This is a genomic window from Acinetobacter sp. AHP123 (assembly GCF_023757925.1).
Lineage (GTDB): Bacteria > Pseudomonadota > Gammaproteobacteria > Pseudomonadales > Moraxellaceae > Acinetobacter > Acinetobacter oleivorans.
Genome location: NZ_CP092454.1, coordinates 3112953 through 3228295, shown reverse-complemented (window position 1 = coordinate 3228295; position 115343 = coordinate 3112953). Strand labels below are relative to the sequence as shown.

Annotated in this window: 99 protein-coding genes and 1 pseudogene (2 of these 100 cut by a window edge); 60 read left to right on the top strand and 40 right to left on the bottom strand. The window is 37.8% G+C overall.

Features of this window, described 5'->3' with window-relative positions:
- Positions 1-163, top strand: partial view of a TonB-dependent siderophore receptor gene (locus MJX77_RS15325; protein ID WP_252059565.1) — the 3' portion only. The gene continues 2042 nt to the left of window position 1, outside the view; 163 of the gene's 2205 nt are visible here — the last part of the coding sequence; its start codon lies off the left edge, out of view; its stop codon occupies positions 161-163.
- Positions 164-218: 55 nt separating this feature from the next.
- Here MJX77_RS15325 and MJX77_RS15320 read toward each other — a convergent pair whose 3' ends face one another.
- Positions 219-1637: an aspartate ammonia-lyase gene (locus MJX77_RS15320; protein ID WP_252059564.1), complete on the bottom strand. Its 1419-nt coding sequence runs from the start codon at positions 1635-1637 to the stop codon at positions 219-221.
- Positions 1638-2050: 413 nt separating this feature from the next.
- Here MJX77_RS15320 and MJX77_RS15315 point away from each other — a divergent pair, with 413 nt between their 5' ends.
- From MJX77_RS15315 to MJX77_RS15300, 4 genes are all read left to right on the top strand, one after another.
- A complete protein-coding gene (locus tag MJX77_RS15315; RefSeq protein WP_005305057.1) occupies positions 2051-2233 on the top strand; it encodes a hypothetical protein in 183 nt (60 codons plus the stop codon).
- 111 nt (positions 2234-2344) lie between these two features.
- Positions 2345-2566, top strand: a complete 222-nt coding sequence (locus MJX77_RS15310) for a hypothetical protein (RefSeq protein ID WP_080645707.1) — start codon at positions 2345-2347, stop codon at positions 2564-2566.
- Between the two features lie 545 nt (positions 2567-3111).
- Complete coding sequence (locus MJX77_RS15305) at positions 3112-4005, top strand: LysR substrate-binding domain-containing protein (RefSeq protein ID WP_005305060.1); 894 nt, start codon at positions 3112-3114, stop codon at positions 4003-4005.
- A gap of 243 nt (positions 4006-4248) precedes the next feature.
- On the top strand, positions 4249-5142 hold the full coding sequence (locus MJX77_RS15300) for a LysR family transcriptional regulator (protein ID WP_003651675.1): 894 nt from the start codon (positions 4249-4251) through the stop codon (positions 5140-5142).
- Between the two features lie 46 nt (positions 5143-5188).
- Here the strand turns inward: MJX77_RS15300 and MJX77_RS15295 are convergent, their stop codons facing one another.
- The 6 genes from MJX77_RS15295 to MJX77_RS15270 form a co-directional block, all read right to left on the bottom strand.
- Entirely contained in the window at positions 5189-6361 is a 1173-nt protein-coding gene (locus tag MJX77_RS15295; protein ID WP_199987432.1) for a thiolase family protein, read from the bottom strand.
- Positions 6362-6426: 65 nt separating this feature from the next.
- A complete protein-coding gene (locus tag MJX77_RS15290) occupies positions 6427-7836 on the bottom strand; it encodes a short-chain fatty acid transporter (protein ID WP_252059563.1) in 1410 nt (469 codons plus the stop codon).
- Between the two features lie 115 nt (positions 7837-7951).
- Positions 7952-8593, bottom strand: coding sequence for a 3-oxoacid CoA-transferase subunit B (locus tag MJX77_RS15285; RefSeq protein ID WP_004792490.1), 642 nt, complete (start codon positions 8591-8593; stop codon positions 7952-7954).
- 1 nt (position 8594) lies between these two features.
- Entirely contained in the window at positions 8595-9299 is a 705-nt protein-coding gene (locus MJX77_RS15280; protein WP_252059562.1) for a CoA transferase subunit A, read from the bottom strand.
- 245 nt (positions 9300-9544) lie between these two features.
- A complete protein-coding gene (locus MJX77_RS15275; protein WP_005305071.1) occupies positions 9545-10426 on the bottom strand; it encodes a LysR family transcriptional regulator in 882 nt (293 codons plus the stop codon).
- Positions 10427-10542: 116 nt separating this feature from the next.
- Positions 10543-10932 (bottom strand): hypothetical protein, encoded by a 390-nt coding sequence (locus MJX77_RS15270; RefSeq protein WP_252059561.1) that lies wholly within the window; start codon positions 10930-10932, stop codon positions 10543-10545.
- A 187-nt stretch (positions 10933-11119) separates the two neighbouring features.
- On the opposite strand from MJX77_RS15270, the gene MJX77_RS15265 reads away from it, so the two are divergent.
- On the top strand, positions 11120-11947 hold the full coding sequence (locus MJX77_RS15265) for an RsiV family protein (RefSeq protein WP_252059560.1): 828 nt from the start codon (positions 11120-11122) through the stop codon (positions 11945-11947).
- Positions 11948-12034: 87 nt separating this feature from the next.
- Positions 12035-12436 carry a J517_1871 family lipoprotein gene (locus tag MJX77_RS19370; RefSeq protein WP_353619233.1) on the top strand — a complete coding sequence of 134 codons (402 nt, stop codon included), beginning with the start codon at positions 12035-12037 and terminating at the stop codon, positions 12434-12436.
- A 538-nt stretch (positions 12437-12974) separates the two neighbouring features.
- Here MJX77_RS19370 and MJX77_RS15255 read toward each other — a convergent pair.
- Positions 12975-13238, bottom strand: coding sequence for a hypothetical protein (locus MJX77_RS15255; RefSeq protein ID WP_252059559.1), 264 nt, complete (start codon positions 13236-13238; stop codon positions 12975-12977).
- 230 nt (positions 13239-13468) lie between these two features.
- On the opposite strand from MJX77_RS15255, the gene MJX77_RS15250 reads away from it, so the two are divergent.
- From MJX77_RS15250 to MJX77_RS15235, 4 genes are all read left to right on the top strand, one after another.
- Positions 13469-13912: a BLUF domain-containing protein gene (locus tag MJX77_RS15250; protein WP_252059558.1), complete on the top strand. Its 444-nt coding sequence runs from the start codon at positions 13469-13471 to the stop codon at positions 13910-13912.
- 518 nt (positions 13913-14430) lie between these two features.
- Positions 14431-15852: a GntP family permease gene (locus MJX77_RS15245; RefSeq protein WP_252059557.1), complete on the top strand. Its 1422-nt coding sequence runs from the start codon at positions 14431-14433 to the stop codon at positions 15850-15852.
- Positions 15853-15885: 33 nt separating this feature from the next.
- Positions 15886-16671 (top strand): 3-hydroxybutyrate dehydrogenase, encoded by a 786-nt coding sequence (locus MJX77_RS15240; RefSeq protein WP_252059556.1) that lies wholly within the window; start codon positions 15886-15888, stop codon positions 16669-16671.
- A gap of 326 nt (positions 16672-16997) precedes the next feature.
- A complete protein-coding gene (locus tag MJX77_RS15235; protein WP_252059555.1) occupies positions 16998-17984 on the top strand; it encodes an AraC family transcriptional regulator in 987 nt (328 codons plus the stop codon).
- 66 nt (positions 17985-18050) lie between these two features.
- Here the strand turns inward: MJX77_RS15235 and MJX77_RS15230 are convergent, their stop codons facing one another.
- Together MJX77_RS15230 and MJX77_RS15225 are read right to left on the bottom strand one after the other, a co-directional pair.
- Positions 18051-19394 (bottom strand): MFS transporter, encoded by a 1344-nt coding sequence (locus MJX77_RS15230; RefSeq protein ID WP_250374175.1) that lies wholly within the window; start codon positions 19392-19394, stop codon positions 18051-18053.
- Between the two features lie 16 nt (positions 19395-19410).
- On the bottom strand, positions 19411-20622 hold the full coding sequence (locus MJX77_RS15225; RefSeq protein ID WP_502806543.1) for an OprD family outer membrane porin: 1212 nt from the start codon (positions 20620-20622) through the stop codon (positions 19411-19413).
- 367 nt (positions 20623-20989) lie between these two features.
- On the opposite strand from MJX77_RS15225, the gene MJX77_RS15220 reads away from it, so the two are divergent.
- The 5 genes from MJX77_RS15220 to MJX77_RS15200 are packed head-to-tail and all read left to right on the top strand — an operon-like array spanning position 20990 to position 25876.
- Positions 20990-22240, top strand: coding sequence for a dienelactone hydrolase family protein (locus MJX77_RS15220; protein WP_252059553.1), 1251 nt, complete (start codon positions 20990-20992; stop codon positions 22238-22240).
- 12 nt (positions 22241-22252) lie between these two features.
- Entirely contained in the window at positions 22253-23038 is a 786-nt protein-coding gene (locus tag MJX77_RS15215) for an SDR family oxidoreductase (protein ID WP_049065314.1), read from the top strand.
- A gap of 43 nt (positions 23039-23081) precedes the next feature.
- A complete protein-coding gene (locus tag MJX77_RS15210) occupies positions 23082-24320 on the top strand; it encodes a styrene monooxygenase/indole monooxygenase family protein (protein ID WP_252059552.1) in 1239 nt (412 codons plus the stop codon).
- Between the two features lie 25 nt (positions 24321-24345).
- Complete coding sequence (locus MJX77_RS15205; protein ID WP_252059551.1) at positions 24346-24876, top strand: flavin reductase family protein; 531 nt, start codon at positions 24346-24348, stop codon at positions 24874-24876.
- Between the two features lie 52 nt (positions 24877-24928).
- Positions 24929-25876 carry a SphA family protein gene (locus tag MJX77_RS15200; RefSeq protein WP_252059550.1) on the top strand — a complete coding sequence of 316 codons (948 nt, stop codon included), beginning with the start codon at positions 24929-24931 and terminating at the stop codon, positions 25874-25876.
- A gap of 56 nt (positions 25877-25932) precedes the next feature.
- On the opposite strand, the gene MJX77_RS15195 is transcribed toward MJX77_RS15200, so the two are convergent.
- The 4 genes from MJX77_RS15195 to antA form a co-directional block, all read right to left on the bottom strand.
- Positions 25933-26991 (bottom strand): AraC family transcriptional regulator, encoded by a 1059-nt coding sequence (locus tag MJX77_RS15195; protein ID WP_252059549.1) that lies wholly within the window; start codon positions 26989-26991, stop codon positions 25933-25935.
- A 452-nt stretch (positions 26992-27443) separates the two neighbouring features.
- Entirely contained in the window at positions 27444-28478 is a 1035-nt protein-coding gene (gene antC, locus MJX77_RS15190) for an anthranilate 1,2-dioxygenase electron transfer component AntC (protein ID WP_252059548.1), read from the bottom strand.
- 5 nt (positions 28479-28483) lie between these two features.
- Positions 28484-28975 carry an anthranilate 1,2-dioxygenase small subunit gene (antB, locus tag MJX77_RS15185; protein WP_078220806.1) on the bottom strand — a complete coding sequence of 164 codons (492 nt, stop codon included), beginning with the start codon at positions 28973-28975 and terminating at the stop codon, positions 28484-28486.
- A 2-nt stretch (positions 28976-28977) separates the two neighbouring features.
- Complete coding sequence (gene antA / locus MJX77_RS15180; protein ID WP_252059547.1) at positions 28978-30393, bottom strand: anthranilate 1,2-dioxygenase large subunit; 1416 nt, start codon at positions 30391-30393, stop codon at positions 28978-28980.
- 219 nt (positions 30394-30612) lie between these two features.
- Here antA and MJX77_RS15175 point away from each other — a divergent pair, with 219 nt between their 5' ends.
- The 4 genes from MJX77_RS15175 (at position 30613) to MJX77_RS15160 (ending at position 33243) form a co-directional block, all read left to right on the top strand.
- Positions 30613-30963 (top strand): winged helix-turn-helix domain-containing protein, encoded by a 351-nt coding sequence (locus MJX77_RS15175; protein WP_252059546.1) that lies wholly within the window; start codon positions 30613-30615, stop codon positions 30961-30963.
- A 180-nt stretch (positions 30964-31143) separates the two neighbouring features.
- Positions 31144-31929 (top strand): molybdate ABC transporter substrate-binding protein, encoded by a 786-nt coding sequence (modA, locus tag MJX77_RS15170; protein WP_252059545.1) that lies wholly within the window; start codon positions 31144-31146, stop codon positions 31927-31929.
- Positions 31926-32618: a molybdate ABC transporter permease subunit gene (gene modB, locus MJX77_RS15165; protein WP_252059544.1), complete on the top strand. Its 693-nt coding sequence runs from the start codon at positions 31926-31928 to the stop codon at positions 32616-32618. Before modA ends, modB begins: the two co-directional genes overlap by 4 nt.
- A gap of 4 nt (positions 32619-32622) precedes the next feature.
- The gene (locus MJX77_RS15160) at positions 32623-33243 is read left to right on the top strand and encodes an ATP-binding cassette domain-containing protein (RefSeq protein ID WP_252059543.1); all 621 of its coding nucleotides are present in this window, start codon (positions 32623-32625) and stop codon (positions 33241-33243) included.
- 46 nt (positions 33244-33289) lie between these two features.
- Here MJX77_RS15160 and MJX77_RS15155 read toward each other — a convergent pair whose 3' ends face one another.
- Positions 33290-34894: a PepSY-associated TM helix domain-containing protein gene (locus MJX77_RS15155; protein ID WP_252059542.1), complete on the bottom strand. Its 1605-nt coding sequence runs from the start codon at positions 34892-34894 to the stop codon at positions 33290-33292.
- Positions 34891-35187, bottom strand: a complete 297-nt coding sequence (locus MJX77_RS15150) for a hypothetical protein (protein ID WP_252059541.1) — start codon at positions 35185-35187, stop codon at positions 34891-34893. The genes MJX77_RS15155 and MJX77_RS15150 overlap by 4 nt, the downstream gene beginning before the upstream one ends.
- A gap of 413 nt (positions 35188-35600) precedes the next feature.
- Between MJX77_RS15150 and MJX77_RS15145 the strand changes: the two genes are divergently transcribed.
- Positions 35601-36332, top strand: coding sequence for a 4'-phosphopantetheinyl transferase family protein (locus tag MJX77_RS15145; RefSeq protein ID WP_252059540.1), 732 nt, complete (start codon positions 35601-35603; stop codon positions 36330-36332).
- A 42-nt stretch (positions 36333-36374) separates the two neighbouring features.
- On the opposite strand, the gene entS is transcribed toward MJX77_RS15145, so the two are convergent.
- From entS to fes, 4 genes are read right to left on the bottom strand one after another with little or no spacing between them, the layout of a single operon-like run.
- Positions 36375-37625, bottom strand: a complete 1251-nt coding sequence (gene entS, locus MJX77_RS15140) for an enterobactin transporter EntS (protein WP_252059539.1) — start codon at positions 37623-37625, stop codon at positions 36375-36377.
- On the bottom strand, positions 37622-44773 hold the full coding sequence (locus MJX77_RS15135) for a non-ribosomal peptide synthetase (RefSeq protein WP_252059538.1): 7152 nt from the start codon (positions 44771-44773) through the stop codon (positions 37622-37624). The genes entS and MJX77_RS15135 overlap by 4 nt, the downstream gene beginning before the upstream one ends.
- A gap of 12 nt (positions 44774-44785) precedes the next feature.
- Complete coding sequence (locus MJX77_RS15130) at positions 44786-45001, bottom strand: MbtH family protein (RefSeq protein WP_005305165.1); 216 nt, start codon at positions 44999-45001, stop codon at positions 44786-44788.
- Between the two features lie 29 nt (positions 45002-45030).
- Positions 45031-46230, bottom strand: coding sequence for an enterochelin esterase (gene fes, locus MJX77_RS15125; protein WP_252059537.1), 1200 nt, complete (start codon positions 46228-46230; stop codon positions 45031-45033).
- A gap of 266 nt (positions 46231-46496) precedes the next feature.
- On the opposite strand from fes, the gene MJX77_RS15120 reads away from it, so the two are divergent.
- From MJX77_RS15120 to MJX77_RS15100, 5 genes and pseudogenes are all read left to right on the top strand, one after another.
- A complete protein-coding gene (locus MJX77_RS15120) occupies positions 46497-47267 on the top strand; it encodes an SDR family oxidoreductase (protein WP_151988147.1) in 771 nt (256 codons plus the stop codon).
- A gap of 43 nt (positions 47268-47310) precedes the next feature.
- Positions 47311-48549 carry an isochorismate synthase gene (locus tag MJX77_RS15115; RefSeq protein WP_252059536.1) on the top strand — a complete coding sequence of 413 codons (1239 nt, stop codon included), beginning with the start codon at positions 47311-47313 and terminating at the stop codon, positions 48547-48549.
- A complete protein-coding gene (locus tag MJX77_RS15110) occupies positions 48546-50210 on the top strand; it encodes a (2,3-dihydroxybenzoyl)adenylate synthase (protein ID WP_252059535.1) in 1665 nt (554 codons plus the stop codon). Before MJX77_RS15115 ends, MJX77_RS15110 begins: the two co-directional genes overlap by 4 nt.
- 21 nt (positions 50211-50231) lie before the next feature.
- A pseudogene (locus tag MJX77_RS15105) lies at positions 50232-50882 on the top strand (isochorismatase family protein); the annotation flags it as partial.
- Between the two features lie 30 nt (positions 50883-50912).
- Positions 50913-51101: a phosphopantetheine-binding protein gene (locus MJX77_RS15100; RefSeq protein ID WP_235823111.1), complete on the top strand. Its 189-nt coding sequence runs from the start codon at positions 50913-50915 to the stop codon at positions 51099-51101.
- Between the two features lie 57 nt (positions 51102-51158).
- Here the strand turns inward: MJX77_RS15100 and MJX77_RS15095 are convergent, their stop codons facing one another.
- Complete coding sequence (locus MJX77_RS15095; RefSeq protein WP_252059534.1) at positions 51159-54320, bottom strand: multidrug efflux RND transporter permease subunit; 3162 nt, start codon at positions 54318-54320, stop codon at positions 51159-51161.
- A 217-nt stretch (positions 54321-54537) separates the two neighbouring features.
- Here MJX77_RS15095 and MJX77_RS15090 point away from each other — a divergent pair, with 217 nt between their 5' ends.
- Together MJX77_RS15090 and MJX77_RS15085 are read left to right on the top strand one after the other, a co-directional pair.
- Positions 54538-56499, top strand: coding sequence for a TonB-dependent receptor plug domain-containing protein (locus MJX77_RS15090; RefSeq protein WP_252059533.1), 1962 nt, complete (start codon positions 54538-54540; stop codon positions 56497-56499).
- A 138-nt stretch (positions 56500-56637) separates the two neighbouring features.
- Positions 56638-57039, top strand: a complete 402-nt coding sequence (locus tag MJX77_RS15085; protein ID WP_005305185.1) for a transcriptional repressor — start codon at positions 56638-56640, stop codon at positions 57037-57039.
- Positions 57040-57092: 53 nt separating this feature from the next.
- Here the strand turns inward: MJX77_RS15085 and MJX77_RS15080 are convergent, their stop codons facing one another.
- On the bottom strand, positions 57093-58874 hold the full coding sequence (locus MJX77_RS15080) for a bifunctional metallophosphatase/5'-nucleotidase (RefSeq protein WP_192454331.1): 1782 nt from the start codon (positions 58872-58874) through the stop codon (positions 57093-57095).
- Between the two features lie 248 nt (positions 58875-59122).
- Here MJX77_RS15080 and pqqA point away from each other — a divergent pair, with 248 nt between their 5' ends.
- From pqqA to MJX77_RS15035, 9 genes are all read left to right on the top strand, one after another.
- Positions 59123-59197, top strand: coding sequence for a pyrroloquinoline quinone precursor peptide PqqA (gene pqqA, locus MJX77_RS15075; RefSeq protein WP_001982218.1), 75 nt, complete (start codon positions 59123-59125; stop codon positions 59195-59197).
- A gap of 76 nt (positions 59198-59273) precedes the next feature.
- The gene (gene pqqB, locus MJX77_RS15070) at positions 59274-60185 is read left to right on the top strand and encodes a pyrroloquinoline quinone biosynthesis protein PqqB (protein ID WP_252059532.1); all 912 of its coding nucleotides are present in this window, start codon (positions 59274-59276) and stop codon (positions 60183-60185) included.
- Positions 60186-60193: 8 nt separating this feature from the next.
- Complete coding sequence (gene pqqC / locus MJX77_RS15065) at positions 60194-60952, top strand: pyrroloquinoline-quinone synthase PqqC (RefSeq protein ID WP_032006186.1); 759 nt, start codon at positions 60194-60196, stop codon at positions 60950-60952.
- Positions 60949-61233, top strand: a complete 285-nt coding sequence (gene pqqD, locus MJX77_RS15060; RefSeq protein ID WP_004792407.1) for a pyrroloquinoline quinone biosynthesis peptide chaperone PqqD — start codon at positions 60949-60951, stop codon at positions 61231-61233. The genes pqqC and pqqD overlap by 4 nt, the downstream gene beginning before the upstream one ends.
- A complete protein-coding gene (gene pqqE / locus MJX77_RS15055) occupies positions 61230-62384 on the top strand; it encodes a pyrroloquinoline quinone biosynthesis protein PqqE (RefSeq protein ID WP_252059531.1) in 1155 nt (384 codons plus the stop codon). The genes pqqD and pqqE overlap by 4 nt, the downstream gene beginning before the upstream one ends.
- 18 nt (positions 62385-62402) lie before the next feature.
- A complete protein-coding gene (locus MJX77_RS15050) occupies positions 62403-63452 on the top strand; it encodes a dipeptidase (protein ID WP_252059530.1) in 1050 nt (349 codons plus the stop codon).
- A 578-nt stretch (positions 63453-64030) separates the two neighbouring features.
- Positions 64031-64207: a hypothetical protein gene (locus MJX77_RS15045; protein ID WP_004792403.1), complete on the top strand. Its 177-nt coding sequence runs from the start codon at positions 64031-64033 to the stop codon at positions 64205-64207.
- A 233-nt stretch (positions 64208-64440) separates the two neighbouring features.
- The gene (locus MJX77_RS15040) at positions 64441-64677 is read left to right on the top strand and encodes a hypothetical protein (protein WP_252059529.1); all 237 of its coding nucleotides are present in this window, start codon (positions 64441-64443) and stop codon (positions 64675-64677) included.
- 200 nt (positions 64678-64877) lie between these two features.
- Positions 64878-65465, top strand: a complete 588-nt coding sequence (locus tag MJX77_RS15035) for a uracil-DNA glycosylase family protein (protein ID WP_252059528.1) — start codon at positions 64878-64880, stop codon at positions 65463-65465.
- A 17-nt stretch (positions 65466-65482) separates the two neighbouring features.
- Here MJX77_RS15035 and MJX77_RS15030 read toward each other — a convergent pair whose 3' ends face one another.
- On the bottom strand, positions 65483-67072 hold the full coding sequence (locus MJX77_RS15030) for a phospholipase D family protein (RefSeq protein ID WP_252059527.1): 1590 nt from the start codon (positions 67070-67072) through the stop codon (positions 65483-65485).
- A 200-nt stretch (positions 67073-67272) separates the two neighbouring features.
- Between MJX77_RS15030 and MJX77_RS15025 the strand changes: the two genes are divergently transcribed.
- From MJX77_RS15025 to MJX77_RS15015, 3 genes are all read left to right on the top strand, one after another.
- Complete coding sequence (locus tag MJX77_RS15025) at positions 67273-67707, top strand: GFA family protein (RefSeq protein WP_252059526.1); 435 nt, start codon at positions 67273-67275, stop codon at positions 67705-67707.
- 192 nt (positions 67708-67899) lie between these two features.
- On the top strand, positions 67900-68355 hold the full coding sequence (locus tag MJX77_RS15020) for a hypothetical protein (protein WP_252059525.1): 456 nt from the start codon (positions 67900-67902) through the stop codon (positions 68353-68355).
- Between the two features lie 829 nt (positions 68356-69184).
- Positions 69185-69490: a hypothetical protein gene (locus MJX77_RS15015; protein WP_252059524.1), complete on the top strand. Its 306-nt coding sequence runs from the start codon at positions 69185-69187 to the stop codon at positions 69488-69490.
- A gap of 38 nt (positions 69491-69528) precedes the next feature.
- Here the strand turns inward: MJX77_RS15015 and MJX77_RS15010 are convergent, their stop codons facing one another.
- Entirely contained in the window at positions 69529-70686 is a 1158-nt protein-coding gene (locus MJX77_RS15010) for a catalase family protein (protein WP_252059523.1), read from the bottom strand.
- A gap of 183 nt (positions 70687-70869) precedes the next feature.
- On the opposite strand from MJX77_RS15010, the gene MJX77_RS15005 reads away from it, so the two are divergent.
- The gene (locus MJX77_RS15005; RefSeq protein WP_252059522.1) at positions 70870-72741 is read left to right on the top strand and encodes a non-contractile tail sheath protein; all 1872 of its coding nucleotides are present in this window, start codon (positions 70870-70872) and stop codon (positions 72739-72741) included.
- 229 nt (positions 72742-72970) lie between these two features.
- Positions 72971-74080 carry an S-(hydroxymethyl)glutathione dehydrogenase/class III alcohol dehydrogenase gene (locus tag MJX77_RS15000; protein ID WP_003651772.1) on the top strand — a complete coding sequence of 370 codons (1110 nt, stop codon included), beginning with the start codon at positions 72971-72973 and terminating at the stop codon, positions 74078-74080.
- Positions 74081-74135: 55 nt separating this feature from the next.
- On the opposite strand, the gene MJX77_RS14995 is transcribed toward MJX77_RS15000, so the two are convergent.
- The 6 genes from MJX77_RS14995 to MJX77_RS14970 all read right to left on the bottom strand — a co-directional run bounded on the left by MJX77_RS14995 (position 74136) and on the right by MJX77_RS14970 (position 80990).
- The gene (locus tag MJX77_RS14995; protein WP_252059521.1) at positions 74136-75092 is read right to left on the bottom strand and encodes a DUF4882 family protein; all 957 of its coding nucleotides are present in this window, start codon (positions 75090-75092) and stop codon (positions 74136-74138) included.
- A gap of 112 nt (positions 75093-75204) precedes the next feature.
- Entirely contained in the window at positions 75205-76236 is a 1032-nt protein-coding gene (locus tag MJX77_RS14990; protein ID WP_252059520.1) for a fimbrial protein, read from the bottom strand.
- On the bottom strand, positions 76233-78791 hold the full coding sequence (locus MJX77_RS14985; protein ID WP_252059519.1) for a fimbria/pilus outer membrane usher protein: 2559 nt from the start codon (positions 78789-78791) through the stop codon (positions 76233-76235). The genes MJX77_RS14990 and MJX77_RS14985 overlap by 4 nt, the downstream gene beginning before the upstream one ends.
- 58 nt (positions 78792-78849) lie before the next feature.
- Entirely contained in the window at positions 78850-79584 is a 735-nt protein-coding gene (locus MJX77_RS14980; RefSeq protein WP_004792379.1) for a fimbrial biogenesis chaperone, read from the bottom strand.
- Between the two features lie 86 nt (positions 79585-79670).
- The gene (locus tag MJX77_RS14975) at positions 79671-80204 is read right to left on the bottom strand and encodes a fimbrial protein (protein WP_000731817.1); all 534 of its coding nucleotides are present in this window, start codon (positions 80202-80204) and stop codon (positions 79671-79673) included.
- 495 nt (positions 80205-80699) lie between these two features.
- Positions 80700-80990: a hypothetical protein gene (locus MJX77_RS14970; RefSeq protein WP_252059518.1), complete on the bottom strand. Its 291-nt coding sequence runs from the start codon at positions 80988-80990 to the stop codon at positions 80700-80702.
- Positions 80991-82034: 1044 nt separating this feature from the next.
- Between MJX77_RS14970 and MJX77_RS14965 the strand changes: the two genes are divergently transcribed.
- The 8 genes from MJX77_RS14965 to MJX77_RS14930 are packed head-to-tail and all read left to right on the top strand — an operon-like array spanning position 82035 to position 91746.
- On the top strand, positions 82035-83093 hold the full coding sequence (locus MJX77_RS14965; RefSeq protein ID WP_000060708.1) for an ABC transporter substrate-binding protein: 1059 nt from the start codon (positions 82035-82037) through the stop codon (positions 83091-83093).
- Positions 83094-83106: 13 nt separating this feature from the next.
- A complete protein-coding gene (locus tag MJX77_RS14960; protein ID WP_000209266.1) occupies positions 83107-83817 on the top strand; it encodes a class II aldolase/adducin family protein in 711 nt (236 codons plus the stop codon).
- 33 nt (positions 83818-83850) lie between these two features.
- On the top strand, positions 83851-85044 hold the full coding sequence (locus tag MJX77_RS14955) for an LLM class flavin-dependent oxidoreductase (RefSeq protein WP_252059517.1): 1194 nt from the start codon (positions 83851-83853) through the stop codon (positions 85042-85044).
- Between the two features lie 10 nt (positions 85045-85054).
- Positions 85055-86629 (top strand): ABC transporter substrate-binding protein, encoded by a 1575-nt coding sequence (locus MJX77_RS14950; protein ID WP_252059516.1) that lies wholly within the window; start codon positions 85055-85057, stop codon positions 86627-86629.
- Between the two features lie 5 nt (positions 86630-86634).
- Positions 86635-87786 carry an ABC transporter permease gene (locus MJX77_RS14945; protein WP_252059515.1) on the top strand — a complete coding sequence of 384 codons (1152 nt, stop codon included), beginning with the start codon at positions 86635-86637 and terminating at the stop codon, positions 87784-87786.
- Positions 87783-88631 (top strand): ABC transporter permease, encoded by an 849-nt coding sequence (locus MJX77_RS14940; RefSeq protein WP_000096369.1) that lies wholly within the window; start codon positions 87783-87785, stop codon positions 88629-88631. The genes MJX77_RS14945 and MJX77_RS14940 overlap by 4 nt, the downstream gene beginning before the upstream one ends.
- A 2-nt stretch (positions 88632-88633) precedes the next feature.
- A complete protein-coding gene (locus MJX77_RS14935; protein ID WP_252059514.1) occupies positions 88634-90451 on the top strand; it encodes a dipeptide ABC transporter ATP-binding protein in 1818 nt (605 codons plus the stop codon).
- A 26-nt stretch (positions 90452-90477) separates the two neighbouring features.
- Complete coding sequence (locus MJX77_RS14930) at positions 90478-91746, top strand: acyl-CoA dehydrogenase family protein (protein WP_252059513.1); 1269 nt, start codon at positions 90478-90480, stop codon at positions 91744-91746.
- A 342-nt stretch (positions 91747-92088) separates the two neighbouring features.
- On the opposite strand, the gene MJX77_RS14925 is transcribed toward MJX77_RS14930, so the two are convergent.
- The gene (locus tag MJX77_RS14925) at positions 92089-93141 is read right to left on the bottom strand and encodes an ABC transporter substrate-binding protein (RefSeq protein ID WP_252061345.1); all 1053 of its coding nucleotides are present in this window, start codon (positions 93139-93141) and stop codon (positions 92089-92091) included.
- Between the two features lie 283 nt (positions 93142-93424).
- Here MJX77_RS14925 and MJX77_RS14920 point away from each other — a divergent pair, with 283 nt between their 5' ends.
- The 4 genes from MJX77_RS14920 (at position 93425) to MJX77_RS14900 (ending at position 101024) form a co-directional block, all read left to right on the top strand.
- Complete coding sequence (locus MJX77_RS14920; RefSeq protein WP_252061344.1) at positions 93425-95236, top strand: ABC transporter ATP-binding protein; 1812 nt, start codon at positions 93425-93427, stop codon at positions 95234-95236.
- Positions 95233-97065, top strand: coding sequence for an ABC transporter ATP-binding protein (locus MJX77_RS14915; RefSeq protein WP_252059512.1), 1833 nt, complete (start codon positions 95233-95235; stop codon positions 97063-97065). Before MJX77_RS14920 ends, MJX77_RS14915 begins: the two co-directional genes overlap by 4 nt.
- 166 nt (positions 97066-97231) lie before the next feature.
- Positions 97232-99724 carry a TonB-dependent receptor plug domain-containing protein gene (locus tag MJX77_RS14905; RefSeq protein ID WP_252059511.1) on the top strand — a complete coding sequence of 831 codons (2493 nt, stop codon included), beginning with the start codon at positions 97232-97234 and terminating at the stop codon, positions 99722-99724.
- Between the two features lie 37 nt (positions 99725-99761).
- Positions 99762-101024 (top strand): lipase family protein, encoded by a 1263-nt coding sequence (locus MJX77_RS14900; protein WP_502806534.1) that lies wholly within the window; start codon positions 99762-99764, stop codon positions 101022-101024.
- Between the two features lie 95 nt (positions 101025-101119).
- Here MJX77_RS14900 and MJX77_RS14895 read toward each other — a convergent pair whose 3' ends face one another.
- On the bottom strand, positions 101120-102208 hold the full coding sequence (locus MJX77_RS14895) for an LLM class flavin-dependent oxidoreductase (protein ID WP_252059510.1): 1089 nt from the start codon (positions 102206-102208) through the stop codon (positions 101120-101122).
- A 316-nt stretch (positions 102209-102524) separates the two neighbouring features.
- Between MJX77_RS14895 and MJX77_RS14890 the strand changes: the two genes are divergently transcribed.
- Positions 102525-103601 (top strand): sigma-54 interaction domain-containing protein, encoded by a 1077-nt coding sequence (locus tag MJX77_RS14890; RefSeq protein WP_252059509.1) that lies wholly within the window; start codon positions 102525-102527, stop codon positions 103599-103601.
- 29 nt (positions 103602-103630) lie between these two features.
- Here the strand turns inward: MJX77_RS14890 and tatC are convergent, their stop codons facing one another.
- From tatC to MJX77_RS14855, 7 genes are all read right to left on the bottom strand, one after another.
- Positions 103631-104377, bottom strand: coding sequence for a twin-arginine translocase subunit TatC (tatC, locus tag MJX77_RS14885; protein ID WP_151768519.1), 747 nt, complete (start codon positions 104375-104377; stop codon positions 103631-103633).
- Positions 104374-104790, bottom strand: coding sequence for a Sec-independent protein translocase protein TatB (tatB, locus tag MJX77_RS14880; protein WP_198070984.1), 417 nt, complete (start codon positions 104788-104790; stop codon positions 104374-104376). The genes tatC and tatB overlap by 4 nt, the downstream gene beginning before the upstream one ends.
- 13 nt (positions 104791-104803) lie before the next feature.
- Positions 104804-105019, bottom strand: coding sequence for a Sec-independent protein translocase subunit TatA (locus MJX77_RS14875; protein WP_004701592.1), 216 nt, complete (start codon positions 105017-105019; stop codon positions 104804-104806).
- Between the two features lie 96 nt (positions 105020-105115).
- A complete protein-coding gene (locus tag MJX77_RS14870) occupies positions 105116-105886 on the bottom strand; it encodes an ABC transporter ATP-binding protein (RefSeq protein ID WP_252059508.1) in 771 nt (256 codons plus the stop codon).
- 18 nt (positions 105887-105904) lie between these two features.
- Positions 105905-106693, bottom strand: coding sequence for an ABC transporter permease (locus tag MJX77_RS14865; RefSeq protein WP_252059507.1), 789 nt, complete (start codon positions 106691-106693; stop codon positions 105905-105907).
- Positions 106693-107532: an ABC transporter permease gene (locus MJX77_RS14860; protein ID WP_252059506.1), complete on the bottom strand. Its 840-nt coding sequence runs from the start codon at positions 107530-107532 to the stop codon at positions 106693-106695. Before MJX77_RS14860 ends, MJX77_RS14865 begins: the two co-directional genes overlap by 1 nt.
- 3 nt (positions 107533-107535) lie before the next feature.
- Positions 107536-108609: an ABC transporter substrate-binding protein gene (locus MJX77_RS14855; RefSeq protein WP_252059505.1), complete on the bottom strand. Its 1074-nt coding sequence runs from the start codon at positions 108607-108609 to the stop codon at positions 107536-107538.
- 314 nt (positions 108610-108923) lie between these two features.
- Here MJX77_RS14855 and MJX77_RS14850 point away from each other — a divergent pair, with 314 nt between their 5' ends.
- The 4 genes from MJX77_RS14850 to MJX77_RS14835 all read left to right on the top strand — a co-directional run bounded on the left by MJX77_RS14850 (position 108924) and on the right by MJX77_RS14835 (position 112238).
- Positions 108924-110057, top strand: coding sequence for an LLM class flavin-dependent oxidoreductase (locus tag MJX77_RS14850; RefSeq protein WP_031379819.1), 1134 nt, complete (start codon positions 108924-108926; stop codon positions 110055-110057).
- A 190-nt stretch (positions 110058-110247) separates the two neighbouring features.
- The gene (locus tag MJX77_RS14845; protein WP_151988184.1) at positions 110248-111075 is read left to right on the top strand and encodes an energy transducer TonB; all 828 of its coding nucleotides are present in this window, start codon (positions 110248-110250) and stop codon (positions 111073-111075) included.
- Between the two features lie 24 nt (positions 111076-111099).
- A complete protein-coding gene (locus MJX77_RS14840; RefSeq protein ID WP_004701581.1) occupies positions 111100-111834 on the top strand; it encodes a MotA/TolQ/ExbB proton channel family protein in 735 nt (244 codons plus the stop codon).
- A complete protein-coding gene (locus tag MJX77_RS14835) occupies positions 111834-112238 on the top strand; it encodes an ExbD/TolR family protein (RefSeq protein ID WP_001018517.1) in 405 nt (134 codons plus the stop codon). Before MJX77_RS14840 ends, MJX77_RS14835 begins: the two co-directional genes overlap by 1 nt.
- A 60-nt stretch (positions 112239-112298) precedes the next feature.
- Here the strand turns inward: MJX77_RS14835 and MJX77_RS14830 are convergent, their stop codons facing one another.
- On the bottom strand, positions 112299-113882 hold the full coding sequence (locus tag MJX77_RS14830) for an ABC transporter substrate-binding protein (RefSeq protein WP_252059504.1): 1584 nt from the start codon (positions 113880-113882) through the stop codon (positions 112299-112301).
- Positions 113883-114167: 285 nt separating this feature from the next.
- On the opposite strand from MJX77_RS14830, the gene MJX77_RS14825 reads away from it, so the two are divergent.
- Positions 114168-115343, top strand: partial view of a TonB-dependent receptor gene (locus tag MJX77_RS14825; RefSeq protein WP_252059503.1) — the beginning only. Its footprint extends 1437 nt past the window's final position; only the first 1176 of its 2613 coding nucleotides appear in the window; its start codon is at positions 114168-114170; the stop codon falls past the right edge of the window.

Here is a 115343-nt window from a genome sequence, read left to right as displayed (position 1 = left end):
CTATAAAACAAATTTTGCTGGGCATGACACGACCTTCAAATTCAATATTGATAACTTATTTAATAAGAAATATTGGCGTGATGTAGGGGCATTTATGGGTGATGACTACCTATTTTTAGGTAATCCACGTACAGCCCAATTCTCTACAACTTTCAGTTTTTAAAATATAGAACAAATAAAAAAGGAGCTTATAAAAGCTCCTTTTTTATTTTCAGGAATTAAGCCGACATTTTTGGTTTAACCATATTATTAATCGACAAGATATCATCAAGCACTTGTGCTGATAATAAGCCTTCGTTCTGAACGAGTGCTAATACACTTTGTCCAGTTTCGTTTGCAGTTTTAGCAATACGAGTTGTAGTTTCATAACCCAAATATGGGTTAAGTGCAGTCACAATACCAATTGAGTTTTCAACTAAAGCTTTACAGTGCTCAGGGTTCGCCGTAATCGTATCAATACATTTACTTTGGAACATTGCCATCGCGTTACCAAGTAAATCCATAGATTCAAATAGTTTGAATGCAATAAGTGGTTCCATTGCATTTAACTGTAATTGACCAGCTTCAGCAGCTAAAGTTACAGCCAAATCATTTGCAATAATCTGGAAGCAAGCAAGGTTCATCGCTTCAGGAATAACTGGGTTTACTTTACCTGGCATGATCGAACTACCTGGTTGACGTGCTTCTAAGTTAATTTCATTGATACCAGTACGTGGACCACTTGAAAGTAAACGCAAGTCATTGGCAATTTTTGAAAGCTTAGTTGCAGTACGTTTTAATAAACCAGATAAAAGAACAAAGTCACCCATATCTGAAGTTGCTTCGATTAAGTCAGGAGCCGACTTAATTTTCTTACCAGAAATTTTTGCAAGCGCTTGAATCGCAAGTTCACGGTAACTATATTCAGTGGTAATTCCCGTACCAATCGCCGTACCACCAAGGTTCATATAAGCTAAAACATTTGGAATAAGCGTATTAATTTGTTCAAGATCTTTTTGTAGAGTTACTGCAAAAGCACCAAACTCTTGTCCTAGTGTCATAGGCACAGCATCTTGTAACTGAGTACGACCCATTTTTAAGATGTGAGCAAACTCTTGAGATTTATTACGGAAACTTAAGATTAAATTGTTAAAAGGAAGATTTAATTCATCTAAGCTTAATAACAAACCTAAGCGAATCGCAGTAGGGTACACGTCATTTGTTGACTGTGACATGTTAATGTCGTTATTAGGATGTAGATATTGATATTGACCTTTAGAATGCCCCATATATTCTAAAGCAACATTCGCCAATACTTCATTTGCATTCATATTGGTTGAAGTACCAGCACCGCCTTGCATCATATCAATCGGGAACTGGTCGTGAAAATTACCGCGAATAAGTTGATTACAACTGTATTCAATCGCTTCAAATTTAGTTTGATCTAAGCTTTTAAGATTATAGTTCGCTTCAGCACAAGCAAGTTTTACCATTGCTAATGCTTTAATTAAATGAGGGAAATTTCCCACTTTGCTTTGTGTTAAGTTAAAGTTTTCTAGAGCACGTAATGTTTGAACTCCGTAATAATCCTTATTATTGATTTCTCTATAACCAATAAGATCCTTCTCAATACGGGTGGTAATTTCAGCGTTCATCATTAAACTTCGAATTAGTAGAGTAGATAATTCATATTAGATTTCGAAATGCTTCACTTCTAATGCATTTATCAAGTTAATTATGCATTTTTTGCATATCAGTTTTTTCCTTTTCTAAACCTAAAAATAAAAAAACTTTTTTCTTCACAAATTATATCGAAATTTTATTTTATAAATTAATAGTTTACTTTTTAGATAAATTAAAAATAAAAAGTTCGATGATGAACTAAATGAAGATGTAATTTGAAAAAGAGTGGCATGCAAAATTTTAGACTTGTTAATTTAAGTGAAATATCAACCAATTTAATCAGGGTAATTAAATCAGAAGTGTAGCTCATCTAACAAATTTATATAAAAATGTGATGCATTTCACATAAAAGACACTATAATACGAAAAAATCTTAGTTTTTAAGTTTATGTTAAAAGTCACAGCCGCATTAATCATTTTGGGTAGTTTTACATACTATGTACTTTTTCATGGTGAAGAGAAAAGTGAGTCTAAAACTTCCCGTTTACTTAAAGATGCGGAGCAATCGATTGCTTCTGCTGAAAGTTCAGTAAACAAAGCCAATAGTATTGTACCAATATCTTATAAATAGCCACGGTTATTCAGCCTAACTATTTTATATTAACCATCAAAATATTGTTTTATCTAAATTTTCTTAAAATTTTGATAAAAGACTGTATGTATAGAGACAAAATTCATGAGAATGAAGTTTATCGCCTATGATCCCAATTCTGGGGAAAAAGTAAGCTTAAAAGAGCATATCCATCACATGGATAAATACACCACTTATATCTTTTTTAGTGATGAAAAAGATAATATGGTATTCAATCCGCAGAAAAAGCAAGTTTTTGAAATTACTCAATATACAGCGAATATGATGGTTGAAATTTCAAGAAAGCTATATTATCTGATTGGTGAATATTAAAAATTTATTTCAGGTCAATCTCGGATAGATACTTTAGTAGAATAGTCAGGTTTATTTAGTTGAACTATACTGCAAATATATCTTCTGATTTGAACTAGTTGATTAGGTCAGAAAGCTTAAATCCTGAAATAATCAAATTAGCAAAATTTTAGTTTTACAGTCCGTATTCTTCCCCAAGGTGCGGACTTTTTTTTATTAAAATTAAGACATGATAAAACGATGAGGGTATTTTTGGTTTTTATTAAAGCTTAAATGGTTATTTACTTGATTTATATCAACCTTACTTTTTGATTTAAAATAATTTTTAGAATAATAATTTTATATTTGTATGAGTTGTTGCGCTAAATGAAAGTCTTTTATTCTCTTACACTCTTTTCTATGTCAGAATTATTAAATACTTACTTTTATCGTTTGGCTTTGCCATCCTTCCATCGCATTTTTGCAGGTACTCCCATGTTTTATATTTTTCATTCATTTATTCAGCTATTTATTCAGCTTCCCAAGCAGACAAATTAAGGACATAACTATAAAAAGGGAATGCAAAAATGAACTTAGAAGTACGTTGGGTAGAAGACCTTTTGACACTTGAACGAGAGCGTTCTATTTCAAAAGCAGCCGAAAAACGATTTATTAGCCAATCTGCTTTTACGCGTAGAATTCAGCAAATAGAAGAGATGATTGGAGCTGAAGTTATTATTAGAAATAATAAAAATAATATTGAGTTTACAGACATCGGCCGAATTATGCTGGTCATGTCTAAAAATATTGAGAAGCAGGTAGAAGAAACAGCCAAGCTGATTAAAAACATCAAAAATGAAACCGAATCTACGATTCGTTTCTGTGTTGTTCACTCATTAGCATCTGGTTTTTTAACGACTTTTTTAAAAAAATTCCCAACGTTTATGCGTGATTTAAAAATCGAAATTGTCGCAACGAACAGTGGTGAGGGCTTATCTCTTTTAAAAGAAGGTGCCTGCGATTTTATGATTTGTTATGCAGATCGATCTAATATTAATCGTGTTGGTGATGATATTTTAAGCGGGATCAAGATTGCTGAAACAGAGATTGTTCCTGTCTCAGCTACCGAAGCGGATCATACACCTAAGCATACGATTCAGAATAATTTCTCATTGCTTGCTTATAGTAAACACGCTTATTTGCGAAAATTGGTAGATCAGCTGATCGAAGGCAAGTTGAATTATAAAACCTTATACGAGACTGATAATGCAACGAATTTGAAAGAGCTCGTATTACAAGGTCTAGGTGTGGCATGGATTCCAAAAATTAATGTTGAGGAAGATCTTGCGAACGGAAAACTCGTCATGTTAGATCATCATGAGTATTGTCTTCCTCAAGATATTTATATTTTTAAAAATAATTTGAGTGATAACAAATCAGTCCAGCAAATCTGGAAAGGTTTTCAAATTCAGCATGACTAAATTTTAAAAAATTTATAACGATATGAGCTGTATTCACTAGATTTATATACAAAGTAACCAAATAAAGAGGCAATGCTTTTGTCTTTATGATGAAAGGTTTTATAAAGCATTGCCCATGGTCTAGATTCTTTGTTAATTTAGGCGATATATCAATAATCTAAAAACAGGTTTAGCATTCTTATCTGAGCTATACCTGTTTTAAGTCCTTTTTGAATGGATTATTTGATCCAGACGGAGACAATTTTGTTTGATCTAGATAGTAGATTACTAAATATTTTTTATCATATTTATCGGTTTAAAAGCGTTTCAATGGCTGCCGATGCTATTGGCCTTACACAACCGAGTGTTAGTAATGGACTGAACAAAATCCGTCAGCATTTTAATGATCCGCTTTTTATTCGTGTTGGAAATGAAATGATTCCAACCGAATTGGCTAAAGAAATCTTTCCACTCATTAGTGAAGTGATTGATAAAGTTGAAAGCATTAATAACTTTAGTGTGAACTTTGACCCACTTACCTCAGATCAGCTTTTTACAATTGCGATGACAGATGTGTCTCATCTGGTGTTATTACCGCAACTAACCAACTATTTAAAAGAGAAAGCACCCTTAATTCGCTTGAATATTCGGCCGATTACACCAGAAACTAGCTATCAAATGGCGAATGGTGAAATCGACCTTGCTATTGGCTTTTTACCTCAATTAGAAGAAGGCTTTTATCAACAAAAGTTTTTTAAACAGCATTACGTAGTGATTAGCTCTAAGAGCCATCCTCGTTTAGACCCAAATAATTTCACTTTAGATGATTATATGCGTGAATATCATATCGATATTGATGCAGGAATCGGGCACTACCATATTAAAAATGAGTTACAGAACAAAGGATTAGATAGAAATATTTTAATTAGATTACCGAGCTATCTTGGGGTAGGATTAGTCGTTCAAGAAACAGATGCGATCGCAACGGTGCCGTATTATTTAAGCCAAGTCTTATTGGTGAGAGAAAATTTACAGATTCTACCAGCACCTCTAGACTTCCCAACCTATGATGTTAAACAGCATTGGCATATGTCTTGCCATCATAAAAGTAGCCATAAATGGTTCCGCCAAACCTGTTATGAACTTTTTAAAGTCTAAAAAAAGGTGTAAGAAAAACTCTTACACCTTCTGCACGGTTTGACTCTTAGATTTCAATTGCGACAGCTGTAGCTTCACCACCACCAATACATAACGCAGCAACACCTTTCTTTTTACCCAGGCGTTTTAAAGCATAGATAAGAGAAAGAATAATTCTTGAGCCAGTTGCACCAATTGGGTGTCCTAAAGCACAAGCACCACCATGTACGTTGACTTTTGCTTCATCGATACCTAAATCATGAATTGGTGCCATTGCTACCATTGCAAAAGCTTCATTAATTTCCCAAGCATCTACCTCGTCAACAGACCAGCCAGCGTGCTCAAGCACTTTTTGAATTGCACTAATTGGAGCAATGGTAAATTCGCTTGGATGCTGTGAGTGAGTAGAGGTTGCAACTATTTTCGCCAAAGTATTTAAGCCATGGCTTTGAGCATATTCTTCTGTGGTAAGTACTAATGCAGCAGCACCATCAGAAATGGAGCTTGAGTTAGCAGCTGTAATTGTTCCGTCTTTACTAAAAGCTGGGCGTAATGTTGGAATCTTCTCAAGATTAGCTTTTAATGGTTGCTCATCTTGATCAATAACTTCGACACCTTTACGTGTTTTGACTTCAACAGGAACAATCTCTTCTTTGAAGTAACCTTCGGTAATGGCAGTTTGCGCTTTTTTCAAAGACGAGATCGCAAAGTTATCCATTTGCTCACGTGTAAAACCTTTGGTGTTTGCCATGTCTTGAGCAAATGAACCCATTAAACGGCCTGTTTCAGCATCTTCAAGACCATCTAAAAACATATGGTCTTTAATTTCACCGTGACCCATACGGTAACCACCGCGAGCTTTCGGCAAAATATAAGGCGCATTGGTCATAGATTCCATTCCACCTGCAACAATAATATTGGCACTACCAGCTTTTAAGGTGTCTGAAGCCATTAACACCGCTTTCATAGCAGAACCACACAGTTTATTAATGGTGACTGCACCCACATGATCTGGTACACCAGCTTTACGCATCGCCTGACGAGCAGGGCCTTGACCTATGCCTGCACTCAATACGCAACCAAAAATAACTTCATCTACTTGGTCAGGTGCAACACCTGCACGTTGAATAGATTCACGAATTACAGCTGCTCCAAGTTCTGGTGCAGTTAAAGCGGATAGGCTGCCTTGAAAACCGCCCATTGCAGTACGGCTACCTGAAACTATAACAATTGAACTCATCTTAATATCTCTTATTGATGTATTTGTTAAATTTGCCTTTAGCCGAAACTAAAAGCTCCAGTAAATTAAAAAGTGGGTGGGGTGTAGCTAAGCGTTCTTCCAAAGAACCACAATAAAAATAAAACTAATGGAAAATGCACAACAAGCTGAGTGACTGTAAAACCAATCACATCTTTTGCTTTTAGTTTTAAAATGCCTAACATTGGAAGCATAAAGAATGGATTGATTAAATTTGGTAAAGCTTCGGCTGCATTATAAATTTGTACAGACCAGCCCAAATGAACTTTCAAATCATTTGCTGCTTGCATGACATATGGCGCTTCGATAATCCATTTTCCACCGCCAGATGGTACGAAGAACCCAAGAATGGCAGAGTAAATTCCCATCACAATTGCGAAGGTTTCTTTTGAAGCAATTGAAACGAAAAATTCAGCGACATAGTGCGATAGCGATAAATCTTGACTGTTTAAAGCTTGCGTCATAATAAAAGCGATGCTTCCGTAAAGTGGGAACTGAATCAAGATTCCTGATACCGCTGGAACTGCTTTTGCAACGGCATTTAAGAAGTTTCGTGGTGTTCCATGTAACGCTAACCCAAGCATTAAGAACACAAAGTTGTATGTGTTTAAGCTTGAAATAGCAATGATTGGATTACTTTTTGAAAATTCAAAAAACATCCAAATTACACCTAAGGCCACCACAATAATCGTTAAAATAGGCGAGTTTTCTAACCAATCGCCCGGACGATTAGATTTCTCCTCATGTGGTTTGTCTTCTTCAAATTGCACATCAAAACTATCAATCGTTTTAACATTATTACCTTTTGGAGCTGACCAATACGCGATCGCAATTGAAACAATGACCAAAATAATGGTCATCGCAATTGATTGCCAAAGGAAAATCGTTTCGGTAAATGGAATAACGCCAGTCAGATTGTAAATTGATTCAGGTAAACTAGTTTTATTTGCCTGAAGCTGTGCTGCTGAAGAACTAATTCCAAGTGCCCAAGTTGCACCCATACCAATAATTGCCGCTGCTGCCGCTGCGCGGTAATCCATGTTCAGCTCTTTACGTTTCGCTAATGCGATCACTAAAAGTGCAGTAAGAATCGTACTTACTGCCCAATTGACCAGTGAAATTAACAAACTAACCGTTGCAACCAAAACAATAGCACCACGTCCAGAATTTGGAATACGAGCCATTTTTTGAATCAGAAATTTTACGGGCTTAGAAACAGAAACGACATAACCTACAATAATGAGCATCGTCATTTGCAAGGTAAAGGGAATAAGACTCCAGAAACCATTCCCAAAAGAAGTCGCGACATCGTGAATTGGCGCACCGATACCTAAAGCGGCAACTGACACGATAATGACGCCGAGTAATGCAAAAATATATGAATCAGGAAACCATTTTTCAGACCAGTCACTAATCCGAAGAGCAAATCTTTCAAAAATTCCTTGCTGTTTTTCCATAGCTGAAAAATCCTTCTCATTCTTATTTATAGACAGCACATCCGGTGCTTAAAAGGGTTAAGACTTAAGCTCACTTTGTAACTTAAGTCTTATATTTCTTACTAAAAATTTAATTTTATGCGACTAACGTTTTATAAAATTCGACGCCTGTAACAGCTTGAATCTGCTCAAGCGTGACATCTTTAGCAAGTTCAATCAGCTCTACGCCTTGTGGAGTAATGTCCATTACCCCTAGGTCAGTAATTACACGATGAACCACACCTTTACCTGTTAAAGGTAAACTACAGTTTTTCACAATTTTTGGCGTACCATCTTTGGCACAGTGTTCCATAAGCACTACAACTTTTTGGACACCAACAACCAAGTCCATTGCGCCGCCCATACCTTTAACTTTCTTACCTGGAATCATCCAGTTAGCCAAGTCACCATTTTCAGAGACTTCCATTGCGCCTAAAATGGCAATGTTGACATGGCCACCACGGATCATGGCAAAAGATTCTGAACTTGAGAAAAAAGCAGCCCCAGGGCGAGCAGTGACTGTTTGTTTACCAGCATTAATTAAATCAGCATCAACCGTTTCTTCAGTTGGAAACTCGCCGATACCTAATAAACCGTTTTCAGATTGAAGCCAAACATTAATATTTTCAGGAATATAGTTGGCAACTAGAGTAGGTAAGCCAATACCTAAATTGACATAAAAACCGTCTTCAAGTTCTTTTGCAGCACGTTGTGCCATTTCATTGCGTGACCAAGCCATTTTATACAGCCTCCGTGCTTAAAGTTTTATGCTCAATGCGTTTTTCAGATGATGCGTTAAGCACAATGCGGTTTACATAGATACCAGCTAAATGGATTTCATCCGGATCCAATTCACCAATTTCAACAACCTGTTCAACTTCTGCGATTGTAATTTTTCCAGCCATCGCACATTCAGGATTAAAATTTTGAGCAGTTTTACGGAATACTAAATTCCCCGCTTTATCTGCTTTATAGGCCTTAACAAGAGCAACATCTGCTGTTAAAGATTCTTCTAAAATGTAGTTTTTGCCATGAAAGGTACGTTCTTCTTTACCTTCGGCAATGAGTGTACCGACGCCAGTCTGAGTATAAAATGCTGGAATTCCTGCACCACCAGCACGTAACTTTTCAGCTAAAGTGCCTTGTGGGGTAAGTTCTACATCAAGTTCACCATTTAAATATTGGCGCTCAAACTCTTTGTTTTCACCAACATATGAAGAAATCATTTTTTTGATCTGTTTGGTTTGAAGTAAAATACCTAAACCAAAATCATCTACGCCTGCATTATTCGAAATACAAGTAAGACCACTCACACCACTTTGTTTAACTGCAACAATCAGTTTTTCAGGAATTCCGCATAAACCAAAACCGCCAACGGCAAGTGTTTGATTATCTGCAATAACGTCTTTCAGTGCTGCCTCTGCATTGGCATAAACTTTATTCATTCTATTGTTATCCTATATCCCTTAGTAATCTTAGTTTTAGCATCTCAATTCGTGTTATAGAAGTTAATTTTTTTAAATGATTAATAAGTATAATCAATGAATACTATCAAATTACCTACAAAAGATCAGACGAACATAAAGCAAAATACTTTAAAAATTCATCTCATGGCATTGAAAATTATAATAATTAATAAATTTGGCTTAAGCGTATGCTTAGCTCATCCTAAAATGCAGTCTTTAATTTTTTAAAATTTATATTGCACTAAAGCCTCAATAAATTGAGTCGAAATATTTGAAATTTCAAAGTTCTTTTTATAAACAATTCCTACAGTCTTATGAATAGATTCATCCTTTAATTCAATCAACACGTTATGTTCTTTATCAATGTGTTTAGCGAAGTGCCTTGGAATCGCACTTACTCCAATTCCATAAGCCACAAAACTTGAAAGTGATGAAATTTGATGACATTCGACTTTCAAATCGAGCGTTATATTATTTCGCAAACAATTTTGCTCAACTAAATATCGAACAATTGAAGGTTTTTGTAAGGTCACGAATGGATTTGAACAAAGCTCATGCCATGTAATAGAAGATGATTGAGCAAGTGGATGAGTCTTAGGTAATAAAGCTAAGAAATCTTCTTCAAACAGAGGCTTGAATTCTAAGCCCTCTGTGAGATCAGGTTCAAAGCAGATACCAAGCTCGAAAATACCATCTTGTACTTTTTCTATAATAGTTTCATTTGGAATATCTTGAATTGAAAAGTTCAGGTTGGGGTGAAGTTCTAAAAATTGATGAATTACTTCAGGCAAAATTGCATGAGTCACAAAGGGCATTGAGGCAATACTTAATGTTCCACGATTGAGCTTAAAACGTTGTTTGACATCGTTTTCCATTTCATCCCAATTGGCGAGTAATTTTTTAGCATAGGGAATCAGGGATTTACCTTCTTGGGTAAGCTCAACGCGACGTGTGTTACGGTTAAACAATTTACCGCCTAACTCTTCTTCTAAACTCTTGATGGTGAGACTTAAAGCAGACTGGCTTAGATGTAGCTCTAAAGATGCATTGGCATAGTTGAGGGTACGTGCAAGAGCTAAAAAAGCTTTTAATTGTTTAAGCGTCATTTCATTCCTTTAGATTACTCAGCTCATCTAGAAGGGTAATTTATACGAAAATTTGTCTAATATGATGTTTTTTGACAAAAAATTATGAAAAAGAAAGTAGAGAACAGTGTGCTGAACTACTTGAGTAAATTTTCCCAGCAGAATTCATCAGTGTTGTTTGCAAAATATAGAGCCATTCCAACCACATGGAAAAATAAATAACCTAGCCAAATTGCTTGAGGGGCAACTTTTAAGCCTTCTAATAAAATAGTTGTTGAATAAATTGCTACTAAAAAAGTGAATAAGATGATGTATGTAATACTCGCTACAAACTTATATTTTGGTGCTAATTGAGGAACTTTATAACCAATCAAAATTTGCATACCGCAATTTATGATCAGTGCAATTATAGCTACAAGTATTTGTGGTGCATTTAAAAATTCTAAAGAAAGCTGTTCGATGATGAAAATGATTTGCCATATTACAAACATACCTAAAGGGTATAATATAAATTTAATCCATATCATATTTTGTTTTCTTATCAAGATTTTACATTGATATTCTATTGAAAAAACCTGATTAAATAAATGCTGTTTATCAAAAAAACTATATCTCAATATAAAGACAGCATTAATTCAATTAAAATATTTGTGAATTTTAAATTCTTAAAAACTTAATTTAAAAGATAAATGAAATTGTGTAAGGGTAAAATTAATGAATAAAACTATGCTTGGCTTAATAGTAATACCACTTATATTAAGTGGCTGTGTGAAAAAAACTGAGGAAAAACCTGTAGAAAAGGCAGAAAAAACTTCCAATATAAAAGCGAATGAAAACTCTCAAAAAGAAGGAAATCAAATTCCTGCAATGATCGCGAGTAGTTTTCTTGTGAAATTTGAACAACCCAAAATTTGCGGACCTAATCCAGATGTTGAGGGTGTCGTGTGTACTTCTAAAGAAGCTATTGCACTTAAAAGTAATATTGGCTGGATTGATCAAGTAATTGATAAAGAAATCCGTAAAGATTATGCAGATGCACTTACTCCTGCATCAGAACAGCAAAAGCAGTTAAATCAAACACAAGCTGAGGGGCTTAATAACTGGTCAGATAGTGTGGTTTATCGCTTTAATGGACAGTTTGGTCAATATGTTCAAATTTCAAAAGTTAGCTCTGAATATTCTGGCGGAGCACATGGTATATCAACTTTTGAAGATTATATTTTTGACTTAAAAAGCAAAAAGCGCATTGGATTAAAAGATATTGTAGTCAATGGAAAAATGAATGCGCTTAAAGATGCTTTATGGAAACAGTACGAATATTGGTGCCAAGAAAATGATATGGAACCTTCTATTAACAAAGAAGACTTTAAAGTAAGTGATAATTTCTATATCAATCAATCGGGTGGAGTGACCTTTGATTTTCAGCTTTACGAATTGGCTCCATATGCTGCAGGTCCTGTGAGTTTAGAGCTATACGATACAGATCAACTGATAAAATCAGATTTTTTACCGCCAATGCCTACTTTAAAAACTGAAATGTAAGATTAACAAATTACTTAAACCACCTTCGGGTGGTTTTTTATTTTCTGAACTGTTAAATTTTACTCATAACGAAAATGGATAATTATCATGCAAAAGATAATTGCATTAAGCTTAATTTTTTTATTAAGTGGGTGTGTAAGCTCAAATACTCAAATGAATAATAATAATTTTAGCGAAGTGCAGCCTTCAACACCTTCAGTATCAGGTATATGGACGATTTCAATCGGCCCAAGCATATCAACCATAAAACTTGATTCGGATGGCAATGGAGTACTTTGTGATGATACGAGTGGGCATGTTATATTCAACAAAGTTAAATATGCAAATAATATGATTTACATTCAAAATGGTATGGCTCTAGAAGTGAAGCTTCTAAACAAAGATATACTCGAATCTAGAATAACATTAAGTGCTTCCACTTCAAATATGGTCTACAAAGCTGATAATGATTTAAAGGCAGCTTCATTAAAGTGTGCTAAAGAAGTATAGACAATGACCTTCATAAACCTGAAATGGTTTTTTATTCCCTTGAGAAAAATAAAGTTGGCATAAGGATCCTGTCCGGCCATTGTTGTTGATCCTTAAGTTGTATTGCCATTAAAAGATCTAGAAAAGGTAATTAAGTCTTACAAACAGCTTTTGTAATAAATTGTGGTAGATTCTTAACAGTTAAGGTTTTGATAGTATTTTCATGTACCATTGCGGCATTAAAAAAATAAAATCTCAAAGGTAAAATGAAATGAATAAGATAACCCTAATTTTGCTAGTCGCTCTTCTTTTTTGTATTTTAGCTAACTATGAAAGTTTCAACTTATTAAAACCTCAAGAAACTGCCAGCAGTGAAATTAACAAAACTCTTCCTAAAAACTAATCCACCTAATTAGTGGTTTTTTTATAACTGAACAAAATCAACAAATTCATTGCTAAGAACAATTTCTATATGATTGGCTTGCTAATCGAGTGGTGATCTAAATACTTTGAAGAATTAACCTTTTCTTAGCTTCCATGGTATGCGTATAGATATATGTTATGACGGCCTGACTTTAGTTTTCTTTGTCAAAATCTTGATAATTTTAAAAACTTGATTATCTAGCTTTATCTTTTGATGAACAGTTGCATTGTCGAGCTGATCCCATAACTCAAATGGGAAAAACTCTGAACTATGATCAAATATCCATAACCATTGATAACTATTGTTAAGTGTATTTACATCAAAACGTACATCCTGAACTTTGACAATCTTAAGTTGTTTATGATGTTCGTCCTGAAGAATAATTTCATGGTTCTCCATTAGACATCCACAAATTAAAAACAATTTTTAATTCTACTTAAATTAATATTTTCTGGTTAGCTTGTTAAGTTGGTATTAATTTACAAAAGATTTCTGGTTGTTAAAGTTTGTCATTTTCAAAATGATAATAATCTTTACTCTTTAAATACAAGGTTTTAAATAGGTCAGGTTGTAAGCGTGTATGGTAGATGTCAGAATGCCGAACTGACATCTATCTTCGAGTTATCGCTATGAGTTTAATAGGGTTTATGTATGTAAGTAAAACCAATAGTGAACATAGTCAAGTAAAACAAGATTTAATTGATATCCTCACAGAAGCAGTCAAATTCAACTCTTATAATGATATTACGGGAGTACTTTATTATGGTAATGGGTATTTCTTGCAGTATTTAGAGGGCGAGAAAGAACAAGTTGAATCGCTATTTTATAATTCAATTTTAAAAGATTCGCGACATCAGAACTGCGAAATCATCTTTTCGGAACCATCCGAGCAGCGGTTATTTAAGCATTGGAGTATGAAATTTGCTCCTATAAATACGAAAATAAAAGATTTCTTTTTTCATCATCATATCGATGAATTTAACCCGTATTTGCTTAACACTACATCAATTCCATCTTTTATTGAATTGCTTGTAGATCAACCAAATCTTAAAGCTGATCAATATCAGATTTAATCAACGATAGGATATGGATTAGAATAGTTTTTTCTACTTAAATAGCCCTTTGAAGAGGGCTTTTTAAGTTCAATTGTGTTAGTTCTTTAGACCCCTCAGCGCACTTAGACGTGTAATTCATATAAAAGATTTTTCTAATATAATTTTTATAAAAAATTATATTGAAGAAATTTATCAAATTAATTTAAAAAATATATTATTTAATTGTGTTTATTAAATAATATAAAGATATTAATTTGATTTACTCAATAATTAATAAGTTTTATTAAAAAATAAAAGCTTTAAAATGGTGGTATTTTACCAATTAAAGAATATAAACCATTGTATTTTCTTGATATTTTAAAATTTAAATAAATTGCATTGTTTTTAAATATTTTAGTGATATTTTATTTTTAAGCTCATTTACCTATTACCAAATATGGATATTGTGATTTTTATCATTTTAGGTTTGGGATAACCTAAATATCTTTTGGTAATTTTATTGAACCTAATATTTATTCTTTAGGGAGAAAGAATATATGTGGGAATTATTTGTAATTCTACTTTCGCTTGGGCTGTTAATGTATACAGCTTACAAGGGCTTTTCAGTCATTCTCATGGCACCAATTTGTGCCTTACTTGCAGTTTTACTGATTAACCCAGCCAATGTTTTACCGTTTTATTCGGGTGTCTTTATGCCCAAAATGGTCAACTTTATTAAAGATTACTTTCTTGTGTTTTTGCTCGGGGCAATTTTCGGTAAAGTCGTTGAAATGTCAGGAATTGCTGAGTCTATTGCACGAACCATTGTGAGATGGATTGGAGCAAAAAAAGCAATTTTAACCGTTGTATTGTTAGGTGCAATTTTAACATATAGTGGTGTGAGTCTTTTTGTTGCTGTATTTGCCATTTATCCTTTTGCAAACCAGCTTTTTAGACAAGCCAATATTCCAAAACGTTTAATTCCGGGAACCATCGCACTGGGTGCATTTACATTTACCATGGATGCATTGCCGGGTACCCCACAAATTCAAAACGTAATTCCAACTACATTCTTTGGCACCAATATTTATGCTGCACCATTTCTAGGAATTATTGGCGCTATTTTTGTTTTGTGTATGGGGTTGAGCTACTTAGAATGGCGTCGTCGCGCTGCTGCAAAAACTGGTGAAGGCTTCTCTGGGTTTGGTACAGACAATACACCATCTCAAGAAATTGAAGCCGAAATGACTCTGCAAAATAATGGAAGTACGGCACGTCAGTTTTTAGCGTTTGTACCCCTTATTCTTGTTGCAGTAATGAACAAATATTTGTCTAAAGCAATTAAAGAGTGGTATCCAAATGGCTTTGATTTTGCCACTGTCGGTTTAGCTGACTACACTGTCGATGTTGCAAAAACTGGTGCGATCTGGGCGGTTGGTCTTGCGCTCATTGTCGGGATTATTTCTGCAATTTTGTTTGATTATCAACGTGTCGTGACAAATTTTAAAGAGGGCATTAATGCCAGTATTGGCGGCTCACTTTTAGCAGTGATGAATACGGCTTCTGAGTATGGCTTTGGTGCAATTATTGCGTCATTACCGGGCTTTGCCATGATTAGTCATGCAATGAGTAGTACCTTCACAAATCCTTTAGTGAATGGGGCGGTGACCACAACCGTTTTAGCAGGTATTACCGGTTCAGCTTCTGGTGGTATGAGTATCGCTTTAAGTGCGATGGCTGAACACTATAACGCTGCGATTTTAGCTGCTGGTATTCCACCAGAAGTCATGCACCGTGTGGTTGCAATGGCATCGGGTGGTATGGATACGCTTCCGCATAATGGTGCTGTCATTACTTTACTCGCTGTTACAGGTTTAACCCATAAACAATCGTATAAAGATATTTTTGCAGTCACAGTAATTAAGACATTAGCGGTATTTGTGGTGATTACGGTCTTTACCGTAACCGGTATTGTTTAAATCAGCACGTTATAAGTATTGAGGAGTAAATAAATGACAAAACTTTTAGACGGTAAGGTCGCTTTTATTACAGGTTCTGCTAGTGGTATCGGTCTAGAGATTGCTAAGAAATTTGCTCAAGAAGGTGCTAAAGTTGTCATTTCTGATATGAATGCCGAAAAGTGCCAAGAAACGGCGAACTCACTTAAAGAGCAAGGTTTTGATGCACTATCTGCACCATGTGATGTAACTGATGAAGATGCTTATAAACAAGCCATTGAGCTGACTCAAAAGACCTTTGGTACAGTTGATATCTTAATTAACAATGCTGGCTTTCAACATGTTGCGCCTATTGAAGAGTTTCCAACGGCTGTTTTTCAAAAGCTAGTTCAGGTCATGTTAACAGGGGCATTTATTGGTATTAAACATGTTTTTCCAATCATGAAAGCTCAAAAATATGGTCGTATTATTAATATGGCTTCAATTAATGGCTTGATTGGTTTTGCTGGAAAGGCAGGTTATAACAGCGCGAAACATGGTTTAATTGGCCTAACAAAAGTTGCGGCATTGGAATGTGCACGTGATGGTATTACGGTAAATGCTCTATGTCCGGGTTATGTAGATACACCATTGGTTCGTGGGCAAATTGCAGATTTGGCTAAAACCCGTAATGTAAGTTTAGACAGTGCGCTTGAAGATGTCATTTTGGCAATGGTTCCTCAAAAACGTTTGTTGTCTGTTGAAGAAATTGCTGACTATGCAATTTTCCTTGCGAGTAGCAAAGCAGGTGGGGTAACAGGCCAAGCTGTCGTGATGGATGGTGGTTACACCGCTCAATAATTTAAGTATTTTATAAAAGCCGCTTATTTTAAATGGGCGGTTTTTTATTCGTTAAAATTTACGATAGTCTACTATGCGAAATAATGATTTATCTCTACTCTAGTTGCTTATAAAAAATCTAATAAAATAAGTTTGTTAAAGTATGAAATTATACTTTAAAGGTATTTAACTTATTTCCATTTTTAAAATCTAATAGAGTATGAGAAAGTAATCTTTACTCTCTTTCTTGATTCGATATTTTTCAGGAAAACTCGTCAATTAAAGGATATTAATTGGCATACAAGTTGCTTTTTAAGCAATAAGTTATTTAGCTAGGTGAAAAGGATATGAAATCACTCAGCCAACAGACGGAACTCAATCATTATTCACGCAAAGCTGAATTTGCGCAGAATTTGATGTCCACAATTTGTGGGGAACACCGTCTAGATACAATTTACAAAGATACTCTCGATTTTCACTATGACGGAATGCGTTTGCCTAATAAAAAAATGGCAATCGGTACAATCAGTTATGGTGCAAACGTTGCCATTAACATCTCAAATTTAAAAGCGTATAGCATTAGCTTACCTATACAAGGGCGACAAGCCCTCAACATTCGTGGTGCTCATTATCAATCTGATGAAAACAGGGGCCTTATTGTTTCAAACAACGATCAGCAAGATTTGATTATCGATAAAGATTGCAGAAAATTTCAGGTGGTTATTCCTGAACGAAGTATGCAGATTGTCCTTGCGGATCTAATGAATAAACCTATAGAAGCTCCCATTATTTTTAATCCTGAAATGCATTTAGACTCTGAGCAACTTATTGGTGCATGGTGGAAGAACATTCAAAATTTTGTACAGTTAAAATCGCAATATAGCAATTTTTATGGTTTGCAGATGTTGTCTGAAGACTATGAAAATTTTGTAATTAAAGCGTTATTGTTGTCTCAAGAAAATAACTACTCTGAAGCCTTAAAGTTACTCTCACATCAGGATGAGCCAGCGTATATTCGTAAGGTTCGTAATTTTATTATTGAACATGCGCACGAAGAAATCTGTGCAGAAGACCTACAACGTCTGGCTGGGGTTTCAAAATCAAAATTGTATGATGAATTTCAACAGTACTACGGCACCAGCCCAATGTCGTACTTGAAGAAATATCGTCTCCAACAAATTTATAAAATCCTGAGCACCACAGGAGCAGATAGAAAAGTTTCTATTTCAAAGCTTGCTTATGACTGGGGCTTTAACCATTTAAGTCGTTTTTCTCAAGAATATCGTGAAGAGTTTGGAGAAAATCCAAGTGAGACCAAAGGCAAAATTTTCTGATATTTAACTTTCGCAATAAAAAACTGATTTAGGCAACTAAATCAGCTTTTATTTATCGCTTAATATTTATAGACTTTCTTCTAGCTTTAACACTTGTTTGTTTTTAGATTTTTCATAGATCACTTTGAGGCTAAGTGCAATAAATGAGATGAAGGTTGGTAGTGCGAGAATAAAGAAAATACCGCTTAAGCTTAGGTTGAAAGTAAAAATAAGCGAGCCAAAGAAAGCACCTAAAATTGCACCGATACGACCAATACCATGCATCCATGAAACACCAACCGCGCGGCACACTGCTGGATAGAACATAGCTGCAAGTGGTAGTAATGAAGACTGAGCGCCAGCGAGTAATGCACCAATTAAGAAAATAGTAAGACCTAACAAGAAAATATTTGAGCTCACCAGACCAGCAACAATGAATAGGCCGAAAGCGATGAGATATGAATATTTAATCACTGTAGTCGGATTTAGTTTATCCATGTACCATCCCATAATGGTTGCACCAATTACACCACCAAAAGGGAAAATCGCTGCAATTAAACTAAACTGTTGAGTACTAAAACCTGCTGTTTTTAAAATCGTTGGCATCCAGCTTGTTAAAAGATAAAACACCAAAAGACTGGTAAAGCAGCAGAGCCAAAGCATGCTTGAACCCCACAGATATTTTCCTAAAACGACTTTAACTGGATTTTCATCTGAAGCATTTTCTGCTTGAGTTAAAACAAGTTTTACCGGCTCTTGAAAAGAATGACCTTGAATATTTTCTAAAATACGCTGAGCTTTGTCTTGTTGATGACGTGTAATTAAGTATTGAGTTGATTCAGGTAATTTAAGCAATAAAGCAACCACTAAAATTAGGGGAATGCTTCCGCCAATAATAATCACCTTAGCCCAGCCATAACTTTCTAATAGATAAGCTGACAGCACACCGCCACAAGAAATACCCAGCATAAAACCACAGCCAGCAAGACCTGTAAGGAATGCTTTACGTTTTACAGGCATATATTCAGAGACAATCGTACTGATGTTTGGCATGGCTGCGCCTAAACCAACACCTGTAATAAAGCGATAAATCATTAAGTCTTGAGTTGAATTAGCAAAGCCACACAAAATCGTAAATATGGAAAATAAAAGACTTGTAAAAACAATGACGCCTTTACGTCCAAATTTATCGGACAAAGGCCCAGAAATGATTGCACCGATCGACATACCGACTAAGGCAGCACTTAAAACCGGAGCAAGTTGAGGCTTAGTAATACCCCAATCATCCAGTAAGGCTGGAGCAATAAAACCGATAATTCCTGTGTCTAGACCATCACAGAAAAAGACGAAAAAGCCTAGGATAAAAACCATCCACTGTAGCGGAGACAGTTTCTCACGGTTGATAATCGTGTTTGCATCTATCGTTTTCATAGGTATTCCTTATTCATTAAAATTTTTTGCTGTAATTAACGAAGAAACGGTTTTCAGAGAAATCGTTTCCATGTTTAACGTCGTAATTGATGAAGATGTACTGAAGAGCTAGACCTTTGAGAAAAGGCTGTTGAAGGGCATAATTGACAATAACGTTTGCTTCACTTTCTTTATTTTTTAAGCCATCTGCTGTTTTGAAGTGATCGCCGTATACATATTTGAAAGTCGTATTTAAACCAGGCACATGATCTTTAAAGTCATAGCCATAGATGAAGTGATAAGACTTTTCATCTTGTTTGAAGAAACCAGTCGTGTTCCAGTTAATGAAATAAGTTTCAGGTAAGAATCCATCTGGTAACGGGTAAGCAGACTCACCAATAATTTGCTGATAACCCAAACCAAAGCTATGATTTTTTACTTTAAGCGTTTCTAGTAACCCTACATTTTGTGCATCGATGTCAAAAAGATTTCCATTATCTTTGGCATTAAAATATTTGAATTTTGAATTAACTGAAAAATTAGAATTTTTCCATAGGTGGTCAACGCCGACATAATGTTTGTTATATAAATCCTCCATATTCCCAAAGTAATATTCACCCTTCAACGTAGGCGTAAATTGATAGCGAAGATCTATGTAGTTAAGTCCATCGGAGTAGCCAGTCACACCTTTTGAAGTAAAAGAAAATCGATGAAAATCTTGTTCATTTCGCGGTGATACTTTTTCAATACGACCAATTTCTGCAAAAAGCTTATCGTTTAGCTGACTCTTAAGATTAGTTCCCCAATAAGACGTCAGAAGTTGTCGGCTTGCATCTACAGTGGTTACGGGTAAATCCAGCCATAATTCACCAATGCTTAGTAGTGTCTTGCTATAGCCTAACTTTAAAGTCGCGCCATATTTTAGATAATCAGGTGCTTGGGACTGCGTGGCTTTATCAAAAGGTAATACCGTATCTGCAACATGTTTATCTTGGCTTAAACGAACCGCATATTGTGCTGAAGCATTTGCGCCAATTTGAATTGGGGTTCCCCCAATTTCTAACGGCGTATCATGCATATTTGAGTTGTAAAATAGAGAAACTGATTGTGACCAGCTACCTGTGTCTTTTACATCTGGATTGTCATAGTTTCTGTCTATATATGCATTTTTTGATGTAAATTTCCATTCTTCATCCGCTGAATAAGCCTGAGTAGAAAATGCACTACAACATAAAATATTGATGAGCATTAACGTTTTTTGTTGTCCATAAATTGGCCATGGTCGATGCATAAATAAACGCCTTAATTTAGAAAATGACTGAGCTTTTTTATGTAATCAAATTAATTACATGACTTGATTGAACTATTTTTAGCCAATCGTCACTATCCAATAAGTCCTAATCTTCATCCATTTTTTCCAAATTAGATAAAAAGTATTAATTTAATTTTTTAATTTAAAGTTATGAAATTTATTAGTTTTCTTATTTTTAGTGTTTTATCCAGTTTGATGAATTTTGATAATTGCGCAGAGATTGGATAGTGCTTGCAGCTTTTGGACAGCCTAAAAAAATATTCGGATAGAAGATAAAGCCATAACAATGTCAGGAGTTGACACTATGGCTGGTCAAACCGTTCAAATTAAAACAGTATCTGGAAAACAGTTCAGTGCGTATCTAGCAATACCAGAAACAGGAAAAGGGCCTGGAGTGGTGCTTTGTCAGGAAATCTTTGGGGTAAATGCAGCCATGCGAGAAAAAGCAGAATTTCTTGCAGAAGAAGGCTATACCGTTTTAGTTCCTGATTTATTTTGGCGTGTAGCACCTAATATAGAACTAGGTTACACACCAGAAGATTTTCAAAAGGCTTTCGAGCTTTATCAGCAATATGATGAAAATCTTGGGGTTGAAGACATTCAGGACAGCTTAGCTTTTTTAAAGACTCGACCAGAATGTGACACCTCTACAGGCCTCGGTGTGGTGGGGTACTGTTTGGGTGGAAAGCTTGCTTATCTGGCAGGCTGCCGACTTCCTAACGTGGCATGTGCCGTAGGTTATTACGGTGTAGGCATTGAAAAAGCGTTAGATGAGTTAGCTAACGTAAAGGGTCGTTTGGTTTTACATATTGCAGAACTGGACCAATTTACACCGCCAGATGCGAGACAAGCGATTGTCGATGCAGCCAACCAATATTCAAATGTACAAACTTATGTTTATGAAGGTGTTGATCATGCTTTTGCACGCCCTAAAAGCAATCATTATCACAAACCGTCAGCACGTTTTGCCCACGAGCGTACAGTAACCGCTCTACATAACACGATTGGACCGAAATATGACCTAGTCGCGTTATGGGAAGAGCATATTCGTCATGAGTTTGATACCCGTGATGTGCCAGCAACCATGGCAACGATGGTCGCAGAACCTTATGTCAACCATATTCCAACTTTAACTGGTGGTGTAGGCCAAAGCCAGCTTGCCCGTTTTTATCAATATCACTTTGTTCACCAAAACCCGAAAGATATGAAGATTACTTCAATCTCTCGTACTGTTGGCTCAACGCAAGTGGTAGATGAGTTCATTATGAGCTTTACCCACGATGCAGAAATTGACTGGTTATTACCGGGGGTAAAACCGACTGGTAAATATGTAGAAATTCCAATGTTAGGTGTAATTCAATTCAGAGGTTCAAAGTTATGCCATGAGCATATTTATTGGGACCAAGCGTCGGTGCTCGTTCAAATTGGTTTATTAGACCCAACAGGCTTACCAGTTGCAGGTGTCGAGACAGCACGAAAACTTCTTGATGAAGATCTTCCTTCAAACACGTTGATGCCATCTTGGTCAAGTAGTGAAGGCAAGCCAGTCAATTAAGGAGTATCTGTAATGAATATAGATTTAAAAGGAAAAGTCGCTGTGGTAAGTGGCGGTGCAACACTGATTGGTAAAGCTGTTGTACAAGCTTTGGTAAGTGCAGGTGCTCATGTCGCTATTTTAGATATTGATGCCAAAGGCAAAGCGATTGCAGAAAGCTTTAACCATGACGTGATGTTTATCCAAACCGATTTAACTAGTGATGCAGCTATTCAACAAGCTGTGGCAGATATTCACCAACATTTAGGTGAAGTGAGTTACTTAGTCAATCTGGCATGTACATATTTAGATGACGGTTTCAAATCTTCACGTCAGGATTGGTTACAAGCACTCGATATTAATTTGGTCTCTACAGTTGAGCTGAGCCGTGCTTTATACAATGACCTAAAAAAGCAGCAAGGTTCAATCGTTAACTTCACTTCAATCTCGGCCAAAGTGGCACAAACAGGGCGCTGGTTATATCCAGTGTCTAAAGCCGCGATACGTCAACTCACACAAAGCATGGCAATGGATTTTGCTGCCGATGGTATTCGCGTCAACTCCGTTTCACCGGGTTGGACATGGTCTCGTGTTATTGCAGAAGTCAGTGGTAATAACCGTGAAAAGGCCGATAGCGTGGCAGCCGATTATCACTTGCTAGGTCGATTGGGTCATCCCGAAGAAGTTGCCAATGTTGTTTTGTTTTTATTGTCACCCGCTGCGAGTTTTGTCACCGGAGCAGATTATGCGGTCGATGGCGGATATTCAGTGATGGGCCCTGAAGGATCACAGCCCGCCATTCCACGTTTAGCCGAATAGCACAGCGTTTTAAAAGCACATTTAGAAAATTATGGAGAATATTATGCGCCGTATTGCAATTGTTGGAGCAGGACAGTCTGGTTTACAGCTTGGTTTAGGCTTATTAGATACAGGCTATGACGTGACAATGATCACCAACCGAACTGCCGATGAAGTCCGTCAAGGTAAAGTCATGTCAAGCCAGTGTATGTTTCATACCGCTTTACAAACTGAACGTGACTTGGGACTAAATTTTTGGGAAGAACAATGTCCAGCGGTAGAAGGTATCGGACTGGCTTTAGTTAACCCTGAAAATGGTGGTAAAGCATTTGAATGGAGTGCTCGTCTTGAGCGCTACGCTCAATCGGTCGATCAACGCGTCAAAATGCCATATTGGATGGAAGAATTTGAACGCCGTGGCGGTCAATTGGTGATTCAAGATGTGGGTATTGAAGAGTTAGAACAACTCGCAAACGACTACGAGCTTGTATTACTCGCGGCTGGTAAAGGTGAAGTCGTTAAACAGTTTGAGCGTGATAATGCACGTAGTGTTTTTGATAAACCGCAGCGCGCTTTGGCATTGACCTATGTCAAAAACATGAAACCGATTTCACCTTATTCACGTGTGACTTTTAACATTATTCCTGAAGTTGGAGAATACTTTTCATTTCCAGCACTTACCGTTAATGGTCCTTGCGACATCATGGTGTTTGAAGGAATTCCAAATGGGCCAATGGACTGTTGGCAAGATGTCAAAACACCGGAACAGCATTTGCAGTGCAGTTTGGACTTACTCAAGAAATTTGTGCCTTGGGAATATGAGCGTTGCACAAATGTTGAGTTAACCGATGCTGGTGGATATTTGGCAGGACGTTTCCCACCGACAATACGCAAACCAATTTTGACATTACCCTCTGGCAAGCAAATTTTTGGCATGGCAGATGCCTTGGTGGTGAATGACCCGATTACTGGTCAAGGCTCAAACAACGCTGCTAAATGTAGCAAAATCTATTTCGATGCCATTTTAGCCAATGATAATCAAAACTTTAGCGAACAATGGATGGTTCAAACCTTTGAGCGTTATTGGGCCTATGCAGAAAAAGTCGTGGCTTGGACCAATAGCCTATTAGTGCCACCACAGCCTCATGTTGTTGAACTATTAGCCGCCGCAAGCCAAAACCAGAGCATTGCTTCAATTATGGCCAATAACTTCGATGACCCGCGCTCTTTTGCCCCTTGGTGGTTTGATGCAGATCAGGCTCAAGCATTCTTGGCCTCAAAAACTGCAGCAAAAGTAGCCTAGGTCATAGTCAAAGGGAGATATGAAAATGGACACAATTGAAACTTTATCTTTACAAGCAATTAATGCAGAAAACCCAAGAGAAATCCGTAATTTGCTTGGACAGTTTGCAACTGGCGTTACCGTGATTACAACTCGTGGTAAAGATGGTCGGAAAATAGGAATGACAGCCAATTCATTTTCTTCACTATCTTTAGACCCACCATTAATTTTGTGGAGTCTTTCAAAAACAGCGCCAAGTTTGTCTGATTTTGTTGAAGCTGAATATTTTGCCATTCACATGTTGGCACAAGAGCATCATCAGCTTTCTGGACATTTCGCTCGAGGTGCCGAAGATAAATTTGCAGGTATTGCCCATCAACAATGCAATGCAGGCGTTCCAATTTTATCCGATGCACTCGCAACCTTGGTTTGCCGCAATGTAAATCAGTATGAGGGCGGAGATCACCTGATTTTTATTGGTCAAATTGAACAATACCAACAACGCCAAGGTGAACCATTGGTATTCCACGCAGGAAAGTATCGGATTGCCGCTGAGCATCCAGAATTAGCACATTAATTCACAACAATCACGATCAATCCGGTCGTGATTTTTTATAGGAAATAAGAAGATGAAAAGCACTTTAATTAAACATGGCTTTTTAGCAGGGACATTGTTGGGTTTGCCATTAGTTTCTCATGCCTACGATTTACCGACCGTAAACTTAGGTATGACCAGCTTTCTCGATGGAGGTTTACCCGCAGGGCCCGGCTGGTATGCTCAAACTTACTTTCAAAATTACGATAGCAATAAACTGGTCGATTCCAATGGACAAAAACTCGGTTTACCTAAAACTGATTTAAATTATCAAGTACTGGTTGAACAGATTAGTTATTTATCGAATATCCGAGTAAAAGATAAAGCCAGGCTAGGTATGAATTTTTTAATTCCTTTTGTTAGCAAAATGGACATGGATGATGGCTTGAATAATGCTGCCATTAAGGCCCAAAGTGGCTTTGGGGACATTATGATTGGACCTTTTATTCAATTCGATCCAATCATGGGCGCGCAAGGGCCGAAGTTTGTACATCGTTTTGAGTTTCAGGTGAATTTACCTACTGGCGAATACGATCGGCAAAAAGATATTAACCCCAGTAATAACGCTGTTTCATTTGACCCTTATTGGGCTGCAACGTATTGGTTTAATCCTAAATGGACTGCATCTACACGTATCCATTATCTCTATAACTTTAAGAATAATGACCCAAGCTATGCTTTTGCTGGAGCTAATGACATGCAAGCTGGTCAAGCGATTCATGCAAACTTTGCAACAGACTATGCCATTACTGAACAGTTCCGTTTAGGGCTCAATGGCTATTGGTTAAAACAAGTCACGGACACAGAAGTTGATGGTGAAAAAGTCAAAGGTCGACGTGAACAAGTTTGGGCGATTGGTCCGGGTGCGATGTACAGTTTTTCTAAAAATGATCACTTGGTTGCAAATGCATATTTTGAGCAAGATGCTGAAAACCGACCAGAAGGTACGCGACTACAAGTTCGTTATGTTCATCATTTTTAAACCATAAAAAAAGCCTTTTATATTTATTGATATAAAAGGCTTTATCTATTTTTAGTTTACGAAAAAATTGAAGTAATTAAGCCTGAGCCTTCACTTTGACCAGAACGGCGGGTAGAAGAAGGTAATTCACCATAACGGCGTTTGTACTCTTGAGAAAAACGGCCTAAATGGCTAAATCCCCATTTAAATGCAACGTCAGTGACCGATAGATTTTCATTATGCATCAGCTCTAAATGAGCCTGTTCAAAACGTAACTCTTTTAAATAAGACATTGGGGTTGTCCCCAAATAGTTTTTAAAACCAGTAAATAGGGTTCTTACGCTCACGCCTGCATGCTCGGCCAGAATTTCGACGTTAAGCGGCTCATGTAAATGTTCTTTTATATAAGCTTCTGTACGCTTCACAAAATAAGGAGAGACTGTTTTTTCTTTAAACTGATCTATTTTATGTAATGCATTATTGGGTTGACCATAAATGAGTGCATTAAATAGATTTGACTCAAACTGTTTAAAGGCTAAAGGATGATGAAGCGGGTGTTGCTCACAGCCCAAAGCATCCATCAATGTTCTAACGAGCTGTAAAAAGTAGGCTCCACTTTGTGTAGCAAAGTCTAATTTTGGGTCAAAAACAAGTAAGTTATTTTCTGAATCAGCAATATGTTGACGGCAATGGTAAGTAAAATCATCCTTTGAAACTTTTAAAATGAGCTGTGGTGAGTTCGCGTGCCAGCGCATACGTAAAGATTGCTGAGGTGAAATAAGAGAAGCAACTTGAGAATAAGAAATAAACTTTTGCGAACCAAACTCAATTTCTGCGTAGCCTTGAGTTGGAATTTGAATTAAGTAAAAGTTATCAAGGTGATCTGGTTCAATAATGACATCCGCACCATATTCCAAGCGACTAATAGACAATGCACCTGTTTTAACATGGTGCATGGTTGCACTGAAATCTCGCTTTTGATGAGAGATTTTAAGATCATGCGGTTTAAAAATCTGCCCTACATTTCGGCAAGTTTCACTTAAATCGTGGTGATCAAACACCAGATTATGATTGGTAAAGATAGACTCATTTTGAAAATGACGCCCACTGAGTTCTGGGGAGTTGGCTTGGTTCATATTTATCCCTTTTGGCTCACTCCTGTATTTACTTGTGTTGTAAAAGCTTTAAAACTTCGCTGCACAGCAAGTAAATACGGCACTTAAAAAATTAAGTTACTCGCAAATTACAATGAGATATAAGCAAAATACAGACCAATTTAACCGCTAATTAATATGATTTTCTCAAATTTTTACGTCGGATTTTGTCCATCAATTTAATACATTTGAGAAATAGAATAGGGGGATATAAAAGGTGCTATAAGTTAATCTCATCATGACCTTATTCCTTAAGATCTATCAAAATTTATAGCAAATCCGAGCGAACTGGTCAATTTTATTTTGTCGGAATTTATTGTTTTATATTATTGATATATATTAACTTTTAATTTTTATGCAAAAATTCAATATACCCCCTTGCAGAGTATATTGAATCATTTCAGGTTTTAGTGGTTTTTAAATTATTTACACTTTTAACGTGAGGTATTGCTCTGTAAAAACTTCTCGCTGTAAATACGATAGTTTTGCAAAGATTGCTCATCTAACCAATTTTTAACAGCTTCAATCATTGGCGGTGGACCACATAAATACATATCAAAAGCCTGCTCGGCCAGTTGATCTTTATTTAAGTGCTCATGAATATAGCCCGCTTTGCCTTGCCAAGCTTCGGTTGCCTTAGTCACAATCGGGTGATAACTAAAGTTTGGAAGCTGTTCTGCATAGGCGTGTAAACGCTGTTGTTCACATAAATCGGTTTCATTATTTACGCCGTAGTACAACTGAACAGCAGGTGAGTTAGGCTGCTCGACCAAGTTATCAAGCATTCCCAAGAAAGCTGATAATCCTGTTCCACCAGCTACAAAAACCAGTGGTCGCTGTACTTCACGTAAATAGAAACTACCAAGCGGTGCTTCAATGAGTAGGGTTTGTCCAACCTGACAACGATCACGCAAATAATTACTCATCACACCGTCTGGCAAGAGACGAATGAGAAATTGCAATTGATTGGTTGCATTTGGTCTATTTGCAAAAGAATAAGAACGCCAATCTTCAGTATCTGGAATTTGCAAACGAGCATATTGACCCGGTAAAAACTGAAGCTGTTCAGCATGACTGCTCGCATCAAGATGCAAAATTGCTGTCGTTTCAGAAACCAGTTCAACCGCGGTCACTTTGGTTTCAATTTTTAAAGTATCACCAGCGTTACAGATAGCAGAATCATGATCGAAATAAAAAGCAGCATCGGATTTCACACGCGTCTGGCAAGCTAACATTTTACGCTCAGCCAAATCACGCTCACTTAATGCATCTTCATCAACATATTCTTGTTCATAAATACCAGTTTCACACTGACCCTGACAGGTACCACAAACACCTTCACGACAGTCTAGCGGTAGGTTAATTCCTTGGCGAACTGCTGCATCAAGCAACAATTCGTCGTTATTTACCGAAATGAAAAAGGTTTTGCCATCGGCAAAGTTAAGTGCAACTGAATGTCCCATTTTCATTCCCCTTAAACGTGATAGAAGTCTAAAACGGAATCAATTTTGTCATTAAGCAAAATGCTGTGCTGACGACGAATGCGGAAACCATCTGCTGTTTGGCGTAAAAGATAAGTAGCGTGTCCGTAAAAACAGCCTTCTAAACCTTGACGGTTATAAAGCGTTTGCCATGCAACTTTTGCTTCGATAAGGCCATCATCCAGTGTTTTAACTCGAATGTTGTTTATGCTGTGCAAAGTACGTGGTAACGGAGTTGCAGATGCTGCTTTTCCGGTACGAATACGGAATACACGGTCTTCAAGGCCTGTACGGTCCGCATAATAGATATAAGACAAGCCCTGATTTGGATCTTGAACATAGTTATGGTCATCAATCCACTGTGGAATATGATATTCACTATCTTCATCGTAAAGCTCTAGATAGGCATCCCAGTCATAAGCATCGCAAAGCTCTGCTTTTTTGTACAAAAACTGAGATACAGCAAAATTTAGTTCTTGTGACATGGTTACACCCCATCCATTACAGCATTGTTTTCAAAAGTAATATCTTGCATTTTCAATGCTTTCTTGTTTAAGCCATCGAGCATTAGACGTTGCCAATGCCCATGCTGGTTTACATAGAGTCCCTCGTGGGTAAACTCACGACCAGTAATGACGGGTTGAATGCCTAAATCTTGTGAATTTTTGGTCGCACCATATTCCCAAGACTGACAACCGCGCGAAATATCGCTCCAACGTTCAAGTCGTGCTTGGAAACCTTTTTGCTGTTCACGGAATTCAACTAAATCGTCTGGGGTACCAAGGCCTGATACATTAAAGAAATCTTCGAACTGGCGAATACGGTTACGGCGTGCTTCAGCAGATTCACCTTTAACACCAATACATTGACTAATGACTTCAGTTTTATTCCATGCCACAGGGCGAACAATACGAAGCTGAGAACTAATTTGGTCCATAAAAAATAGGCTAGGGTACAAGTTCAAGTTTCTTAAACGATGCATTGCCCATTCAGCATATTTGTCGCCGTATTTTTCTACTAAATAAGGCATAACCGTGCTGTAGCCCGGACGAACAGTTGGGTTCGGCATGTCACTAAACAACACACTATGACCATTTTTAAAACTAAACCAGCCATCGTCAGTTTCTGAGTCACCGGCACCTAACTTGCTGTAGTCAAGCGTATCGAGTTCTTCACCTTTTGATGCATTGACTTGCTGACGGTGTTGGACTGTAGAGACATAGTTATAGTGAACGGTACTGACATGGTAACCATCTAAGCCATTTTCATTTTGTAGCTTCCAGTTACCTGCAAAGGTATAAGATGACTTGCCTTGTAATACTTCGAGTTCACCAGTTGGTGACTGATTAACCATTAAATCAAGGAACAATTTGGCATCGCCCAAAAAGTCTTCAAGAGAATCTGTTGCTTGAGTATCAAGGCTTACAAATACAAATCCACGGTAGCTGGCAATACGGCCTTGTTTTAAGCCTCGGCTTGATTTATCAAAATCTTCACAATATTCACCAGGCGCTTTGACTTTCACCAAGCGGCCATCTGACTTATAACACCATGCGTGGAACGGACAGGTAAATGTAGACTGGTTGCCTTTAGCAACGCGTGTTATAGTCGCGCCGCGGTGCTCACAAGCATTGACCATCGCGTGTAATTCGCCTTTACCATCACGGCTCACAATAATCGGTTGGCGACCAATTTGAACTGTTAGGAAATCATGATTGTTTGGAATCTCACTTTCGTGACATGCATAAATCCAAACCTTTTCAAAAATGAGTTCCATTTCCAAGTCAAATAGTTCAGGCTCAGTAAACATATTACGTGCAATACGAAACACGCCATCGTTAGGACGGAAGTCGATACATCCATCTACAAAATCATTCCATTGTTTTAAATTAGATGAGGTCATTTGCTCAATCCTATTCATTCAGCTTTTAACTGATTGAACCGCGATTAGGCTTTGGCCTCTATCCGTTTTTTCCAGATCTTTATCCACTTTGTGCAGTTTTGATTTTTTAATAAGACTCTTTTTAAGAGCTAATCGAGATTTAAATTTGTATATGTCTTAGCTTGTTAAACTTCCCTATAATGTTAACGAGCATAAAATAAACTTTTGTGAACTAAGCCTATGAAAGAACAAAATTTAAAATTACAGATTAGAATTCTTTTAGAGCAGAACATTGCGTTTGGTCCGGGTAAGGCAGACTTACTTGAAGCGATTGAGAAAACTGGTTCGATCTCACAAGCCGCAAAATCTATGAATATGAGCTACCGCCGTGCGTGGCAGTTGGTAGACACCATGAATCAGTGCTTTGAAACAGCTTTAGTTGAAACTCAAACAGGCGGAGCACATGGTGGTGGGGCAGCCATTACAGCTTTGGGCCAGAAAGTCTTGCATCACTATCGCCAAATGGAAGTTAATGCTAGACAAGCTTTAGAACATGATTATCAAATTATGAGTAACTATTTAAAGAAATAAGATGAGAAATATTTTATAAATCAAAGAATTTAAGTGCGAATCAGTTTTATCTACCAATAGTTTTCAGTTGCTCAGAAAAAATATCCATCTTTATAAATAATTTCTACTTTTCATCGTCTATGGTTATCGCTATATTCTTGGGTATATATCGCTGCAAAAAACGACAAAAAGGTAAACATAATGGTAAGTGATACGAAGATAAAAAATTTGGCTTTAGCCTGTTCAGTGCTCAGCATAGGATTGGTCTTTAATGTTCCCGCTAAGGCTGAATCGGTTACCGTTTATGCAGCAGCGAGCTTAACCAATGCAATTAACGATTTAGAAAAAATTTATGAAAAACAAAATAAAGTAGAAGTTAAAACTTCATATGCAGGCTCATCGACATTAGCCAAACAAATTGAAGCTGGGGCGCCAGCCGATGTATTTATCTCTGCTGATACCCAGTGGATGGATTATCTGCAAAATAAAAAATTAGTTGCAGCAAATGACCGTATAAATTTATTAGGCAACCATCTGGTTCTAATTACTCCTAAAGGTCAGTCACTAAATATAAAACTAGATAAAACGATCGATCCAAATAAAGTGTTTACAGGCAAGATTTGTACAGGGGATACCAAAAGTGTGCCTGTAGGCAAATATGCTAAACAAGCTTTTACTAACCTAGGTTGGTGGAGTCGTATTGAGCCAAAGTTAGTTGAAACAGAAGATGTCCGAGCTGCCTTAAACTTTGTTGCGCGAGGTGAATGTCAGGTTGGCATTGTCTATGCAACCGATGCAGCGATTAGTAAAGACGTAAAAGTAGTTGGTGTATTTCCAGAAAATACGCATTCGCCAATTACTTACCCTGTAGGGATAGTTAAAAAGAATCCAAACTCAACAAAGTTCTATCAATTTTTACAAAGCAACCAAGCCAAAGCTGTTTTTAAAAAATATGGCTTTAGCGTATTGGCTCCAGCAAAACCATGATGCTCTCTTTAACCCCAGAAGAACTCAGCGTGCTACAACTTTCTTGTAAGGTAGCGGCAAGTTGTCTTGTGGTCAGCATTATTCCTGCAATTTGTGTGGGATGGTTTTTGGCACGTAAAGAGTTTTGGGGTAAGTCACTCATTGAAACATTGGTGTTTTTACCTTTAGTGCTTCCGCCAGTGGTTCCTGGTTATTTGCTTTTACAAGTTTTTGGGAGCCGCGGCATTATTGGGCAATATTTGGCGCCACTCGGAATTGATTTTGCATTTAACTGGAAAGGTGCCGTTCTGGCATCAGCAGTAATGGGTTTTCCGCTATTGGTTCAATCTATTCGTCTAGCGATTGAACTGGTCGATCAACGTTTAGAAATGGCAGCAAAGACATTAGGTGCCTCATCTTTAGGGGCTTTTTTTCATGTCACGATGCCTCTTGCCAGTAGTGGTATTTTAATTGGTGCTATTTTATGTTTTTGCCGTAGTTTAGGTGAGTTTGGTGCGACCATTACCTTTGTGGGTAATATTTCAAATGAAACACGGACTTTGCCTTTGGCCATGTATAGCTTAATGCAACAGCCCGATACAGAGGCCGCTATTCAACGGCTAATAGTTTTATCGCTAAGCGTGGCTTTTTTAGCGCTATGGTTTGCACAATGGTTTCATCGTTATCAAAAAAAGCGCTTAGGGCGGTAAGGTTATGTTGATTGATTGCCGTTTTCAGCTACACATGGGTCAATTTCATATTGAACCTAGTTTCCAATCAGATGCTTCAGTTATTGGATTATTTGGTGCCTCTGGGTCAGGTAAAACATCGATTTTACATGCCATTGCAGGGCTGAACACACCGCGTAGTGGGCTCATTAAAATACAGGATCAAACATGGTTTGATTCAAATCAAAACATTAACTTAAGTACCCAAAAGCGACATGTTGGATTGGTTTTTCAAGATGCTCAGCTTTTTCCGCATAAAACGGTAAAGCAAAACTTATTATTTGGTCTTAAGCACCTGTCCCAACAAGAACGTCACTTTGAAGCAGATTATATTATTGAGTTATTAAAGTTAGGGCACTTATTACAACGTATGCCCATCAAACTCTCAGGAGGGGAAAAACAGCGCGTAGCACTGGGTCGAGCATTATTATATTCACCTAAGCTGTTATTGCTTGATGAGCCGTTATCAGCACTAGATGCGAATCATAAAGCTGAAATTATTCCTTTTTTTCAGAAGGTAAAAGAGGAAATAAAAATTCCGATGATTTATGTGAGTCATGATATTCAAGAGATTAAACAACTGACCGAAACAATGTGGATTTTATAATTTTTCATATTTCACACATTATTTCAGTCTAGTTAGTTCATGGTTGTTAGTTAGCCCATAAACTGCCAGTTGGTGCAGATTTTCGGCGATCTTGGGCTTGTTGATAAAAACGCCAGAAAGCGAATGCAAAAATGACAGCCAAGAAATCAACTACTAAGATTTCTCCGCCATGTACCCATAAGCCAATTTGAGGAATGAAGTAGGCTAAAAGGGATGTAAGCGGAATCGCAAATAACACCAAAACCAAGGTTAACAGCAGTTGTGGTAAAGCTTTTGCATAGCCAACCACAAAGGTGTAAATCAAAGTCAGTAGGAAAATCGCATAATAACCATACATAAAGAGGTGATTCATGCTTTCAATATTGAGTGTAGCGAAAAGCCAACGACTGGCCAACATTGTACCTACAACAGCTAAAACACACCCTAAACATGCACCTATCGTTAAGTTCGCAAGGAACACTACATCTTTACGTTGAACAGGAACAGGATCTTCAGCACGCTTTTGCTTACGTGCACGAGTTTCAACCCAAAGGATGTTACCTGTATAAAACAAGAAAGCACCACCGACACCTAATACAAAATAAATCCAACGTACACCCGTACCACCAAAACTTCCAAAATGTAGACTAAACATAGCGTTGATTAACTTATTCCCAGCATCAGTCTGTGTGTTAATGCCTTTATGATTAAAGTGCTCAACTGCATATGGATTCATACGCATAAAGTCATGATTTGCACCGCGCAACATCTGATCTGAGCTATAGAGAGCAATACGTGCATTGGCTTTTTCAGGTTTGTCTAGGCCACTGAACTGGATATAGTCTACTGAATATTCAGGAGCTACTTTTTTAGCTTGAGCTAATATTTGCTGCACATCAATCTGTGTTTGTTTAGGCTGAATAAGGGCTGGGGGAGAACGCTGAAAAACAGGCTGTCCTTTGAGTGCAAGTTGTCCAATCGCATCATAAAAAAAGTCATGAAAAGCAAAGACAATAACGCTAATACTAATAATGATGTGGAAAGGTAAGCTCGTAATTCCAATCACGTTATGCGCATCTAGCCAAAAGCGCTTTTTATTTTTACCAGGCCGAATGACAAAGTAATCCTTTACCAAGGTTGGTAAAAGTATGATCACTCCTGAAAGCAGGGCAAGAAAATATAAAATTGAAACCACGCCCATCACATAGAGACCTAATCCGTGATGACCGGCCATGCCTGGTATGCCTGCTGTTTCATGTAACTGTTCGATTAGCCAGCCAGCTTTAGATAAGTTTTCTTGGGCAACAATTAACTGACCTTTATCATCTAAGCTTGCCATCCACATAGACTGAGCCGCATTAAAGCCATCTCCACGTTCATGTTCACTCCAAGTAATGGGTGCATAGTGAAATTCATTGGACGATAAATTGAGTGTGAAGTTCTTTTGCGCAGCAGGATAGGCAGTCTGTACTTTTTGAATAAGCTCATTATATTGATCGGGTGAGACTTTCGGTAAAACTTGCTGTGTTGGCGTAGCCCACTTACTAATATGGTGCTGAAACATGCTGAGCCCACCAGCAAAGAAACAGATAAAAAGCAAAATTCCTGCACATACACCCACCCAAGTATGCATGCTTTTTGCTAATTTCATGATGTCTGAACGTACTTTCATGTTGAACCCCGTAAGACAAAAATACAGCTATACGCTAGGGCATTAGCAATGAATAAATAGATAAGCGCTTTTCGTCCAGTCGTAAAAAAATAACTGCCAAACATAATCGGCATCCAAACCCAAGGAACACTCCACATACCCACTTGCACCAATAAATCCATGGCAACATAAGGTTGGCCTAATAAAACAATCAAATTACCAATCGCGATAGAAAGACTTAAGCCTAAAACTCCACCAGCAAAAGTTTTACTCCACCAGTCTGGCTGGATCGGAGACTGAATTTTAGCTTTCATGAAACCAGTTTCCGTTTAAAAAGCGCCATAAAAGGAAGAAATGACCACGCAAAAATGATGAGCATGAACCAACAAAAAGCGGCAACCACTTTTGGTAAGCTTGCAAAGAGCGCAATAAATCCAATGCCTAATAGCACTAGACCCAAAAACTTAAAGAAAGTAGGAAGATGTTGAGACAACAGATTTTGGTTGCTATGACTACAATAGATACTGACCGCTCCCAACAGGGTCAAAAAAAGTCCTATAAGTTTCATAATCGATGTTTATAAGTAAATTAAAGTCAAAATTTACCCAACAGTATAAGTAAATAATAATTATTATCAAATGATAAATATAATTATTTATATGTTTGTGGTGAGTAAGTTAAGATAGGAGGTAACTCATTAAAAATATTTATTTTGAAGTCGAATACAGTGAGTCATTATCTATACATTCCTGAACAAATCAGTAAATCAATTTATGAAATCTCGAGTCCTATTTTTCTTACATCACAGCTATTTTGTTATGGGCTAGATTTATCGCAAACAACGCATTTGCATATAGACCAACGATTAGAGCATCCCCTAAAAATTGCTCAAGCGCGTGTCGAACGTAAAAATGAGTACTTATGTGGCAGGGTCTTAGCTCAGGCTGTTTTAAATCATCATTTCGGTTTAGATCAGCCAATAACCTCTATGTATGAACATTTACCCATTTGGCCCTCTCGTGTTTTGGGTAGTATTAGTCATTCACAAAATAAGTTAATTGTTGCGCTATCTAACCATGCGGTTTATTTGGGAATTGATATTGAGCACTGGGTGACCTCAGAATTTGCTCAAGAGAGTGCACATCTTGTTTTAACACCATCTGAGTTTGATTTATGGAAAACTAAAGCCTGCGAGTTTTTTGATTTTGCCCGTTATGTGAGCTTAATTTTCTCTGTAAAAGAAAGCCTATATAAAGCGGTTTATCCCAATGCAAAGCAATATATCGATTTCTTAGAATCATCTATCGTTGACATTAATTTTGAAAATCAAATATTAACACTAACTTTTTTGCCGGAAATTCAACAGCGCTATCAACTCTTAGAACAATATCAAGGTGGCTGGGCTGTAGAACAAGACCATATTATGACTTGGGTTTTTCAGGCACATCATTCTGCTTAAAACAAAAGAAGGCAACGAATTGCCTTCTTTTTTATTTAGAGATTAATTTTCTTGTAATTTAGGATCTTGGAATCCTGTTTCACGCATATCTTGAGAGTTGAATAGGAACATAAATCCTACTGCAAAGCTTAGTATGCCAAAGAAGAGGATACTTCCTGATATTGGTAAAAACCTAGTTAAGAGACCTAAAGTTGTAGTGGCAATCGAATCGCCTAATGCATCTTGTGCGAGCCAGATTGAATTAATACGTCCTAAATATTCATCAGGTGTATGTCCTTGCACAATACTGTATTGAAGCAAGTTGGCAATCGACATCAAATATCCAAACACACATAAAATTGGTAAAGTCACGATGAGCCACGGTGAAAGTCCAATCATAATCATGCAGCTAAAAACACCTAAGCACGTATAGAGCATGACTAAGCCGGGTTTGAGTAACCTTGTTGTCCATCCACTCAATAAGGCGCCTAAAGTCGAGCCTAAAGGTACGGCCGAATACATAAGTCCGAGTTCAAATGCGCCGCCGTGAAAAATTTCATCTGCCATTTGCGGAAAAATAATACGAATAGCACTGCTAAAACTGAGCAGTGTTCCAATTAAAATGGTGCTACCAACCACTTTATTTTTAAAAACAAACTTAAACCCTTGAGCTAATTGGCGAAGAGGACTTTCGCCATTTGATGCATGTTGCGGTTTGAGCGAAGGTAAGCCCATCAATAAAAATACGGTAAGTAAAGTACCCACCGTTGAGACCCAATACACAGTTGCAACACCACTAGCAGCAATTAATATACCGCCGATTGCTGGTGAAATAACGGTTGCAAGACGTACGGATACCATACTAATTGCACGGGCTTGTACAATATTTTCGCGCCCTACAATCACAGGCATGATGGACATCATTGCCGTTACACCCAGTGCACCAAAGAAACCATCCCATGCCGATAAAAAATAAATAGCATAGAGCGACGGGTGCTCAAACATGGCGTTGATGGCGAGGCCTGCAAAGCCTAAACCACACACACCACGTGCCAATAAAATCAGCCATTTTCGGTCTTTGCGATCTGACAGCAAACCACCAAGTAACAAGCCAATAAACATAGCAATGCCTTCAAAAGCCATTGCAACGGCAACGTTAAGCGAGTTACCCGTAATGTCATAGACTTGTTTTGGAATAGCCACGACCAACATGCCAATTGTTAACAATGACAATGTGCGGGCAATAAATACATGTCGGAAATGTGCATTACGTTTTAAAAGACTAAAATCGGTCAATATAGATTTGAAACTCATGGCGTGTGCTCCTCTAAACCGCGCGCCTGACAAATCATGCGGTTTAAAATTGGACCCAGTGTTTCAAGCTGCTGCGGAGACAATATATCGGTATGGTCAGCTTCATTTAGTCGAACAATATTGAGTTTTTTAACTAAAGGCGACCATTGTTGTTCTGGTTGGATATACGGTAGCAAGTCTTTTTCAGCGACAACTAAGTGTAGTTCACCGTCAAAATGTGGCATCTTATAAGGTTTTAATAAACGGACCGCATCGCGATAGTTTGCGAAAATATCCTCTTGTAAACGGCGGGTTTCTTCACTTAAAGCCGTATCTGCATCGGCTAAAATATCATTAAAGAATTGAAGCTGTTCTTGTTCAGCTTCAGCATTCATTTCCTCTACCGACAAATCTAACCACTGATGAATTTCAGCAGGGTAAGTGTCTAATAAGCCGAGATAATCAACTTTTTCACCTTGTTCAGTGAGCTTTGCTGCAACTGCATAAGCCACAGTGCCGCCAAGTGAATAACCTAATAAAGTATAAGGTCCTGTTGGTTGTTGCTTGCGAATAATCTCAAGTTGTTTTTCAACCAGTTCGTCCATATCAGTACAATTTGCCAATAGGCCATCTGGTCGAGGTGACTGCAATCCAATAATGGGTAAATCAGAATGTAGATAACGATTCAGAACCGTATATTGCCATGCCGAACCAGAACCAGGGAAGAAACAGAACAATGGATGCCCTGAGCCAGAACGGATGGGTAAAATTGTTTGCATGCCAGTTTGTTCAACTTCTGCCAAACGTTCTTGTGTAAGAAGTAAAGCTGCTAAACGTTGAATCGTGACATGACTCATCAACTGACCAATTGGAATGGTCCGCTTAAATACTTTTCGGATTTCAATTGCGAGCTTCATCACCAAAATAGAATGCCCACCAATGGCAAAGAAATCTTCGTTAACACCAATATTTTGATCCATATTTAAAACTTGCTGGAAAATACGTGTCAGTTCATGTTCAAAAGTAGTGGTGGCGTACTGTTTTTCTGTATTTGAAGGGTTAAGTTGTGGTTGCGGCAGTGCTTTACGATCCAGCTTACCATTATGACTTAATGGGAATTGCTCGACCAACACATAGTGTGTCGGCACCATATATGCAGGAAGCTGTTTTGCCAATTGTTTCTTTAACTGGTCGATGTCCACAGGTGCTATTGTTTGCAAGTAAGCGACCAATTCAACATCAGCTTTATTTTGTTCAGAAGAAATAGGATGTACAACCACATCAAGATCGCTGATTAAGCATAATTGTTGTTCAATTTCACCCAGTTCAATACGTTGCCCACGTATCTTTAACTGGTCATCAGAACGGCCCACATACTGAATACTGCCGTCTGCATGCCAACGGGCAATATCACCAGTGCGGTACATGCGTTGACCTGCTGCGAATGGATTTGCCACAAAACGAGTTGCTGTTAAGTCTGCTCGATGTAAATAACCCATGGCCAGTTGATGGCCCGCTAAATAAAGCTCACCGTCCACTCCAACAGGAACAGGGCGTAAGTATTGATCTAAAATATAAAGCTGGGTATTCCAGACTGGATATCCAATTGCAACGCTACTTTCTTCTGGGTGTAATCCCAGTGTTGCGTCTATATAACTCACATCTACCGCAGCTTCCGTTGGGCCATATAAGTTATGTAGCTCACAGCTAAAGTGCTCGGTAAAGGATTTTGCTAAAGCCGTTGGTAATGCCTCACCACTACAGAACACTCGGCGGATTGGTAAACTTTGACGCTGAGCAGATGACAAAATTTCGGTAGCAGCATTTTCAAAAATAGCCAACATTGAAGGGACAAAATGTAATGTTGTTACATGATATTTTTGAATGAGGCTTAATAATGCCAATGGATCACGGTGTGCATCCACAGGTGCCATAACCAATCGTGCACCAACTAAATATGACCAGAAAAATTCCCATACCGAAACATCAAAAGTGCATGGCGTTTTTTGCAAAATCGTATCGGTTGCTGACAGTGGATACTCTGATTGCATCCATAAAATACGGTTCACAATGGCTTGGTGAGAAACCATAACACCTTTTGGTTGGCCTGTTGTACCTGACGTATAGATTAAATAGGCTGGATGCTGTGGCGTAATGACTGTCGTTTTATAGCTACTTAAATCAACCTGCGTTTCATCAAACAATTCATTAAAAGCAAAGGTAGCTATTGATGGAGGGGCAATAGCAGCTAGATCTTTTTGTTCACCAATCACAAGTTTAGATTTGGCATCCTGCAACATAAATTTGATACGTTCGGACGGATGTTGTAAATCAATAGGTAAATAAGCTGCACCTGCTTCAATCACCGCTAAAATGGCAATACTCAGTTTGACTGATCTTGGTAGGGCAACCGCAACAATATCTCCAGCCTGTACACCCGCACTTTGTAATTGCTGCGCTAACGCACAAACTTGCAAACGCACTTCACTGAAACTGAGCTGATGATTTTCATCTGATAACGCCGTTTGTTCAGGCGTAATTCGAGCTTGTTCTCTGAGTAATTGCTGTAACGTGCTCTGGCGAACATAGTATTGAGTTTGATTTGTTTTCTGGATTAAATCGCGTTCTTCGGCCAGTTGTAAGCGATAATGAGCTAGAGAAGTCTCTGGTTCATTTAATGCAATTTCAATCAATTGAACCATTCGCTCAAGGAAGTGTTCAGGCTGATTAATTACACCACGCTGCTCGAGTAATAGCTCAATTTGATGATCGGGAATAACCAGCAAAGCAAGCGGGTAATGGCTATAACCACGATTTGTGAGTTTTGAAATCGCAGCATCACCAAGTTTTTGCTGTAAATACTGGTTATCAGGGTAGTTTTCTACGACTAACAAACTATCGAAAAGATTACCTTGAGCCATCAATTGCTGAATTGCACCCAGTCCTAAACCATCATGTTCTAAATGTTCAACATGCAATTGCTGTAACTGAGTCAATTGTTCCCAAAGTGTTTGTTGCATGTTGAGCTTTACACGCACTGGAATCGTATTTAAAAACAATCCGATCTGCTGATCTAAGCCATTGATAGGTGCTGAACGCCCAGAAACAGGAGTGCCAAACACAATATCTTCACGATGAGCATAAATATTTAAAGTCATTGCCCAGATCATTTGCATGAAGACATTAAGCGTGATGCCTTGCTGGCGTAATTTGTGTTGAAGTTTCGCACCCAACTCAGCACTTAAACGATATGAAGTTTCCTGTACAGCTTGCTGTGCTTGATTAAATAAAATAAGTGGTTGTAAATCTGCTAAATCACGGTGCCAAATTACTTTTGATGTTTCATGGTCACGTGCAGATAAAGCTTTAATCACTGTTTCATAACTATATTCAAGCACAGGTAATTGTTGATTAGTTTGCTGATAAGCTTTAATAAAGTCTTGTAAAAACAGCGGAGTTGACCAACCATCTGTTAACAGATGATGCACCATAATCAATAATTCTGAATGTTCTGGAGCATGTTGAATTAAGGTTGCCCGAATTAAGCCATAGGGTTGGTCGAGCTGAATCGGTTGTTGCAATGCCTCTTGAATAGTTTGCTCAAGCAGATCGGGAGTGACTGAGCAAAACTGAACTGGCCAAGCTTGAGTAGGGTGTAATGAATAGATAAAAACAGGTTCTTCAGCTAATTCACTATCAAAATGTCCGCCTAATTGAGGGTGACGTTTTAATACGGTAATCAACGCTTGCTGCAAAAGTACCGGATCAATATCTCCATTTAAGCTAAGGCGAGTAAAGGCATTATAGTTTGATTGATTTTCTACTTGAGATAAGAATAGCATGCCTTTTTGCAAAGGAAGCAAAGGCAAAATCGTGCTGTTTTTTCCATATTTTTCTTGAACCTTTTGTTCTAGGTCTGCTGAAAGTAAAGGTTTTGAAACGGCCGCTTGTTGCTCATCTAAACGGGTGAGTTGTGGTGCCATAGCGGCGACTGTTTTAAATTGGAATACATCACTTGGTCTTAAGCCATACCCACGTTGGCGTAATTGAGTACAAAGCATAATGGCCGAAATACTATCGCCACCTGTCATAAAGAAGTCGTCATCAATTCCAATTGCGTCAAGCTTAAGAACAGATGCAGTAATTTGACATAAAAGTTGTTGTTCAGACGTTTCGGCCATTCGGGTATGGGTACGAATTTGAGGCTTTGGTAATGCTTTTTTATCAACTTTACCACTTACATTTCGTGGAAATTCGGACATAACAGTCAGGGCAGATGGCACCATATATTCAGGTAAGTTTTGACGTAACTGACTTAAATATTGCTGACTTAATTGTTCACTGGTTTTTTCATCGAGTTCAATGTCTTTGACCACACAATAACCGAGTAAACGATGACTGTTATTAATCGGTTCTGCAATCACGACTGCGCTTTCAACATTGGCTAAAATCGAAAGTGCATTTTCAACTTCACCAATCTCAACTCGATAACCACGAATTTTAATCTGGTCATCACAGCGCCCCATAAATTCAAGTTTACCCGCGCTATTCCAGCGGACTAAATCACCTGTACGGTACATGCGCTGTCCATGTTCAAATGGATTCGCTACAAAGCGGGCAGCACTTAAGTCAGCGCGACCTAAATAACCATTGGCAATCCCAAAACCAGAAATATAAAGTTCACCAATGACACCAGTTGAGCATCGTTGCAAGTGGCGATCTAGTACATAGGCCTGTGTATTACCAATAGGGTTACCAATGACAGGGCGAGCTGTCTGTTTTAATTCTGCTCGGAAAGTATCAACCGTATACTCTGTTGGGCCATATAAGTTATGAGCAAAAAGCGCTGGCTGAGCATTCAGCTGTTGCCATAAAGCTAAAGGTGCAGCTTCACCACCAATCAAAATAAGACTTGGGTGATGCTGATTTTCAGCAAATAAACCATTCGTCATCATTTGCGCACAAAAAGATGGCGGCAAATCAAGTGTATCGATTTGTCGTTGCTGAATTTCTTGCACTAAACCAAATGCATCTCGACGCATGTTTTCATCAAAAATATGTAGCTCTTGGCCCCAGAGCATCCAGAAAACTTGTAACCAAGATGAGTCAAACGAGAAAGAGTGTGTATGCGCTGCACGTAACGGACGCTCAGGAAAACGCTCATTTACAGCTTCTAATACAGGCCAGTAAATGGTTGGTTTATGTGACAAAATGAGGTTGAGTAAAGAACCATGTGTGTTCATTACCCCCTTAGGGCGGCCAGTACTACCTGAGGTAAAAATTACATAAGCGACGTCTTGGAAATCAAATTTACGATTTTCGGCAGGAATATCACTCGCATCTTGCTTTCGAATTTGTGTTTGAACATCTTCATGATCAAGATATAACTGCTGAATATTTTGTGGTAGTTGCTGTGCAAGAGCTTGTGTGGTTAATACAAATAATGGATTTGCATCTTCACACATCATTTGCATACGATCGATTGGATAATCTAAATCGAGAGGTAAGAAACTCGCACCAGAATTGAGTACAGATAACATCACTACAACTGAGTCAATCGAACGAGGAATAGCTCCAGCAATGACAGTTTGCTTTTTGGCACCATTTTCTTGTAAAAAACGAGTGAGTTGATTCACTTGTACTGCAAGCTCAGCAAAACTAAGATGCTGAAGGTTTGGACGTTCACCACTCACAATTGCGGTACGTTCGGGATACTTCTTAACTTGCTCATAAAAAATATCTAGAACATTATTATATTGTTCAGGATGGCTAACACGTGGACCAATACCACTTTGGGTCAGGGCAGCAAGCTCTTGTGGTGTCGTAATATTAAAATTGCTACATGCCTGTTCTGGACGAATTAGAGCCTGTTCAAGTAATAAAGTTAAGCGTTGACCATGGTTAAATAGTTCATCTTGTCTATAACGCTGCGAATCTGCACGTAGTTCGATAATGAGTTCATGATCTTGAACAATAAAGGAAAACTCAAAATCATCAATTGGTCCTGTAGAAATATGGTGTGTTTTGACCTTTTCACCATCTAAGATCAAGTCTTGATCAAAAGCTTTATAGTTTAAAATAGGGCCGTACATTCGTTCATGAATATCGATACTATTTAAATCTCTTAAAATTTGTTCGGCATCGTATTTCTGATGCGGACGAATTTGTCGTAATTGCTCTTGTACATGTTGAGCTAAGCTTACCCAACTGTCTTTTTCAGCAACTTTAAACTTCACAGGCAAGACATTTACCGTCGGTAAGGTTGAGCGAATCGCTTTTGAACCTAAACGACGCATAAATGGAATACCGTTAACCAAATCGGCTTTATCGGTCATTTTGTAAATATAATGTAATGACAATGACATCATCATGTCATTCAAAGCTAATTTAGATTGTGCAGCTAAAGCTTGAATCTGCTCTAAAATTCCTGTTGAAAAACGCAGCTGATGCTTAATAAATGTCGCTGTGGTTTTTGCTGCTAAATGATGAGTACTTAAAGTGACAGGACTTGGTAAATCTTCACAATATGACTTCCAGAAGTTCTGATCTTGCTTAAATTGATGGCTATTTTCATAAGCTTGACGTTCCGAAATAACATCATTAACGCTAATGAACGGAGAAACCGAAAGATCTTTTCCTTCTTGTAATTGTTGATAGAGTTCAACAATACGTTTGGTCAGGTTAATCATGCTAAAGCCATCCAGCATGATGTGGTGATAACGTTGATACCAATACACTTTATCATGCGTCGTAAATAACACCTGACGAAACAGTTGAGATTCACCAGCTTTAAGTGATTTAGCACATTGACGATCTGATGGCATCCAGTCCCATAAACGTTGTTGAGCCTTTTTAGGCGTTAAATGACAAAAATCAAATTCTTCAATTTGAAACTGAACTTGGTTATTAAGCTCAATAAACGGTTGAGACGGGTCAGATGAATATGAAGCAATGACCGTATCGGCTTCATTTAAGCCGATCTGAATCGCTTTTTTAAACGTTGGGATATCGACAGTTTTTGGTAGTTCCAAACAATGCGCAATGGTATATAAATCTTCAATTGAACTTAAATGATCGGCAAGGAAAATGCCGAGCTGAGTAGATGCCAATTCAAAACGAGCTGGTTGAGAAAGGTCCGGAGTAAATTCATTGTTTAATGCTTGATTCATGACAATACTCCTTTACGCTTGTTGAAAGGGGTTAATTGCAAGCCAGTGCTTTTCTACATATGCAATACACGAAGCCCGCGTATCCGGGCCATGCTGAATATCCCACCCCGATGGCACCTGATGTTGAGCAGGCCATAAACTGAACTCACCTTGTTGATTTTTTAAAACCTGAAAAGACAAACTTTCATTATCGAAAGGATTAATATAGTTTTCCTGTAAGTTGCTCATGATATTGTTATCCTTGATGAAACAAATGGTTATAGTGAAAGAGTTTGTTGCAATGCCTTAAGCAAGTCAGTACGCCAGTTCACGGCATCATGTCCGCCCTGAAAAGTGTGAAAACTCACTTGATTGAATGATTGCAATTGTTGATAAAGCTGAAGGGCATCGTCCCGCATATCGGTTTCATACGTGCCGGCACTGATATAAATTCGAGTTGTTTTTGATAATGGATGAGATCGGTTTTGAAGCAGTTCTAAAATATTTCCTTTATATTTTTGACCTAACGTACTGTTCGAAAAATCTGACCACCAATAAGATCCAGATTGCAAAATCAGGGAAGTAAAAATGGTCGGAAACAACAAGGCGCTATGTAAAGCGCATAATCCACCTAAACTTTGACCACATAACGTAATATCTGTTTTAGAAATAAAAGAATATTCTTTTAAGAGTATTTCAATAAGTTCATCAACCAACGCCTGACTAAATGCATCATGGCAACCATAATCTTGTTGGCGTTGTTGACTATTTAAACTATGAACAAAAACATAAACAGCTGGATGAATCTTATTTAAATCAGTCAGATGTTGAATTTCTGGCAGAATCGAAAGCTCTCGACTCCAGATTTGGCCATCAAGCAATATAACGAGAGGCAAGACTTCTTGAGCCGATTGATGACTAATAAAAATGTCGACCAAATAGTCTTGTTGGCATAAGCGACTTGACCATTGGAATGTCTTTGTAATTGGGCAATTGCTTATTAAAGATTTTGTGTTTTCGAGTTGAATTTGATTGATGTATCGGGCCAGATGTCCCATATAAAACTCATTTTGATTAAATGAGTCAATTTGAGCATTTTGTTTAAGTTGTGTCTGCCACCATAAGCGGCGTGTTACCGAACAATCTGTTTCTGGCGCTTCTTCACTAGCAGTCACTACAACATAACTACCAGTCCAAGCTAACGGCAGCTCTATTTCAAAGAAGTACACATCTGTCCCAGCTATATGGCTAAATCGATTCCACTTTTGATAGATAGAAGAGCTTTGTGAATAAATATCAATATAGACAAAGATACTTTCTTTAGGCTCAGGACCACGCCAAACAAAGGTACAGAGCGCTTTATTTTTTTGTAGGTTAACTAGCGGACTACCTATTTTTTTAATGGTATTCCACCAGACCTCACTCCCAACATTGAGTTGTTGAAATAGGGGATGTAAGGGATGAGAAAATGGCTTCATTTTGAGTCCATCTCGACAAGAAAGCGCGGTCAAATTAACAAAATGATTCTCATTAGTAAATGAAAACAATTATCATTATAATCAATAAAAAAAGACAGGTTTTATTAAAATTTTTAAAAATCAATAAAATAGGTCGAATTCTTGGTTAATAAATAACTTGATTTAGATTGTAATCTTATGTTTGATATTTATCGCACTTGATAATAATGATAATTATTTGCAATCATGTGGCGGAATTTACTATTCGAGTCAAACTGGAGTAAAACATGAGCTCTACCATCGTAGTCACAGGTGCTGCAAGAGGTATTGGAGCTGCTATTACAAAAAAATTATTGCAGCAAGGGTATCAAGTGATCGGCATCGACCGACAGGAAAATCCCGAACAATGGGAAGTCACTCAAAAGCTACAAGACAGTGAAATATCGCGTTGGCATGGCTTTCAGCAAGATATTACTGATCAAGAAACAACAGCGAAGCTCATTACAGATATTTTAAACAAACATAGCGTAACGGGTTTAGTGAATGCGGCGGGCGTATTGATTATGCGTTCTATGCTTGAGGCAAAAACAGAAGACTGGCAAACACTTTTCGCTGTAAATGTCATGGCACCCATCGCAATAAGTCAACAACTTGCCAAGCACTTTTGTGAAAAAAAGCAGGGAAGTATTGTCACGATTAGCTCGAACAGTTCACGTATGCCACGTATACAACTTGGCATGTATGCAACGAGTAAAGCTGCACTGAGCCATTACTGCCGTAATCTTGCACTTGAAATCGCACCCCACCAAGTAAGGCTTAATATTGTTTCACCAGGCTCTACGCTAACTCAAATGCAGCAGCAGCTTTGGACAGATAATTCACCTCCGCCTGCGGTAATCGATGGAGATTTAAGCCAATACCGTACAGGCATTCCCTTAAGAAAATTAGCCCAGCCTGAAGATATTGCGAATACAGTCAGCTTTTTACTTTCTGATCAAGCTGCACAAATTACCATGCAAGAAATTGTGGTTGATGGAGGAGCCACTTTAGGCGTGTAAACATTCATTCATTACAACAAAATAACTGATAAGGAGTTGCGAGATGTCGGCACAGCATCCGTATTTTATCCAACGAGAAAATTTTACTGAAAGCCGCGTTGCATTAGCCCAAGAAATTTTGAATTGTGGAAATGACGCAGGTTTTATTTTTACAACGCCAGAATACACCATCAATAGTCATCAAAAATTACGAGATATTCAAGTCGCTAAAAATAGCCTTTTAAAAGATTGGTTAGATGAAGCACGAGCTCAATTAGAACTTGCAATGAATGACGGTTATAAAGACGTCAAGATTATGGGTGGACTACCATTTTGCTCGGCAGCCGATGTCAATTTAATGCTAATGCAAAATGCAAAAATCTATCAGAAAGTACTCTATGCACAATCTGATATTGATTTTGGTTCTTTATCTTTAGAAAAGGCGGATTATTTCCCTTTAGGTGAACATTACCAACAGCAAGTTGAGTATTTAGTTCAACAAATGCAAGCAAAAAAACTTGATAAAGCCGTACTTGCTCGTATTTTACAACTTGAATTTGAACAAAATATTCCTGTCTCGGACTTATTTTATAACTTAGCCAAGCATAATCCCGAAGGCTATAACTATGCAGTCGCGAGGCATCCTCAAAATGAAGGATGGTTTGTCGGTGCAAGCCCCGAACTTTTAATTGCAAAGCAAAATACAAGAATCTGGAGTAAACCGGTTGCTGGCACATTGGCTCGTGATGACGATCCAACCCTAGACCAAAACAACGCCAGAGCATTACTTGCTTCACAAAAAGATCAACATGAGCATGCACTCGTCATCGAAATGATTGCCGATGAGCTCACACCTTTTTGTAAGCAGTTAAAAGTACCTAAACAACCATCCCTGATTCGTACCAAACGCCTTTGGCACTTGGCATCACATATTAATGGCGAACTTAAGAAAGCCGATACACATGTTTTTGACTTAATTGAACGCTTGCACCCAACACCCGCAATTTGTGGGGAGCCTAGTCCAATTGCGAAAGAACTAATTCAGCAACTTGAACCATTTAACCGTGAATTATTTGCAGGAACCATGGGTTGGGCAGATGAACACGGTAATGGTGAATGGTCGGTGACTGTGCGCTGTGCCCGAATCTATCAAAACATTGCCCGTTTATTTGCTGGGGCAGGGATTGTGGAGGCATCTCGACCACAAGCTGAGCATGCTGAAACTGCCGCTAAATTTCGTACTGTACTGGACGGTTTCCAGATTTCACCAAATCAATTGCCAATACAAGGACCAAACACATGACAACACAGGTTTATCTGGATGGTGCCGTGCCATATCCAGCAGAATTTGCTGAGATTTACCGTAAAAAAGGTTACTGGCTTGGACAGAACTTGAGTGATTTCTTGCGTGAAAGTGCTCAAAAATACCCGCAAAATATTGCAGTATATGATGGTGATAAAGCCGTTAATTACGCTGAGTTTGATCATTTAGTTGATTACTGTACAAGCCACTTATATCAACATGGACTAAGAGCGGGTGATAAAGCAGTTGTACAGATGCCAAATCACTATCAGTTCTATGTTTTATTTTTTGCACTGATTCGGCTTGGTGCTTTACCTGTGATGTCTTTACCTGCACATCGCTTTGCAGAACTCAGTAGTTTTTTTAAACAAACTCAAGCAAAAGCTTATTTCTGTGCTGATTTTGGTGCACAAAAATTTGACTACCGAGAGCTCGCCGAAAAGCTTCAGCAAACCGTTCCTTGTTTACAACATGTATTTGTACTTGGAAATGTCGGCAAATTTATAGCCATTCAAAATCTATTAAAAGAAACCCATATTTTAGATGAAGCTATCTCGCCATCTTTGGCAGATCAGGTTGCTTTTTTACAACTTTCAGGTGGAAGTACCGGGGTTCCTAAACTGATTCCACGTACCCATGACGACTATTTATATAGCGTACGTGAGAGCGCGAAAATCTGCCGTCTTAATCAGTCATCACGCTTACTTATGGTTTTACCCGCGGCACATAACTTTTCAATGAGCTCGGCCGGTTCTTTAGGTATTTTTTATTCGGGCGGGGCTGTGGTTTTAGGAACTGATCCAAGCCCTGAAACTGCTTTTTCATTGATCAAAAAACACGGTGTAACTGATGCTTGCTTGGTTCCTGCTTTGGTTCGACCTTGGATGGATAAAGCAGCGAAAGATCAAGATCCAATATTGTCGACTCTGCGTTGCTTACAAGTCGGAGGAGCGCGTTTACCCGATGCAGTTGCCACACGCTTGATTGATGAGTTCCAAGTCAATCTACAACAAGTTTTTGGCATGGCTGAAGGGCTGGTGAATTACACCCATTCTGACATGACGAAAGAGCAAATTATCCATACCCAAGGTTTAAAAATCTCACTAGATGATGAAATTTTAGTACTGGATGATAATGATCAGCCAGTAGAAGCTGGAGAGGTAGGGCATTTGCTAACGCGCGGTCCCTATACCATTCGCGGCTATTATCAAGCACCAGAACACAATGCACGATCTTTTACACCGGATGGTTTTTATCGAACAGGCGATTTAGTACGTATTCGCGAAGATGGTTGCATTGTTGTGGAAGGCCGTTCAAAAGAACAAATCAATCGTGCTGGTGAAAAAATTGCGACAGAAGAAGTTGAACAAGCTTTATTAACTCATCCACAAATTCGTTCAGCAGCACTGGTCGCTATGCCTGATGAAATCATGGGTGAAAAGAGCTGTGCCTTTGTCGCATGGCAAGTACACGCTGATGATCCAAGCCCAATTCGCCTTGCAATGTCAGTTCGTCAACATCTAAAAGACTATGGACTTGCAACCTACAAAATTCCCGATCGAGTCGAATTTATCGAGCAATTTCCATATACAGCCTTTGGAAAAATCGACAAAAAAAGATTACGTCAACAATTTGAAACCAACACCAATGTTCTTGCTTAAAGATAAAAAAGGAAAAATTTGATGAGTATTCCTAAAATTGCCAGTTACAGCATGCCACAAGCGCACGAATTTACGGCGAATAAAACACATTGGCAGTTGCATACTGATCGTGCTGTTTTATTAGTACATGATATGCAGCAATATTTTTTAGATTTTTATGATCAAACTCAAGCGCCTATTCCAGAGCTCATTAAAAATACCAAAGAACTGATTGAAACTGCGCGTAAGTTTAATATCCCTGTGGTCTATACTGCACAGCCTGGTAACCAGACACCTGAACATCGCCAGTTATTAACGGACTTTTGGGGAACTGGTCTAAAAGATGATCCATATATTACCCAAATTTTGCCGGAAATTACGCCTGATAAAAATGATACTGTCTTAACAAAATGGCGTTATAGCGCTTTTAAATTTTCTCCACTCGAACAACTTATGCGTGAGTCAAACCGCGATCAACTCATCATTTGTGGTGTTTATGCCCATATTGGTTGCCTCATGAGTGCGGCAGAAGCCTTTATGCTAAACATTCAGCCGTTTTTATGCGGAGATGCACTTGCTGACTTTAGCCGTGAAGAACATGATATGGCTTTAAAATATGCAAGTACACGTTGTGGGCAAGTCATGACAACTCAGCAAGTCACACGAGCTTGGGCGCTTGAACAAGCAGTCTCACCACTCACTGAAGAAGGTATTGTTTTGGCAGTGAGTGAACAGCTTCAAATTCCTGCATCAGACATTCAGTTAAATGATGATTTACTCATGCTTGGACTTGATTCGGTACGACTCATGACATTAGTGGGTAAATGGCAAGCTTACGGCGCACAGGTAAGCTTTGAAGATTTAGCTGAACAACCAACTCTAGAAGTTTGGATTGATAAGTTAGTCGCCTAAATTGAAAAGAATAAAAAAATGGCAGATTTAATATCTGCCATTTTTTTATTCTAACTTTTAAAAGGATGTATTGTCCTTTTTTATACGGCTGTTAAATCTCAAAGCTCGATTCAACCATGGTTTGCTCATTGCCCACTGAAAACTCGGTAAACTATGAACCACAACAAAGAAGAACACAGTAAATAGCGGTACCAGTAAAGTACCAAACACCACACTACCAAATACGCTCATTCCAATTTCATATCTGCTCGCAGCGCCTGCACCTGTGGCGAAAATTAAAGGAATCACACCCGCACCAAAGGCAAGAGATGTCATCAGAATCGGGCGTAAACGCAGCTTTAAAGCCTCACTTGCCGCATCGATTTTACTTTTTCCCTGTTTGAGTGCTTGAGTCGCAAACTCAACAATGAGAATTGCATTTTTACAAGATAAGCCAATACCTGTTAATAGGGCAATTTGAAAGTAAACATCGTTAGGTAACTTAAAAATCCAAGCAAAAATAATAGTGCCTGTAATACCTAGAGGAAGCCCTAATAAAATAATAAAAGGAACTTTCCAGCTTTCATATAAGGCAGCCAAGCATAAGAAAATAAACAAAATAGAAATGAGATATAAATAGATCGCTTGACGGCTTGATTGTTGCTCTTGTAAAGAAAGACCGCTCCATGCGACATCTATACCAGACTGTTTACTGACCATATCACTTAACTGTTGCATTGCCTGACCTGAGCTAAAGCCAGAACTTACATTTGCTTCAAGTTGAATGGCAGCCAGTCCCATAAATCGGGTAAGAGCTTCTGGGCCACCTGTCCATTGACTTTGCGCAAAATGGGCGAGGGAAAGCATTCCACCTGAGTTATTGCGTACATGCCAATACGCTAAGTCTTCGGGTTTAGAACGAAACTCTGAATCACCTTGCATAATGATTCTCTTAATTCGACCTCGCTCAACAAAATCGCCAACATAGTTTCCACCCCAAGCAGTCGATAGTGTTGAACGAATTGCTTGTTGGTCAATTCCTAACATTTTGGCTTTATTTTGATCGAGTTGAATAAATACTTCAGCTTTATCTTCACTCACAAGAGGACTTAGATTTTCAAAGGCTGAATAATTTCGAGATTCTTTTTCTAAGGCTTTATATTGTTTAATTAATTCATCGCGCCCTTGACCATTTACATCTCTAAGCCAAAGTTCTAAAGCATCAGATTGACCTAACCCAGATACACTTGGTGGCATTCCTACCATGACTTTAGCTGGCAAGTTTTTTTGTAAATATGCTTGGGCACGTTCACGAATAGCACTGGCCGTATTGGCTTCTCCTTTACGCTCATTCCAATGTTTAAGCGAAACAAAGGCCATACCTAAATTTGGACCGCTCCCTGAAAAGTTTTGTCCATTCACGACCAGTACGGTATTAATATTTTTGCCTTCATGTTCAAAGAAATAATTATTGACGAGTCTTCCAATTTCTTCGGTTTGGCTCATCGAGGCACTGTTATGCAAGCTATAGGGAACAGCAAGTAATCCTTGATCTTCATTTGGAATAAAGCTTGTAGGCAAACTGCGATAAATCATCAATAGAATAACCGCGATGCCCACAACCAACAGACTGGAAAATATTTTGAACTGGATTAAACGAACAGATAAAAAACTAAAAGCTGATCTGATTTTTTGAAGAGCAAGCTCAAGCAGTTGTCCCCATTTTGGTTTTTTATTATGTTTTTTTAATAGAACTGCGCACATCGCAGGTGTAATGGTCATGGCTACAAATAGCGATAACAACATGGCTGCTGCTAATGTAATAGAGAACTGACGGTAAATCATACCCGTCGAACCACTAAAAAAAGCCATTGGAATAAATACCGCAGTTAAGACCAGCGTAATACCCACCAATGCGCCGCTAATCTCTTGCATCGACATTAAACAAGCTTCACGTACACTTAGCTGTTGTTCGTGCATAAGCCGTTCAACATTTTCCACGACTACAATCGTGTCATCAACCAATAACCCAATCGCTAAAACCAAGGCAAATAGCGTAAGTGTGTTAATGCTCATCCCAAATAAATACAACACCACAAATGTGCCACTAATGACGATGGGAACCGTAATGGTTGGAATAAGAGTTGCACGCCAATTTTGTAAAAAGAGATACATCACAATAACAACAAGCACGATTGCTTCAAGCAAAGTGATCATGACCTGCTTAATTGACTCTTCAATAAATGGTGTATTGTCTCGCGGATAAACGACTTTATATCCAGCTGGTAAATGCTGGCTAAGCTGGGCCATTTTTTCTTTAATAAGAGCAGAAGTCTCGATTGCATTGGCATCTGGACTTAGAGAAATTCCTAAACCTGCCGATGGATAGCCATTAAGTGTGTTAATACTTTCATAATTTTCTGCTCCTAATTCGACTCTCGCGACATCTTTTAAATAAACAAGGCTACCGTCAACATTTGCTTTAACCACCACCGATTTAAAGTCATCTATTGTTTTTAAGCGTGAACCTGCTTTTACTTTTGCATAAATATTTTGGTCAGAAGCAGAGGGCATTGCACCAATCGAACCCGCAGCAATCTGGGTATTATAATCTTCTAGGGCTTTTTCAATATCACTCGGCACAAGTTGGTAATTTCTAAGCTGATTTGGATTTAACCAAATGCGCATGGCATAGCTTGAACCAAAAACATTCACCTCACCAATGCCTTGCAACTGACTTAAAGGTTGTTCAAAGTGATTCACCATATAATCAGACAAATCAATATTGCTGGTTTTACCTGTTTCATCATATAGCCCCACAATAAGTAGCATATCGCCCGTGGTTTTCCATATGTTTACACCTTGTCTTTGAACTTCCTCAGGTAAACGGTTTAATACACCATTAATTCGGTTTTGTACTTGGAGCTGTGCTTTATCAATATCTGTGCCAATTTTAAAATGGATATCAATGCTACTCGTTCCTGATGATTCACTATAGGACGTAAAGTAAAGCAAATTATCCAGACCTTTTATTTGTTGTTCTAAAATTTGGGTCACACTTTCTTCGACTGTGTCAGCAGCTGCACCACGATAGTTCGCAACAACCGTAACACCCGGTGGAGCAAGGTTAGGGTAACGTTCGACAGGCATGGCTAAAGTGGCAAGAAAACCAAAAATAAGAATAGTGATTGCAACGACAGAAACAAAGATAGGGTGATAGATAAAAAATCGAGAGAGCATTGTTATGTCTACTTTAAGATTGTTTTAAATAGGTTTTTAGGCACAGGAAAGTGTAATGGTAACGCGTTTTTACAGCACAAACAATAATGATTATCATTATATAACTAATAATTATTTTTATCTTGATCAGTAAAAGTCATGCGTATATGATGCTCGGCACATCATAAATGATAATAATTATCATGTGGTAATCATTATCCAGAATAAGGGCCGAGAAATGACGTTAACGAAAAAGGCGCTGGTGGTCGCCATCTCAACACTGCTTCCTTTCGCCGTTCAAGCAAATACAGATAGTGAACAGCAGGGTAATAGTGAACCAGTTCAAAAACTTAAAACTATTGTGGTTTCTGCTGCATTAAAAGAACAAGACGTAGATAAAGCACCTGCATCCATTAGTGTGATCACGAGTGAAGAGATTGAACGCAGTGCGGCGCTGAGCCTTGCTGATGTTTTACAAAAACAAGCTGGGGTTTATAACTATAACAGCGGTCAAGATAAAATCGTTATACGGGGAATGCTAAATACATCAGGTAACTACACTCTCATTCTACTTAATGGTAAACGCATGTCATCTAATGGTGCCATGTGGCGTGGTAATGACTTTGACTGGAGTGCAATTCCTTTAAATAGTATTGAACGTGTTGAGGTTATTCGAGGACCGATGTCATCTCTCTATGGAGCAGATGCTATGGGTGGTGTAATCAATATTATTACTAAAAAAGCCGAAGACGGGCAGCTTCATGGTTCGGTCTTTGGACAATATAACCGAGCTGACCGTGGGAATGGTAAAGATCAATTCCGTTACGGATTTAACTTATATGGCGGTCTAACCGACAATGTAAGTTTTACTTTGGCTGGAGATGCTTATAATCGCGATGCATGGTATCGAAATGGCAAACCAGATCCAGATGGCGCTTACTTTGTAGAAAAAGACACCAAAAACGTAAATGGTACATTAAGTTGGAATATTAATGACCAACAAACTTTAGACCTAGATTTAGGCTATAACAATGATAAGCGTCCACTTACTCAAGATGCTGCGACCTCAATTCAAGAGTCAGAAATGAAGCGTACCAATGTAGGAATTGCTCATCGCGGAAAATGGGGATGGGGGAAAACAGAAGCTTATATTGGAAAAGAAACAGCCAAAATTTATGACTACGACAGTGAATATGATGCACCACAAAGTCGTAATTATAAGCAAGAAAATTTAATTGGCCGTGCTTTCGCGAATTTTGACTGGCTCATGAATAATGCTACAGCTGGTTTTGATTATAAAGATCAAAAAATTACAGACGTTGTGAGTTATATCGGCACAGGGAAAAACCAACAAAAAAGTTACGGTGTATTTGTTCAAAACGATACCCATATTAATGATGCACTGACATTAACTTTAGGTGGCCGTTACGACGATTTTGATGACTTTGATGGCAAATCGACTGGTAAAGCCTATTTAGCTTATCAACTCGCTGAAGGTGTGGTCTTAAAGGGCGGTGTTGGTCAAGCTTATAAAGTTCCAGCTCCTGCTCAGTTAGACATTAACTACTCAATGATTTCATGTGGTGGTAGTTGCCATATTCGAGGCAATCCCGACCTAGAACCAGAAGAAAGCACCAACTATGAAGCATCTTTAATTGTAACCCGTCCAAACTGGAATGCTGGCGTTACCATTTTCCAAAACGACGTGAAGAACTTGATTGAAGCGATTACTTTAAGTGATGGTGACCCACGTTTAGTTGGTGATTTTAGAAAAATCTGGACCAATGTGAGCCGTGCAGAACTTAAAGGAGTTGAACTCACTGGTGGTTATGATTTCACGGATAATTTAGGTGTTAAGGCAAATGCCACTTACCTAGACGCAAAAAATAAAACTACAGGTAAAGACTTAACTGAACGACCAGAATGGCTGGCTAATGGTTCAATTTCTTGGGCACCCATTGAAGACTTCCGTGTCAATGCAGGTGTAAGCTACGTGGGTAAGCAAATGTACTCTGCAACTAAAGAGTTACCGGCCTATACCACTTACGATGTGACATTTACGTCACCACTTTCACCACGTTTAACATTGGACTATGGCGTAAAAAACCTGACCGATGTTGATCTGGAAGATAAAAACAAAACCTTTAACACCAAACTTTATGGCCGTAATTACTTTGTAAAAGCGACTTATAGTTTCTAAGTTAAAACCAAGTACAAAGCCTATTCGTCGGGGAATAGGCTTTGTTTTTTATTAAGCATATATCCATAATTTTCAAACCAGTATAGACAAAATAATTTTAAGAATTTCTATACTTTTCAACATTAAGGCTAATTAATCATGACGGCAACTTCAAAATCATTATTAAATGGACTACCAATAAAAAAATCGAGAATACAGGTTTTTGAAATTTTAAATCAAAATCCACAAGGCTTAAGCGCGGTGAGCATTTATGCACAAATTAAAAATGAACATAAAATTACGCTCGGAACAATTTATAGAATCTTATCTGAATTTGAAAATCGCAAGCTTATCAAAAGGGTCTTCTTAGGAAAAAGTAAAAGTATTTATAAAATCAGAAAAGATAAAATGAGCTGTAACTTAATTTGTCTTAAAACCGCAGAAGCAACTAGCTATGAACATGAAAAAGTAAAAGAACTACTGCATGAAGTCATAGATGTTATTTTTGCGAATACAGGAACTAATATCAGTAGTATTGAACTTAATCTCTATACAGAATAAAAAGTTCAGATAGAAAAAAGGACAGCCTAAACTGTCCTTTTTTATTAAATTTGTTATTTGATGACTTTAATTCGAGTAGTCGCTGGAATAATTAAAGGTGAATTCTTAGCGACATAGCTTTCAAGGGCATCAATATCTTGACCACCACCTACACGGTTTTGACCTTCTTTTAATACCGTAAAGTTGTCACCACCATCTGCCAAGAAGCTATTTACCGTCACGCGGTATACTTTACTTTCAACCAACGGTGAACCAGCAACCATGATGTTACTTGCTCGTGGTGAAACAGACGTATTTGCCGCATATTGATAAGTTAATTCTTTAGACGGCTGTAAAATTCTAGCTGAGTTTGCATTTGCACCTGACCATTGCTGTTCAATTACATCTCTAATTTGTTTGCCAGTTAAGCTCAGAGTCACAATAGAGTTACCAAAAGGTTGCACCGCAAAAACATCGCCAAAGGTGATTTGGTTACTACTGTTGATGAGTAGATCGGCACGGACACCACCTGGGTTCATTAACGTAAAGTCAGAGCCTTGGTTACTTGCTTTTAAGGCAGCCGCTTGTTGAGCATCTGCAATCATAATACCCAATGGGCTTTCACCACTTTCGACTTGAGTACGACTGACTACTGCTGTTGCAGTTCCAACCACACGGCTTGAAATGGTGGTCACCGCTTGGCGGTATTTATCTAAAATCGCTTCAATGCTTGGGGTTTTACTAAATTTTTGATAGAGATCGGTAAGGCTTACCGTGGTTGTGCCAGACGTATAGGCCTCACTTTGTACAGGAACTTGTTTAGCATCCTTCTTAATCACATCACCAGTTTTACCATCTAACTCAACCTTGATGTCAGTAATGAGCGTGCCATATTGTCCAGCTGAGGTAAGTAAGAACGGTTTTGCGGGATTTTTGGTTGCATAGTCGCAAATATAAGATTGATGCGTGTGACCTGAAACAACAATATCAACTGCTGGATTAAGCTTATCCAAAATTCCTAAAATCGGGCCGCTTAAGCCATCACATGTTTTCTCATTAAACTTCGTACTTGGCGCTGCACCTTCATGTACTACCACTACAATTGCTTCAATTCCTTGTTTTTGTAACTCAGGAATCAAGGCATTTACTGTATCGGCTTCATCACGAAACTCAACGTCTTTAATACCGGCAGCAGAAACAATACTTGGCGTTGCTTTAAGGGTTAAACCAATAAATGCAACTGGAATTCCACCATAAGTTTTGACTTTATATGCAGGAAAGATCGTTTTACTGGCATCATTTTTCATTGCTACGTTAGCAGCAAGGAAATCAAATTTTGCACCACTAAAGTTTTTATTAATTTGGCAAGGCGTAGTGCTTGTATATTGCTGACATCCACCGTTCTTTAAACGGCGTAATTCATCTGTACCACGGTCAAATTCATGGTTACCCACAGCATTAAAGTCAATTTGAATATCATTCATGACTTCAATGGTCGGTTCATCTAAAAATAAAGAAGAGGTTAGAGGAGAGGCGCTAATTAAGTCGCCCGCCGAAACTACAGCATTATTTGGATTTTCTGCTTTAAGTTTTTTAATCGCATCGGCGAAGTAACTCACTCCACCCACAGGAATACGAACAGATTGAGCAGCATCATTTGGATTTGGTGCTTCGACGTAACGCTTCGGTGGCTCAAGATTTCCGTGAAAGTCATTAAAAGCTAAAATATTTACGGTTTGATTGCTTCTTTGAACAGGTGGCGCGGTGTCATTATCATCATCGTCATTACATCCAGCCAATAACGTTACTGCCAGAGAAAGTGTTGTTACTTTAAAAAGTGTTGTTAAATTTTTCATTTTTTTATCATTTGATCAATTAAGACGGATAAAAAATACGCTTTTAGTATGAATGTTTGATGAAACCTTCAATGAGCAAATATGTTCGAAATATTAAAATTTGGACAAAAAACACAATTATCGAACAATATCTTGGCTAGGGGTGGTCTACAAACCCAAATTTTTTATTTAGAATAAATTTTTAATGACCTTATAAGATTTAATCAAGTGATTCATTTCACAAGATTAATATGAACCGGAGATAATTTATGCAATGGACTAAACCAGCTTTTACTGATTTACGCATTGGTTTTGAAGTTACTATGTACTTCGAAGCACGTTAATTCAGTTTCATCCAAATATGTCATAAGCCCTAGTCTTGTTCTAGGGCTTATCTCTTTCTAATAAGATATTAATTTTATGTATATTTATGTTTTAGGTTCAGCTGCTGGAGGCGGGTTCCCGCAGTGGAATTGTAATTGCCCGAATTGTCATGGTGTACGCACAGGTTCAATCCAAGCCAAAGCCCGTACTCAATCATCAATTGCTGTTTCTGAAAATGGAACAGACTGGGTTTTATTAAACGCATCACCTGATATCCGTCAGCAACTTTTCGAATTTAAAGCAGCTCAACCGGCGCGTAAATTACGTGATACCGGAATAACAAGCGTTATTTTAATGGACAGTCAATTAGACCATACGACTGGGCTTTTAACTTTACGTGAAGGTTGTCCAATGAATGTATGGTGTACAGAAATGGTCCACCAAGATTTAACAAGCGGCTTTCCAGTATTTAATATGCTCAAACACTGGAATGGTGGTCTTCAATATCATGAGATTAACCCTAAACAAGCTTTTAAAATTGATGGTTTCGAAAATTTAGAATTTTTACCTTTAATTATTAAAAGTGCTGCGCCACCATATTCACCGCATCGAAATAACCCACATGACGGCGATAATATTGCTTTAATTATCAAAGATCATAAGACACAAAAGCAGTTATTCTATGCGCCGGGTCTTGGGAAAATTGATGATCAAATCATGCAGATTATGCAGAGTTCAGACTGCGTCATGATTGATGGTACGCTTTGGACAGACGATGAAATGCAACAAACAGGGGTTGGAACTAAAACTGGCCGTGAAATGGGGCATTTATATATTAGTGGCGAAGGTGGTTCACTGTCTTATTTAAATCAGCTGAGTACACCTAAAAAAGTGCTGATTCATATTAACAATACCAATCCAATTTTAAATGAAAACTCTAGCCAGTTTGCTGAGCTTAAAGCAAATGGTGTAGAAGTTGCCTATGACGGCATGCAGATTGAACTCTAAGGTGAAACATGACTCAAACACCTGAAGCTTTAACAACAGAACAATTTAAACAAGCCATTATCGATAAAGGCCAGTATTATCATATCTATCATCCATTTCATGTGATGATGTATGAAGGTAAAGCCACTCAACAGCAAATTCAGGCTTGGGTTGCAAACCGATATTACTATCAAATTAATATTCCGCTTAAAGATGCGGCGATTATGGCAAATTGCCCAGATCAGCGAGTTCGTCAAGAATGGATTCAACGTATGATCGACCAAGATGGTGAATATCCTGATGGTGGTGGTCGAGAAGCATGGTTACGCTTAGCCGAAGCTGTGGGCTTGAGTCGTGAACAAGTTATTTCTGAAGAACTGGTATTACCGGGTGTTCGCTTTGCAGTAGATGCCTATGTGAACTTTGCACGCCGTGCTTCATGGCGTGAAGCAGCAAGCAGCTCTTTAACTGAACTTTTTGCCCCACAAATTCATCAGTCACGACTTGATTCATGGCCACAACACTATCCATGGATTGATGATAAAGGCTATGAATATTTCCGTTCTCGTTTAAGTCAGGCACGCCGTGATGTTGAACATGGTTTAACAATTACGCTTGATTCATTTACGACTCATGAACAACAAGAACGAATGCTTGAAATATTGCAGTTTAAACTAGATATTTTATGGAGCATTCTAGATGCTTTAACACTTGCACATGTTCACAATGAAGCACCATATCACACTGTGACGAGCAAACGAGTTTGGCACAAAGGACTATTTAAATGAATAAAGAGCAGTTTGATTTAAACCTTGTTCCGACATGGCGACAAGGTTACCGTTTTCAGTTCGAGCCAGCTCAAAATGGTTTTGTGATTTTATACCCTGAAGGCATGATCAAGTTAAATGAAAGTGCAGGGGCAATCGGGCAATATATTGATGGGCAGCAAAATGTTTCTGCAATTATTGCTCAGTTAAAGCAAAAATTTGGTGATATTGCTGAGATTGATCAAGATGTAGTGGATTACATGCTGGTCGCAAAGCAGCAACACTGGATTGATTTAGTATGACAGAAGGTGTTGGCCTACCTTTATGGTTATTAGCGGAACTCACTTATCGTTGTCCGCTACAATGCCCATATTGCTCAAACCCCTTGGACTACGCTCAGCATAAAAATGAGTTAACTACTCAAGAGTGGTTTGATATTTTTGATCAGGCACGTCAGATGGGTGCTGTTCAACTCGGTTTTTCGGGTGGTGAACCACTGGTACGTCAAGATTTAGAACAACTCGTTGCACATGCTCATCAACAAGGGTTTTATACCAACTTAATTACCTCAGGTATGGGCCTTACCGAACAACGTATTGCCGATCTAAAGCAAGCGGGTTTAGACCACATTCAAGTGAGCTTCCAAGCGAGTGATCCTGTTGTAAATGATGCCTTGGCAGGTTCAAAGCATGCTTTTGAACAAAAGTATGAAATGTGCCGACTGGTTAAGAAATACGATTATCCAATGGTACTTAATTTTGTTATTCATCGACATAACATTGACCAAATTGAACAAATCATTGAACTTTGCCTTGAGCTTAATGCCGATACAGTCGAGCTAGCAATTTGTCAGTTTTATGGTTGGGCTTTTTTAAACCGCCAAGGTTTATTACCCACACAAGAGCAACTGACACGTGCAGAACGGATTACCAATGAATATCGACAAAAATTAAAAGCGCAAAATCATCCTTGCAAACTTATTTTTGTAGTGCCTGATTATTATGAAGAGCGACCGAAAGCCTGTATGAATGGCTGGGGTAAAATCTTCTTTACAGTTGCTCCAGATGGTATGGCGCTACCTTGCCACGCAGCACGACAATTGCCAATTTCATTTCCAAACGTCCGCGAACATAAATTGTCAGATATCTGGTACAAATCAACTGGATTTAATCATTTCCGTGGTGATGCATGGATGCCAGAAGGGTGCCGTAGTTGCCCAGATAAAGAACGTGACTTTGGCGGATGTCGTTGTCAGGCCTATATGTTGACTGGAGATGCAGCTAATGCCGATCCTGTATGTGGAAAATCGCCATATCATCAAATGATTGAACAAGCACGTACAGAAAGTCAGTTGGCTGCACCACTGCAAAGTTTAGTATTCCGTAATAGTAGAAACTCTAAATCTTTCAGTGCCACACAAAATATTCCAGTTCACACAATTACAGACATATAGCAAGTAATAGGAATGCTCATGAAGCCTAGCCTTATTCCAGTTTTTGATGGGCATAATGATGCTTTAACACGCTTATGGCTAAGTGATCATCCAGATCCTCTACATGCTTTTATTCATGAACGCTTAGCGGGTCATCTTGATCTAAAACGCTGTCAACAAGCTGGTTTTATAGGAGGAATGTTTGCGATTTTTTTACCTCCATACAGCTATGTGCAACAGCATCATCCCAATAAGCTATTTGATCAAAATGCTTCTGATTTTACCCAACAGCAAATTGAACAAATTTGCTTGGAACAACTCGATTTAGCTCATCAACTTGCTCAGCGCTCTAAAAATATTAAAATTTGCACATCAGTTCAAAATATTCAGGATTGTTTAGCAGAGCAAAAGCTAGCAATTGTGTTGCATATGGAAGGTGCAGAAGCTCTACAACAAAATCCTGATTTACTCGATGTGTTTTATGAAAGAGGCTTGCGTAGTATTGGCCCTCTCTGGAATAGACCGAGCCGCTTTGGACATGGTTTAAATGCTAAGTTTCCACATTCGCCCGACACAGGAGCGGGTCTTACCAGCGATGGCAAAGACTTTATAAAACGCTGTGCCGATAAAAAGATGGTGATTGATGTTTCACACATGAATGAACAAGCTTTTTGGAATACGGTAGATATATTGCAGCAGCCAATTGTAGCAACGCACTCAAATGCGCATGCTTTATGTGCTCAAGCACGTAACTTAACTGACAAGCAGCTTAAAGCAATCCGAGAAAGTAAAGGTATGGTAGGCGTAAATTTTGATGTCGCGTTTTTACGGTCAGATGGACAGCGCAATGCTGATACACCCATCAATGTAATTTTAGAACATTTAGAATATTTAATGGATCATTTAGGCGAGGAACATGTGGGCTTTGGCTCTGATTTTGACGGTGCACTTATTGGTACTGAACTTGAAGATGTGACAGGGCTACATTGCTTAATTGAGCGTATGCAACAGCGTGGTTATTCTAAAACACTGATTGAAAATATATGTCTTAATAATTGGGTGAGGGTGTTTGATAGAATTTTGGGTTAATAATGAATGACTAAACAGAGTTAATCTACAGAATCATAACAGTTTTTTTATTGGCCGAAATGACTAAAAAAAATACAAATAGTTTAATTGTCAACCATTCGGTATATTCACTACACTCAACCTTACTGAATGTAAGAACATTTAGTATTTCAGGTCTTTTGTGGTTTTCACATTACCCATTTCTTTATGAGAAGTAGAAATGGGTTTTTTCTTATCTGAAACAAATAAACGTGATATCCATCACAAGAACTACTAATTATTGGTATAACCACTCAACTTCATCTTGACTAAAACTTCAGCATTAAATACATTTGTAGTGTATTCAAAGATAATAAGATTGCTTAAAGCAATTCATAATACTGCTTAATCCTGAAATACAGTAAAAAGCCTATTCAAAATATAGAATAGGCTTTTTGCTTTGTATCAAAATTTATTTTTAACTATTACACTATTCAATTAACATAAAAATTAAATACCTTACAAAAGCGGAGCAAATGAAAGCCGTTAAATAACAAATTATGTGCTATTAATTAAAGCTGATTTTTCAAAAGTTACTCCATCAATCGAAGAGGTGCAAAATGTTAAAGTCAATTTTAGTGATAGGAACAGGTATTGCGATTGGGATGTGTGTCTACAAGAAGAAGCAAAAGAACAGTAAGAGTTTTAACACAGATCACGATAGCGACTCAGTGACCAGTAAAGACAGGGTCCAAAATCAAGATGACGGCTCAATTGATAACGCTGTACAAGTTTAAAATTAAATAAAAAAGGGTTCAAATAATGAACCCTTTAATTTTATTAAAACTTATAATTATTTTAAATAGATTAACTTAAAGATAATAATTAAATTAATAATTACTCAACTATTCATTTAATTATTACAAGAGTATGATTAAAACAAAAAAAACACTTTCATTATTAAAATTTACATATTGTATCAGTGGAGTATTTATTATTAGCGATGCGGATAATAAAAAAGGAGACTAGAATGTCAAAGCGCCATATTTTAAAAGAAGTAAATGCCAAAAGTATGTGTGGTATGGAAATTGTAGTTGAACAAATTTATGAAAATATTTATGAAAAAAACTTTGTCCAAGCTGAGCAAGAGCAAAGCTGGTTGCCACTTTCTAAAATTGTGATTTCGGATAAAGTCATTAATTTAAATCCAGATAACAGTTTTGCTCATCCAAGAACAGGTAAGGTTTTTAAAGTCTTGAATTCTTAATAAGTTTGAGTTCACCAGCTCAATTACACATTATAAATTATTGAGGTGATTCCTACAGAAGTGTCACCTCAATGTCTTTCAGTAAGAGCTAATTTTTCCCATTAATGCTTTAATTAATAGAAATTGCATTTCATGACTCGTGATTAACTCAAAAATAGGGTAATTTGTTTATAAAGTTTTTAAGTAAACACTGATTTTTTATGATAATTGAGATAGAAACACATCCACTAGAACCCTTTTTACCTGAAAATGCGCGTTTACTCATGTTGGGTAGCTTTCCACCACCGCGTAATAAATGGAAGATGGATTTTTACTATCCAAATTTCCAAAATGATATGTGGCGAATTTTTGGTTTAATTTTTTTCCAAGACAAAACTTACTTTTTAAGTGAAAACCAAAAAAATTTTAATGAAGAACTTATCCGAAATTTCTTAATTGAAACAGGTATTGCAATCTTTGATACGGCTTATCAAATTAAGCGGTTGAAGGGGAATGCCGCAGATAAATTTCTTGAAATCGTAACGCCAACAGATCTTACGGTTTTGCTTCAGCAGATTCCTCTATGTCAGACCATCATGACCACAGGCGATAAAGCAACTGATACCTTAATTTCAGTTTTACCCGAGAACACAGAAAAACCACTTATAGGGACATCTACATCGACTTACTTTGCAGGAAGAGATATTCATTTATATCGTTTACCATCTTCGTCTCGAGCGTATCCATTGGCGCTAGAAAAAAAAGCTGAGGCTTATCAAAAATTCTTTAAAGAGATTGGGATTTTATAAATCAAGTTGAAGTCTTCTTACATCATCCATTCAACGGGCAAATATGAAACGGCTTTAATCATTGTACGTTGGAAAAGACTCGTATCTGGGTCTTTTTCATATTCAACAACTTGTCCATTTGACTGATAATCTAACCAAATTATTTTACCTTCACTGTTTAACTTAAGCTGATAAGCGACTTGAGGTAAATGCTGATCGAGCATGACCGAAATTTGAGCTTGTAATTGACTTGACTCAATAACAAGACCAACCTCAGTATTTAAGTAAGTCGAACGTGGATCAAAGTTAAAAGAACCAATAAATACTTTACCGTCCACATCAAAAAATTTGGCATGCAAGCTCGATTTATTTTTACCTTTTGCTGGAATCACACTTCCAGTTACCACTTCATACCATGTTCTACGTCTGCGTTCTAAAAATGGCTTAAACTCAAATAGCTCCACACCGCTTTTCAGCATTTCGACCCGATATTGACTATAAAAAGCATGCACAATTGCCACATCATTTGCAGCAAAAGAGTTAGTTAAAACCCTGACTTTAACACCTTGAACTTTTAACTGTTTTAAATAGTAAGCACCTTGTTGTGTAGGAACAAAATAAGCTGAAGCCAATTCGATGTGCTGCTTTGGTTCACCCATAATGGCCATAACTTGCCCATAAAGCATTTCTTCTTTAGAAGCTATTCCTAAGATCTTTTTCGGTGAATCTGCAACAAAATATGCTTTTGACCATTGAATTGGATAGTGCTCTAGAAGTTCTTTTAAATAAGTTTGAGCATCATAAAGTTTATCTTCGGTTTGAGTATGATTTTCGCTTTCATGAAGTAAATCATGATAATGCTGTCGTAAAGATTGCAAGTGGTGGACAGCGCAAGTCCCGATCAGCTTGGTCGCATCTTGGCTTAACTCACTTTGCCAGAAATCATTAAAAACTGCTTGGGCATGCTGTACTGTATGCCCATAAAATAGGATATCTAGATCTGTAAACTGGAACTTACTACTTGCATCAAAGTACTCACTACTGATGTTACGACCGCCTGTTACCGCAATCACGCCATCTGCAATAATTAATTTATTATGCATGCGATGGTTTACTTTCTTAAACCGGAAAATATAGTCCAAGATTCTTACATATCTAAATTTGTATGGATTAAATAAACGAATTTCAAAGTTAGGATGGTGTAGAAGGCTTCTTAGAACACCATCAAGTTTTACCCCATTTTGATCGTCAATGAGTAAGCGAACTTTTACACCACGATCTGCCGCCGTTAATAACTCGTGCAGCATTAAGTTTCCAACAAAATCATTTGTCCAAATATAGTATTGTAAATCGATTTTTTCTTTTGCATTTCTAATTAGATACATACGAGAAGCGATACTGATAAAAGCATCATCTAGTGCAACAAAAGCAGTTAATCCTTGTTTAGTTTTTTCTGTAGCTTGTTCATCATTCAACCAATTAAAGCTATTTGTCACTGTATCATTCTCATCAGGGTCGTATGTATCGTTATACGAAGGTGTATGTGTAAAGCCCCAGGCATTTAATGCCATATTACTGTACTGCTGATAGAACTGATTAATCATGTAAGCTTTTAAATTCGCATCCAAGATAAGTACATCACAGCATTTTTATATTCAATTTATATGTCAAAATTCATATTAAACGGTATAAATGCATTCTGCCAAGCCTCAACTCTAGCAATTCCTTATATTTATAGGCACTTCTAAGAGAGCCTATCCATTTAAACATATAAAGTTAAATTTAACCTTTTTAAGGCTAGTGCTATATTCAATATTATTTTCTAAGGATGCTCGAGATGAGTCATGTAGGTTCTTGTCTATGCAGTGAAGTCAAATTTTCTATCACTAACGAAATCAAGACTGTGTACCATTGCCACTGTAGTCTCTGTCGTAAACAAACTGGAACAGGAGCGAATGCAGCAACTTTAGTGAGTAAGGATAAATTTGAATGGCTCTCAGGTTTTGAGCTGATCCATACTTATAAAAAAGAAACAGGCTTCACATCTTCATTTTGTAGTAAATGTGGATCGCCTGTACCTAATTTGGTAGGAACTACTCATTTTATGTGGATTCCATTAGGTCTATTAGAAAAAGACATTCAGGTTCTAAAGAAGCTTAATTTTTGTATAGTTTCAAAGACAAACTGGGCAAATACCATAATTGCAGATCAATCATATAATCAGCTTCCAACTTTAGATGAGCTAAAAATATTTTTTGATTAGAATAAATTTTTATCTAAAAATGAGACTCATTTTGCATTAATTTTAATTTTTTCGGATGGCTATGCTTGCAGGTTTCACAAAAACACACTAATTACAATTGGCAGCACAACAATTACATTAGAAAACATGATATCTATCATACTTCCTTAAAGGGCTGAGTGAGTAGCCTGACAATAAAAGGGAGAAAATAAAATGCCACAATATTTAATCATTGCTGAGAATGTGTATAAAAAAATTGAGGACAAAAATTTATTTTCTGAAAGCTCAGCAGAGAACTTAAATCAGTTGGTTAGCGTAATCCGCAAAGAAATTAAAGGAACCAAGTTTAAACTTAAATATAATTTTATAGATTTTGAAGAGTGCTTAACCAAGCCATTAGAAGAGTGTGCAATTAAGTTGGATATGAGCCTTATGCCCAACCATAAAAATAAAGATGAATATATACTTTGGCTCGCGGGTTTTATTGAAAGAATTACAACGGGAGGAGAGACCAAGCTTCCACCAATCTCGAAATTTATTCCTCCAGACTTTAAGTTTAACTATGACGAACCTCCTAAAGTGTCATCATCGACAAGTGATGATGGGGAGATGATTATTAATTATTTCAAATCAGATGCCTTTACTAAAATTATAAAAGAAGAAAAATAAGTTCAAAAATATAGAAGTGATCGTCCACTACACTTCTATATGTCGCTGTAAATTCAGCAACCGCCTTCTGGGGCGGTTTTTTAATTTAGCTCTCCTTATTCTTATAAAATATATTGTTATAACTTTTCACAAAAGTTTGCATAACGCACAGAATCAGCTCCATTGGCCTAAAAACAGATACAACCTTGAATGTTAATTTTTAATTTACTTAATTATCTTTTGGAGATACCAATGTTCAAAGCTCTGTTTTTCTTTAGTGCTGGTGCTGTTTTCGGTTATTGCTGTAAACACAAAGAGGATAAAGCTAAAAAGGAAAATTCTTCTAAATAAGCTAAATATATTCTTAAAAAACTTACTGCTTAGTCAGTTTTTTATAAGGAGGTGTCTATGCTCCACAACCTTAGAAAAATTTTCTGTATGCATGTCTGGGAATATGATTTTGATATAACTCACGACGAAATTAAAGAGTGTAGAAAATGTGGGAAAGTTCATAGAGTGAAGAACTTCCGCAAACTTACTTAAGATTTAAAGAAGTGCTTTTCCTCTTAAGTAAATATTAAAAATTAAATAGGCTTAATAGTTTAAATATATTGAGCCTATTTAATATAATTTTTAAAGCCGAGTATTTTAGTCAATATTAATACCTACTAATTTAATCAGAATAAAAAAGCAAAAATAAATCACACTTTTAAACAATATGTTGTTATTATCGCCACAACTGATCAATTAAAATTAAAAATGCAGAAACAATTTAATAAAAATTAAAAACTTATTTTTATAACTTTGAAATTATACTTATATTTTATAAATAATTAAAAAGGAGATAGAAATGCCAAAATACTTACTATTAGCAGAAAAAATTAATAAAAATATTAAATATAAATACTCTAACAATCATTTTAAAAACTTAAATACTCTCATCATAGAAATCAAAAAAGCCATTGCAGGGACAGAGTTAAAATTTTTATATAACTTTGTGAATTTCGAGGGTGCAGTTGTTAGCTTTAAAAATGAACTATCTATTACATTAGATAGGAGTTTGATTCCAAAGCATAAAAGTGAAGATGACTTTGTTTTATGGTTAGCAGATTTTATTGATCGTATTACTATAGATACAAGCAAAGGAATTGACTAAAGGTAGTTAGCTTAGGCAAACCATCAGGGATAAAATATTTAAGGTTCCTGTCTAGGGGCTGAATTCATATCATGTCGAACTCTGCTTATATTTTCATAAATGACCTTACGCATTCTGTTTACTGCACCTAATGGCTTATGTTCAGGTAAAGCATGCCACGGCGTAAAAGAAAGATTTTCACAGAACTGATTTTGTTCAGGTGTATCAAAGCTTTGCTTTGGAATGTGAATAGTTGCTACTTGATAAAACGGAGCTGCTTTTTCATCCCATTCTGTCATTGCATCTTCTACTAGCATTTTACTTGAAGTTCTTGGCTGAATAAGGAACTCCATACAGGCGTCATTATTTTGCAAAGTATTTTTTAAAGCTTCTCTTAAAAAATCATGACTAGGGTTTTTAGGTAGATTATTTGGTGTTACCTTACAAGCACGTACTGAATATTTAACTGCTTGCCGATCTTTGCCAAGTCCTAACTGATAGGGAACCATAGACCAGTAACGTGCATAGAGTGGGTTTGCAATTTGTGAGTTACGTGCTCCCAGTGCATTCATGGTTCCTTTAAAACCTAAGGCAAAAGGAATATGAAGTTTTCTGATCATATTGTGGCTATTCACATCATTCATAAAAGAAAGATATCTTTTTGCATCATTGGCAAAAAAGACAGGGTGATTAATCATAATAAAATCTTGAGTGGTCGCTTGTTTTTCACTTTCTAAAATTTTGTCTCCTGATACACCTAAAAGTTTTATGGCGATGCCTCGTGCATCTTTGTCAATGTCGGCACTCGTGGCGTCATTAGACGCATTTGAAAAACGAATCCATGCTTGATAACTTTGATCTGGGATAAAAACTCCTTTTGCAAACTGAGCAGGTATATTTTTTGAGACCTGAAACTCGGCTCGAACACACCCATGCGCTTTAGGATGTGCATCACGCAAAGCATTTCCCGCCGTGTATTGTTCACGAATTGACTTTTCAATGACTTGAGCTATGTTTTGAGCTAGTACTTCCTCATTAGGCTGTAACTTTTCTCCTAAAAATGGATCGATCTTTGGATATGCAATATTTTCCGAAGAAGTCTTTACTGGTGTGGTTCTTTGAGAATATAAAGCGTCACTACAACCTGTTAGTGCAAAAACAAGAGGAGTAAATACAAACAATATCCTAAAATGTGTAGGCTGCATAAAATTTGACATTTATTATCTCCTCAGTGCAAAAATATTTTAGGATAATATTAAGTTTAATTTTTTAACTATATTTTGAGCTTTATAAAAAATATTAACTGTAAATAATTTAAACGTCATTGTTACTTATCTGAACAATAAAATAAAAATTATTATTTAATATAAAAACTCTTAATACATTAAGAGAATGTAGACATGATAACTAACTCACAAAATGTACAAAATAATTCTAATTCATCACCACATCCAATCACTCAAAATACACTTATTGATCGATTTAGTCCTATCTATTGGAGAATAGACGGTCCACAAACGATGTCTTTTGCTATTACGAATTATGGAAATGGTTTTGAAGCATCTTTTAGAGCACGAATGGCAAATGATCTAGTAGGAATTACGTGGGATTCTAATGATACTAAAGATCATAAATTTTTAGCGTATCAAACCAAATATAGCTATGCAGGGGTGGTTTGGGATTTCGATATTGAGTTATCTGCCACGATGCCTGTGCTTAATAATCCAAGTTTAACGCCCACTTTAACGGTGTACTATAATGAAAATGGTGTAGATAAAGTTGCCTATGTTGTCTTATTTAACTATGCAAATAATCCTTCATCGCGAACGGCACATATTCATATTAACTGGGATACAGTAAAAGCTGGCTTTTCTGCTACAGATAGCTTTCCGGTAACGAACATTCAACGGATTTCATTTTCAGGTTTCACGAGCCATTATAATAGCCAATCAGCATCACCTTTAAGCCAGCCTGAAGATGGTTATATTCGTCTGACCAATTCAGTCGTAACTGGTACAAATGCAAAGTTAAATTTAAGCCGTGTGGTTGTCCCTCAGCACAATTATGGTATCTGTACGAGCTATGACGATCACTATGATTTAAACCCGCAGCGCTTAGTCAACAATATGGTGACTTTGGGATATAAGGGTTTGGTTAACCACTATGGTGGAATGTCACATTATCCTGAAATGACATGGAAAAGTGATATTAATAAATGGCAAATACCAGATACGTTGGTAACAGGTGAAGCGGTTGTTAACTCATGTACGCGTAAATGGCATGAGAAATATGCTCAGGCTTTACATAGTGCCAGTCTACAACCCATCTTTGGGGTAAGCTTTGAAATGTATTCCTTGGGGGCCAATGAATATTGGGCACAGCGTGACTGGAACAGTAATTTGGGTAAAACAGGCTATCAACCACCGAGCTATTTTTTTAGTTTAAGTCATCAGAATGCTTTGGCATATCTACGTAAAGTCTTTATTGAGTTTGCAGATGCAATGGTAGTAGGGGGATGTGATGTAAACATGCAGATTGGTGAACCTTGGTGGTGGTATAACACCGATACGAATCTACCTTGTGTATATGACTATCCAACAAAACTAGCTTTTAATGCAGATACAGGTTTATATGCACCAGATTTGGGAACAATCTATGAAGCAATGAATAAAACAGGAACGCCATATGATGAGTTTAAAACATGGCTCAGAAATAAATTAGGTCAAACCTGCCAAGACATTCGCACGGTCATTAAAGCAAAATACTCCACTGCCAAAGTTAGCCCCCTTATTTTCTTTCCTTCTATTCAATCTCCGATTCAGACTTTAGCCACTTATATTAATTATCCAAGCCAACATTATTCATATCCTAATTTTGATTACATGATGACAGAAGCTTATGACTGGTTATTGGAAGCTCGCTTAGACTTGGCGCATCAAGCAGTTTCCCAAATACCTATACAAGGGCTGGGCTATCCTGCCAATAAAGTCATATATCTCTCCGGATTCGTTCCTGATGCATCTATTGCATATATTTATGGGTTTGATAAAACCAAACCTTATCGAACGCCTATTTGGCAACGAATTTTTGGAGATATGAAAAACAATGTTTCTTTAGGTTTAATGAAGCAATTTATCTGGGCCTATCCACAGGTTATGTTTGATTCAATTACGATTGATACCACTCAGGCTCCAAATGGCTTCTTTGTTGAAAATACGTTGTATTCGCCAATTAGCGATAACACACCATATCCACCAGATATTTACCTCTAAGTAAACATAAACCATTTATAAGATAAGTGATTTGATAAGAAACCTCTTCAAGTAAGAGGTTTTCTTCTTTTTGAAACTGAAGCTTGCTTAGAGGTACATGACTGGCTATGCTGTGATGGATTGTCATGAAAGCCAATTTTAATTTAAGCAAAATTAAGCTCTTGTATTACTGTTACATAATCTATTTTGCTCGACTATAAATACCGAATGATTTAAAGGAAACCCAAAGATGAAATCTCGTGCAGCTGTCGCCTTTGCCCCAGGAAAACCTTTAGAGATTGTTGAAGTTGATGTTGCACCACCTCAAGCGGGTGAAGTTTTAATAAAAATTACCCATACAGGGGTATGTCATACCGATGCTTTTACATTATCTGGTGATGACCCAGAAGGTGTGTTTCCTGCCATTTTAGGTCACGAAGGTGCAGGTGTAGTAGTTGAAGTGGGTGAGGGCGTAACAAGCGTTCAACCTGGTGATCACGTGATTCCACTGTATACAGCTGAATGTAAAGAATGCTTATTCTGTAAATCTGGAAAAACCAACTTATGTGTTGCAGTACGTGCTACTCAAGGTAAAGGTGTCATGCCAGATGGAACCACACGTTTTTCTTATAATGGTGAACCGATTTACCATTACATGGGCTGTTCAACCTTTAGTGAATATACGGTAGTTGCAGAAGTATCTTTAGCAAAAATTAATCCTGAAGCGAATCACGAACAAGTATGTTTACTTGGATGTGGCGTGACGACTGGTATTGGGGCTGTGCATAACACAGCTAAAGTACAAGAAGGTGATTCTGTTGCTGTATTTGGCTTAGGCGGTATTGGTTTGGCTGTTGTACAAGGTGCACGTCAAGCGAAAGCGGGGCAAATTATTGTGGTAGACACAAACCCAGATAAATTTGAACTTGCTAAGCAGTTTGGTGCTACAGATTTCTTAAACCCTAAAGATTACGATAAACCAATTCAACAAGTCATTGTAGAAATGACAGGCTGGGGTGTTGACCACTCATTTGAATGTATTGGTAACGTCAATGTTATGCGCTCGGCTCTAGAGTGTGCACATCGTGGTTGGGGACAATCAGTCATTATTGGTGTTGCTGGTGCAGGTCAGGAAATTTCGACTCGTCCATTCCAGTTGGTTACAGGCCGTAAATGGTTAGGTACTGCTTTTGGTGGTGTAAAAGGCCGTTCACAACTCCCTAAAATGGTCGAAGATGCTATGAAAGGTGAAATTCAACTTGAGCCTTTTGTAACGCATACCATGCCTTTACAAGACATTAATACTGCTTTTGATTTAATGCACGAAGGTAAATCAATTCGTACAGTCATTCATTTCTAAATAAAAGAAAAAGGGCTGTGATTCAGCCCTTTTTTACAACTTATGATTTTATATCTTAAATGGCATTACCGCACATATCAGTTGTACCCTGAGGGTAGCTAAACTGTAGCGCATTACGGTCAGTAATGAGTTCACTAGAGAATTCTTGTCCAAAGAAATTCGTAGAAACTATGTCTGCATGTGCATCAATTGCAAAAGCCACTTTCTGTAGTGAACCAGGTAATTTAAATTGATATCCTTCATCAACCCCATTGAAAATAAATCCGACTTGCTTAGTATCCTGATTAATATAGATACCTAAGCGTTGGTATTCATTTGTATTACTTGTCATTTTTTTGTTTTTAAAGTATCTATCGATAAGTTCATAATCTCCCACTTCGGATACTAAGCTATAATACAAACTAGGAGGGTTCTCACCAAATTCAAAATCGTGAGCACCAATAATAAACTCATAAAATGATCTTATAGTATAGTTATTATCTGTCACACCAGTAAAATCGATGTTAGATACATAAAAAGACTCACTAGAAGAAGCTATAGGTACTTTAAGTTGCATCTCAAAAGCAACAACACCTTTTTTATTAGGCAATAAAAAATCACCCTCATAAGTAGTTGAATTCATTTTTGTTTTACTTTTTGCTGTATAAACTAAATAACCATACTTATCTTCAGTGATAGGCTCTACTTTAAAGCCAAATTTTTGCCCATTAATTAGAGGAAATCTCATCGTAGGTGGTCGATCAGAGTATTGGGTATTAAATACATCAAAATCTTCTTGAGTCGCATCAAAATTATATTTACAGACTGGGGCAGAAGAATTAATGGAGGTAGTTTGAGCCAAGAGGGTTTGAGACGCTAATTTTTCATTCTTTGTAGTTGATGAAATGCTTTTAGGTGCTACTTTTTGACTAAATTCATTCTGCGATACGGTAGTCGTATTATCAGAAGATATCTCATACATAGCCCAACATAATGTAATTGCGCTAACGGCAACTATGCCTATTTTTTTCATAAATATTCCTATTAAGTTAAGTATTAAGTTTTTAGAAAGTAGTGATAAAGTAAAATTTATTATTAATATTTAAATATTTGAAATTATTAAGTTTATAAACTATTGAATATGATTAATCATATTCAATAGTTACAGTAGCCATTGCACGTACTTTACCAGCTGTCACATTTGCTGCTGTTTGATAGTAGCGGGCAGTCATTGGTACGTTATATTGAATTGTCTGGTTAGAAGACAATGTACCTAATGCTAATTTGTCACCTTTTTTGATGACCTGATTCTTATTTTGATAATTCCACAATAATTGTACGCCTACACCATTCGCTTTTTCAGAAGCTGCAGCTGTATTTGCCAGTACCTGACTATTTGTGCCGTCCTGTGTAAAGTCATAACTTAAACTAATAACATTTTTCTCTTCATAACCCGTTGGGTTAATACCACCATTACATAAGATGTTCATATCAAAGGTTTGTTCACCTTGGGTAGAACCAACACCTTTGAAACCAGCCTTTGTAACAGTTGGAAGCTGCACAACTTTATTAATATTACCTTGAATTTCACATGAAGAAGAGGCGATGGTAATTGCATTACCATAAACTGTACTAGTTAAAAAAGGGCGGTTCATATAACCACTTACATAGTATCGACTATATAAACCTGGCACTAATGTACCCGAACCAGTCTGTGCAGCAGTTTTCACAATTTCGACAACAAAATACCCATCTGCAAGAAAATATTTCACACTTGGTGTTAAACTACGGGTATACGGATAATAGCCAGAAAAGTTAGTTGCATTTTCCGCTTCACGGTACAAACGAATACCAATTCCAGGAATATTCGTCGAATAGATATTATTCCCTAGTGGGCTTAATGCATAGCCTTGGGTAAGTGCAGCAGTAATAGTATCGCTATAAGACGTACATTTTGCTGTTGAACCATTGTCGTTAATTGGAAAAGTTGCTTTTCTTAAAATTTTTCCAACTGGGTCACTTGGTCGAACCACAACGCGACCTACAGCCATGGAAATGTCAACCGTGCTAAATGAGGCTCCATAATTATCATTGCCTAAAGTACAGTAAGCATTAGCTTCACCATACACACCAAGACCAGCAGTAAATAGAGCACCTGTTAATAATATTTTTTTCATTTGCAGACAGCCTCAGTCATTACCATGCTTTGTTGCTTATTTTGCAACTGATTACTAATGTTGTACTCAACTGAACAACGTTCATTGCTTTCATCGCCCCATTTAACATAGAGACGATCTTGAGCAAGTGGAGTACGTAAGTAAATCATACTACCTTGTGCAACAATACCGACAGCTTCATCTTTCTGATTAAAGACTTGAGCTGCAAACGGTAAGCTGTTGCCATCTACAGTTTTACTATTAATGTAAACTGCATAACCAGTTTTAGTCGCAAAATCTACTTTAGCAATTGCACCAGCAAAAGGCGCAATACGTTGACTTGTTTCTTCAAGTTCTACTTCACTCGACATTTCTTGTGGGTCAAGAGTAATGTCATTAAGACGGTACGGAGTAACATAAGGAACTACCGCATAACCCGCTTTATTTACGCTTAAACCAACAGCATTATTAACTTTTGCTCCAGCGGCTTCTGGTGCATGCACAAGTACCATTGTTTGACCTTGTTCAGGTCCAAATAAAATACCTTCTGAATGTGCAACTACACTACCAGTTAAGCTAACCATTGCTTGTTGGTAAGAATCAGCCACACTATAAGAACCACCAACAGTTGTATAGTTAGTACGATAACGACCATTTACGTTAAATGATGGATTCGCATAATCCTGATGCGACATTGAAGCGCCATAACTAAAGCGATCTCCAACCATTCCACTTGCACCAACAGTACGGCTGTCTTCAGAAGCAGTAACGTTGACGTTAACTGAATTCTTTTTGAAATCAATCGGGAACGATAATGTCATTAAATATTCAGTATCGTGTGTTTGATTCGTTGAGCCATATTCAACTTTACGGTTAATTGCAGATAAACCATAAGTCAAGCCATGAAAATTATTACTATAACCAAGCTGATATTGTTTAGTACTTTCACTACGGTTCCAATAGTCAACCCAAGAACCTACTACATAGAAGTTACCCCAACCTTCAGGTAAACCTTGGTTCAAGGTAATTTGGAATTCGCTACGTTGGCGACCAGCAGAGTAGGTATTAATACCTTTTTCTTCAAAATCACGAATAAGTAGAGCATCACGTAATTTGTAGAAGTTTTCTGTTGAGTAACGATAAGCTGCTAGTGTTAAGTTTGTGTTGGTCGGAGTAATTAGTTTGCTATAACTTAAACGGAAACTTTGCCCCGATTGTGAAGACTGTTTTTCAAACTCAGCTTCAGAATGTGTAACATCAAGTGCAATCGCACCAATTGGCGTAGCAAAAGCAGCACCCAATAATACAGCGGCATAATTTTCAGTTGCTTGTATGCCCGTATAACCTGTTAGGTAGTTGTTAATACCTTGCTGGTATTTACCTTGAACCACCCAAGGGTCAATATCAATGTCTGAATCACGGAACTGACCTACAGTTAAAGAATAACGATTCATACCAGGACGTAGCATCTGCACAACAGATGCGTAAGGCACAGCAAACTTTTGTATTTCACCATTTGCTTCGATAACAGAAACTTCAATCTCGCCACCAAAGCCAGTAGGGTAAAGGTCATTAATTTCAAAGTTACCTGGTGCTACCGTTGTTTGATAAATAAGTTGACCTTGTTGACGAACTTCAATTTTTGCATTGGTTTTGGCATTACCACGGATACGCGGAGCATAACCAAGCATACTATTTGGTAACATTCGATCATCACTTGAGAAATCGATACCACGATAACCATATGAGTCAAATATTTCGCCGTTTGTAAAGCTATCGCCTAGCGTTAAAACACCACGGTATTTAGGGAATGCTCGCTGTAAGTAAGTACTTGTTTCTTCGTAGCTTGATTTAGATTGATTTTCAGCAGGTGTATCTTGCCATTGCCACTGTCCATTATGGCGTAATTGCCAACCGCCTAAATTTAGTCCAGCAGTTACGCCCATAAACGCGTTTGTTGTTTCGCTTTGGTCATTAGACTGAGTAAATGTTTTGTAAGCACTGCCGTTATAAGATAAAAAGGCAGCATTAATCCCTCGATCCCATAGACTTGGGTCGACATAGCCTTGCGCATTTTTTTGCAAAGCAACTTGCGGAATAGAAATATCTACACGTAAGCGAGAGTTATCAAACTCATAAAATGCATTTTCAACCCACTCTTCAATTTTGTAACAACTACTATTTTCTTTTTGAAGAGAAGCGTGTTGCGCTAAAATCTCTTGTTTTACACCATATTCAGCAAGAGTATTTCCTGTAAAGCAGGTTACAGCATTTTTATTTGATTCTAATGCTTTAAAGAACATACGACGTTTGCCAAACCATTGGCCATTTACATAAACGTCAACATTATATTCGCCTGGTAAAACAGGGTTACCGTATTTAAAACGAGAAATATCAACTTTTTGAGCATCGCCAATTAAAAAAGCAGAATCAAATTCAGCTTCTACAGGAGCACTCGCGACTGTTTCTTCAGCGTGCACGAATACAGGCATTGTCATTGTGACAACACCAGAAGCCAAGTAGTAACAAATATGGCGTTTTAATAATTTATAAGATTCTTGCCTTTTTTTTGGCATAACTAAGTCCGCCTACTCACATAATAGGTGCTTAAATTTATTAAAAAGATAAATCTGATTACTGAAGTTTTATTTGGTGTTCGACTCGACCACCATAGTCATTGACATTCATAAAACTCATATCTTGAAGATTGCCATTCTTAAGCTGAACAGACTCTTCAGAAAAAGGTTTAATCATTAAACCTTGAGGTAATAAATCAACTTTTTTATCACCTGCCTTTTGGTAAACAGAAGTCATCGTGATATGAAAAGGAGTTGGATTTTTTACCGTTAAATTTTGACCAGATTTAACCCATTGAAGCTTATCAGCTGCTAAATTCGCATCGTCTTTAATCGAAGCTGGTCGATAAAAGAATTTAATACGTGAGCGAATTGCTAATTGCAGGAAATTATCAGGCGTCGTATTTTCAGTTTTTGAAGTTGGTCTTGGAGGAATGTCCAAAACGTTTAACCACAAAACTGTTTCTTGCTTCTGATTTAGCTGAGAAGCTGTTGGCAGAGCAGTAATACGAAGGGTCTGACTTTTTGTAGCCTCAACACGAGAAATAGGTGGAGCAATCATAAAAGGTACTTTTGATTGGTCCGGAGTGCTTTTTGAGTCGCCTTCATCAAGCCATGCTTGAACAAGTGCTGGTTTTGAACCGTTATTACTAACTTGTAGTGTAACTTCGCGAGCATCCGAAGGATAAATCACACGAGTACCATGAATTACAATTTCTGCTTGAGTAGCAGGTGCAACAACTGCTGAAGCAAATGCCAAACCTAACAAAAAATTATAACTGTTCAATTTCATTTCAGAATTCTCAACCAACAAAGATTCGGGAAAGCGTCACAAAAAGAGGGTTTCCATGTAAACATAGAAACCCTCTCATCCATCAATTATTGATAGATAATTGTGTATTGAACAGAAGTGTTTACTTTACCAGCAGTAGAAGCGCCAGTTGCATAGTATTCAGCATAGTAGTTAAGGTCTGCGCTACCAGCTGCAGCTACGTCAACCCATTGAGAGTTAGCTTGAGCACCGTTTGCACCAGCAGCAAGAACTGGGATGAAGTTGTTGTTGCTACCTAAAAGTTGAACGTTAACGTTTTTAGCACCAGTAGCGTCTTTGTTAAGTAAACGACCAGTATTAAAGTCAACGTTAGCACCTGGTTCGAAGTAAGTAGCTACTTTACCTTCAGAACAGTTAGCTAATTTAATTTGGAAAGGAGTACGACCAGCAACATCCCCAGCAACAGCTAAAGTTTGCTTAGAAACAGTTGGAAGAGTAACTGTGAAGTCTTTACCAGCTGGAGTAACGATGTCACAAGTTTTGTCTGTAACTAAACCATTAATTGTAATTGTACCATCAGCAGCTTGAGCATTCGCAATCCCTACAACCGAAAGAGCAGCGATCAAAGCAAGTTTTTTCATAGTGTTTTCTCAAAAGTCTGGATAAAAGTTTATTTCCTTACTTTTCCAGTGTTTGACATCTTGAAAAGTAATGCGGCGATATTAACACTTCTTAAACAAAATGCAAACTAGATCACATTATTTTTTCATAATAAAAATTAAATCACACTAAAAATAAATGCTTAATGACTGCCTTTTACAGGCTATATAGCTGTTTATAAATAATTTTTGTTTTTTCTAAAAAAGAAGAGATACAGAGATAAGCAAGTTACATAAGAACACTATGTAAATAAGAAAGAATTGAACAAATTATGTGAAAAATAAGCTTAAATTCTTACAATACAATTATATAGAATAATTTATGTATATGTATATAGGAAAAACATACAAATAGTCATTTTTTATGAAAAAAGAGCGACTCATCATTTAATTCATCAAAATGTGCGATGAATTCGACAAATCACTCTTAAATCATACTTATTGTAGGAGTAGCCTCAAAAGCTACGCTTTATTAAGTTAGTGATAGTTGATAACCACCACTTTGCGATTAGAACCTATACTTTCAATGCTAGTGTCCATTTTCTCAGTATGTTGAGCTAAATTAGAAAGACTATTTTTATTTAAATATTCACTATCAAGCTTAATATTTAAATTGTTTACCTCAACACATTCTATCTCGCTATGTTGTGTTGAGCATGTATCTTCAACAATATTTCCTCTTATCATTATTGTATTATTTGCATAACAAAATAATGGGGAATTGGAAAGCACCATCAGAATAAGAAGTTTAAAAATATTATTTTTCATTTTATATGCCTATTTATAAAATAGTTTATATATATTTGATACAATATTTTTAATTTAAAAACAATCATTAATTTTAAATCAAAAAAAATTATTAATTTTCATGTGATATAAATCACATTAACCATTTTAAATAATGTAATAGTTAAAATTCTTAAATTATATTAATCCATGTAATTATCTAAAGATAAAACAATTAATTTAAATTATTGATATTTATATAATTTTAAAAATTAAAGATCAATAAATAAACAGAGTAATATAAAAAAATCATATGATATATGATTAAATATTTAATAAATATGTAATTTATTATTTTACCTCTAATATTTATATTGCAAAATTACTACAGAGGAATAAGATACCAATTTTATTTAAAATGCGACTAATTTAACTTTATTAGAAATAAATTAAAAATTAATTACGCTTTATTTATTAAAAATTATTACGCAACGCAAATATATTGAAACCCATCACACTTTTTCAATATATTGAGGCGTGAAATATATTTTTATAACTACAATTTAAATATGTACGATTTTTTAAGACTGAACAATATCTATTAGAAATATGAACTAGAGAAAAGAGTAGCAATGTTTAAACGCGACATCTTTAAAAATTATTTAAAAGAAGTGCACTATTTGAGATAGAAGCATAATGCATATTTATCTAGCTTTAGAGTTATAGAAGTTTGGTCGTAGACTTATTTGCAGGCAGACAACATTTAGTTAAGTTCTATAACTATCTGAATAAAGAAATATTCATTTTAGCGACATCGTTATCAAGCTTATTTCGGCCATGTACTAAAGCTTCAAGCTGGATTCCAGCAGGTACTAAAATAGCTGATTGTATATTTTTGCATTTTAGAAGTTATGTTTGCCTGAAGTAACTGTTGATAAAACAACACTAGCATTGAAAAATGATGAAATATAAACATTTCCAATTCTGCTATTTTTGCGTAAACAATTGAAAATAAATAATAAATTAAATTGGCATAAAAGCTGCTCAATGCAAGTGATGAAAGTGGAATTATCCTAAGGAATCCGTATGTCACTTGTAGTAGATAAAAAAGAAAATTCTAAAGAATTTGTAAAAAACATCCTGTCTGAAATTTGGGTCACTCGATGTCCAGTACCTACAGCAACAGGTATTTCATTAAAACGCGGTACTTTAGTTAAAAAGTTTGAAAAGCACGGCATTGATGTTGCCGTCTTGCAAGATGCACGTAAAGGTTTATCGGTTCATCATTTTGATCACCAATTGCCAGCTTTGTTCCGAGAAGGTGGAAATGTACCTGCATTAGCTGCACGCTCTGAAGGCGCGCCAAGCCGACTCATTGGATTGACTTGGATTGATGAGTGGCAAGTCATTATTGTGCGACCTGATTCAGATATTAGCCAGCCAGAGCATTTAAAAAATGCGAAAGTTGCTTTACCAGAATATGCTGACAAACGTGCTGGCAGTATTTTTAGAGCCATGTCATTGCAAGGTATTCGTGGTGCTTTACAACTTGCCAATCTCACTTTCCGTGATGTGAATTTCATTGAAGTACCTGAGCGTGCTGGATCTAAAGAAAATCGTGATGCGAGTACATATTGGTCAGGCCTAGATGCATTAATTACAGGTGAAGTTGATGCTGTGTATGTAAAAGGAGCATCTGCTGTTGAAGCTGCAACTAAACGTGGCCTTAAAGTTGGAATTGATTTAGATAAATTTGAAGATGTGACTTCTCGTGTTAATAACGGCACACCTCGTCCCATTACGGTCCATGAAGACCTGTTAGAAGATCATTTTGATGTGGTAGTCGATTTTCTTGAAGAATTGTTTGATACAGCTGATTGGGCACAAGATCATTTAGATGAGGTCTTGGTCATTTTAGAAGATGAAACGATTGCTGGGGCAGAGAGTGTTGCGACAGCCTATCGAAATAATTTTCATAAGTCTTTACATCCGTCATTAAGTGAAGACCGTTTAGAGCTTTTAAAACAACAAAAAGATTTTCTTTGGTTGCATGGCTTCTTAGAGCGCGATGTCGATATTGAAACATGGGTTGATCATCGTCCTTTACTCGAAGTTTTAAAACGTCGTCAAAATAAAAAATTTTAAAGAGGATTTGATCATGACAACACTTATTCAAACGCCATTGTCTCGCGAACTCAATGACTTTATCGAATTGAACCGTGAAAAAGCTGAATTTGCTTTTGAAGTATTCCGTGAAACAAGAACAATTACTGCAAACGGAACAGTTAATTTTGTTGAACGTGGACCTGAAAATACCTTAGTCACTTTTAACTACGCAGGGCCGTGGTCTAAAGATAAAAAAAGCAAAGTATTGGTGGAGACAATTGATGGTGAAGTTTTACTGGGAAGAAAAAGTGCAGGTGGACGCTATAACAAGCTTTTTAAAGAACATGCAGATGTCACCACAATATCTCATGTACACGCGCCGAATTTAGGTGCTTGGGCTCAGACCCATCGTACTTTACCGATCCGTTATGTGCCTGTTCAGCGCTTCCATTTGTTTAAAGAGTTGCCGATTTATATTGATCGCCGTCAAGCTGAAGTAGATTTTATTTTAGATCAACTCAAAGTTGATATTGAACATCGAGCCATCTTAGAAGCCAATGGCGGAGCGACTGTATGGGGACGCCAAGGACTACAGGAAACTGCTGAATTTATTTTATTGCTTGAAGAAGGTGCTCAAATTCAGCTGCTCGCTGAATTAGTCGGTGGCAGCCGAGAATACGGGCAAGGGGTTTTACATCAGCAATGGAAAATGAGCGGATTGACTGAAAAAGCAAAATCGCTGGGCTTACTTCCTCTGAATTAGATAAAGATTTAAAAAATAAAGATCGAGAATACTATGGCTGTAAAACTTTTATGGTATCTCACTTCTCCAGATGGACCATATCCTTGGTTGGAATCTGGGCGGTGGGATACCGATTATGAACACTTGCAACAGATTGCGATTACCGCAGATCGACTTGGTTTTTACGGTTCACTCATGGGTACAAGTGAGTATGAAACACTTGCTGTTGCTGCAAGTTTAATTCCATTTACTGAACATTTAAAGTTTCTGGTTGCTCAACATCCCGGAGAAGTTCAGCCAGCAGTTTTGGCAAAATATGCGCAAACTTTTGATGCATTTTCTAAAGGGCGTTTGTTATTTAATGTCGTCAATGGAAATGATAAGGGTTTGGCAGCTTTAGGTATTCACTATACTCATGATGAGCGTTATGACTTTAGTAAAGAATACTGGAATGCATTTCAGCAAAACTACTTAGGTGATACCTCTGGATTTGAGGGCGAGTTTATTCAAATTGCTCCACGCTTAGAGGGCGGATCTCCAATGTCCAAATGGCGTGGCCCAACTCAAAAACAAGGTGTTCCTTTATGGGGAGCAGGAACTTCTGCCAAAGGCGTTCAGCATTCTGTTGAATTGCTAGATGTATATTTAAGTTTTGCGAATACACCGCCGTTACTTGGAGAAAAGTTTAGCAAGGTTGCGGCTGAGGCAGCAAAAATTGGCCGAACTTTAGAATTTGGGACTCGATTACAAATTATTGTTCGGGAAACAGAAGAAGAAGCTTGGCAATATGCTCAGTCGTTACTTGACAAGATTGATGTAAATTATGCAATCGAAGCTGTTAAACGACAGCTTCCTCCAAATGAAAGTTTTGAGAGTTATCAAAGTAACAACCCATCTATTCAGAAAAACTTAGAACAATTACGAGAAGGGGTTTTGCCACAAGCTAAAGATTTTGAAATTTATCCTAATGTTTGGACTGGCCCATCTTTATTTGGTTTCGATATTTTAAACCCAGCCGCAGGAACTGCCTTAGTGGGTAGTGCTGAAAATATTGCCAAACGGATTAAAGAATACGAAAGCTATGGTGTATCAGCCTTTATCTTGTCTGGTTTCCCTTTGATTGGAGAAGCTTATCGGGTAGCAGACTTATTGTTTCCATTATTAGAGCTTGATCATGGTTTTGAGTTACCTCAGCTAAATAGAAATTCATCCATTGATTCCCTCTTGAATCAAGAAGTCGTGGTTTAAGGGAGAAGGTATGAATAAAATTACACGTAGAGAACTCATTAAACAGACGGGATTAGGTGTTGGCGCTTTTGCTGCAATTAGCCTTATAGGATGTTCTAAGCCCGATTCTTCATCTTCTGAAAGCGCCACTGCCGCTTCACCCCAAAATGATACGCCGAAAAAAGGTGGTGTTATCAAAATTGGAGTGATTAATGGTAACCAAGCAGGCAACTTAGATGCACATAAACCTATTGGTATGTCCAGTGCGTTTAGAGGCTGGCCTTTATATGCAAAGTTATGGGAATGGGGCAGAGATATTCAGCCAAAACTCGCCCTTGCTGAATTTGCTGAACCCAATAATGACGGAACCAAATGGACCATTCGCTTAAAAAAAGGGCTCGAATTTCACCACGGTAAAACCATTACAGCCGATGATGTCATTTTCTCTTTACGGCGATTAACCGACCCCAAACTTGCCTCACCATTTGCAGCTTATCTTTATTCTTTGCAAAGAGATGCAATTAAAAAGCGCGATGAATACACCGTTGAAATTCCTTTTTCTCAAGGAAAAGGATTGGTTGCTTTACCAGAAGCATGGATGAGCTGGGGTGGTATTGTTCCTACAGATTACGACCCAGTTAAAAATGTAGTCGGGGCTGGCCCCTTTAAGCTTGAAAGTTTTACACCCGGCCAGCGTTCACGTTTTGTACGTTTTGAAAATTATTGGAAAGAAAATCAACCTTATGCTGATGCAATAGAAATTATTGATTTTAAGGATCAGACAGGGCGTCTTGCTGCTTTGCAATCTGGCCAAATTGATATTGCATCTGGAGTAAGTGCTGAGCATATTGCTCTAATTCAATCTAATAAACGACTAAATCTAGTTTCATCGGAAACCGATGCTTGGCAATCATTTGATATGAATACGTCTAAAGCACCGTTCAATGATCCTCGGGTACGACAAGCTTTTAGATTGATTGCTAATAGAGACGATTTGGTCAAACGTGCTTTAGCTGGGCAAGGACGAGTTGCAAATGACCTTTATTCGTTTAGCGATCCTGTATATGACCACAGTATTGCTCAGCGCAAGCAAGATTTAAATAAAGCAAAAGTGCTACTCAAAGAAGCTGGTTTTAATAACAGTTTAACGGTCGATTTATATACAGGCCCAGATAGCAATGCCGCATTAGTTTTTGCTCAACATGCTGCTCAGGCTGGTGTCATTGTTAATGTAAAACAGGTTGAAGCTGCTACTTTTGCGGATGCAGTAAAACAAGATTGGGCCTTTAGTACAGGCTCGAACGTTTCACGTCCTTTCTTATTAACAGTTTTGCAAATTGATGGGCCGGGTGCGGCAAATAATAAAACTCGTTTTAAGAATGAGCGTTTTACGGAACTAGTGCATGCGGCATTGCAACAACCCGATTTGGAAAAACGAAAAGTTCTTGTTCATGAAGCACAGCATATTCAGCATGAGCAAGGTGGTTTACTCATTTGGGGCTTTAATAATGTCCTTGATGCACATTCGAACCAAATTGGTGGTGTAACACCTGATCGCACTGGTTTCGCTGCGTGGCGTACAGATGAATTCTGGCGTAGAGGGTAACCGATATGACAATTCAATCCAGCAAAATAGAAGCATCTATTCAACAAACAACAATTGCCAAGTCATTTGAATTTCCTGCATGGTTACCTTGGTTTTTGACACGTTTGGTGTCAGGGGTATTGGTTGTATTTGTTATTAGTCTCATTGTTTTTATTGCGACACAAGCACTTCCATCTGACCCAGCTCGTGTCATTTTAGGACCAGAAGCACCTGAAGCAACGGTACAAATACTTCGTGAACAATTAGGATTAAATGATCCGATATTGCTTCAATACTGGCATTGGTTGAGTCAATTGTTACAAGGTAATTTTGGACGCTCGATTGATTCCAATGTGCCTGTTTTACAAATTATTCAGAATTATTTTGGTAATACAGTTGCACTCACGAGCCTCGTGATTGTTGTTACTGTACCGATTTCAGTCGTGTTAGGTGTGTGGCTCTCGCTTCATCGCGATAGCAAACTCGATCGTATTATTGTCTCTAGCTCTATTGTGTTTAAAGCGGTGCCGGGGTTTGTTATTGCGATTTGGTTAATGATGTTTTTTTCAACATCGGTTTTACACATATTGCCAGCCGCATCGTTGCTGATTCCTAATGAGTCGCCTTATAGCCAACTAGAGTTTTTAATTTTACCAATTTTAACTTTAGCTTTATCACTCATTCCATATCTGATGCGTTTAGTGCGTGGTTCAATGATTGATGCGCTAGAGTCGGAATATGTGACCTCTGCGCGACTGCGAGGTATCCCTGAGCGCCGGATTATTTGGAAACATGTTTTACCAAATGCATTGGTTCCAGTGGTGCAGGGTACAGCATTGACCATACGAGTTCTGCTCAGTGGTGCTCTCATTATTGAGGTGGTTTTCAGTTATCCGGGTATTGGTAATGCACTCAATGCAGCAATCGAAATGAGGGATATCCCGACTATTCAAGCAATCGTTCTATTGCTCACCATTTGTGTGGTGGTTGTTAATTTAGTTGCAGATTTAATCACGACTTTACTCACACCAAAAATACGGACTGCAAAAAGACACAAAGCACGTTCGCCAGGGCGACGTCAGGCATTACGTTTATGGAAGTCTGGCCGACCAATTACGGTAAAACCCGTTGACCGTCGCAATGCTTTAAAGAATATTCAGCAAGGAGGTGGGAAATGAGCTCACTTCATTGGTACCAAAGAAACTTTTTTCAAACATTAATTCGTGAAAGACAAGTACGTTTTGGATTTGTAGTCACAGCTCTAGTTTTGATTTTTGCACTGGTTGGACCGTTATTTGTTGCATTTGAGCCCACTGCATTGGTCGGCATGACTTATGGACCACCTGAAGGAAAATCATTTTTAGGTTATGACTATATTGGTCATGATGTTTGGTCACGTGTACTTGCTGGCGGTGCTTCAATTATCTGGATGACACTGGCTGCCAGTTTGGTCGCATTAGTTATTGGTTCTAGTTTAGGCATATTAGCTGCTTTTGCCCGAAATAAGATTGACCAGTTCGTGACTTGGCTGACTGATGTTTTCATGGCCTTTCCTGATCTTATTTTGGTCTTACTTATTGTTTCGATGTTAGGTCGACAGCCTTGGCTCATCGTTTTAACGGTTTCAATTGCTTTTATTCCTGGAGTCGTACGTCTTGCACGAAGCGTTGCACTTAATTTAGTGGAACAGGAATATATCGAAGCTGCCCGAATTCTTGGTTATTCAAAAACCTATATTTTATTTCGTGAAATTTTACCCAATATGTTGACGCCTTTACTCATTCATCTTGGTGTGATGCTGACATGGGCAGTGGGTATGTTGTCTGGTTTGGCTTTTCTGGGTTATGGCGTGGCACCTCCAGCAGCAGATTGGGGACTCATGATTAATGAAAATCGCGCTGGTTTATTAGTTCAACCATGGGCCGTGTTTGCTCCTGTCATTTTAATTGCTTTGTTTGCACTCGGAACGAATGTATTGGCTGAGGGCGTTGGACGTGCAGCAGCTCGGATTGAGGAAAAATAAACATGGCAAATACATTTAAAAATACAGTATTGACCGTAACAGACTTAACCGTGGCATTGGTAAACACTGGCAATCATATCGTTTCTAATATTTCATTTAGCTTGCGAGAAGGTGAAGTTCTAGGGCTGGTCGGAGAGAGTGGTTCTGGTAAAACGACATTATCGAGTGCCTTATTGGGCTATGCACGACATGGTGCCAAGATTATTCAAGGCACAATTGAACTGGATGATGAAGATATTCTCAGTTTAGATGATCATGCTTTACGTCAGGTTCGTGGCTATAAAATTAGTCATGTCGCTCAAGATCCTGGAACGGCACTCAACCCAGCATTAAGTATTGGTCAACATTTATTTGAATTATTAGAAGTCCATCAGGCCCAGTTATCAAGCGCTGAAAAATACCAGAAAGTTGCCAAAATTTTAGATGAAGTGGGGTTACCTCATGATGAGCTATTTCTCAAGCGTTATCCTCATCAACTTTCAGGTGGACAGCAACAACGAATTTTATTGGCCTTGGCATTTTTACTACAGCCACGTTTGATTGTTTTAGATGAGCCAACTACCGCCTTAGATGTGACGACGCAGACTTTAATATTGAACATCATTCGTAAATTATGCCGCGAATATAATGTTGCTGCTATTTATGTATCGCATGACTTAACGGTTGTAAAAGACATTGCAGATCGGGTGATTGTTTTATATTCAGGGCGAATTGCTGAAGATGCGGTATTAACCCAACTATTTGAAACCCCTAAACACCCTTATACGCAAGGTTTACTTAACGCCATTCCCGATGTGGCCATTCGTAAATATTTATCTCCAATTGAAGGACATGCACCTTCACCAAATGAACGTCCAGCGGGATGTGCTTTTGCAGTACGTTGTACTTTCGCCACAGACATATGCCGTCAAAAACAACCTGAATTAACTCAATTAAAAGATGAGTTTGACCCGCATTTTGTTGCTTGTCACCATTCGGATCATGTTGGTGTGATTAATTTTAAAGAGATTGATCATCAGGTTATTGAACGAGGAACTGATCGAGAAGCACTCCTAAAAGTTGAACATATTAATGCATGGTATGGGCAGCAACAGGCTCTTTTTGATATCTCATTTCAACTCAAAAAAGGCGAATGTTTAGCATTGGTTGGTGAATCGGGTTCAGGAAAAACAACATTATCGCGTGTCATTGCTGGCCTGAATGAAAATGCAGATGGACAAATTACCTTAGCAGATGAAGTCTTGTCGTTGCGTGGGCAACAGCGCCATTTGCAGCAGCGACATAAACTGCAATATATCTTTCAAAACCCTTATAAAGCCTTGAATCCAGCGCATACGATTGGTCAGACATTAATTAAGGTCGTGCAGCATTTCTTTGGAGCATCTCGACAAGAAGCCATAGAAAAAGTCACACAGGTACTTAAACAAGTCTCTTTGCCTATACAAGTTCAAGAACTCTATCCTAGAGATTTATCGGGTGGGGAGCGACAACGTGTGGCGATCGCGCGAGCTTTATTGTGCCAACCCGATGTTTTGATTTGTGATGAGATTACCTCTGCTTTGGATGTTTCAGTTCAGGCATCTATTTTAAAACTGTTACAAGACCTTCAGCAGCAAGGTGTGACCTTACTATTTGTGACTCATAACCTAGGGGTTGTTCGTGCAATCGCAGATCGAGTCGCCGTATTAAAAAATGGACATATTGTTGAATACGGTGAAACAGACCAAGTGCTGAGTCATCCTCAACATATATATACCAAAACTTTGCTTACCCATGCGCCAAGCTTGTTTAAAAACAACGTACTTGAAGTTAGTGCATAAAAAGAACAGATTTTCCGGAGTTAAAAATGAACGATATTAACCAACGCAGTTTTTTAGAATTAGGTAGTGTAAGACATATTCAAAGTGAGCAAGAAGCACTTGAGATTGCAAAAGAGGTGGCAGATCAACTGAATCAATTTGCTCGAGATCCAAGTTATAACAAGACTGTCCCTTATGATCAGGCGCGTTTAATTTCAGAAGCTGGTTTAACCGCGATTATTGTACCTAAGCAGTTTGGAGGCTTAGGTGCCAGTATTTCAACCTTGGTCAATGTGGTGAAAATTATTTCATCTGCCGATGGTGGTGTAGGGCAGTTATTACAGATTCACTTCACTATGTTCCGAGGAATTTTAACTGGCTATGACGATGAAATTCGTGATCAATTACTTGCCGATGTATTAAGTGGAAAACGTTTGGGCAATGCACTTGCAGAAGTGGGAGGCAAAGATAAGTTTCAGCATAAAACACGTGTAGAACGAAATGCAGAAGGACAATTAATTTTAAATGGCAGTAAGTTTTACTCTACTGGCTCTTTACTCGCAGAATGGATTTCTTTATTTGCGGGTAGTGATGATGGACCAGTCTCAATTTTAATTCATCGAGATACAGAGGGAGTAGAGTTGCTCGATGACTGGGATGCAATGGGACAAAATAATAGTGTCAGTGGCACTGTTAATTTTAAAGATGTGATTGTTGATGAACGTTATGTTGCTAAGCGAAATACAGGTGGTTTAGGCACTGTTTTACGTACAGGACTCACTTGGCCTCAAATTCTACACGCTGCAATGGACACAGGAATTGCCAAAGGGGCATTACAAGGCGGGATTGATTATTTACAACATCATGCTCGTCCATGGGTGGAAAGTGGCGTCGATTCACCTACACATGAATCTCATATTATTAAACAAATTGGTGAGTTTGCTGTTTTAGTTCGTTCTGCTGAGGCATTGTTAGATCGTTCAGCACAGATTTTTGAACAGCATTTGGCAAATGTCGAAGATGAAGACTTACAAACTGAACTGATTTTATCGGTTGCTGCTACCCGTAGTCAGTCTGATCATGCATCTTTAAAAATTTCGAGTGAAATTTTTGGATTACTCGGCGCAAGTTCAACCTTATCGAAATGGAATCTAGATCGCTTCTGGCGTAATGCACGAACCCACACCACGCATGATCCAATTCGCTGGAGACTCTATCATGTTGGAAATTATTATTTAAATAATATTCCACCAGGAGAATACAACTCAGTGCTTCTGAAGAAACAGGCAGAAAATGTGACTAAATTTAATAAATAACCCACCCGAGTTCGAAAGTAAATATGATACTCGGAAACGTCATCTGCAACCTGCATGGTTTAAACAAGAGACTGTTTCTACGAGAGGTTTTAATAAATCCAAGAAAAGAACAGGTTTTGCAGATGACAATGCCTTTGGTTACTTTGGGCGAAACCAAAGTAACTCCAGCTGAAAGCTAATCCTAAAATTGGATAAAACTCGATAAGACTCCGTTAAAATAATTGTTATTAAAGAGATTAACATTACCGATGCTAACTACTACGATAGTTTACGGTTACTTGAATTTGGATGCTAAAAATAAAAAAGGTTGTCATCAAGACAACCTTTTTTGCTTTTGTACTGTTAAGCCACTTGAGCTTGAATAGAAATATCCTGCGCCAGCCATTCACGAACATTAATTTGTGCAGGAATAAAGTTCCAGCGATAGAGAAAGTCACTCAAGTCTTGTAAAGCAACAATAGAAGTTTCATCAAAGTTAGTGTTCAGTTTCAGATGTGCATCTGCACCATATGCCGCATGAACCCATTGCTCACTACTATTACATTCTTTTGCTAAATAACGATGGGTTTCATCGGCGTGTGCATGTGCCCATTGTTCTGCTTGTAAAACAGCATCGACAATTGATTGGGCTTGCTCTGGATATTGTGTTAGAAAATCTTCATCGACAGTCAGCGTTCTTGGTGTTCCATTATTAGAGCGTAGAATAGGGTCTGGATGTGAGCCAATATCAATAATGGTATGCAGGGCAAAATCATGAGCAATTTGCGCAGCGTGTGCACCTTTTAGAAAAATAGCATCAACATCACCTTTAATTAATGCCACGATCTCTGCACTTGCATTAATTTTGTTGCGATTACCATAAAAACTAGAATCATTTTCTTCAGGTTGTTGTTGCTGTGCGGCTAGAATATCTGCTCGTAAACAATCGACCAACTCAAGATCGCTTACCGTCAAATTCACTGTTTTTAAAGCATTTTCTAAACCACGAATTGCCTGTGCACGCGAGAAATCAATAATTGCATCTTGATTCAGTGGAATACCAAAACGTTTGCCTTTTAAGTCTGCAACAGTTTTGATGTTTGAATCGTAGCGCGTTAACAATAGTTGAACTTCATCCGCCCAAGATAAGCCAATCACTTTGGTTTTTTGACCAGATGCATATGCCCAAATTGCAGGAATACTGCCGCCATGTCGAACTGAGTTGGCAAGGGTATGGTTAAAATGAGAGTTACGAATATCTTTGGAGTTTGACTCTCGAATTGATTTTATTTCAATTTGCTGCTCATTAAACTTTTCTTTGAGCCAACCTTTTTGAATTGAAATGCCTAGACCAGTTGGTACCGGGCAGCGTGTATACCAAAGTGTATTTAATGGTTGAGTTTGAAGTGTTGTCATCATGACATCCTTTTGTGGTTTTCATGCTTTAAAGCAAAATTGATGCCATTCATTAATCTATTGATATTTATTAATTATTTTTAATATCTTTTTTTGTGATGTTGATATATCAAATTTTGTTGCGATTACAACACAAGAATTACGCTGGTGTTTTAAAAACAACACCCCCATAAATAGCGCTGTATAAAAACAATATAAATCAATGGATTAAAATATTTTTCCAACTCATTAATTTGGCATGAATCTCGCAATGAAACGGAATCTTAAATTTTTACTATCTTTTATGTTTAAAAATTATCCATTATTACGAAGTTTGGCTTTATATCGTTTTATGCCATTTCGTTTCGTATTGACGGCGACCTTATTTGTTATTGCAAATATCGGGTTAGCATTTCAACAGTATTCAATCGGACATGCGATTGATACCTTAAAACATAGTGAACGAGAAACCTTATTTCAGCATACTATCACTGATCCTTTAAATCCTTGGTTTTGGTTCATTCTACTTACGAGTATTGCCAGTATTAGAGCTATTATTCAGTATCTGGCAGGATTAAGTGCTTTAACCATTGGCCAGCAACTGCTAAGTATTTTAAGAGAAAGAATCTTTAGCCAAGTACAGCATTTAGATGTTTCATGGCACTGGAAACATGGCTTAGGAGAAGTATTATCTCGTACAACACGTGATTCAGATAAATTAAAAGAAGCGCTCATCAATTTTTGGCGTCAAGTATTTGAGTCAAGCTTGGTTGTTACCGTAACCGTTGGACTCTTGTGTTGGTATCATCCTTGGCTCGGCCTAGTTCCCTTATTATTTATTTTTTTAGGGCTTTGGGTTCTATTTAAACTGACCAATCAATTGGTGGTTCTGGACCATCAAGTTGCATCTGCATATGAAAAAGTCAGCGATACATTGGCAGAAAGCGTGAATGGAATTCGGGTAGTCAAAGCTTTTCAGCTCGAAGAGAAACTTTTACAACGTTTTAACCATGCTGTAGATCTATTTATTCATCATTCTATTCAGACCATCAAGACAAGTGCGAAACGACTTCCTATTCCACAAGTGATTATTGCAGGTTCTTACTTATGGGTCATTGCTTTTGGTGCTTATTTAATTGGTCAAAATCAGTTGCAAGTAGGGCAATTTGTTGCTGCCATTCTGATGGCAAATTTATTGGTGTTTCGTATTGAAAGCATTGGTCAAGTCTTACATATTTTTGCTGATGCGCGTTCGTCTGCAACAAGAATCTGGCAAATGCTAGATGAAAAGTCCGCAATTGAAGATCAACAATATCCTCTAACGTTGCAATCGCGTGATGAATTAAGCATTAGATTAGAAAATGTCAGCTTTCAGGATAAAACAACAAAAAATTTTATTTTAAAGCAATGCAGTGTTGAATTTCGAGCAGGTGAAATCGTTACTGTTGTCGGTAAGACAGGCTCCGGTAAAACGACTTTGATGAATTTACTCAATCGGTTTATTGACCCAACAGAAGGGCAAGTTTTGATTGGCTCTGAGCAAATGGGATGGACGAATATTAAAGATTTAAGCCTATTTGAATTACGACATTTAGTTCAGATCATTCCTCAAGAAAATTTCTTTTTTAGTGGCACACTGGCAGATAACTTAAGAGTTGCTAAGCAAGATGCAACTGAGCAAGAGATAAAAGAGGCTTTACATTTAGCTTCTGCATCTGAACTATTACAAAGACTTGATCATGGCTTAGACACATTGATTGGGGACAAGGGCGTTACTTTGTCTGGAGGACAAAAACAACGACTTGCCTTAGCCCGTTCTATTTTAAAAAATTCGCCAATTTTAGCGTTAGATGATTCTACAAGTGCCTTAGATGCGACTACAGAAAAACAAGTTTTACAGCGTCTATCAGGACTTTCTGATGATGGAAACCATTTTAAGAAAACAATCATTATTAACTCTAATAAACAAACCACGATTGCTTTATCTGATCGCGTTATTGTGCTTGATCAGGGTCATATTATTGCCCAAGGCTCACATGCTGAATTGGTTCAAGATTGTTTGTTTTATCGAGAGTTGATGGGTTTTAAGTTAGAGCAGCAGGAGATTGATGCATGAATACCAGTGTTAAAAATTTCCGCCCATTTACAAAATCAGCTGATCTACAAATTGAAGAAAATTTGGCAAATACCTCAATTCATAGAGGCATGCTAAAAAAACTTATTCCTTTAGTTTATCCCATCCGTTACTTGCTGCTTGCTTTAATTGCAGTAGAAATTTTACAAGTGATGAGCGTTTTTGTTCGGCCTTGGGTGGTGAAATATATTTTAGATTCGGGCTTTCAACAAATTGCTGGAAAAATGGTATTGAATCAGCCTGTTTTATTCATTGCGATTAGCATTTTAACTTTGAGTTGGATTTGTCGTTTTGCTTTAGCGGGCGTATCAAAATATCTTTCAGGCCGAGCAGCTTTAAAAGTAATTAATGGTTTAAGACGTTCTCTATTTCAGCATATCCAAAGCTTAAATATTGGCTATTTTGATCGTACTAAGGCTGGCAGGATTATTTCTCGGGCCGATCGTGATGTCGAAACACTAGAGCCTGTTTTAATACAAGGGCCACCAGAGCTACTTTCGGCAATTTTGCGTTGTGGATTAGCTTCAGTACTTCTCTGGCATATCTATCCACCTTTCTTTTGGTGCTTATTTGCGACGCTACCCATTTTATTTGGAATGACCGCTATTTTTAAAAAGTCATCACAAAAACATTGGGGACGAGTTGCGGAGGAACGCAGTCGATTCACTGCTCATTTGGTTGAAACAGTAAATGGAGCAAAAATCATTCAGCAGTTAAATTACACCGAAACCAATCAATCTCGTTATCAAGATTTATTAAAAGACTTTAATAACTCTATTATTTATGGCAGCAAGCGAACCAGTTGGTTTGCTCCCTTTACAGGATTACTTTCAACACTAGCCACTGCCGGATTCATTGTGATTGGTAGTTATGCTTATAGTGATGGCATGATTAGTATAGGGCAGTTTGCAGAAAGTATTTTCTATGTGTTTTTATTCTTAGCACCCTTACAGGAACTGACCGATCTATTTGAACGTTATGCCAATGGAGCGGCATGTGCGCAGCGAATATTTCTACTTTTAGACACCCAATCTACGATTCAAGAACAACCGAATGCTTTGAAGCTTGAACATTTAAATGGTCATATTCGATTTCAGTCTGTAGATTTTGCCTATACTCACAAACCTGTTTTACAAAACTTTAATTTGGACATTGAAGCTGGAAAAATAATTGCGATTGTAGGCCCAACCGGACATGGCAAAAGCACCATGGCTCAGTTGCTAACGCGATTTTATGAACCCCAGCAGGGTGGAATTTTTCTAGACCGTTATCCAATACAGAGTATTCATCTTGCAAGTTTAAGACAGCATGTGAGTATTGTTTTACAAGATAATGTTTTATTTAGTGGAACAATTCTAGATAACTTACGTCTAGTTCAACCTGATGCTTCAGATCAGAAACTTATCCAAGTTATTGAAGACTTAGGGGCAGACGAGATATTGCAACAACTGCCGCAAGGCTATTTCACCGAAGTTGGGGCGCTTGGTAAAAATCTTAGTCATGGACAAAGGCAACTTGTTTGTTTAGTTCGTGCTTATTTGGCAAACCCCAAAATATTAATTCTAGATGAAGCCACCTCAGCAATCGATATTTATACCGAGCAAAAAATACAATATGCGCTCAGACGCTTATGCCAAAATAGAACCTGTATTGTCATTGCACATCGGCTGAGTACCATTTGTGAGGCCGACAAAATTGTCGTGATTGAAAATGGCCATGTCGTAGAAGAGGGTTCACATGAGCAGTTAATACAGCAGCAGTCAGCTTACTTTCAGTTATATCAATCATATTTACAAAACCAACTTGTTTAAGCGATCTGCAAATTTAACAACTGTAGTTTTATAAACATTTTTTTGAATCATTGTTTAAATTTAAACAATGATTCTTTTATTTAATCTTCTTAATATATTGATAATAAATAATAAAATATTTGGCATCGGCTTTGCTATATCGGTCTAGATCGTTAAGGAAGCCAATATGCGTACATATTTTTCTCAATTCATTCTTCACTCCTCAATTTTTGCACTGAGTACACTCACTGCCTCAATTACTTTGGCAAATGATCAAAAGAATTTGCCAGAGAAAGAGGATGCCATCACATTACAATCTGTAGTTGTTACAGGCTCTAGACGAGCAATTAGTAATTCTCTGGATGCACCTGCACCCGTTGATATTTTAACTGCCAAAGAGTTACAAGAGACTGGTGCGACTGATCTTGCAGCAGCATTAACACGATTGTCTCCTTCGGTGAGTTTACCGAGTTCTCCTGCAGGTGGGTTTGGGGCATCGGTTCCGCCAAGTATTGCACTTAGAGGATTATCTGCTGATCAAACTCTAATTTTAATTAATGGAAAACGTCGTCATACATCCGCTTATTTCACCCGCCAAGCCTATGCAGGTGGAAGAGGCGCAGCGGTAACTGACCTAAGTTTAATTCCAGTGAGCGCGATTGAGCGTATAGAGATCTTGCGGGATGGTGCTGCCGCACAATATGGCTCAGATGCAATTGCCGGCGTCGTTAATATTATTTTGAAATCACGAGATCATGGAGGTGGCGTAAGCTATCAAACGGGTGGCTACACTCAAGGAGATGGTGAACAACATAAAGTTAATCTTTGGAAAGGTTTTGCGCTCCCTAATGATGGTGCGTTGACGGTTGCATTAGATTTAGGCAAACGTGAAGCTGCAAGTAACACAGCACCTGATACGCGAACTTTTTATGATGGTTCAACCAAGGCTCAATATACAGAACAAAATACACCCTATAGAACGTGGAAATTTGGCTCCCCCGAACAAAAAGATCAAATCAATGTGACTGCCAATCTAGATTTACCTTTGACAGATGACGTTGCACTGTATGGTTTTAGTAGCTATGGACACCGTAAAACAATAGGGGAAAATTTTTATGAGCCACCAACAACCAAAACTGTACTGAATCAATCCAGCTATTTTAAAGAACGTTATCCAGATGGACGCTCACCATTGAGCTTAGTCACTGTAGATGATTTTGCAACAACAGTTGGAGTTAAAAAAGGAGAGCAGAAGTCAGGTAAATATGATCTTTATGCGACCTATGGACAAAATAAAGTCAGCACAGAACAAGGCAATGGCATTAACCCAAGCTACGGCTCAAATTCTCCTTCAAACTATGACTTGGGCGAAAATATTTTTTCACAATTAAATACAGGGCTAGATTACAGCCGTGATATTGCTATTGACTGGTTCGCAAGCCCACTCACGTTGTCTACAGGGGTTTTATATCGTTGGGAGCAATATAAGCAAAATGCAGGTGATCCAATTGCCTATACCCGCGGCCCATATTTTAATCCAAGCACAACTTTGGGCGTTGGTGTTCCGGGAATATATGCCGGAATTACAGACCAAGATGAACGAAAAATCAGCCGTGATGTTTACGGTGTCTATCTAGATTTAGAAGCAGATATTATTAAAGACTTGAATGTTGGGGTAGCAGTCCGGAGTGAAAAATATTCAGACTTTGGTTCGACCACAAACGGAAAATTATTTGCTAAATATGATGTATCACCTAAATTTACGGTACGTGGTTCAGTCAATACAGGATATAGAGCGCCGTCATTGGCACAGCAGGGCTATTCGGCTTATAGCGTACAAACAGTGCAAACACCTTCAGGTTGGCAAGATGTTCAACAAAGAACTTTAGTTGCAGGAAGTGAGGCGGCTTTACTCATTGGCGGAACTGCTCTTAAACCTGAGAAATCGACGAATTATTCTTTAGGTTTTGTTTGGAAGCCACTTGTTAATACATCGGCAACTTTAGACCTTTATCAAATCGATATTAAAAATCGTATTTTGCTTTCAGACAATATTACTGGAAGTGTAATTACCAATGCTTTTGCCAATACACCATATTCAAATATTGCCAATGTGGCGTTCTTTAATAATTTATTAGATACACGTACTCAAGGCTTAGAGCTCGCGCTTAAGCATGATTTAAACCTTGAACAATATGGCAAGTTAAATCTGAATCTCGGTCTGGCATATAACAAAAATGAAATTACCGAAACTAGAGATTCTATTACCGCAAAAGGTGAGCGAATTCCTGTTTCAAGCATTGCAGGACGAAATACACAAAGCCTGATTGAGTCTGCTGCACCGAAAACAAAGCTAACGCTTGGCGCACTTTGGTCAAATCAAGCATGGAGCGTGAATACGGCTGTCCGTCGCTACGATAAGTGGACCACTTTAAATAATACCAATACTGCACTAGACCAAACTTTTGACCCTCAATGGATTGCAGATTTGGATATTGGCTACAAAGCGGATGCATTCGTGCAAGGCCTGAAATTCAATTTAGGGGCGATCAACTTATTTAATAGCCATCCTGATCAAGCCAAAGACTCCTCGGTCGGCAATATTGTCAAATATAGTTTTAATGCGCCTGAAGGAGCATTTGGAACATATTTATATGGCCGCGTAAGTTACGAATTTTAAATCAAAAATGATGAGACAGTTTTTAAGGTAAATAACAATGCAACATACTTTTTTATCAACTTTATGCAAGTTTTCTTTAATCACAACGATGTTAACTTCAAGTTGTTTGACGACTGCTCAACAAGCTCCAGCGCCTGAAGATAAATATGGAGATGGCCGAGTTTCCGAGTTTTACACATGGAAATCGGCTATTCCAGAACAGGCTGGAAAACTATTAAAAACAGAAGCGATTCATAATCCTTATATTCGTTTGGCAAATGACAGTCAGGCTATTCGGATTCTCTACAGTTCTACGAGTGGTAAAGATAGCAAAACACCTATTGTGGTTTCAGGAAGTATTCATTTACCAAAAGGAACACCACCGAAAGAAGGTTGGCCAGTGGTGCTATGGGCGCATGGTACTGTAGGCTTGGCCGATGCTTGTGCGCCGTCTTGGAGTGGACGATCATACCGAGATGTACAATATCTAAATCGTTGGCTTAAAGAAGGATTTGCGGTCGTTGCCACAGATTACGAAGGGTTAGGTGTTGCAGGACCACACTTGTTAATTAATAACCCAATGCTGGCTTATAGTATTTTAGATAGCGGTAGAGCTGCTTTAAAAACCAAGTTGCCACTTGCCAATAAGTTTGTGATTGTTGGCCAATCACAAGGAGGCGCTGGGGCTGTTGCGGCTTCTTCCTACTCGGCAACGTACGCACCTGACTTAAATATTAAAGGTTCAATTGGTACAGGCGTGATTTATCAAGATCCTGAAGCGACTCCTGAAAAAAATCAGTTAAAATTAAATCCTTACGAAGTCAGCCCATCACTCGCTTATGGCATCTATAGTTTTTTAGTGACACAAAGTTTATATCCAGAAATTAAAACAGAAGATATTTTCACTCCTGAAGCTGCTCCTTTAGTTGAACAAGCAAAAAATGCCTGCTTAACAAGTTTTATGGGAGATATTCAAACCGCAGGGCTTTCGCCAGCACAGGCATATAAACCTAATCCGCCGGCAAGCTATAAAAAGCTGCAAGAGAAACAGTCAAATGATTATGGTTATTACCCTACATTAAAAATCAGTCATCCATTATTTATTGGGACAGGGGCAAATGATCGAACTCCAGATGCTCGTTCTCAAATGAAGCTGGTGGCAGATGCTTGTAAAGCAGGTACCGTGGTCGAAGGTCATTTGTATCATGGCTTAGGACATAGCGAAACTGTGAATGCCTCATTAAAAGATTCAATTCCGTTTGCTAAAAAGGCGATTGCGGGAGAGAAAATTCAGGCTATTTGTAAACCTGATTTGCAATAAAAGATGGACTAAAGATTTTCTCACTGAAGAAAATCTTTATTAAAAAAAAGCCGCTCTTCAAAGATATTGAATGAGCGGCTTTTTGCTTTAAATGTTTAAGCGATTTGTTTTAATTTTTTGGCTGCCTCTTCACGTACAGCGGGGATAATATAACGACCATAATCGACCGTATCATAGATCGGATCGTAGCCCCGATTTAAGAAAGTCGTCACCCCTAAATCTACATAATCAAGTAATGAGGCAATAATGGTGTCTGGCGTACCAACTAGGGCAGTCGTATCGCCATAAGCCCCTACAGCAGTTGCAGTTGGCATCCATAATGCGCGGTCATGTCGATCACCTTGCTGGGCTGCTGCCAATAAGCGCTGTGAACCAATGCCTTTGATTTTATGTCCTGATAATGTGCCGTTATTTTGAAAAGTTGGATTATTTTGAATATCTGCAAGAATCTGTTCTGCTCGTTGCCAAGCAAGTTCTTCAGTTGCACCAATAATAAGACGTACAGATAAACTAACAGGAGGCTGGGGTTTATTGGCTTTTTCTGCTGCGAGCTTCAACTTAGTAATTTGCTCTTTTACTCCAACCAGTGGCTCACCCCAAAGTGAATACAGGTCTGCATGGCGGACTGCAATATCATAAGCAATGTCTGATGAGCCACCGAATGAAATCGGGATTGTACCGTTGGCTGGCTTTAACGGGCAAAAAGCATTATCTAACTTAAAGTATTTACCTTCATAGCTAATCGGTTGATCACTTTTCCAAAGTTTCTGGATGATATCTAGATATTCACCCGTCCGCTCATAGCGCTGAACTTTATCAACAATATAATCGCCCTCTTGAGGCTCAGCTGTAATTCCCGTAATCGCATGTAAACGGATTCTTCCACCACCCGTAGTATGGTCAAGCGTAGCAAAAGAACGCGCAGCTAGATTTGGAGTGAGAAGTGCAGGACGATGGGCAATCATAAATCCAAGACGTTCTGTATGTTGGGCAAGGTATGCCGCGATTTGTGCACTGTCTGGACTGGTTGGTCCGCTAGCAATTAAGACTTTATCAAAACCCGCATATTCATGTGCCCGTGCGTGGTAACGTAGATATTCGAGGTCAATTTTATGGCCAATTCGCGTTCCTTTTGTTTCAGACCATTGGTTAGGGAAAACCATACCTACAAATTCGATGCTCATTATTAAACCTATTTTGTGGATTTTAAATAGATGAGCAAAATAAATGCCAAGCTTTATACCTATATAAATCAAATATAGGAATGGATTATAATTTTTTAGAGTGTTTGGATTTAATCAAAAAGACAACATTGTGTTTGAGAAGCAACATATCATAAAAAAAGAATTGTGTTTATTTTTAATTTATAAGAGAAAATATTTTCAGAATAAAATAGGTGAATTTTGGATTAAATATATTTATTTGTTATTTATTAAAAAACGCACTGAAATGTAATATAGCCTTTTAGAATGCTTATATCATAAGTTTTATGGGGTAATTATGAAGACCTTTTTAGATAATGATTATAAAGTAATTACTTTGCCTGATAATGGTGTTCCTGTAAAACCAATAAGAGCAAAAGCAATTATCTTTTCAGATCAGAACTCCCGTAAATTATTAAATCAAGTTGAAACGATTGCTCCAAGCTCTGCCAGTGTCATCATTCAAGGAGAATCTGGGACAGGTAAAGAGTTAATTGCGCGCGAAATTCATTTGAAAAGTGATCGTAAAAATAAGCCTTTTCTTGCTGTCAATTGTGGTGCTTTGGTCGAGACTCTTGCCGAATCTGAACTGTTTGGCTATGAAGCTGGAGCTTTTACGGGTGCAAACAAAACTCGAGCTGGTATTTTTGAAACAGCCGATGGTGGTACTTTATTTTTAGATGAGGTAGGTGAGTTGCCTCTATCCTTACAAGTTAAGCTGTTAAGGGTGTTGCAAGAAAAAGAAGTCGTACGCGTGGGCGGTCGAAAACCAATTCCAATTAATGTCCGTATTCTATCGGGGACACACGTCGATCTACGTAAAGCTGTAGCAGAAAATAAGTTTCGTCTCGATTTATATTATCGCTTGAACGTGGTTGTGCTTAATATTTTGCCACTGCGTGAACGTAAAGGAGATATTTTACCTCTGGTTGATTTCTTCTTAAGTTCATATTCTCAGAAGCTCATTACGACTAAGCCAAATATTAGTGATAGAGCAAGAAATGCGCTGCTGAACTATAGCTGGCCAGGCAACATTCGTGAGCTAGAAAACAATATTCACTATGCTTTGCTGGTGAGTGGCGGTAAAACAATTGATCTTGAGCATTTAAGATTTTCTGAGGAAACGGTTTCTGCCGTGTTACCAGACAATGATCTTATTCAAGAGTTTGAAAGTATCTTGAAGCGTCTTTTTCAAGAATATGATGGGGAAGCATGGCATATTATTGAAGATAAAATAGTAAATACTGCATTTTCAAGTTGCTGGAATAATCAGGTCAAGACAGCAAAAATGTTAGGCCTATCGCGTAACGTTTTACGTAATCTTCTATCAAGATATAACTTACTACCTAATAAGAATGAAAATGAAATTGCTTAAGGGTTTTATATAGAAAAAACATCCATTTTTTAATGGATGTTTTTTTGCGTTGTGAATTTTGTGACCCATAAACCCAATTCAAATAACAACCACATTGGGACTGCAAGAGCAAGCATGCTAAAAACATCAGGAGGGGTAATAAACATCGCAATAAAAAAGAAGAATACAATGATGTGCTTACGATGTGCTTCTAGCTGTTGAATAGAAATAAGGCCAATAAAAATAAGAATATAAGTTAAAACTGGGATTTGAAATGCCAGACCAAAAGCAAGGAAAAGTTTTAAACAAAAATCTAGATAGCTATTGATATCCGTCATGGGTAACACATTATCAGGCGATGCCAAGACGAAAAATTTTAAAGCGAGAGGCAAAATTAAAGTATAGGCAAACACAATTCCTAAATAAAATAGGAGGTTACTTGAAAGCACAAGTGCTATACCGAATCTTTTTTCTTTTTGATAAAGAGCTGGAGCAACAAATTGCCAAAATTGATACAGAATAAAGGGAATGCTTAATAAAATCGCAAAATAAATATTGAGTTTAAATGGCGCTAAAAATGTACTCATCACATCTGTTGCAATCATGGTGGAATTGCTAGGAAGTAATGAAATTAAAGGATGAGCAAGAAAATGGTAGTTCTTCTGAGCAAGTGGAAGTAATAATAAAAAAATCGCTAAAACAATACCAATGCTATAGATCAGCCGTTTTCTTAATTCTTTTAAATGTTCGCTATATTTCATTTCAGTGAGGCTTTCACTGACAATATGTTCCGTCATGCGGCTTGATCCTCACTGAATTTATTGGCTGTTTTAAAATGAGCTAAAAATGGTGTCTTTAACTCATCTTGTGAGTGGGTATAGATATAGTCATTAATGTGGCGTGCTTTGGTTTTTTGTTCAATAGAAACAGATGTTTGTACATTTTCAATTTCTTGTTGCATAAGAGCGAGTTGTTGTTTGAGCTGCTCTTCATTTTGTTTTATTTTTTGCAGCTCTTCTTGCAAGACTCTCTTAAGTTCGATCAGGTCAAGTTCGTTTTCAATATCATTTTGAATTTTACTAATTTGGTTTTTAACTGCTCTGTATTTGAGGAGGACTGATCTTAACGTGTGAGGAAGTTTTTCAGGTCCTAAAATAATAAGCGCAATAATTGCAAAAGCTAATAACTCTCCAAAGCTGATATTAAACATAATAATAAATCACTCATATTTTATTTTGTTTTTCATTATGAGATTCAACTGGACTAATATCTTTGTATTGTTGGTTTTGCAATAACTTCTGATCATCAGAATTAACTGAATCTTTAAAATCTTTAATTGCACCACCTAAGTCCTTACCTAGATTTTTTAATTTTGAAGTTCCAAATAATAAAACAACAATCACTGCAAACAGTAAAATATGCCAAATAGATAAACCCATTTTCTCTATCCTATATTAATTAAATGTAAAGTATATTAATATCACGACATTATCTGTTTTCTAAATCATATTAATATCGATCAATATTCAAATTAATTATGCTGTGTGATCTAGCATATTAAGTGCCTGATTGCGAAAACCAAATAAAAGTTCACTTTCTTTATGACGAGGATGTGTCAGCGGAACATGAATAATTTCTTTAATTTTTCCTGGTCGGGCTGACATCACAATCACACGGTCTCCGAGATAGACAGCTTCTTCAATATCATGGGTGACTAAAATCATGGTGATTTTTTCGTGTTGCCAGATACGCTGAAGTTCAGCTTGTAAGTGACTCCGTGTTATGGCATCTAAAGCACCAAAAGGTTCATCCAGAAGTAAAATATCGGGTTTATTGACGAGTCCGCGGGCAATTGCAACACGTTGTGCCATGCCACCAGAAAGCTCATGTGGATACGCCTTTTCAAAACCCTTCAACCCGACAATTTCTATGTGTTCATTTACCCTTAAATTTCGCTCTTCACGGGTGAGTGGAGTCTCCTCAAGTGCTAAATGGATGTTTTCAAAAACAGTAAGCCATGGAAGTAATCGGTGCTCTTGAAAGATAAGACCGCGTTTTAAATCTGTACCTTTTATCTGAGTTTGATTTAGTAAAATTTCACCGTCATAGTCTTGATCTAATCCAGCAATGAGGCGCAGTAGTGTTGATTTTCCACAGCCACTACTGCCAACAATCGAGATAAATTCACCTTGTTCAATATTGAGGTTAATACTATCTAAAACGGTCAAAGTATTTTGATCACGTTGAAAAGATTTATTGAGTTTTTTAATAGAAAGTAGTGAGAACGACATATAGATTCCTAACAATATTTTTAAAAAGACAAATTAAGTACGCCATTGCAGCAGGCGTTTTGAAATAAGATGAATACTTGCGGTCATGAAAGCTCCACACAGAGTCACCGTGATCGCGCAAACCAACAGAATATCCATTTCGGCATTAATCTCGGCTTTCATCATTAAGTTGCCGAGTCCCGCACCTGCATTGAATAGCAATTCACTTGCTGTAGTGGTGATCCAAGTAAAGGGCACCGCTAAATTTAGACCAGTTAAAATATGGGGTAGGGCTTGAGGAAGGCGTATTTTTTTAAATTTTCGCCAGAATGAAAATTGATAAATACGTGCGATTTCATCGTATTTTGCATCGTTGTGGCTAAGGCCCTGAAATGTATTAATGACTAATGGAAAAAATGAGGCAAGCGCGATAATAAAGATTTTTGCTTCTTCTCCATTACCAAACCATAAGGCAATTAAAGGTGTTAAACCCAGTAATGGAACTTGTCGAATACTGTTAAACAGTGGAGAAACTAAAGCATTTAAAACTTTTGAATAGGCAAGCAAAGTACCTAAAATTAATCCGCTTATCGAACCTAAGATGAATCCTATTCCAGCTTTTTTAAGACTTCCCCACGTGTTTAGCCACAATTCACCTGTTTCAAGCAATTTAATAAATGCGAAATAAATGTTTTGTAGAGGAACAAATGCATAGGCTTGACTGGCACCTAAGCTTGAGTTGTATTGCCATAAGCCTAATAACAGTAATGGTAGTACTAGGCCTTGTATTAAAATAATTGGCCGTTGCCATGATTGTTTTAAAGTAAATGTACGCTGAGACATTATTTTTCCCTCGAACTAAGCGCAGGCGAGATAAAGCGTTGTTCCACTAAACGTAAAACTTTATCCAAACCGAACCCGACCACGCCTGTGATAAACACACCAACCATCACAACATCTAAGCGCAACATTTGACGTCCTAGCTCCATCATTTGTCCAATACCCGTTCCAGCTGCCAGTAGTTCAACGGCAACTAAAATCAGCCATGCACGACCAAGTGCAATACGTAGTCCACCAATTAACGGCGGGAGTATGGATGGAAGAATAATAAGCCTGAGCCAAGCTCGTGTTTTAAGCTGGTAGATTTGTCCTAATTCAATATATTTTTTGGGAATATTTTTGACTGCATCGGCCGTTGCTAACGCTATTGGAAAAAAACAGGCCTTTATAATCAGTAAAATTTTAAATAATTCACCAATCCCAAAAACTAAAATAAAAATAGGAATAAGGACAAAGATCGGAATTTGATAAAAAACGTTAAATAAAATATAAGTGTAATTACGAAAGAGAGTATTTGCGCCATAGGCAATACCAAAAGCAATTGCACTGATTGCTGCAATAGAAAATCCCAAAAACAGACGAGAAAGACTATCTTTGAGATGCATTTGAAGCTCACCACTTTGTAACAACGCAATGAAAGTATTCCAGACAATTTTAGGCGGCACCAAAATTTGGGTTGGGAAAATCTGTAAAGAACTAATCAAATGCCAAATGAGTAATACTAATAAGGGTGAAATCACAGAGAGCAGCCCATACACCTTTTTAGAAGAAAATTTCTTACGGAGTGGGGTTTTAAATAAAACGTTATTTTGCTCAATAAGTGGCTTTACTAGTATTTTCATTGTCTAGTTTCCCTGCTTATTTGAGGCATGATTTGCCTGTAAATTTTGAATCGCTTGATGGGTAAACTTCGGATTCAACAGTTCATCTGCTTTGATTGGTGTTTGAATAAGCTGATTTTTCACAGCATGATCAATGACTTTTGAATAATGCTGTTTCAAAAAGTCGACTTGATAGTCTGAAGACCAGTCTTGTTGCCATGTGCTTGCCGTGTTCTGGCTTTCACGTTGAATCACACTAAGCGGTTGACCAAACTTGGTTTGACTTTGCTGAAACTCATCTTGATGGTGCGCAATCCAATCCATTGCACGTACTGTCGCATCAGCAAGTAATTGTGTGGTGTCTGGATGTTGCTCAATATAACTTTTGCTACCCCAGAGTTCGGCACGCATTTTCCAGTCTGCTGGCAAAGATTGTGATGACCAAATAATTTTACCTAAATGGCGATCTTGTAAAGTAAGTGCATCACTTAAGGTAAAAAAGGCATCTACACTTTTAGCAGATAAAGCAGCAGCCCCAGCTTGCGGGTTTAAATTCACAATTTGAAAGTCTTTTAAGTTTAGTCCTTTACTTTGTATGAGTTGCCCAAAGTTAATTTCCCACGGACGGCCACGATGTAATGCAATTTTTTTACCTTTTAATTCTTCAATAGATTTAATAGGTGAATTTTCTGGAACAATAAGGTAGACGTTATTACCAATACCTCCGGGTACAACAATTTGTGTTTTAACGCCTGTTGCGTTAAGGACTACAGCAGGAAGATTTCCATAAAAAGCAAAATCGATTTTATTATTTAGAAAACTTTCATTAACCAGAGTTGCTACAGCAGCAGTGGTCACAGGTTCCCATTTCAATTCAATGTGATTTTGCTTTAATGCTTTTAGAAAAATTTGATCTTGTGAAATGAGTTGTGGCACACCAATAAAGTCCAAACTACCCGAAGTGCCATTAGCAACGACAGCAATTCGGAGTTGTTGCTGTTCAGACTGTTTTGGGGTGGTCTCTTCTGTTTTTTGTGCGCCACAAGCAACAAGACCCAAAAAACTAAAACCTAAAACTAGACGTGGAAAAATACGCATATCATCATAAGAATTAAAAAATATATGAGTATTGAGCAAGAACCACGCCAATAAAATTATCTTAAATAAATCAATAAATTATAATTTTTTATAATTATTATTGAGGTTAAATGCCGCCGTTGTGTTGTGATTGGGACACTCTTTAGCGTTTAAGTGTTGAAATATCAACATAGCTTTTAAACTCGATTTTTTAATATTTATATAAAACAGTAGTATAGCTAAAAATTAATTTAAAAAAATAACGGCATGATTCCTGCTCATAAGACTTATAACGAATTAAATATCGTCAAATCTTTAAATTATCGAGATTCATTATGTCAGTTGAGTTTTTATGGAGAATCCCTGTTCATGGGGATGGTCGTCGAGCACATCAATTACACACACGCGGTGAATGGAATCAATTAACCCCAGCAGTTCAATCTCCACAACGTGTTGCACCGCAACATGAAGATCAGTTATTTGCTTACTATGACTATGTCGAGCAAGTGGCGAAAGCAGCCGATATTGTTGGTTTTCATGGCGCACTCATTCCTGCTTTTCCACATACTGAAGAACCATGGGTGTTAGCGTCTGCATTGGCCAGAGAAACTAAAAGACTTCGTTTGCTCATCGCAATTCAACCTTGGTTTATTCATCCTGCTTATGCAAGCCAAATGGCTGCAAGTTTGCAGCGCTTGAGTCAGGGACGAGTAGAGTGGAATGTGATTTCAGGGGGAGGCGGTGCACAACAACGCGCATATGGGGACTTTATTGAACATGATCAACGTTATGCACGAACCAATGAATTTTTAGAATTTGTGAAAGGTTATTCACACCACGCACCTTTCAATTACGATGGAAAGTTTTTCCATGTTGAACAAGGTGGCCTAAAATACCCAATGAATCAATATGACGTTCCACGCTTATGGTTAGCAGGTGCAAGCGATGCGGCTTTACAAGTCGCAGGACGTCATGCAGATATCCACTTAACTTGGGGCGAACCTGTAGACCAACAGAAAAAAGTGATCGAACAGGCTCAAAATTTCTTTGAGCAGAACTCGCCGGAACGCAAAGTTAAATTTGGTATGCGTATTGATATTTTAGCGCGACCAACCCAAGAACAAGCCTTCCAAGAGCTTAAACAAATGTATGAAACCATTGCTGTCGATAGTAATGCTTTTGAACGCAAAGACACTGAATCTGTAGGAGCAAAGCGCCAGCAAGCATTAGCACAAGGCAACCGTTTTGAAGACCTATTTGTGAGTCCGAATGTGTGGGCGGGAATGTCAAATGTACGAGGTGGCCCAAACTGTATTTTAGTGGGGAGTTATGAGCAAGTCGCAGAACGTTTGCAAGAATATATTGATATTGGGGTGGGACATTTTATTTTAGCAAGTAACCCGCATTTAGAAGAAGCATATCGCGTGGCTGAAGAAGTCTTACCCTTAGTAGGATATAAATTAAAATAATAAACTTAGATCCCTTTGCGATATCAAAGGGATCTTGTTGTTTGAACAGCATAACACTGTCTGAAAACCAACATCTTTTGTATCAACCATTTGAAAAATACAAATTAAATTAATAAAAAATAATAACTTAAAGTTTTGGCATGGCTTGTGCAATTTACGACTTAATCTTTTATTTTTAGTTTAAATTTTTATGCGTGATCAAATCTTTAATCCCCATAAGCGGGCTTTGCTCTTTGAGCAATTTGCGACAGTTGCAGCCACAACTGAAATTGCAGATCCGTTTGCACAGCATGATCAAGACGTTATTCAACCTGCTCCAGTGAAGTTGAATAAAGTCTTAATCGCAATTATTGCGGTTGCTTCAGCACATCTTGGAATTTGGTATGTCGCAAAACAATTGCCGACACCAGCTTTAGATATTCATAAACCAGAACCTGTGGTGATTGAAATCGTAAAACCGGTTGAACCACCTAAAGTGATTGAACCCAAAATTCCACCGATTACTGAAAAACCAAAAGTTCCACCTGTGGTGGAAAAACCCAAGCCAATTCCTAAACAAGTTGAACAACCCAAACCTGTCCAAAAAAGTGTGGAGCAACCTAAGCCAGTTGCAAAAGCGGTGGCTGAACCAACTCCACAAAAAGTTGCAGAACCTGTGGTCACAAAAGAAGTAGTCACAGAACCGGTTAAAAAAGTGGCTGAGCCTGTAAAAGCGTCAGATGACAATTTACCTGTGACTGAAGCCAAAGGTTATGCCGGATATCTCAGTAACCCTGCACCTGAATATCCTGAACAAGCTTTAGAACGTGGTTGGGAAGGCTCAGTCATTTTACGGGTCAAAGTATTAGCAAATGGCAGCCCGGATACAGTCAGTGTCAAGCAAAGTAGTGGCAAAAAACTTCTAGACAGTGCTGCCGTAAGAACAGTAAAGCAATGGAAATTTTCACCTGCGCTAAAAGGGAAAACTCCTGTAGAAGGCTGGGTCGATGTTCCAATTCATTATCAATTACCGAAATAAAATTTAAATTAAGAGGATATTTTCATGTCAGATATTAATTCATTGATCCATGACGGCACGATCTGGTTATTAGTTGCTTTCTCAATTGTCACTTGGGTGCTGATTGTGGTTAAAGTGGTCCAGACACAGCGAGCAACAAAACAAAGTAAGCTTTTTGTAGAAGAGTTTTGGAAAGCAAAGAATTTATCAGATGCAGTAACTAAGTCTGAACTGGGTGAAGGCCCAGCAGCACGAGTGGCTAACACAGGTTTTCAGACTTTAATTGAAGCAGATGAAAAGACGCATCAAGACTTACAAAACAGTTGGAGTCGTCAGGACTTATTAGAGCGCCATTTAAGTAAACAAGTTCTAACTGAGCGCCGCCAATTAGAAAAAGGTTCGGCTTTACTGGCTTCTATTGGAAATAACGCCCCATTTATTGGTCTGTTCGGTACAGTATTTGGGATTATTCATGCATTACAAGCAATTGCTCATTCAGGTAATGCAAGCATGGATGTCGTGGCTGGACCAATTGGAGAGGCGCTGGTGGCAACAGGTATTGGTATTGCAGTTGCTGTACCTGCGGTGCTTGCCTATAACTACTTTGTGCGTAAAGTAAAAACAATTGGCGCAGATCTTGATGATTTTGCAACGGACTTCGTGAGTCTAAATCAAAAAGCAGGATTCCAGCTACCAACTGCTAAAAAAGGTACGACTGGTAATACGGCGCTTAAAGATAATTCTGCTAAAGAAGTGAAAGAGAAAGGAGTGTTTGCATAATGGCAATTTCTACCTCTCAAGAAGACGATGTCGTCAGTGAAATTAATATTACGCCGCTAGTCGATGTCATGTTGGTTTTACTCATCGTATTCATTGTGACAGCTCCTTTGTTAACAAATACGGTGAAAGTGAACTTACCAAAAGCGGCTCCAACTCAATCTACAGATCAAAACAAAGCTGTGGTGATTAGTGTAAATCCACAAGGTGAAATATTCCTTGATAAAGATAAGGTGACCCTTGCGAACTTTGAACAAGAAATAAAGTCACGCAAAAGCAGTAATCCTAAATTAGCATTAAATTTAAATGCTGATGAGACTGTACCTTATGGAACTGTTGCAAAATTATTGGCAAGTATTGAACGTGTAGGCGTAGATAAACTCTCTGTGATTACAGTGCCTAAATAATTCCCCCCGTAAAAAAAGCTGCTTCGGCAGCTTTTTTTATATTGTGAGTACAGATGAGTATTAAGCTTTCCAGAGTTTTTCAAAGCGCCATGTCGGAAAAATCGTATGTTCAGGAGCTAATCCACCAATATTTTTAGCTGCCGCATCAATCGTATGGCTAAATCCCCAAATGAGCATTCCACCACGCTCATGTTGAATTTTTTGTGCTTGCGCTAAATGGATTTTGCGTTTGGCTAAATCAGGCTCTGCCAGTGCTTTAAAAAATAACTCACTATATTCAGGGTCTTTAAAGTTCACACGATTCGTTGTAGAAATTGGGGCATCGTTAACAACAGCCGTCGATAAATAGGGTGTGCCGACATTGGTCGCATTACTCGATAACTGCCACTTACTGCGGTCAGGGCCATTAAATGTTGCAAAATCGACTTGTTTAACTCGAATATTCACATTGGCTTGTTTCGCTTGCTCGGCAAAAATTAATGCAGGTTGAGCGCTACTCACTGGGGTAACAAGTTCTACATTCAAACCATCTTTAAAACCTGCTTGGGCTAATAGATTTTTTGCCTCGGCAATATTTTGCTGACGTTGCGGCAGATTGAGAAAGGCTGGGTCTTGCGGCGAATAAAGATCGTTAGCGATTCGACCTTGCCCATTTAAGCCTCGTTGTACTAACTCCTCTCGGTTTGCAATCAAACGAAATGCCTGACGCACTCTAGGGTCATTAAACGGTGCCTGTTGAGTATTAAAGTCAAAACTATTATGAGTATTGGTCGCAGAGCGTATGGTTTGAATGTGTTTTGCTTGCTCCAAAATTTTAATATATTCGGGTGAAATCGCATTTGCTACGTCAATTTGTCCAGCCAATAAAGCATTTAATCGAGAGACCTGATCTTTAAAATCAATCACTTCAAAACTATCTGCATAAGGTTTGTCTGCTTTAAAGTAATTATTAAAACGGGTAAAAACAGAACGCTGCCCCGGAATGAACTCTTTGACTTTATATGGACCAGCTCCGACTGGATTATGAATAGGATCGAAGTCAGTCGGTACAATCCCTCCAAAGTTTACCCAAGTTTCTGGCAATGCAACAAAGCCCGGAATCGTACTAATAAAGGGAATACGAACCGTATATTCATCTAGTTTTTGAATACGATCTCGATCAATCCACTGCACCAGATTGCGAAATGGTGAAGCGAGTTTAGGATCTGTTAGACGTTTCACTGAAAAAATCACATCATCTGCCGTAATGGTTTTACCGTGATGAAACTCTAAGCCTTTGCGTAAACGGATGGTCCATTCACTTGCATTCTGATTAGGTTCGGCAAACTCCGCTAAAGCAAGTCGGGGCAGCATATTTTCATCCCATTCCCATAACTTATTATAAATAGCGAAACCTCGTGTAATACCACTTCCCGATGCTGAAAGATGAGGATCTAGACTGCCTGATTGTTGTCCTCCAATGAGACCCAAGCGTATAACTCCTCCATGCTTAGGCGTTGCTGAGGAGGTAGTTTTTGATTCGGTAGTATTATCTGGAGAGGGGCCACAACCTGATAAACTGCCCATCAAAGAGACGCCACCTAGCACCGTGAGACTTTGTGTTAAAAATTTTCGACGTGATAACTGAAATGTTTGATTTGTCATTATAAATACCTGATTAGATCTTCATCTACTAAGGTATTGCAGAATAAATGCCAATATTTTTACATAATTTTAATATATTTATCAAATACTTATATAGTTATTGTTTTTGATGAGTGTCTCTATTTCAACAGCTTTGTTGAAAAAATAAACATGAATAGAATTGATAAGTAAACAATGATAAATTAAAAATAAATAAATCAAATTGTTAGATTGAATTATTTGGTGATTCAATGGTTGGCATAGGCTTTGCGTAACGCATTGTAAATTTACTTTACTGAGTGTGATATGAGACAGCCTTTTCAATTAAAACCTTTAGTTATTGCGCTTAGCGTATTAGGGGCGACTTTACCGTTATATGTTTTTGCCGAAGAAACGCCACAACAATCAGGTGATTCTGAAAGTGATGTAATTACTTTGTCAGATGTAGTCGTTACTGGAGCAACCAAGAAAACTACCGTTGTTCCCAAACGCAAAGTTACCTCAATTTATGGAACGGATAGCTCTGTATTGGATACCCCGCGTGTAGTATCCCAAGTGTCAGAACAACAATTTAGAGAAGATGTTATTCGTAGTGCGGATGATCTCGTCAAATATGCACCGAGTATTACGCGAGGCGGGGGACAAAATGCTAACTTTGCTCCACAAATTCGCGGACAGAACTCAGAAGTTTTTCAAGATAGCCAACGCATTTACAGTACTCGCCATCCAACCAATCTCAATGCTTATGAAGGAGCCGATATTGTGGCAGGACCTACAGGTGTAATTTTTGCGCCGACTTCAGGTTCTGGCGGATATATTAACTACCTGACCAAAAAGCCTAATTTTAATAAAGCCGAAACCAATATCTCTGGGACTGTAGGTTCTATTTACTCAGGTAAAGGCGCAGAGCCTAATTTCTCTGTCAGTATTGATCATACAGCCCCGATTTCAAAAGAATTAGCATTTCGCGTGAGTGCAACAGCACAAAAAACAGATGACTATTATGACAATGTGAAAAATAACTTTAATGCATTTTATGGGGCACTTGCTTGGCGTCCAAATGATCGTTTAAGGGTAGATTGGAATATCAGTTACGATGATTATTACGATTTTAATGTGACACATGGTTGGAATAGAGCATCACAACAATCGGTTGATAATGGCCTTTATTACAAAGGTAGAGCCACGCCTATTATTCAAAACGGATCGACTTTTTGGTCTCCTGTATTTGAATCTGGTGCGGCAAATTCTAAAGTCATTGGTTGGCAAACTCGTCAGAAGAACGATAAAAACCAATATGTTGCTGTTGGTGGAGTTCAGACCACGCCGTTACCGAACTCAACTGCTGATCAAGCAGGAACGATTAAAGGCTGGGTCTATGATCCATCAATCCCCGGTAATGAATTGGTCAAGCTAGATGATAATGTTTCAGGACGTAGTGAAGATAAAAATAGTGCCAAGCGATTTAGCACTCAATTAAAA

What these genes read in the sequence shown, in the direction of transcription:
- MJX77_RS15320 (WP_252059564.1), bottom strand. Translation starts at nt 1,637, where the DNA reads ATGATGAACGCTGAAATTACCACCCGTATTGAGAAGGATCTTATTGGT.
- MJX77_RS15315 (WP_005305057.1), top strand. Translation starts at nt 2,051, where the DNA reads ATGTTAAAAGTCACAGCCGCATTAATCATTTTGGGTAGTTTTACATAC.
- MJX77_RS15310 (WP_080645707.1), top strand. Translation starts at nt 2,345, where the DNA reads ATGAAGTTTATCGCCTATGATCCCAATTCTGGGGAAAAAGTAAGCTTA.
- MJX77_RS15305 (WP_005305060.1), top strand. Translation starts at nt 3,112, where the DNA reads ATGAACTTAGAAGTACGTTGGGTAGAAGACCTTTTGACACTTGAACGA.
- MJX77_RS15295 (WP_199987432.1), bottom strand. Translation starts at nt 6,361, where the DNA reads ATGAGTTCAATTGTTATAGTTTCAGGTAGCCGTACTGCAATGGGCGGT.
- MJX77_RS15290 (WP_252059563.1), bottom strand. Translation starts at nt 7,836, where the DNA reads ATGGAAAAACAGCAAGGAATTTTTGAAAGATTTGCTCTTCGGATTAGT.
- MJX77_RS15285 (WP_004792490.1), bottom strand. Translation starts at nt 8,593, where the DNA reads ATGGCTTGGTCACGCAATGAAATGGCACAACGTGCTGCAAAAGAACTT.
- MJX77_RS15280 (WP_252059562.1), bottom strand. Translation starts at nt 9,299, where the DNA reads ATGAATAAAGTTTATGCCAATGCAGAGGCAGCACTGAAAGACGTTATT.
- MJX77_RS15275 (WP_005305071.1), bottom strand. Translation starts at nt 10,426, where the DNA reads ATGACGCTTAAACAATTAAAAGCTTTTTTAGCTCTTGCACGTACCCTC.
- MJX77_RS15270 (WP_252059561.1), bottom strand. Translation starts at nt 10,932, where the DNA reads ATGATATGGATTAAATTTATATTATACCCTTTAGGTATGTTTGTAATA.
- MJX77_RS15265 (WP_252059560.1), top strand. Translation starts at nt 11,120, where the DNA reads ATGAATAAAACTATGCTTGGCTTAATAGTAATACCACTTATATTAAGT.
- MJX77_RS19370 (WP_353619233.1), top strand. Translation starts at nt 12,035, where the DNA reads ATGCAAAAGATAATTGCATTAAGCTTAATTTTTTTATTAAGTGGGTGT.
- MJX77_RS15255 (WP_252059559.1), bottom strand. Translation starts at nt 13,238, where the DNA reads ATGGAGAACCATGAAATTATTCTTCAGGACGAACATCATAAACAACTT.
- MJX77_RS15250 (WP_252059558.1), top strand. Translation starts at nt 13,469, where the DNA reads ATGAGTTTAATAGGGTTTATGTATGTAAGTAAAACCAATAGTGAACAT.
- MJX77_RS15245 (WP_252059557.1), top strand. Translation starts at nt 14,431, where the DNA reads ATGTGGGAATTATTTGTAATTCTACTTTCGCTTGGGCTGTTAATGTAT.
- MJX77_RS15240 (WP_252059556.1), top strand. Translation starts at nt 15,886, where the DNA reads ATGACAAAACTTTTAGACGGTAAGGTCGCTTTTATTACAGGTTCTGCT.
- MJX77_RS15235 (WP_252059555.1), top strand. Translation starts at nt 16,998, where the DNA reads ATGAAATCACTCAGCCAACAGACGGAACTCAATCATTATTCACGCAAA.
- MJX77_RS15230 (WP_250374175.1), bottom strand. Translation starts at nt 19,394, where the DNA reads ATGAAAACGATAGATGCAAACACGATTATCAACCGTGAGAAACTGTCT.
- MJX77_RS15225 (WP_502806543.1), bottom strand. Translation starts at nt 20,622, where the DNA reads ATGCTCATCAATATTTTATGTTGTAGTGCATTTTCTACTCAGGCTTAT.
- MJX77_RS15220 (WP_252059553.1), top strand. Translation starts at nt 20,990, where the DNA reads ATGGCTGGTCAAACCGTTCAAATTAAAACAGTATCTGGAAAACAGTTC.
- MJX77_RS15215 (WP_049065314.1), top strand. Translation starts at nt 22,253, where the DNA reads ATGAATATAGATTTAAAAGGAAAAGTCGCTGTGGTAAGTGGCGGTGCA.
- MJX77_RS15210 (WP_252059552.1), top strand. Translation starts at nt 23,082, where the DNA reads ATGCGCCGTATTGCAATTGTTGGAGCAGGACAGTCTGGTTTACAGCTT.
- MJX77_RS15205 (WP_252059551.1), top strand. Translation starts at nt 24,346, where the DNA reads ATGGACACAATTGAAACTTTATCTTTACAAGCAATTAATGCAGAAAAC.
- MJX77_RS15200 (WP_252059550.1), top strand. Translation starts at nt 24,929, where the DNA reads ATGAAAAGCACTTTAATTAAACATGGCTTTTTAGCAGGGACATTGTTG.
- MJX77_RS15195 (WP_252059549.1), bottom strand. Translation starts at nt 26,991, where the DNA reads ATGAACCAAGCCAACTCCCCAGAACTCAGTGGGCGTCATTTTCAAAAT.
- antC (WP_252059548.1), bottom strand. Translation starts at nt 28,478, where the DNA reads ATGAAAATGGGACATTCAGTTGCACTTAACTTTGCCGATGGCAAAACC.
- antB (WP_078220806.1), bottom strand. Translation starts at nt 28,975, where the DNA reads ATGTCACAAGAACTAAATTTTGCTGTATCTCAGTTTTTGTACAAAAAA.
- antA (WP_252059547.1), bottom strand. Translation starts at nt 30,393, where the DNA reads ATGACCTCATCTAATTTAAAACAATGGAATGATTTTGTAGATGGATGT.
- MJX77_RS15175 (WP_252059546.1), top strand. Translation starts at nt 30,613, where the DNA reads ATGAAAGAACAAAATTTAAAATTACAGATTAGAATTCTTTTAGAGCAG.
- modA (WP_252059545.1), top strand. Translation starts at nt 31,144, where the DNA reads ATGGTAAGTGATACGAAGATAAAAAATTTGGCTTTAGCCTGTTCAGTG.
- modB (WP_252059544.1), top strand. Translation starts at nt 31,926, where the DNA reads ATGATGCTCTCTTTAACCCCAGAAGAACTCAGCGTGCTACAACTTTCT.
- MJX77_RS15160 (WP_252059543.1), top strand. Translation starts at nt 32,623, where the DNA reads ATGTTGATTGATTGCCGTTTTCAGCTACACATGGGTCAATTTCATATT.
- MJX77_RS15155 (WP_252059542.1), bottom strand. Translation starts at nt 34,894, where the DNA reads ATGAAAGTACGTTCAGACATCATGAAATTAGCAAAAAGCATGCATACT.
- MJX77_RS15150 (WP_252059541.1), bottom strand. Translation starts at nt 35,187, where the DNA reads ATGAAAGCTAAAATTCAGTCTCCGATCCAGCCAGACTGGTGGAGTAAA.
- entS (WP_252059539.1), bottom strand. Translation starts at nt 37,625, where the DNA reads ATGAGTTTCAAATCTATATTGACCGATTTTAGTCTTTTAAAACGTAAT.
- MJX77_RS15135 (WP_252059538.1), bottom strand. Translation starts at nt 44,773, where the DNA reads ATGAATCAAGCATTAAACAATGAATTTACTCCGGACCTTTCTCAACCA.
- MJX77_RS15130 (WP_005305165.1), bottom strand. Translation starts at nt 45,001, where the DNA reads ATGAGCAACTTACAGGAAAACTATATTAATCCTTTCGATAATGAAAGT.
- fes (WP_252059537.1), bottom strand. Translation starts at nt 46,230, where the DNA reads ATGAAGCCATTTTCTCATCCCTTACATCCCCTATTTCAACAACTCAAT.
- MJX77_RS15120 (WP_151988147.1), top strand. Translation starts at nt 46,497, where the DNA reads ATGAGCTCTACCATCGTAGTCACAGGTGCTGCAAGAGGTATTGGAGCT.
- MJX77_RS15115 (WP_252059536.1), top strand. Translation starts at nt 47,311, where the DNA reads ATGTCGGCACAGCATCCGTATTTTATCCAACGAGAAAATTTTACTGAA.
- MJX77_RS15110 (WP_252059535.1), top strand. Translation starts at nt 48,546, where the DNA reads ATGACAACACAGGTTTATCTGGATGGTGCCGTGCCATATCCAGCAGAA.
- MJX77_RS15095 (WP_252059534.1), bottom strand. Translation starts at nt 54,320, where the DNA reads ATGCTCTCTCGATTTTTTATCTATCACCCTATCTTTGTTTCTGTCGTT.
- MJX77_RS15090 (WP_252059533.1), top strand. Translation starts at nt 54,538, where the DNA reads ATGACGTTAACGAAAAAGGCGCTGGTGGTCGCCATCTCAACACTGCTT.
- MJX77_RS15085 (WP_005305185.1), top strand. Translation starts at nt 56,638, where the DNA reads ATGACGGCAACTTCAAAATCATTATTAAATGGACTACCAATAAAAAAA.
- MJX77_RS15080 (WP_192454331.1), bottom strand. Translation starts at nt 58,874, where the DNA reads ATGAAAAATTTAACAACACTTTTTAAAGTAACAACACTTTCTCTGGCA.
- pqqB (WP_252059532.1), top strand. Translation starts at nt 59,274, where the DNA reads ATGTATATTTATGTTTTAGGTTCAGCTGCTGGAGGCGGGTTCCCGCAG.
- pqqC (WP_032006186.1), top strand. Translation starts at nt 60,194, where the DNA reads ATGACTCAAACACCTGAAGCTTTAACAACAGAACAATTTAAACAAGCC.
- pqqD (WP_004792407.1), top strand. Translation starts at nt 60,949, where the DNA reads ATGAATAAAGAGCAGTTTGATTTAAACCTTGTTCCGACATGGCGACAA.
- pqqE (WP_252059531.1), top strand. Translation starts at nt 61,230, where the DNA reads ATGACAGAAGGTGTTGGCCTACCTTTATGGTTATTAGCGGAACTCACT.
- MJX77_RS15050 (WP_252059530.1), top strand. Translation starts at nt 62,403, where the DNA reads ATGAAGCCTAGCCTTATTCCAGTTTTTGATGGGCATAATGATGCTTTA.
- MJX77_RS15045 (WP_004792403.1), top strand. Translation starts at nt 64,031, where the DNA reads ATGTTAAAGTCAATTTTAGTGATAGGAACAGGTATTGCGATTGGGATG.
- MJX77_RS15040 (WP_252059529.1), top strand. Translation starts at nt 64,441, where the DNA reads ATGTCAAAGCGCCATATTTTAAAAGAAGTAAATGCCAAAAGTATGTGT.
- MJX77_RS15035 (WP_252059528.1), top strand. Translation starts at nt 64,878, where the DNA reads ATGATAATTGAGATAGAAACACATCCACTAGAACCCTTTTTACCTGAA.
- MJX77_RS15025 (WP_252059526.1), top strand. Translation starts at nt 67,273, where the DNA reads ATGCTCGAGATGAGTCATGTAGGTTCTTGTCTATGCAGTGAAGTCAAA.
- MJX77_RS15020 (WP_252059525.1), top strand. Translation starts at nt 67,900, where the DNA reads ATGCCACAATATTTAATCATTGCTGAGAATGTGTATAAAAAAATTGAG.
- MJX77_RS15015 (WP_252059524.1), top strand. Translation starts at nt 69,185, where the DNA reads ATGCCAAAATACTTACTATTAGCAGAAAAAATTAATAAAAATATTAAA.
- MJX77_RS15010 (WP_252059523.1), bottom strand. Translation starts at nt 70,686, where the DNA reads ATGTCAAATTTTATGCAGCCTACACATTTTAGGATATTGTTTGTATTT.
- MJX77_RS15005 (WP_252059522.1), top strand. Translation starts at nt 70,870, where the DNA reads ATGATAACTAACTCACAAAATGTACAAAATAATTCTAATTCATCACCA.
- MJX77_RS15000 (WP_003651772.1), top strand. Translation starts at nt 72,971, where the DNA reads ATGAAATCTCGTGCAGCTGTCGCCTTTGCCCCAGGAAAACCTTTAGAG.
- MJX77_RS14995 (WP_252059521.1), bottom strand. Translation starts at nt 75,092, where the DNA reads ATGAAAAAAATAGGCATAGTTGCCGTTAGCGCAATTACATTATGTTGG.
- MJX77_RS14990 (WP_252059520.1), bottom strand. Translation starts at nt 76,236, where the DNA reads ATGAAAAAAATATTATTAACAGGTGCTCTATTTACTGCTGGTCTTGGT.
- MJX77_RS14985 (WP_252059519.1), bottom strand. Translation starts at nt 78,791, where the DNA reads ATGCCAAAAAAAAGGCAAGAATCTTATAAATTATTAAAACGCCATATT.
- MJX77_RS14980 (WP_004792379.1), bottom strand. Translation starts at nt 79,584, where the DNA reads ATGAAATTGAACAGTTATAATTTTTTGTTAGGTTTGGCATTTGCTTCA.
- MJX77_RS14975 (WP_000731817.1), bottom strand. Translation starts at nt 80,204, where the DNA reads ATGAAAAAACTTGCTTTGATCGCTGCTCTTTCGGTTGTAGGGATTGCG.
- MJX77_RS14970 (WP_252059518.1), bottom strand. Translation starts at nt 80,990, where the DNA reads ATGAAAAATAATATTTTTAAACTTCTTATTCTGATGGTGCTTTCCAAT.
- MJX77_RS14965 (WP_000060708.1), top strand. Translation starts at nt 82,035, where the DNA reads ATGTCACTTGTAGTAGATAAAAAAGAAAATTCTAAAGAATTTGTAAAA.
- MJX77_RS14960 (WP_000209266.1), top strand. Translation starts at nt 83,107, where the DNA reads ATGACAACACTTATTCAAACGCCATTGTCTCGCGAACTCAATGACTTT.
- MJX77_RS14955 (WP_252059517.1), top strand. Translation starts at nt 83,851, where the DNA reads ATGGCTGTAAAACTTTTATGGTATCTCACTTCTCCAGATGGACCATAT.
- MJX77_RS14950 (WP_252059516.1), top strand. Translation starts at nt 85,055, where the DNA reads ATGAATAAAATTACACGTAGAGAACTCATTAAACAGACGGGATTAGGT.
- MJX77_RS14945 (WP_252059515.1), top strand. Translation starts at nt 86,635, where the DNA reads ATGACAATTCAATCCAGCAAAATAGAAGCATCTATTCAACAAACAACA.
- MJX77_RS14940 (WP_000096369.1), top strand. Translation starts at nt 87,783, where the DNA reads ATGAGCTCACTTCATTGGTACCAAAGAAACTTTTTTCAAACATTAATT.
- MJX77_RS14935 (WP_252059514.1), top strand. Translation starts at nt 88,634, where the DNA reads ATGGCAAATACATTTAAAAATACAGTATTGACCGTAACAGACTTAACC.
- MJX77_RS14930 (WP_252059513.1), top strand. Translation starts at nt 90,478, where the DNA reads ATGAACGATATTAACCAACGCAGTTTTTTAGAATTAGGTAGTGTAAGA.
- MJX77_RS14925 (WP_252061345.1), bottom strand. Translation starts at nt 93,141, where the DNA reads ATGACAACACTTCAAACTCAACCATTAAATACACTTTGGTATACACGC.
- MJX77_RS14920 (WP_252061344.1), top strand. Translation starts at nt 93,425, where the DNA reads ATGTTTAAAAATTATCCATTATTACGAAGTTTGGCTTTATATCGTTTT.
- MJX77_RS14915 (WP_252059512.1), top strand. Translation starts at nt 95,233, where the DNA reads ATGAATACCAGTGTTAAAAATTTCCGCCCATTTACAAAATCAGCTGAT.
- MJX77_RS14905 (WP_252059511.1), top strand. Translation starts at nt 97,232, where the DNA reads ATGCGTACATATTTTTCTCAATTCATTCTTCACTCCTCAATTTTTGCA.
- MJX77_RS14900 (WP_502806534.1), top strand. Translation starts at nt 99,762, where the DNA reads ATGCAACATACTTTTTTATCAACTTTATGCAAGTTTTCTTTAATCACA.
- MJX77_RS14895 (WP_252059510.1), bottom strand. Translation starts at nt 102,208, where the DNA reads ATGAGCATCGAATTTGTAGGTATGGTTTTCCCTAACCAATGGTCTGAA.
- MJX77_RS14890 (WP_252059509.1), top strand. Translation starts at nt 102,525, where the DNA reads ATGAAGACCTTTTTAGATAATGATTATAAAGTAATTACTTTGCCTGAT.
- tatC (WP_151768519.1), bottom strand. Translation starts at nt 104,377, where the DNA reads ATGACGGAACATATTGTCAGTGAAAGCCTCACTGAAATGAAATATAGC.
- tatB (WP_198070984.1), bottom strand. Translation starts at nt 104,790, where the DNA reads ATGTTTAATATCAGCTTTGGAGAGTTATTAGCTTTTGCAATTATTGCG.
- MJX77_RS14875 (WP_004701592.1), bottom strand. Translation starts at nt 105,019, where the DNA reads ATGGGTTTATCTATTTGGCATATTTTACTGTTTGCAGTGATTGTTGTT.
- MJX77_RS14865 (WP_252059507.1), bottom strand. Translation starts at nt 106,693, where the DNA reads ATGTCTCAGCGTACATTTACTTTAAAACAATCATGGCAACGGCCAATT.
- MJX77_RS14860 (WP_252059506.1), bottom strand. Translation starts at nt 107,532, where the DNA reads ATGAAAATACTAGTAAAGCCACTTATTGAGCAAAATAACGTTTTATTT.
- MJX77_RS14855 (WP_252059505.1), bottom strand. Translation starts at nt 108,609, where the DNA reads ATGCGTATTTTTCCACGTCTAGTTTTAGGTTTTAGTTTTTTGGGTCTT.
- MJX77_RS14850 (WP_031379819.1), top strand. Translation starts at nt 108,924, where the DNA reads ATGTCAGTTGAGTTTTTATGGAGAATCCCTGTTCATGGGGATGGTCGT.
- MJX77_RS14845 (WP_151988184.1), top strand. Translation starts at nt 110,248, where the DNA reads ATGCGTGATCAAATCTTTAATCCCCATAAGCGGGCTTTGCTCTTTGAG.
- MJX77_RS14840 (WP_004701581.1), top strand. Translation starts at nt 111,100, where the DNA reads ATGTCAGATATTAATTCATTGATCCATGACGGCACGATCTGGTTATTA.
- MJX77_RS14835 (WP_001018517.1), top strand. Translation starts at nt 111,834, where the DNA reads ATGGCAATTTCTACCTCTCAAGAAGACGATGTCGTCAGTGAAATTAAT.
- MJX77_RS14830 (WP_252059504.1), bottom strand. Translation starts at nt 113,882, where the DNA reads ATGACAAATCAAACATTTCAGTTATCACGTCGAAAATTTTTAACACAA.